The following is a 112,470-nucleotide window of genomic DNA, read 5'->3' as shown; positions in this document are numbered from 1 at the left end:
CGCTGGAGCCGGGTCAGGTGATTGCGATCATCAACCTGGTGGCGACTTCTGTTCCCGAGTTGAGCAAATCGCAGATCACCGTCGTCGACCAGAAGGGCAACCTGCTCTCTGATCAGGCGGAAAACTCCGAAATGACCATGGCCGGCAAGCAGTTCGATTACAGCCGCCGCATGGAAAGCATGCTCACCCAGCGCGTGCACAACATTCTGCAACCGGTATTGGGCAACGATCGCTATAAGGCGGAAGTTTCGGCTGACATCGATTTCAACGCTGTCGAGTCGACGGCCGAGCAGTTCAACCCGGATCAACCGGCGTTGCGCAGCGAGCAGTCGGTCAACGAACAACGCACCGCCAGCAATGGCCCGCAAGGTGTGCCGGGTGCCCTGAGCAACCAGCCGCCGTCGCCAGCCTCGGCGCCGCAAACCACCGGTGGTGCCGCAGCGCCAGCCGCGATGGTGCAGCCAGGTCAGCCGTTGGTTGACGCCAACGGTCAGCAGATCATGGACCCGGCCACCGGCCAGCCGATGCTCGCGCCGTACCCGGCAGACAAGCGTCAACAATCGACCAAGAACTTCGAGCTCGACCGTTCCATCAGCCACACCAAACAGCAGCAGGGTCGCCTGAATCGTCTGTCGGTGTCGGTTGTTGTCGACGATCAGGTCAAGGTCAACGCGGCCAACGGCGAAACCAGCCGTGCGCCGTGGAGCGCCGACGAATTGGCGCGCTTCACTCGTCTGGTCCAGGATGCCGTCGGTTTCGACGCCAGCCGTGGCGACAGCGTCAGCGTGATCAACATGCCGTTCTCCGCCGAGCGCGGCGAAGTGATTGCCGATATTCCGTTCTACTCCCAGCCATGGTTCTGGGACATCGTCAAACAAGTGCTGGGTGTGTTGTTTATCCTGGTGCTGGTGTTTGGTGTGCTGCGTCCGGTGCTCAACAACATCACCGGCGGCGGCAAAGGCAAGGAGCTGGCCGGTCTGGGCAGCGACGTGGAACTCGGCGGGATGGGCGGCCTGGATGGCGAACTTTCCAATGATCGCGTGAGCCTCGGTGGTCCGCAGAGCATTCTGTTGCCGAGCCCGAGTGAGGGTTATGACGCGCAACTGAATGCAATCAAGAGTCTGGTGGCCGAGGATCCGGGTCGCGTGGCTCAGGTCGTGAAAGAGTGGATTAACGCAGATGAGTGATAACCGAGCCGCAACCTTAAAACTGACCAAGGTCGACAAAGCCGCGATTCTGCTGCTGTCCCTGGGTTCGACCGATGCCGCGCAAGTGCTGCGCCACATGGGCCCGAAAGAGGTTCAGCGGGTCGGCGTGGCCATGGCGCAGATGGGCAACGTCCATCGCGAGCAGGTCGAGCAGGTCATGAGCGAGTTCGTCGACATCGTCGGCGACCAGACCAGCCTCGGCGTCGGTTCCGACGACTACGTGCGCAAAATGCTCACCCAGGCATTGGGCGAAGACAAGGCCAACGGCCTGATCGACCGCATCCTGCTCGGTGGCAACACCAGTGGCCTCGACAGCCTGAAATGGATGGAGCCGCGCGCCGTTGCCGACGTGATCCGTTACGAACACCCGCAGATTCAGGCGATCGTGGTCGCGTACCTCGACCCGGATCAGGCCGGTGAAGTGCTGGGCAACTTCGACCACAAGGTGCGTCTGGACATCATCCTGCGCGTCTCGTCGTTGAACACCGTACAGCCAGCAGCATTGAAAGAGCTCAACCAGATTCTCGAGAAGCAGTTCTCCGGCAACTCGAATGCCTCGCGCACCACCCTGGGTGGCATCAAGCGTGCGGCGGACATCATGAACTTCCTCGACAGCTCGATCGAAGGCCAGCTCATGGACTCGATCCGCGAAGTCGACGAAGACCTGTCCGGTCAGATCGAAGACCTCATGTTCGTGTTCAACAACCTCGCCGATGTCGACGACCGTGGCATTCAGGCGTTGCTGCGCGAAGTGTCTTCCGACGTGCTGGTGCTGGCCCTCAAGGGTTCCGACGAAGGCGTCAAAGAGAAGATCTTCAAGAACATGTCCAAACGTGCTGCCGAACTGTTGCGCGACGACCTCGAGGCCAAAGGCCCGGTACGCGTCAGCGACGTCGAAACCGCACAGAAAGAAATCCTCACCATTGCCCGTCGTATGGCCGAAGCCGGCGAAATCGTCCTCGGTGGCAAAGGTGGCGAGGAAATGATCTAAGCCCATGGACAAGCACGACGACGATGTGACGGATCTGATCCGTGCCCGCGATGTCCGTGGTTTCGAATCCTGGGCCATGCCCAGCTTCGATCCGCCGAAGCCGGAACCCGAGCCTGAGCCGGAACCCGAACCGCCGGAAATGGAAGAAGTGCCGCTGGAAGAAGTCCAGCCACTGACCCTGGAAGAACTCGAAAGCATCCGTCAGGAGGCTTACAACGAGGGCTTCGGCATCGGCGAAAAGGAAGGTTTTCACAGTGCCACGCTCAAGGTCCGTCAGGAAGCTGAAGTGGCGTTGGCGGCAAAACTTGCCAGCCTTGAGCAGTTGATGGCGAACCTCTTTGAACCCATCGCTGAGCAAGACACGCAGATCGAAAAGTCGCTGGTCGACCTCGTGCAACACATCACCAAACAGGTGATCAAGCGCGAACTGGCCATCGATTCCAGCCAGATCGAACACGTCATGCGTGATGCCCTCAAGCTGTTGCCGCTGGGCGTCGATAACGTGCGTCTGTACGTCAATCCGCAGGACTTCGAGCAGGCCAAGGCCTTGCGCGAACGTCATGAGGAAAACTGGCGCATCGTCGAAGATGAATCGCTGCTGCCGGGTGGCTGCCGGGTTGAAACCGAGCACAGCCGCATTGATGCGAGCATTGAAACCCGCGTTACTCAGGTCATGGCCAAACTGTTCGATCAGTTGCACGAGCAGGCTTTGCACCCTGCTGAAGCGGATCTGACTCTGGACATTCCAGAAGACGTAAAACCGGCGGCCTCGCCTGAAGAGCCGCTCGCGGACGAACCCGATGCGCCTTGAACGCACCAGTTTCGCCAAGCGCCTGAGCACTTACGCTGAGGCCACCGAGATTGCCGGTGCGCCGATTCTTGAAGGCCGCCTGCTGCGCATGGTCGGCCTCACCCTCGAAGCCGAAGGCCTGCGCGCGGCCATGGGCACGCGCTGCCTGGTGATCAATGACGATAGCTATCACCCTTCCCAGGTGGAAGCCGAAGTCATGGGTTTTTCCGGCAGCAAAGTCTTTCTGATGCCGGTCGGCAGTGTCGCCGGCATCGCCCCTGGCGCTCGCGTGGTGCCACTGGCTGATACCGGTCGTTTGCCGATGGGCATGAGCATGCTCGGTCGCGTCCTCGACGGTGCGGGCCGTGCGCTGGATGGCAAGGGCGGCATGAAAGCCGAAGACTGGGTGCCGATGGACGGCCCGACGATCAACCCGCTCAACCGTGACCCGATCAGCGTGCCGCTGGATGTCGGTATCCGTTGCATCAACGGTTTGCTGACGGTCGGTCGCGGCCAGCGTCTCGGTCTGTTCGCCGGTACCGGTGTCGGTAAGTCCGTGCTGTTGGGCATGATGACCCGCTTCACCGAGGCCGACATCATCGTCGTCGGCCTGATCGGCGAGCGGGGTCGAGAAGTTAAGGAATTCATCGAGCACAGTCTCGGTGAAGAGGGCCTCAAGCGTTCCGTGGTGGTTGCCTCGCCAGCGGACGATGCGCCGTTGATGCGTCTGCGCGCTGCGATGTATTGCACGCGCATCGCCGAATATTTCCGCGACAAGGGCAAGAACGTCCTGTTGCTGATGGATTCGCTGACCCGTTTCGCTCAGGCGCAGCGGGAAATCGCTTTGGCCATCGGCGAACCGCCCGCGACCAAGGGTTATCCGCCATCGGTGTTCGCCAAATTGCCGAAACTGGTCGAGCGCGCCGGTAATGCGGAGAAGGGCGGCGGTTCGATTACCGCGTTCTACACCGTGCTGTCAGAGGGCGATGACCAGCAGGACCCGATTGCCGACTCGGCACGAGGCGTACTCGACGGGCACATCGTGCTGTCCCGGCGTCTGGCCGAGGAAGGTCACTATCCGGCCATCGACATCGAAGCGTCGATCAGCCGGGTGATGCCAGCGGTGGTTTCGCCAGAGCACATGCAGCGCGCGCAGTACTTCAAGCAGTTGTGGTCGCGTTATCAGCAGAGTCGCGATCTGATCAGCGTTGGCGCCTACGTTGCCGGCGGCGATCGCGAGACCGATCTGGCGATCTCCCTGCAACCACAATTGGTTCGCTACCAGCGTCAAGGGCTGAACGACAAAATCAACATGGGCGAAAGCCAGGCTTACCTCGCAACCCTGTTTGCCCCAGCGGCGGGCGGCTAACCGGCCATGGCTGCCGTCAGTCGAGCCGCGCGTCTGGCGCCGGTGGTGGACATGGCCGAACAGGCCGAGAAAGCCGCCGTTCAACGCCTGGGCTATTTTCAGGGTCAGGTAAAAGTTGCGGAAAGCAAACTGGCTGACCTCAATGCCTTTCGTCTGGATTATTCCGAGCAATGGATCGTGCGCGGCGCCACCGGCGTGAGCGGGCAATGGTTACTGGGCTTTCAGGGCTTTCTGGCGCAGCTCGACACTGCTGTTGATCAGCAGCGGCAGAGCCTGGTCTGGCACCAGAACAAACTCGACAAGGCGCGTGAGGAATGGCAACAGGCGTTTGCCAAGGTCGAAGGTCTGCGCAAACTGGTGCAGCGTTATCGCGAAGAGGCGCAACGCCTCGAAGACAAGCGCGAGCAGAAGCTGCTCGACGAGTTGTCGCAGCGCTTGCCCCGCCAGAATCCCTTTTAAAACAAGATCAAAAGATCGCAGCCTTCGGCAGTTCCTACAGGGGGATCAGTGTAGGAGCTGCCGAAGGCTGCGATCTTTTGATCTGGCTTCTAACCTTGCTGCAACTCTGTGCAGGTGCTAAACCTTGTACAGGTTCGTCAATGACAAGGAAGCCAGTCAATGTCAGTCGTTACAGAAGTCTCTCCAGATGGTCAAAAACTGACGATCTCGGTCAAGGGGCGATTCGATTTCGGTCGCCATCAGGAATTTCGTGAGTCCTACGAGCATCTTGCCAAGAAGCCCGACTCCATCGTGGTTGATCTGAAAGAGGCCACCTATCTCGATAGCTCCGCATTGGGCATGCTGCTCCTGCTGAGGGATCACGCCGGTGGCGATAACTCGGATGTGCGGGTGGTGAACAGCAGCTCCGACGTGCGCAAGATCCTCGCCATCTCCAATTTCGACAAACTCTTCGACATCAGTTGACGGCCATGCTGGCGCAAGAGCCGCTGATTATCCTGATCGCCGAAGACAGTGCCGCCGACCGCCTGCTGCTCTCGACCATCGTTCGCCGCCAGGGCCATGAAGTCCTGACGGCGGCCAACGGTGCCGAAGCGGTCGATCTGTTTCGCCGGCAGCAACCCGATCTGGTGCTGATGGACGCGATGATGCCGGTCATGGATGGCTTCGAAGCGGCGCGGCAGATCAAGGCGTTGGCGGGCGAGATGCTAGTGCCGATCATCTTTCTCACCTCGCTGACCGAAAGCGAAGCGCTGGCCCGTTGTCTGGAGGCTGGCGGCGACGACTTTCTGGCGAAGCCCTACAACCAGGTGATTCTCGCCGCCAAAATCAAGGCGATGGATCGCTTGCGCCGTTTGCAGGCGACTGTCTTGCAACAGCGCGACCTGATCGCCAAACACCATGATTACCTGCTCAACGAACAGCGCGTGGCCAAAGCGGTGTTCGATAAGGTCGCCCATTCCGGTTGCCTGAGTGCGTCGAACATCCGCTACCTGCAATCACCTTATGCGCTGTTCAACGGTGACCTGCTGCTGGCGGCCTACACGCCGGCCGGTGACATGCATGTGCTGCTCGGCGATTTCACCGGTCACGGGCTGCCGGCAGCAGTGGGTGCCATGCCGCTCGCCGAAGTCTTCTACGGCATGACCGCCAAGGGCTACGGCCTCGCTGAAACCCTGCGCGAAATGAACGCCAAACTCAAACGCATCCTGCCGGTGGACATGTTCTGCTGCGCCACGCTGCTGTGTCTGAGTTTTCAGCGGCGTTCGGTCGAAGTGTGGAACGGCGGCATGCCTGACGGCTATCTGCATCGGATTGTCAGCGGTGAGCGTGTGCCGCTGGCGGCGCGGCACTTGCCGTTGGGCGTACTGAGCGCGCAGGCGTTCGATGATCGTACTGAAGTGCATCCGATGGGCGCTGGTGATAGGGTCTTTCTGTTGTCGGACGGGGTGATCGACACCAGTGATGCCAGTGATCAACTGTTCGGTGTCGAGCGTTTACAGCAAGTGTTCGCCGCCAATCGCGAGCCTGACCGATTGTTCGAGGACATCGAACAGGCGCTGCGGGATTTTCGCGGCGAGGCGCGCGACGACGTCAGCATGGTCGAGGTCAGCCTGCTGGAGCCGGCGCAGGTCAAACCGTCGGCGCCGTTGTACTCCGACAGCGGCCAGTCGTGCCCGCTCGACTGGTCGGTGAGCTTCGAATTCCGTGGCGCGACGCTAAAGCGTTTCAATCCGTTGCCGTACCTGTTGCAGTTGCTGCTTGAGGTGCATGGGCTGCGGGCGCAGAGTGGCGCTTTATACAGTGTGCTCGCCGAGTTGTATTCCAACGCGCTGGAGCACGGCGTGCTGGGGCTGGACTCCAGTCTCAAGCGCGATGCGGCGGGTTTTGCTCAGTATTATCAGCAGCGCAATGATCGGCTGGAGGCGCTGCAGGACGGTTTCGTGCGCGTGCATTTGCAGGTGCAGCCACGGGGCGAGGGCGGTTGTCTGGTGATTTGCGTGGAAGACAGCGGCAAGGGTTTTGATGTGGCGCGGGTCATGGAGCGGCCGCTGGACGGTGTCCGTTTGTCGGGGCGTGGCGTCAGTCTGGTCAGACAATTGGGGCTTAACGCCAGTTGGTCGGACGAAGGTCGTAGTGCTCGCGTGGAGTTTTGCTGGGAGGTTGAGGCATAATCCGCGCAATTCTTGATCAAGGAGTGAGCAAGTGACTGACATACATGTAGATCGCGAAGTGCTCGACACCTTGCGCGACGTTATGGAAGACAGCTATCCGGATTTGCTGGACACCTTTCTGAGTGATTCGAAAATTCGCCTGGAGCAATTGCAAGAGACTGCAGATGCCAAGGAACTGTCGGAAGTTGCCCATAGCTTCAAGGGCAGCGCAAGCAATATGGGTGCGGTTCGACTGGCGACGCTTTGCCAGGAGCTGGAATCAAACGCCAAAGACAAAAGTCCCGCCGAGATCGTAAGGCTGGTCGCTGATATCAGCGTCGAATTCGCTGAGGTTCGCTCTGTTTACGAAGACGAGCGACAGCACGCCACCACTCACTGACCTCACCGTCCGGCGCTTTTCACAAGCGTCGGGCAAAACTGGCCCAGCACTTGCAGCTATCTCCCCTAACTGTACCTACGATCCCAGTGCAGCGGAGACCGTTTCATGCCTGCGACCCCCAACATCCTTCTTCAGAATGCCGCTCAGGCCAAGGCCCAAGCCGCCTCGGCCAAATCGTCGGCTATGGCCGTAGATACCGGGGATAAAGCCTCAAGCTTCGCGAAAGTGTTCGCCGATCAGGGATCGAGCAAGCCGGTTGCCAGCGCTGACAACTCGCCCAAGTCGTCGCGTGACAAGGTCGCTGACAACAGCGGTAAAAAGGAAGTCGGCAAGGATCAGTCTGCCGCTGCGCAACCGGCGGTTGCCGATAGCGGCAACGACTTGCCTGCCGATAAAACGGCGGCAACCGATGACACCACCGCCAGCAGCGACGACAGCACGGACACTCCTCAGGCTCCAGTAGTGGATGCTGCGCCGGTCGACCCGACGCTCGATCCGGCATTGGCCACCGCTGTGCAGCCTGTGGTGACGGCGCCTGTGGTGCCGGCCCCGGCTGTAACCTCTGCGCAGCCTGAAACCGAAAACCCTGCGCTCGCCGCGTTGCCGGGTACGGTCAAAGATCCGGCACCGACCACCGACAGCGATTTCGATCCTGCGGCCGACCCCCTCGACTCGATGCCGGCCGTGCGTATGGCGATGGAGCAGGGCGGGCACATTTCCGCTGCCAGCCAGGCACAACCGAAGGCTTCGCCGGCTCAGGCACAGGCCGACGGCGAATTGACTGCGGCGCAGAACTTCGCTGCTGGCATGGCCAGCATGCTCGACGTACAAGCCGACAAGGACAGCACCAGCCAGGGCGGCGAAAAAGCCTTCAGCGGTTTGATCGACGATGGCCTCAAAGACCTCAAAACCGCCACCAGCGATACCCGCGTGGATGACTTCGCCAACCGTCTGGCGGCATTGACGCAGGCCGCCACGCCGAAGACCGCGAACGCCGTGCCGGTGAACCAGCCAATCGCCATGCACCAGAGCGGCTGGACCGAAGAAGTGGTCAACCGCGTCATGTATCTGTCGAGCGCCAATCTGAAAGCGGCGGACATTCAGTTGCAGCCGGCCGAACTGGGGCGCCTGGACATCCGCGTCAACATGGTCCCGGATCAGCAGACCCAAGTGACGTTCATGAGTGCGCATCCGAGCGTGCGTGAAGCACTCGACGGACAGATGCATCGTTTGCGCGAGATGTTCAACCAGCAGGGCATGGGCCAGGTCGACGTCAATGTCTCCGACCAGAGCCGTGGCTGGCAGGGGCAGCAAGGTCAGGAGCAGGCACAGCAGGGCCAGAGTGGTCGCACCAGCGCTGCCGGTGGTCGCCTCGATTCGGCGGATGAAGAGTTGGCGCCTGCCACCATTGCTGACGCCGCTGCTCAAACCACTAGCGTGATCGGCACCAGCGCGGTCGACTATTACGCCTGATCAAAATCAAGAGCCCCTCACCCTAGCCCTCTCCCGGAGGGAGAGGGGACTGATCGGGGGATATTGGAGATTTACACCGACTTGAAATAGCGTCTGTGAATCCATGATCGCCAAGACTTGATGGATGACTCCCTAATCGACTCGGTCTTTCAGGTCGACGTATCACGACAAAGCAACTCGGTCGGCTCCCTCTCCCTCCGGGAGAGGGCTGGGGTGAGGGTGCCTTTGACTTTGACTTTAGCGTTGTCTCCACTACTACCGACACTTCTGGCATAACACTTGCTCTTGCCTTGCCGTGCGACTGTGAAAACCCGAATAGTGACGGATTATTGGCATGGCGAAGAGCGAAACCGCAGCAGTGAAAGACCCCGCAACCAAAGGCAAACTCAAGCTGATCATTGTGATCGTGCTGGCGTTGCTGTTGGCCATTGGTGCATCCGTGGGGGCGACCTGGTTCTTCATGCACAGTGCCCAGAGCAAGCCTGCCGAGGCCGCTGATGCAGCGCCCGTCGGCAAGCAGCCAGCGATCTTCGAACCGATGGCGCCGGCCTTTGTCGCCAACTACAACCAGAACGGCCGTCAGCGCTACATGCAGGTGAGCATCACCATGCTGGCGCGTAATCAGGCCGATCTGGAAGCGCTCAAAGTGCACATGCCGGTAATCCGCAACAACCTGGTGATGCTCTTCTCCGGTCAGGATTTCGCCACCTTGGCGACCCCGGTCGGGCAGGAGATGTTGCGCCAGAAGGCCACCGCCAGCGTCCAGGAAGTGGCGCAGAAAGAGCTGGGCAAAGTGGTGATCGAACAGTTGCTTTTCACTAATTTCGTACTGCAGTAGGAACACGACATGGCCGTGCAGGATCTGCTGTCCCAGGATGAAATCGACGCGCTGTTGCATGGCGTCGACGATGGTCTGGTACAGACCGATAACGCTGCCGAACCCGGCAGTGTCAAAAGCTACGACCTGACCAGTCAGGATCGCATCGTCCGTGGACGCATGCCGACTCTGGAAATGATCAACGAGCGTTTTGCCCGCTACACCCGCATCAGCATGTTCAACATGCTGCGCCGCTCGGCGGACGTTGCCGTCGGTGGCGTGCAGGTGATGAAGTTCGGCGAATACGTGCACTCGCTGTACGTACCGACCAGCCTCAACCTGGTCAAGATCAAACCGTTGCGCGGCACCGCGCTGTTCATCCTTGACGCCAAACTGGTGTTCAAACTGGTGGACAACTTCTTCGGCGGCGACGGCCGTCACGCCAAGATCGAAGGGCGTGAATTCACCCCGACCGAACTGCGCGTAGTGCGCATGGTGCTGGAACAGGCCTTCGTCGATTTGAAAGAAGCCTGGCAGGCGATCATGGAAGTCAATTTCGAGTACATCAACTCGGAAGTGAACCCGGCCATGGCCAACATCGTCGGCCCGAGCGAAGCGATTGTGGTCTCCACCTTCCACATCGAGCTCGATGGCGGTGGCGGCGACCTGCACGTGACCATGCCGTACTCGATGATCGAGCCGGTGCGCGAAATGCTCGACGCCGGCTTCCAGTCCGACCTCGACGATCAGGACGAGCGCTGGGTCAACGCCCTGCGCCAGGACGTGCTCGACGTTGACGTGCCGATCGGTGCCACCGTCGCGCGTCGCCAGTTGAAATTGCGCGACATCCTGCACATGCAGCCGGGGGATGTGATCCCGGTCGAAATGCCGGACGAAATGATCATGCGCGCCAACGGCGTGCCGGCCTTCAAGGTCAAGATGGGCTCGCACAAAGGCAACCTCGCGTTGCAGGTGATCGAGCCGATCGAGCGTCGCTGAAGCGGCGCTCCAACCCCCAAGCATTTAACTGAATTTTTGCCCGCCGAGGACAAATGATGAACGACGATATGAACGCCCAGGACGACCAGGCACTGGCTGACGAATGGGCTGCTGCCCTGGAAGAAACCGGTGATGGTCAGGCTGACATCGACGCCCTGCTGGCCGCCGACGCAGCCAGCGGCTCGCGTCTGCCGATGGAAGAGTTCGGCAGCGTGCCGAAGAACAACGATCCGGTGACCCTCGACGGCCCGAACCTGGACGTGATCCTCGACATCCCGGTATCGATCTCGATGGAAGTGGGCAGCACCGACATCAACATCCGCAACCTGCTGCAACTCAACCAGGGTTCGGTTATCGAGCTTGATCGTCTGGCCGGTGAGCCGTTGGACGTGCTGGTCAACGGCACCCTGATTGCGCACGGTGAAGTGGTGGTGGTCAACGAGAAGTTCGGCATCCGCCTGACTGACGTGATCAGCCCAAGCGAACGCATCAAGAAGCTGCGCTGAGTGAAACGGTTTCTCTGGGCTCTGTTGGCATTGCCGCTGAGCGTGCTGGCCGCCGAACCGTCGACCGCCACCACGGTGCCTGCCGCGACCGCGCCGATGGTCAGCAGCGGCGTGGCCGGGCAACTGACGCAACTGGTGTTCGGCCTGTTGCTGGTGCTGGGGGTGATCTTCTTCCTCGCCTGGCTGCTGCGCCGTGTGCAGCAGGCAGGTCCGGCCGGCAAGGGGCAGGTGATCGAGCTGATCGGTTCGCGCGCGCTCGGTCCGCGTGACCGTTTGCTGCTGGTGCAGGTTGGCAGCGAGCAGATTCTGCTCGGCTTGAGCCCGGGCACCATCACCGCGCTGCATGTGCTCAAGGAACCGGTCGACGTGCCTGTAACCCGTGAAAAAGCGACTCCGGAATTTGCTCAGCATCTGCTGAAGATTCTCGGCAAGGATCAGAAGGATACGAAGTAATGGGTGCGCTACGCATCGTCTTGACGCTGGCCCTGTTGCTGGCCGCGCCACTGGCGTTCGCCGCCGATCCGTTGTCGATCCCGGCGATCACGCTGGGCACCAACGCCGACGGCGCGCAGGAGTATTCGGTCAGTCTGCAGATCCTGCTGATCATGACCGCCCTGAGCTTCATTCCGGCGGCCGTGATCCTGATGACCAGTTTCACCCGGATCATCATTGTCTTCTCGATCCTGCGTCAGGCCCTCGGCCTGCAACAGACGCCGTCGAACCAGATCCTCACCGGCATGGCGCTGTTCCTCACCATGTTCATCATGGCCCCGGTGTTCGACCGGGTGAACAACGATGCGCTGCAACCGTATCTGGCGGAAAAACTTACCGCCCAGCAAGCGGTAGAAAAAGCCCAGGTACCGATCAAGGACTTCATGCTCGCCCAGACCCGCACCAGTGATCTGGAGCTGTTCATGCGCCTGTCCAAGCGCACCGACATCGCCACCCCGGATCAGGCGCCGCTGACCATTCTGGTGCCGGCGTTCGTCACCTCCGAGCTGAAAACCGCGTTCCAGATCGGTTTCATGATCTTCATTCCGTTCCTGATCATCGACCTCGTCGTGGCCAGTGTGCTGATGGCGATGGGTATGATGATGCTCTCGCCGCTGATCATCTCGCTGCCGTTCAAGATCATGCTGTTCGTGCTGGTCGATGGCTGGGCGCTGATCATCGGCACCCTGGCCAGCAGTTTTGGAGGTGTCTCGCCATGACGCCGGAAGTTGCGGTCGATATCTTTCGTGAAGCCCTTTGGCTGACCACATTGATGGTCGCGATTCTGGTGGTGCCGAGTCTGCTGGTCGGCCTGCTGGTGGCGATGTTTCAGGCTGCCACACAGATCAACGAACAGACCTTGAGCTTCCTGCCGCGTCTGCTGGTGATGCTGGTCACGTTGATCGTCGCCGGTCCGTGGATCGTGCAGACGTTCATGGAATACATCATTCAGTTGTACAAAAACATCCCGATGGTCATCGGCTAAGCCATGCAATCGCTGCTTCAGCTGACCGACACCCAGATCAGTACCTGGGTGGCCTCGTTCATGTTGCCGCTGTTTCGCGTGGCGTCGATGTTGATGGTCATGCCGGTGTTTGGCACCACCCTGGTGTCACGCCGGATACGCCTGTATTTCGCCGTGGCGATCACCGTGTGCATTGCCCCGAGCCTGCCGCCGATGCCAGCGGTAAGTCCGTTGGACCTCAGTGGCTTGATGTTGATTGCCGAACAGATTCTGGTCGGTGCCGTGCTCGGGTTTTCCCTGCAGCTGTTCTTCCAGGCGTTTGCCGTGGCCGGGCAGATTGTCGCGATCCAGATGGGCATGGGTTTCGCCTCAATGGTCGATCCGGCCAACGGTGTCTCGGTGGCGGTGATCGGGCAGTTCTTCACCATGCTGGTGACGTTGCTGTTCCTGTCGATGAACGGCCACCTGGTGGTCTTCGAAGTGCTCACCGAAAGCTTCACCACGCTACCGGTCGGCAGCGGTCTGATGACCGCGCATTACTGGGAGCTGGCCGGCAAACTTGGCTGGGTCCTTGGCGCCGCGTTGTTGCTGGTGTTGCCGGCGGTGACGGCGTTGCTGGTGGTCAACATCGCGTTTGGCGTGATGACCCGCGCCGCGCCACAGCTGAACATTTTCTCCATCGGTTTTCCGCTGACCCTGGTGCTCGGCCTGTTTATCGTCTGGGTCGGCCTGGCGGATATTCTCAATCAGTACCAGCCGCTGGCCACTGAAGCCTTGCAGCTGCTACGCGAACTGGCACGGGCGCGCTGAATCATGGCAGAGAGCGAAAGCGGTCAGGACAAAACAGAAGACCCCACGGAGAAACGTAAAAAGGACTCCCGTGAGAAGGGTGAGATTGCCCGTTCCAAAGAGCTCAACACCCTCGCCGTGATGATGGCCGGTGCCGGCGCGCTGCTGGTGTTCGGCGGCATGCTGGCCGAAGACCTGATGGAGCTGATGCGCCTGAACTTCACGCTGTCGCGTGAGGTGATCATGGATCAGGGTTCCATGGGCGCATTTTTGTTGAAGTCGGGTCAGATGGCGCTGGTGGCCATCCAGCCGTTCATGATCACGCTATTGCTGGCCGCATTGATCGGGCCGATTTCCCTGGGGGGCTGGTTGTTTGCGGCCGGCTCCATGGCGCCCAAGTTCAGCCGGATGAACCCGGCGGCAGGCTTGAAGCGAATGTTTTCGTTCAAGGCTGTGGTCGAACTGCTCAAGGCGCTGGCCAAGTTTCTGGTCACCTTGGGGGTGGCGTTGGTGGTGCTGATGTCGGATGTCGATGACTTGATGCGGATCGCTCACGAGCCGCTTGAGATGGCGATCATTCACAGCGTGACGCTGGTCGGCTGGAGCACTTTGTGGCTGGCCTGCGGCCTGATCATCATCGCCGCCGTCGACGTGCCGGTGCAGCTCTGGGAAGCGCACAAAAAACTGCTGATGACCAAGCAGGAAGTGCGCGACGAGCACAAGGATCAGGAGGGGCGCCCAGAAGTCAAACAGCGCATCCGCCAGACCCAGCGCGAGATGTCCCAGCGGCGGATGATGGCGGCGATTCCCGACGCCGACGTGGTCATCACCAACCCGACCCACTACGCCGTCGCGCTCAAGTACGACTCGGAGAAGGGCGGCGCCCCGGTACTGCTGGCCAAGGGCAGCGACTTCATCGCGTTGAAAATCCGCGAAATCGCCGTGGCCAACAACGTCCTGCTCCTCGAGTCACCGGGGCTGGCGCGTTCGATCTACTACTCCACCGAACTCGAGCAGGAAATTCCCGGCGGGTTGTATCTGGCGGTTGCTCAGGTCTTGGCCTACGTCTACCAGATCCGCCAGTACCGCGCCGGCAAAGGCAAACGCCCGGATCCGCTCAAGGACGATTTGCCGATTCCGCCGGATCTGCGCCGCGATTCCTGACGTTGTTGTGCAGCCATTGGTCTGAGACTCCCCATTACTGTCAACTCTGACAGGTGCGCTTCCCGTGATTTTGCAGTTTGATGCAAGGTGGCGCCGCGAACCTGGCGCGGTCAGGCGAGCGAGTGCAAGGGAGCAAGACAATGAAAGGTATTTTCAGCAGCTACGATGAAAAAACCGGAAGAGGCACCATCACGCCGAAGCCCTCGGGACGATGTATTTCCTTTGCTGAGGCCACCGGTTTTTTTCTGACCGCCAAAGAATACCGATTCAGCATTCCATTGGCCGATGCCCGGCAGGCGAACGTCAAAGTGGGGGGCGAGGTCGAGTTCGAACTGCCCCGGAACAAGAACGGAAAAGTGAAAAATCTCCGGTATTGACCAACACATCGTCTGCGTCGTTAGATCCGCCGAAACGAAAAACCGCCATCTCGATACAGCGCGGTGGCGGTTTTTTTGCCTGAAGTGTGTGTTGGCCTTGAAACCGCTTCGCGAGCAGGCTCGCTCCCACAGGTTCAGCGTGTAACCACAGGGTTGCGATCAACACCGATCTCCTGTAGGAGTGAGCCTGCTCGCGATGAGGTTTTATCAGTCGCGGCATTCGGACCAGGCCCACTGCTATTGCGAGCAGGCTCACTTTTGCATTGCGCGTGTTGGTCAATGAATCCGTCCCCTTTTCTTTTGACCGATGCCCAGGGGCAAACGTCAAAGTTTCCTCCCGCTTCGTCAGTGCCGTTCGTCTGAAACCCGTGCGCACCTGTTAGTTCTGACAGTGGTTGAATATTTGCGTCAAGTGTCCAATGACCTCTGCAGATCCCTGGCAAACCGCTACGGATTTTTCAGGAGCAGGGCGATGATTGGTTTGATGGTGATGCCGATTGAGGAAGTTATCGACGATACGCAACATGACGTCGTCCATTTCGATTCAAGCGGAGGACTGGGACTTTTTTCCCTCTATCCGCCCAATATTCCCGGGCAGTTTACTGATATCGTTTTTCCACCGGCGCTAGTCGGGGTTAACCGCCCCATGCTTTTTACCACTACCAAGGGGTTGCGTGTGCTGGTGCAGGCCTATCTGAATATGGCCGGAGACGACACGATTCGTCTGTACCGTGATAAAACCCTGGTCGCTACGGTGGTATTGCCTGCCGATCACAATAATCTTGACGTCCTGATGCACATTCCCGTGGACAAAGTGCTGCCTGGCGTGCACACCCTGCGCTACGAAATTACGCGCAAAAGCGGTCAGCCGCCTGAAGGGGCGCAAGTTGAGGTCTGGTTCAAGATCGATCCTCCGGGCGGCATCGATCCCGAGCCGGATATGCCCGGCCATCAGCGTCTCAAACCGGCCAAGTTGCCGTTCAAGGACGGTGATGTCATTGATAAGAAAATCGCCGCCGAGGGCTTCACGGCAATCGTTGCGCCATGGCCTTTCATGACCTCGGGTGACACGTTGATGTTCCATTTTCACGGCATCCTTGTCAGCCCGCATACGGTTCAGGAAAGCGAAGTCGGAAAGGAAATCAGTGTTTTCGTATCCCCGAAGAACATCGAGGATGCAGGCCCGAGCCGATCCGGCGGTAATGGTCTACCAGATTAAAGATCAGGTGGAAAACGTCAGCGATTTTTCTGAGCGCGCGACGGTCATCAGCGATCCGGAGAATGTCTGGCTTGGTCCGGTAGTCGTCCCTCTTGCCAATGAAGATAAGGTCAGTCTTGATGAGGTTGGATTCGATGATCTGGAGGCTCAGATCATTACGCGCCCGGGCTTTGCGCTGAAAGAGAAATTACTGTTTCGATGGGCGGCTACGACACAAAGCGGTGAAGTGGTCGAGCACAGTGAAGAACAATCGATTACTCGTCTCGGCATTCAGCCTTTTAAAGTGCCTAATCCCATTGTGATTGCCAGCGCGCCCGGGCAGGTGCAAGTGGATTATCTGCGCACCAAAGCAGATGGCACACAGGACCGCTCCCAGGTCTACATCTTCGAGTTGCAAGGAAAAACGTTGCGACTACCCGCTCCGCAGATACCGGATCTGGTCGGCGGTACCCTCGATCCTGCGCTGAGCCGGACCACGGTGTTGTGCGGTCCTGATGAGCGGATCAAAAAGGGCTTCAGAGTCACACTGACATGGATGGGCACCAGTGCTTCCGGGCGTCCGCACCTGTACCAGACTTACCGCGACGTCAGTGACCGGTTGGTTGGCCAGGCCATCGCCTTTAGCGTGACCGCTAAAGATATCGCGCCATTGATCAAAGGGTCGGTCCGGGTTTCGTATGAGGTCAGTCATGCCACGTTGAATCCTGCGCTGGTTTCTGAGGTGATGAATGCGCGCATAGGGGAGCTTGATCCTGCACTACCAGCGCCAAAAATCGTTGGCGTCATTGACGACGTGCTCAATCCGGCGCATGTGCCGTATGGCACGGATATCCAGATTGCGGCGGCCGCCTACACGCTTTTGGGCGATGTAGTGCATGTGGAAGGCCGGGGGGACGCGGGCGGGGTGGTCTTTCGGGACAGATTGCCGATTGATCAGACACGTGTCGGCAAGGATCTGGAGTTCTGGCTGGACGGCGAGGCGATCGAATCCTATCGGGAGCAGTTTTTCAATCTGCTTTGGTGGATCGAGCGGCCGGACGAACTGCCGCAATCATCCGCACTGCTCGAGTTGTATATCGGAGACCCGACGCTGGCGTTGCAGCCGCCAACGGTTCGCCGCGCTCCGGATGGCGTGCTTGACCCGTTGGAAAACCATGAAGGCGTCAGAGCGCGTATACAGATAGCCAGTCCACGCCCGGGTGATCAGGTTCGGCCGCTGGTTAAAGGCGCGCCAGAAGAAGGTTCGCCGACGTTTGAACCGCAACCGTTGAATGCAGACAATTTTGCCGTGTTTTGGCTGTTGCCGTCATTCATTGCGCAGAATCTTGGAGAACAGGTTGAGCTGCGCTCTGAATTGATCAGAAATGGCAAGGCTATACAGTCCAAGCCTCTGATATTGAAGGTCAAAACAATCAGCGACATGGATCCCGCCCTGACCCGTCCGCAAATTGTAGAAGCGGGCGCTGTGCCGCTTATCGATCTGCGAATCATCAAGACTGACCTCACGTGCGTGGTCAAGCCACCGCTGCCGATTGCTGTGGCCGGGCAGCGGGTCTGGCTCACTGTCACCAGCGAGGGGGTTGCGCCGTTATCGTTGCGCGCCGGCACCCCGTTGACGGCTGAAGAAATCACTCAAGGCATCAGCGCCAAGGCTGACCGTAGCTGGTTCTATGCGCTCAAGGATCTGTCTCCCTGTGAGTTGATCTGCAAGATAGCGCTGCGCAGCACGGACACCGAGGACTCTGCGCTGAAGCTTCCAGTGGCGCGGTACACGGTGAAGGTCACGGAGGCGCTGGCAATCAATACTGCCAACATGCTGCTCAATGGTGTGAAAGTGGTGGGGGGCGCGGCGTACGGATTACGCGAGCGAGAAGTTGTCAATAATGTGCAGGTGCGCGTGCCAACGGGCGGTCGAACGCCTTATACCTATCAATGGGCCAATGCGGGCGTAGCGACGGTTGACGCCGATGGCAAGGTTGCCGGTAGGCATAACGGATCGACCACCATCACCGTGACGGATGCCGATCAGCAAAAGGTTTCGTATTTGGTGCAAGTGACGAATGTTTATCGGCTTGGAATGAGCGAGGCGTTCATGACGGCAGCCGAGGCGCATTCCTGGCTTAGCCAATCCGGAGCCACCCGTATTTACAACGATAACCGGCCGCTCGGCGCGGGCCACCTACAGGCGAATTTCGTCGACTTGACTCCCCTGTTCGGTGCAAGAGGGCCATATTATGGCCGTTTTTTCGCTATTAACCTTTCCTTTGCCACTCCCTACGTCGTCTATTACGAACTGTTGGATAACGGAGTTCTGGCGGGCGCAAGCTTACCAGTCGCGGGCAACGCGGTCCGTAAACGGTGGATGGCTTATCACTTGACCTGACGTACAGAGACTTGTCAGGCGCCGGGAGAGTTTTCCCGTGCGCCTCTATATTTTGATCGTTCCTACGCGTAGCAAAGGAATGCCTCAACGGATGCGCCGCGTTCGGCTCTGGAAGGGACGCAGAGCGTCCCGGGCTGCATTCCCACGCAGAGCGTGGGAACGATCATGGGGGCGCGGCTACTGCGGCAACTCCAGATTATCCATAACCCGATTCACCGCCAGCTCGCCGAGCATGATCAATTGCGCAATCCCCAGTAGCGTTCTGCGTTGCGAGGCGGGTATGAGGTTGGCAAAGTCATGGGCGATGGTTCTGGCTGAGGCGAGTGTTTCGCTGGCATCGGCCAGCAGTTCCTCGTTTTTGAAGTCAGCGGTGACGGCGTACATCCGGCGGGTTTTGCGTGGCGGTGGGGGGGAGCCGGGCGGGCAGAGGTAGTGATCGAGGGCGCGGTCGGCGGCGTCGTGGAGCTTGTTGGAATCGAGGGATTCGTAGGGGGACGTAGGGTCGGTTTCGGGTGGGTTGGGTGTTGGTTTGATCATGGTGAAGCTCCTTTGAAGTGGAGCCGCTACACCCTGTCGCTAAACAGGTGGGTGGCGGCTGTACGCAGGTTAGCGAACCGGTCAAAGGCACCCGGCAGACCCGAAGGTCTCCCGCATACAGCCACCATGACGAAATCGCGAAAATACAGATCCGCAACGAAGCCTGGAACGCCGATGCACCTTTGACTTGAGTTCGAGTCGCTAAACCCGATCGCTGATTCGTCAGCGACCGACCCACAATAGAACCCGACCCCAAAGCGCACAAGCCGGCGGATTCTGGCTTGGCTGTAGGCAATGGCGCAAGGATTTGTAGCCTTGCGGAAATGTCATTACACACAATTCAACGAGATCTTAAAGTTGAGCCTAAAAAGACAACAAACCCGCGGCCATTTTCATGGGGGCGCGGGCTTTCAGGATTGCGAAGTTGTGCAGACATTTATTCCGACAAGTTTCAACTAGTCGGTGTTGCTTGAAGGTCCGATCATTTCTGCGGCTTCTAGGTGCTCCTCGTTACTGCTCATCGCTCCCAATGCACCTGCATAGTTAAATAAAAAGAACAATCCATGATGGGGATCAGCTGTCTGGTCCAGCCATTCAAAATTTCGGGTATAGGTATTGTAAACCTCAGCCCTGGCTCCATTGGCGTTGCCGGTCCAGGCCCTGTCCAGGTGAGGGGCCGTTGGACCTGCACTCCATACGAACCAAGGTTGCGAGAAGCAACGCTGAATGACCGCAAGGATTTGCGGCGTTAAATGCACGTCTCCTCTTTGCGCCAATGCTTGAAGGTGTCTCTGGTAAGTCCAGCCTAAGCCTCCACCTACGAACACGGAGTAGATATTCGAGACTTTGACTGAGTAGCTGACCTGCGCAGCCTGTTGATCGGTGATGGTGATGGTTGCCCCACCGTTGCCCATTCCTGTTACCTTGCCGCCGGCGTCAACTGCCGCGACGGCTGGATTCGAGGACCTGTATGTATAGGGCGCAATACCCCCGGCAGCCTCGCGGATCTTAGTGTTACCAATGGCATCAACACCGTTGAGGTTTGGACAGTAACCACTTCTTACCATCACGCCATCCAGCTCCATCAGCGTCGTGTCGACTGAAAGTTGCTGGGGACTCACCGTCAGCAATCGCACGTTGGAATAAACCGAGGTCGGGTGGTACAGCGATTTAGCATACAAGCGGTGACCGCCGACTGTGACGGTGATGGTGTGCTGCCATGACCTGTCAATTGGACTGGCGGTCACTTTGCCTTTGGACTCTGCGCTCGGGCCCCTACCGTCGAAAATTTCGATCTCCTTCCCTTCGCTGGCTGTGCCCTTGAGTATTAACGTGGTGCTGGTGGTGCTGGCACCCTCCGGCACTTCTTTATTGTTGGCGTCCAATACGTTGGTTAGCGTCGGGGCCGGCAATTTCTCTTTCAGACGAATGTTCACCGTCTCGTTCGGCGATTCGCCAAATTGTCCCAGTTGATCAGTTACCTCGAAATTGACGTTTATCTCGCCGTCAACAACGTTCTCAAAATCAGCTGTATACAGCGTCTTGCTCACTGGTGCCGAGGGATCCATAACGTCCACCGTGAACGTCGCGATGCCTAGCTTCAATATCACTTGATCGAAAGGTTCTTTGGTCGTGTAGCGCATTTCGAACGTGACACCGTTTTGTGCCAAGTCAGGGGTAATGCCATTGGCGATCACCTCGGAAGGAATAATCAGCTTGAAATTGGCATGGGGGGGCAGGTGGTACAGCACCGACGATATTTCCGATTTTTCTTTATTGCCGCTGAGCCGTTCAACAACGTAGTGCAGCTTGTTGATGCCGTTTACGAACTTGGATTTCGGGGCGTACAGCGCGACTCGTTTATTTTCCTCGCCGGGCTCGACAGTGTGACTGTCCACGGGCGTCGCCCCATCATTGATAAACAATGCGACTGAATTGTACTCGGCCAGTGCTGCCACGCCTCGATTTAGTAGTTCAGTCCACGGATCAACCACACACCGCACGCGTTCAGGTGTGCCGGTGAAGAGGCGTCTCGGAACGCCGCCGTGAGCAAGTCCGGACGGCCTCACCGGTGTCAACCAGCCGGGTATGAATACCGGGAACAACTTGAATACTTCAATCAGATCGTCGGATTGGATATCAATGGTCGAGTGAGTGTCCATGACGCGCTCCTGACCCGTGACAGGCCGGCATGTGGGTGAAGCGCTATCACACAATGGTTTGTGAATTTTGCCCACTGTCATATCTGACAGGTAGATGCTTGTTTCAGACGAGTGGTCGAGACTCGGCGGCGCGCTCAAGTTTCGTTCGACGTGCCGGCCCTTCCCTTGAAAGCGGAAAGAGTCGAGTTACCAGGCTCAAACGTAAAACGCGCCGCCCCGGTTGATTAGGAGCGGCGGGTTTTGACTGTCCGCAGTTGGGGGTTGCCTGTAGATAGGCCATCGCGAGCAGGCAGTGGCACCAAACAACTCGACCGGCCCGCATCACCGCGGCAACTCCAGATTATCCATCACCCGATTCACCGCCAGTTCGCCGAGCATGATCAATTGCGCGATCCCCAACAATGTCCTGCGCTGCGACGCGGGTATGAGGTGGGCGAAGTCATGGGCGATGGTTCTGGCTGAGGCGAGTGTTTCGCTGGCATCGGCCAGCAGCTCTTCATTTTTGAAGTCCGCGGTGACGGCGTACATCCGGCGGGTTTTACGCGGTGGTGGCGTGGAGCCGGGCGGGCAGAGGTAGTGATCGAGGGCGCGGTCGGCGGCGTCGTGGAGTTTGCTGGAGTCGAGGGAATCGTAGGGGGAGGTGGGGTCGGTTGCGGGTGGGTTGGGGGTTGGTTTGATCATGGTTGAAGCCTCTAGAGTAGTGAAGCTGCCACCGTTCGCTGCTAACGAAGGAGGTGGCGGCCGTACGCGGGTTAGCAGACCAGGACTCTAGAACCCGGCGCACCGAAGTGCCCCACGCAAAGCCGCCATAACGGCAACGGACTTCATGCGTCTAGAGATAACCCGGGCTGCTAAACCCGGTCGCTGATTTGTCAGCGACCGGACCACAATATAACCCGACCCCAAAGCGCACAAGCCGGCGGATTCTGGCTTGGCTGTAGGCATTGGCGCAAGGATTTGTAGCCTTGAGACCGTGTCTTGAGGTGTCTTTTAAACAGCTTCGTTTAAATCGAAAAATTTGTGCCGGACATAAGGGCCTCTTCGCGAGCAGGTTCGCTCCCACAAGAGACTGCATTCCAAATGTGAGAGTGAAATGCACACCAAATGTAGGAGTGAGCCTGCTCGCGATAGCGGAGTGTCAGTTGACGAATTTTTTGGATGACACACCGCTATCGCGAGCAGGCTCACTCCTACAGTGTTCGCGTACACCTTCCTCTCTGTTTCAATCAATCGCAAAAGTTGGAAAGCTTCTTGCAGTACCCGCCGTGAGCCCGCTCTGGGCGTCAAAAGTTTGCTTTAAAGGAACGGGGAAAACCGGTGGATCGCTCTCAGTTATTCAACACTGCTCGCACAAACGTTGCCGACCTCAGTCGAGGCAATCTGGGCGTGCCGTTGTTGCTGCTGGTGATGCTGGCGATGATGATGTTGCCGGTGCCGCCGTTCCTGCTCGACGTGTTCTTCACCTTCAACATTGCCTTGTCGATTGTCGTCCTGCTGGTCTGCGTGTATGCGCTGCGACCGCTGGATTTCGCCGTGTTCCCGACGATTCTGCTGGTTGCGACGTTGCTGCGGCTGGCGTTGAACGTGGCCTCGACGCGGGTGGTCATGCTCCACGGTCAGGACGGCCACGCCGCTGCCGGTAAGGTGATTCAGGCCTTCGGTGAGGTGGTGATCGGCGGTAACTACGTGGTTGGTATCGTGGTTTTCGCGATCCTGATGATCATCAACTTCGTCGTGGTGACCAAGGGTGCCGGGCGGATTTCCGAGGTGAGCGCGCGGTTCACCCTCGATGCGATGCCCGGCAAACAAATGGCGATCGACGCCGACCTCAACGCCGGTCTGATCGACCAGAACCAGGCCAAGATGCGCCGTCAGGAAGTCGCCCAAGAGGCTGAGTTCTACGGTTCGATGGACGGTGCCAGCAAGTTCGTCCGTGGTGACGCCATCGCGGGCCTGCTGATTCTGTTCATCAACCTGATCGGCGGCATGGCCGTGGGTATCTTCCAGCATGGCATGACGTTCGGTGATGCCGGTCGGGTTTACGCCTTGCTGACCATCGGTGACGGTTTAGTGGCGCAATTGCCATCACTGTTGTTATCGACAGCAGCGGCAATCATGGTGACCCGTGCTTCCGGTTCGGAAGACATGGGCAAGCAGATCAATCGCCAGATGTTCGCCTCGCCGAAAGCGCTGGCGGTGGCTGCAGGTTTGATGGCGGTCATGGGGCTGGTGCCGGGCATGCCGCACTTCTCGTTCCTGAGCATGGCCGCGCTGGCCGCTGGCGGCGCGTACCTGTTCTGGAAAAAACAGAATGTGGCCAAGGTCGTAGCGTTGGAAGAGGTCAAGCGCCAGCAGGAACTGCTGCCGTCGCCGGCCCGCGCCATGGAAACCAAAGAGCTCGGCTGGGACGATGTGACGCCCATCGACATGATCGGCCTGGAAGTCGGCTATCGCCTGATTCCGCTGGTGGACCGCAATCAAGGCGGGCAATTGCTGGCGCGGATCAAGGGCGTACGCAAGAAGCTCTCGCAGGATCTGGGCTTCCTGATGCCGACTGTGCACATTCGCGACAACCTCGATCTGGCGCCAAGCGCCTATCGCCTGACCCTGATGGGCGTGATTCTCGCCGAAGCCGAGATCTACCCGGATCGCGAACTGGCGATCAACCCGGGCCAGGTCTACGGCACACTCAACGGTATCAACGCCAAAGATCCGGCTTTCGGCCTGGAAGCGGTGTGGATCGAAATCAGCCAGCGTGCGCAGGCACAATCCCTCGGTTACACGGTGGTGGACGCCAGCACCGTGGTCGCGACTCACTTGAACCAGATTCTATACAAGCACTCCAGCGAGCTGATCGGCCACGAAGAAGTGCAGCAACTCATGCAATTGCTGGCCAAGAGCTCGCCGAAACTGGCAGAAGAGCTGGTGCCGGGCGTGGTCACGTTGTCGCAGTTGCTCAAGGTGCTGCAAGCGCTGCTCGCCGAACACGTGCCGGTGCGCGATATCCGCAGCATTGCCGAAGCCATCGCCAACAACGCCGCGAAGAGTCAAGATACCGCCGCGTTGGTGGCTGCGGTACGGGTCGGCGTATCCCGCGCCATCGTCCAAAGCATTGTAGGCACTGAGTCGGAGCTGCCTGTGATCACCTTGGAACCAAGGTTGGAACAAATATTGCTCAATAGTCTGCAGAAGGCAGGACAAGGCTCGGAAGAGGGCGTTCTGCTGGAGCCAAGCATGGCCGAGAAGCTGCAGCGTTCGCTCATCGAAGCGGCGCAGCGTCAGGAAATGCAAGGTCAGCCGGTGATCCTTTTGGTCGCTGGCCCGATCCGCGCGATGCTCTCGCGCTTTGGCCGCCTCGCAGTCCCTGGATTGCATGTGCTGGCCTACCAGGAAATACCGGACAACAAGCAAGTGACCATCGTTGCGACAGTAGGGCCCAACGGCTGAGGTAGTGGTTTATGCAAGTTAAGCGTTTCTTTGCCGCCGATATGCGTCAGGCCATGAAGCTGGTTCGTGATGAGCTGGGCGCTGATGCCGCCATCATTGGCAACCGCCGCATTGCTGGCGGTGTCGAGCTGACGGCGGCACTGGATTACAAATTGTCGGCGCTGGCGCCACGGGTTCCGAACATGGAACTCGAAGACGAGCTGCGCAAGACTCAGTCGCGCATCGTCACCGCCCAGGCCGAACTGAGCCTGCGTGGCGAAGCCGACGGCAACAGCAATCGCCAGATCTTCGCAGGGCTGCCGTTGACCGCTGGCCTGCCGCTGACTGCCGCTGAACCGCTGAGCGAGCCGACTTACGCTGCTCCAGCGCGTCCGGCCCCGGCGCCTGCGCAGTCTTCCGGCGGCGTTGATCCGCGTGCCCTGGATTCGATGCGTTTCGAATTGAACAGCCTGCGCGAGCTGATGGAAGTTCAGCTTGGCACTCTGGCCTGGAATCAGCTGCAAGGCAGCCGTCCGGCGCAAGCCAATCTGTATCGTCGTCTGCAACGTATCGGTCTGTCCGGCCCGTTGTCGCGCGATCTGCTGGCGATGATCACTGATATCGAAGAGCCGCGTCAGGCCTGGCGCATGTTGCTCGCGCACCTGGCGCGGATGATTGCCGTACCGGAAGTCGAGCCGTTGGAAGAGGGCGGTGTGATTGCCATGGTCGGCCCTGCCGGCATGGGCAAGACCACCACGCTGGCCAAGCTCGCCGCGCGCTACGTGCTGAAATACGGCGCGCAGAATGTCGCGCTGGTGAGCATGGACAGTTTCCGCATCGGCGCGCAGGAACAACTGAAGACGCTGGGCCGCATTCTCAATGTGCCGGTGACCCACGTCGATCCGGGCCAATCGTTGGTGCAGGCGCTGGATCCACTGCTGCGCAAACGCGTGGTATTGATCGATACTGCCGGCCTGCAAGCCAGCGATCCGGCGCTGCGCATGCAGCTGGAAAGTCTGGCCGGGCGTGGCATTCGTTCAAAAAATTATCTGGTCTTGGCAACCACCAGCCAGAAACAGGTTCTAACCGCCGCTTATCACAGTTACAAGCGTTGCGGGCTAGCCGGCTGCATCCTGACTAAACTGGATGAAACGGCCAGCCTTGGCGAAGTGTTGAGCCTGGCGATCAGTCATGAATTGCCGGTCGCGTACCTGACCGATGGCCCACGGATTCCGGATGATTTGCATCTGCCGCGCCGTCATCAACTGGTCAGCCGCGCCGTCAGCGTGCAAATGCAGGAAGAACCCAGCGAAGAAGCCATGGCTGACATGTTCGCTGATATCTATCACAGCCCGACCAAGCAGGTAGGCTGAGGTATTCATGAACAGTTTTTGTACCTACATCGATGGTCTGCCATGCATTGTTCCGGTTGTGAACGCGCAGCCAGTAATGTGGCCTCCGTCTATGCAAGACAAGGTAAAGAAATAACATGGGCAGCATGCATCCCGTACAGGTGATCGCGGTGACCGGCGGCAAAGGTGGCGTCGGCAAGACTAACGTGTCAGTGAACTTGTCTCTGGCGCTGGCAGAGCTTGGCCGTCGGGTCATGCTGCTGGACGCCGATCTGGGACTGGCGAACGTCGACGTTTTGTTGGGTCTGACCCCTAAACGCACACTGGCCGACGTGATCGAAGGCCGTTGCGAATTGCGCGACGTGCTGTTGCAAGGCCCCGGTGGCATCCGCATCGTCCCGGCCGCGTCCGGCACGCAGAGCATGGTCCACCTGAGCCCGGCGCAACATGCCGGCCTGATTCAGGCGTTCAGCGACATCGGCGACAATCTCGACGTACTGGTGATCGACACCGCTGCGGGTATTGGTGACTCGGTAGTCAGTTTCGTACGCGCCGCGCAAGAAGTGTTGCTGGTGGTCTGCGACGAGCCAACCTCGATCACTGACGCCTACGCACTGATCAAACTGCTTAACCGCGATTACGGCATGAACCGCTTCCGCGTCCTCGCCAACATGGCGCAGAGCCCGCAGGAAGGGCGCAACCTGTTCGCCAAGTTGACCAAGGTCACGGATCGGTTCCTTGACGTGGCCCTACAATACGTCGGCGCCGTGCCTTACGACGAAAGCGTGCGTAAAGCGGTGCAGAAGCAGCGTGCCGTTTACGAAGCCTTCCCGCGCTCCAAGTGCGCGCTGGCATTCAAGGCCATTGCACAGAAGGTCGACACCTGGCCGCTGCCCGCCAACCCGCGTGGCCATCTCGAGTTTTTCGTCGAGCGCCTCGTGCAGCAAACGGCAGGGCCCGTGCTATGACAGCAAGCGGTATGAACTACTACAAGAAGTCGGCACGCGACGCTCAGTACGAGCTGATCGAGCGTTACGCGCCGCTGGTCAAACGCATTGCCTACCACTTGCTGGCACGGTTGCCGGCGAGTGTGCAGGTCGAAGACCTGATCCAGGCCGGGATGATCGGCCTGCTCGAAGTCTCGACCAAATATGACGCCAGCAAAGGCGCCAGTTTCGAAACGTACGCGGGCATTCGAATCCGCGGCGCGATGCTCGACGAAGTGCGCAAAGGGGACTGGGCACCACGCTCGGTTCACCGCAATACCCGTATGGTCAGCGACGCAATTCGCTCAATTGAAGCTAAAACCGGCCGTGACGCTAAAGATCACGAGGTTGCAGCCGAACTCCAATTGAGTCTCGACGATTACTACGGGATTTTGAATGACACCTTGGGCAGTCGCCTGTTCAGTTTCGACGATCTGTTGCAGGACGGCGAACACGAAGGGCTGCACGAGGATGGCGCGAGTGCTCATCTTGAGCCGTCACGCGATCTGGAAGATGAACGTTTCCAGGCAGCGTTGGCGGACGCGATTGCCAATTTGCCGGAGCGTGAGCGACTGGTGTTGGCGCTGTACTACGACGAAGAGCTGAACCTCAAGGAGATCGGTGAAGTCCTTGGCGTCAGTGAATCGCGGGTCAGCCAGTTACACAGCCAGTGCGCGGCCCGTTTGCGGGGGCGTTTGGGGGAGTGGCGAGCGCGCTGAAGGCAGTGTGGGGACACTGCGAACGAGGCTGGTGCGGTGATGAACGGCACCGGTCTTGCTCTGTTGTGCTCCAGACAGTCTTCAAGTGCTGCGCCGATTGATTGAAGTGGCGCGTCCAGGTGCTGGGCGCGTTTAAGACTGCTTGGAGGTCGAATTGAACAAAGACATGAAAATCCTCATCGTTGATGACTTCTCAACGATGCGGCGGATCATCAAGAACCTGCTGCGTGATCTTGGGTTCACCAACACCGTCGAGGCTGACGATGGCGTGACTGCCATTCCAGTGCTCAACAGCGGCAGCATCGACTTTCTGGTAACGGACTGGAACATGCCGGGCATGACCGGTATCGACCTGCTGCGTCACGTGCGCGCCGATGAAAAACTCAAGCACCTGCCAGTGCTGATGGTGACTGCAGAAGCCAAGCGCGAGCAGATCATCGAAGCCGCTCAAGCCGGTGTAAACGGCTACGTAGTCAAACCTTTCACGGCTCAGGCGTTGAAAGACAAAATCGAGAAGATTTTCGAACGCATCGGCTGATGAACGCGCGGGGGAGCTATGGAGCATAACGAATCTTCACAGGGCGATTTCGAGTCGACCCTGAAAAAACACGCGGTCGAACTGGTCGAAAGCCTTGAAAAAGGCAGGTTCGGCGACGCTGTGCAACTGATCCATGAGCTCAATCAGACCCGTGACCGTGGCCTGTACCAGGAAGTCGGCAAGCTCACACGTGAATTGCACAGTGCGATCGTCAACTTCCAGATCGACCCGAACATGCCGCAGGCCGAGGAAGTGTCGCAAATCACCGACGCCACCGAACGCCTGGGTTATGTGGTCAAGCTGACGGAAGCCGCGGCCAACCGCACCATGGATCTGGTGGAAAGCGCCACGCCGGTGGTCAATGGTCTGGCTGACGAAGCGCAGACCTTGAGCGCCGATTGGGGTCGCTTCATGCGTCGCGAGGTCGGGGCTGAAGAGTTCCGTGAACTGGCGCGCCGGGTCGACGGTTTTCTGTCACGCAGCAGCACGGACAACCGTGCGGTGTCGAGCAATCTCAACGACATCCTGCTGGCCCAGGATTACCAGGACCTGACCGGTCAGGTGATCAAGCGTGTGACCCAACTGGTCACCGAAGTCGAAAGCAATTTGCTCAAACTCGTGCTCATGGCCAGTCAGGTGGACCGCTTTGCGGGCATCGAACATGACCGCGCCGCGATGCTTGCAGAAAAAGATCCACAAAAACATCTCTCGCAGGGTGAAGGTCCGCAGATTCATGCCGATAAACGAGAAGACGTTGTGTCCGGTCAGGACGATGTGGACGATTTGTTATCCAGCCTCGGGTTCTAGAGTTTTGGAATTTTAGGTTTTTTGGGTTTTTAGACCTGTAGGAGCACCCCATTAATGAGCTTCGGCGCCGATGAAGAGATCCTTCAGGATTTCCTGGTTGAGGCCGGCGAGATTCTTGAGCAACTGTCCGAACAACTGGTCGAGCTGGAAAGCCGTCCGGATGACGCAGATCTGCTCAACGCAATTTTTCGCGGTTTCCACACTGTAAAAGGGGGCGCCGGCTTCCTTCAGCTCAATGAGCTGGTGGAGTGCTGTCACATCGCCGAAAACGTGTTCGACATCCTGCGTAAGGGTGAGCGTCGCGTTGATGCAGAACTGATGGACGTTGTCCTCGAAGCACTGGACGCGGTGAACAGCATGTTCACTGAAGTTCGTGAGCGTGCTCCGATCACCGCCGCCACGCCGGAGCTGCTGGCCGCCCTGGCGCGTCTGGCCGAACCGCAATCGGCGGACGCAGCCCCGGCTTCGCCAGTGGCCGAGATGATCGAAGAACTGGTCGTCGAAGGCGACTCGTCGGGCGACATCACCGATAACGAATTTGAACAGCTGCTGGATTCGCTGAACGCCGTCAAGGCTGAAGCCGAAGCCCCGGCCGCTGCTGCCCCTGCGCAAACGGCCGCTGAAGCCGCGAGCGATGAAATCACCGATGCCGAGTTCGAGTCGTTGCTCGATCAACTGCACGGCAAGGGCCAGTTTGCGGTGGACGCGGTTGCGCCAGCGGCGGCAGCCCCTGCGGCTCCGGCCAAGGGCGACAGCTCTGACATCACCGACGACGAATTCGAAGCCTTGCTCGATCAGTTGCATGGCAAGGGCAACTTTGCCGTGGATGCGCTGGAATCGGCGATTGCTTCGGCACCTGCGCCTGCTGCTCCAGCGGCCGCCGCGGCCGGCAGCGATCTGATCAGCGATCACGAGTTCGAATCGCTGCTCGACGAACTGCACGGCAAAGGCAAGTTCTCCGAAGTCGGCACCGCCGCTGCTGGCAGTGCTTCGACCGTCGCCACACCGGCTGCCAAGGCCCCGGCCGCTGTGGCAGCGCCCAAGCCTGCCGCCAAGCCTGAGCCAAAAGCCGAGGCGCCAAAACCGGCTGCCGCTGCTGCACCGGCTCCGGCCCGTGCGCCGGCGACACCGCCACCGGAAAAACCGGCGAGCGAAGCCGAAACCACCGTGCGTGTCGACACGGCACGTCTCGACGAAATCATGAACATGGTTGGCGAGTTGGTGCTGGTGCGTAACCGTCTGGTGCGCCTGGGTCTGAACAGCGGCGATGAAGCCATGCAAAAGGCCGTGTCGAACCTCGACGTGGTCACGGCTGACTTGCAGACCGCCGTGATGAAGACGCGGATGCAGCCGATCAAGAAGGTCTTCGGGCGCTTCCCGCGTCTGGTTCGTGACCTCGCGCGTCAGCTCAAGAAAGAGATCAACCTGGAACTGGTGGGTGAAGAAACCGACCTCGACAAAAACCTTGTCGAGGCCCTGGCCGACCCGCTGGTCCACTTGGTGCGCAACGCCGTCGACCACGGCATCGAGTCGCCGGAAGAACGCGAAGCGTCGGGCAAGGCTCGTGGCGGTCGCGTGGTGCTCGCGGCCGAACAGGAAGGCGACCATATCCTGCTGTCGATTTCCGATGACGGCAAAGGCATGGACCCGAACGTCCTGCGCGCCATCGCGGTAAAACGCGGTGTGATGGACAAGGACGCGGCCGATCGCCTCAGCGATACCGAGTGCTACAACCTGATTTTCGCCCCGGGTTTCTCGACCAAGACCGAGATCTCCGACGTCTCCGGCCGCGGTGTCGGCATGGACGTAGTGAAGACCAAGATTTCCCAGCTCAACGGTTCGATCAACATCTACTCGACCAAGGGCCAGGGCTCGAAGATCGTCATCAAGGTGCCGCTGACCCTCGCGATCATGCCAACCCTGATGGTCATGCTCGGCAATCAGGCGTTTGCGTTCCCGTTGGTCAACGTCAACGAGATCTTCCACCTCGACCTGTCGACCACCAACGTCGTCGACGGTCAGGAAGTGGTGATCGTGCGGGACAAGGCGTTGCCATTGTTCTACCTCAAGCGCTGGCTGGTCAGCTCCGCCGCTCACGAAGAGCAGCGTGAAGGCCACGTGGTGATCCTTTCGGTGGGCACTCAGCGGATCGGCTTCGTCGTCGATCAACTGGTCGGTCAGGAAGAAGTGGTCATCAAGCCATTGGGCAAAATGCTGCAGGGCACTCCGGGCATGTCCGGCGCCACCATTACCGGTGACGGCCGCATCGCGCTGATTCTCGATGTTCCAAGCATGCTCAAGCGTTACGCCGCACGGCGTATTTGAATCCGGGGCGGCGGGGCGACAACGTCCCGCTGCACCTAATGGAGTGTTTATGGCAGTCAAAGTCCTGGTGGTGGACGATTCGGGTTTTTTCCGCCGCCGCGTCTCGGAAATTCTTTCAGCGGATCCGAGCATTCAGGTGGTCGGCACCGCCACCAACGGTAAAGAGGCGATCGATCAGGCCCTGGCACTCAAGCCGGACGTGATCACCATGGACTACGAGATGCCAATGATGGACGGCATCACGGCAGTGCGGCACATCATGCAGCGCTGCCCGACCCCGGTGTTGATGTTCTCCTCGCTGACGCACGAAGGCGCCCGGGTCACTCTGGATGCGCTGGACGCTGGCGCGGTGGATTTCCTGCCGAAGAATTTCGAAGACATCTCGCGTAACCCGGAGAAGGTCAAGCAACTGTTGTGCGAGAAGGTCCATAGCATCTCGCGCAGTAACCGTCGTTTCAGTGCTTATAGCGCACCGGCTCCAGCCGCAGCGCCAACGCCTGCACCGGCGCCATCCAGCTTCAGCAGCCACAGCACCAGCGCACCGGCACGTCCGGCACACGCGCCTGTGCATGCACCTGCTCCTGCTCCAAGCCGTGCTCCGGCCGCCAGCGCTTCGTCGCCAGCGCCGAAACGCAAAGCCTACAAACTGGTTGCCATCGGTACCTCGACTGGCGGCCCGGTGGCCCTGCAACGTGTGCTGACTCAGTTGCCGGCGAATTTTCCGGCGCCGATCGTGCTGATCCAGCACATGCCGGCAGCGTTCACCAAGGCGTTTGCCGAGCGTCTCGACAAGCTCTGCCGCATCAGCGTCAAGGAAGCCGAGGATGGCGACATCCTGCGTCCGGGCCTGGCGTTGCTGGCGCCGGGTGGCAAGCAAATGATGATCGACGGCCGTGGCGCGGTGAAAATCCTCCCGGGCGACGAGCGTCTGAACTACAAGCCTTGCGTTGACATCACTTTCGGTTCTGCAGCGAAATTCTACGGCGACAAAGTTCTGGCGGTGGTGTTGACCGGCATGGGCGCCGACGGCCGTGAGGGCGCGCGTCTGCTCAAGCAGGGCGGTAGCGCGGTGTGGGCACAAGATGAGGCAAGCTGCGTGATCTACGGTATGCCGATGGCCATCGTCAAAGCCGACCTTGCCGACGCGGTGTACAGCCTCGACGACATCGGCAAACACATTGTCGAGGCGTGTCTCTGATGGATGTTTTAAGCCTTATCGGGATCATCATGGCGTTCGTCGCCATCATCGGTGGTAACTACCTTGAGGGTGGTCACCTCGGTGCGCTGGCCAACGGCCCGGCGGCATTGATCGTACTGGGCGGCACCATCGGTGCCGCACTGCTGCAATCGCCGATGAGCGCGTTCAAACGCGCCATGCAGATCCTTGCCTGGATTCTGTTTCCGCCACGGGTCGATCTGGCCGGTGGCATTGATCGCGTCGTCAACTGGAGCCTCACCGCACGCAAGGAAGGCCTGCTGGGTCTGGAAGGCGTGGCCGATGCCGAACCCGACAATTACTCGCGCAAAGGCCTGCAACTGCTGGTCGACGGTGCCGAGCCGGAAGCGATCCGCAGCATCCTCGAGGTGGATTTCTACACACAGGAAGCGCGTGACATTGAGGCGGCAAAAGTCTTTGAAAGCATGGGCGGCTACGCGCCAACCATCGGCATCATCGGTGCGGTGATGGGCCTGATCCATGTGATGGGCAACCTCGCGGATCCGACGCAACTGGGCAGCGGCATCGCCGTGGCGTTCGTCGCGACCATCTACGGTGTAGCCAGTGCCAACCTGGTGTTGCTGCCGATCGCTGCCAAGCTGAAGTCAATTGCGTTGCGGCAGTCGCGTTATCGCGAAATGTTGTTGGAAGGGATCCTGTCGATCGCCGAAGGTGAAAACCCTCGCTCCATTGAGTTGAAGCTGCAAGGCTTCATGGATTAAGGGAATAACCTCATGGCACGTCGTCGCCACCAGGAAGAGCATGTAAACCACGAACGCTGGCTGGTTTCCTACGCTGACTTCATCACGTTGCTGTTCGCGTTCTTCGTGGTCATGTACTCGATTTCGTCGATCAACGAAGGCAAGTACAAGGAAATTTCCGAAGCGCTGGTCGGCGTCTTCAAAGACTCCGACCGCGCGCTCAAACCGATCCAGATCGGCGACGAACGACCGAAAACCGTGACTCCGGCCAAGCCGCTGGTCAAGGACGCCGAGCAGATCGATGCCGGTATCGCCGGCGCCAGCGATCCGTTGAAAAGCATCGCCGATGACATCAGCGCCGCGTTCGGTGACTTGATCAGCTCCAACCAGATGACTGTGCGTGGCAACGAGCTGTGGGTCGAGATCGAACTCAATTCCAGCCTGTTGTTCGGCAGCGGCGACGCGATGCCGAGTGACATTGCGTTCAACATCATCGACAAGGTTGCAGCGATTCTGAAACCGTTCGACAACCCGATTCACGTCGAAGGCTTCACCGACGATCAACCAATCCGCACCGCGCAGTACCCGACCAACTGGGAACTGTCCTCGGCGCGTTCGGCGAGCATCGTGCGCATGCTGGCCATGCAGGGTGTGAACCCTGGCCGATTGGCATCGGTGGGTTATGGCGAGTTTCAACCGGTGGCCAATAACGCTACCGCTGAAGGCCGGGGGAAAAACCGCCGGGTGGTTCTGGTGGTCTCGCGAAACCTCGATGTGCGCCGTAGCCTGACGGGCACTGGAACCGCTAACGCGCAACCGGACGCTGCGTTGAAGCGTGCTGGCACACAAACTGCACCGACCCCGGTCAAGACGCCGGGACGCGAGAGTGCCGTCAATTCTCCGTCACCCGCATTAACACGCTGAGCTATGTCTCGGTCGAGCATATCGGCCGGGAGGAACGAACTGAATGAGAGTCTGGGCAGTCGCCAATCAAAAGGGTGGTGTCGGTAAAACCACATCTTCCATCGCTTTAGCCGGATTGCTGGCCGAGGCGGGCAAGCGCGTGGTTGTGGTCGATCTCGACCCGCACGGCTCGATGACCAGCTATTTCGGCTACGACCCCGACAGCCTGGAACACAGCAACTACGACCTGTTTCTGCACAAGGGCAGCGTGCCGCAAGGCCTGCCGGGGCAGTTGCTGTTGTCGACCAGCGACGAACGCATTTCCCTGTTGCCGTCGAGCACCGCGCTGGCAACCCTTGAGCGGCAGTCGCCGGGGCAGAGTGGCCTCGGTCTTGTAATCGCCAAGAGTCTGGCGCAACTGTGGCAGGACTTCGATTACGCGGTAATCGACAGCCCGCCGTTGCTCGGCGTGCTGATGGTCAACGCCCTCGCGGCGAGCCAGCAACTGGTGATCCCGGTGCAGACCGAACACCTGGCCGTCAAAGGCCTGGAACGCATGGTCAACACCCTGGCGATGATCAACCGCTCGCGCAAACAGGCGTTGCCGTTCAGCATCGTGCCGACCCTGTTCGATCGCCGTACGCAGGCATCGATGCACACCTTGCGTGTGCTGCGTGACAAATTCCCCGACGAAATCTGGCAGGGTTATATCCCGGTCGATACTCGTCTGCGCGACGCCAGCCGAGCCGGTGTCACGCCTTCGCAATTCGACGGCAAGAGCCGTGGCGTGCTGGCTTACCGCGCGCTGCTCAAGCACCTGTTGGCGCAACAACTTGTTCCGCAGGTGGCTTGAATGATTTTGACTTGTGTAGGAGCTGCCGCAGGCTGCGATCTTTTGATCTTGCCTTGTGGCGCTCCTGAAAAGATCAAAAGATCGCAGCCTGCGGCAGCTCCTACATGGGGTTGTGTATGAATCGGCCTTTGAAGTTGACGTCTAAGCCGCAATTGGCGTTGCAGTCTTATCTGGATAATTTGCTGCAGGAAATTCCTGAGGAGCTGCCGTCGGTCATTGAGGCGCAGCCTGAAGTTGTGGAAAGCAGCGAGGCGCTGGACGAGTTCCAGGCTGCGGTACTGGAAGAGCAGGCGCGTGATGCGCAGAAGGCTGCCCGGCCTGCTGCGCCGGTTGCCGCGCCTGCCGCCGCAGCGGTGACCAAAGCACCGATTGCATTGATCGAAGAAGCCGAGCCGGTTCGCGCATCGGTGTCGACACTGGCACCGCTGCTGCAAACCCAGTTACTGAAAACCGCGCCGGAACCGGAAGTGGTCGAACCGGCTCCAGCACCTGCTCCGGTTGCACCCGCACCCGTCGAGCAGACGCTGGTGCCGCCGCTGGTGGAAGTGCATCTGCCGCCTAACAACACGCCGCCACCGGTGGAAACCGATGGTCGCCCGGCCTGGGCCTCGGAAGCGTTCGAATGCCTGCTGTTCGACGTCGCCGGGCTGACGCTCGCGGTGCCGCTGGTATGTCTCGGCTCGATCTATTCGCTGGCCGGTCACGAGCTGACGCCATTGTTCGGTCAGCCGGAATGGTTCCTCGGGATCCTGCCGAGTCAGGCCGGCAATCTGAAAGTGTTGGATACCGCGCGCTGGGTCATGCCGGATCGCTATCGCGATGACTTCCGTCAGGGCTTGCAGTACGTGATTTCGGTACAAGGTTACGAGTGGGGGCTGGCGGTGCATCAGGTCAGCCGCTCGTTGCGTCTGGACCCGAATGAAATCAAATGGAGAAGTCACCGGGGTCAGCGGCCATGGCTCGCCGGCACCGTGATTGAGCACATGTGTGCATTGCTTGACGTTTCCGCACTGGCCGAGTTGATCGCCAGCGGTGGGGCAAAGCACCTGAGCGGCCACAAGCCGCTACATAAACCGACATAGCAGCCGACATAACAATCAGGCGACGGCATTGTTGAATGCCGCCACACAGAACACACACCGCTCAGCGCGGTTTTTTCGAGGGGTCAGGGTATGAGTAGTCAGGCGACGAATGCAAAAGGTTCTGAAGATCCGATCCTGCAATGGGTGACCTTCAAACTGGATAACGAAACCTACGGCATCAACGTGATGCGCGTGCAGGAAGTGCTGCGCTACACCGAGATCGCTCCGGTGCCGGGCGCGCCAAGCTACGTGCTGGGCATCATCAACCTGCGCGGTAACGTGGTTACCGTGATCGACACCCGTCAGCGCTTCGGCCTGAACAGCGGCGAGATCAGCGACAACACCCGTATCGTCATCATCGAAGCCGACAAGCAAGTCGTTGGCATCATGGTCGACAGCGTGGCCGAAGTGGTTTACCTGCGTCAGTCGGAAATCGAGACGGCGCCGAACGTCGGCAACGAAGAGTCGGCCAAGTTCATCCAGGGCGTGTGCAACAAGAACAACGAGTTGCTGATCCTGGTCGAGCTGGACAAGATGATGAGCGAAGAAGAATGGTCGGACCTGGAGAATATCTGATTGATTCTCGAGGTTGCGGTCATTGTCCTGTTCCTCTTCTGGGCAGGCACGCTGGCAATGTTTGTGTCGTACATCAAGGCGCAAAAAGTCATTGCTGCGCAACAGGCTCAGGGCGATGCGCTGCGTGATCAGCGCATCAAGGACCTGGCCAAGCGTGTCGACGATTACCAGAACGGTAATGTGCGCATGGGCGAGGCGCTGCACGAGTTGCGTGCGGTAGTCAGCCCTTTGCCGGACAAAATCGTTCAGCTGGAACAGCGCGATCCATCGAGCCTGTCATTCGCCCAAGCGGCGAAACTGGTGGGCATGGGTGCGAGCGTTGATGAACTGACTCAGTCCTGCGGGTTGACCCAGGCTGAGGCGGAGTTGATGCGCAAACTACATAAAGGCAGCTAAGAGCTTCGAGCTTTTAGCGGCAAGCAAGATCAAAAGATCGCAGCCTTCGGCAGCTCCTACAGGGAAACGCATTCCAATGTAGGAGCTGCCGAAGGCTGCGATCTTTTGCTTTTAAGGCTCAGTAATCATCGCCGCGATCGGTCACATCCTTCTCGACCATCGGCGCATCCGGATCCTGCCCCTCGGGAAATTTCCCCTTCAGATTCCACGCAAACGCGATGATTTCGGCGATCGTGCGATACAGCTCCTCAGGAATGCTGTCGCCCAATTCCATCCGCGCCAACAGCCGCACCAATTCGGCATTTTCGTAAATCGGCACTTCGCAATCGCGAGCAATGCGCAGGATTTCTTCGGCCAGCTCTTCGTCGCCTTTGGCGGTGAGGGTCGGGGCGTGGTTGCCGTCGTATTTGAGGGCGATGGCCTGGCGTGGGGCAGTGGAATCGTTCATGCGGTTTCGTCGACCCAGCGGTGCTCAAGACGGGTTTGATTGCCTTGCGGCGGGGTGCCGAGATGGCAGTCGATATCGCCAACGTTGAGCCCGCGATCAAGCAGGCGCTGGCGCAGGGCGAACAGGTTGTTTTCGATCAGGTCAGCGGTGTACGGCCGTTCGGCCCACAGTTGGCTGGAAAGGCTGCCGGCGATCAGTTGCGCCTGAATCTGCATCGGCCCGAGCGGTTCCATGTCGAACGCCAGATCGACGCGCCACAGTTGTTGCTTGGGCTCGCGTTCCTCGCGACGTTCGTTCGGTTGCGGCTCTCGCTCCGGGGCTTCTTCACGCTGGAACTTGACCTGCAGCGGCACGATGTCCTGCAGATTGCGCATGGGGATTTCCAGTTGCCAAGTGCTGAGCAGGCGTCCGTCGTCGGTGACGCCGGTCTGTTCCAGACTCGACAGTTGATGGCTCTGCAGGCGCGAAACCGCAGCGGCGGCGAGGCGCAGCAACTGTTCCAGATCGCCTTCGCCGTCCAGACTTTGCAGCAAGCGGTCGGGCAGCGGGAAGCTGCTCGGCACCGGTTTCGCGCTGACCTGACCGAGCATGCCGAGCGCATTACGCACGAAACTCGGCAGCGCTTGCGCCAGGGTGTTGGCGGCGATGATCGCGTTGAAACTGGTGCTGCTCGGCAGGCCCGGGGTCAGTTGCGCGATCAGCTTCAGCAGGTCGGCCTTCATGTCCGGGGCCAGCGTCGGGTTCTGCCCGGTCAACAGTTTGGCTTCGAGGAACGCGCCGCTGTTGGCCAGCGCCAGCGCGACGCCTTTGGCGGTGCTCAGTTGTTGCACGTCCGGCAGGCTGGCGAGCAATTTGTCGACCACCGCGCGCAAATCTGCAGAGGTCGAATCATCGGCTGGCGGCAGATTCTGCAGTGCATTCAACAGCCCGCTGAGCGAAGCCTGGCGACTTTGCTGGCCAACCAGTTGCTGACTCACCGCCAGTTGTTCCTGACGACTGCTCATCGGCAGGAATTTCAGGGTTTGTGCATCTTCGACCAACGCCGAAAGCAAGGTGCCGATGCGCAGCGGTTGCGGGCTGTCGATGGTCAGTGTGCTGCCGCTCTGTGCGGTGTTGAGCAAACTGACCAACGAACGGAATACCGCCGCTTGCCCCGGCGTCTGCGGCAGCGCCTGCGAGGTCAGCACTTTGCCTTGCAGCAGCGTGCCGACCGGCAATTGCGACGTATCGATGCGGGTGAGGGCGGCGACGCTGCTGGCGATGGCCTGCTGCACGGTAATCGCCAGGTTGCCCGCCGAGGGTTGGGTGATCGCCAGACTGGTGCCTTGCGGCAGCGGCAGATTGCTGGTTGCCTGCACGGTGGTCTGGCGGCCGCCATCGACGGTCACCTTGAGCAATAACTGAAAAGTCTGATCCGCTTGTTTGAGCGACAACACCTCGGCTTTGGCGCTTTGCCCGGCGCCGATCAGGCCTTCGACCGGGGTCAACAGCTTGAGCAGCTCACCGACCTGCGGGCGAACGGTCGCCGGGGTGGTGGGCGGGAGCGGGAGGATGTTCATTTCGCCTGTCATACGCGGACACAACCTGAGGAAAATGCACTCTTGAGAGTAAGGCACGACATGTATAATGCCGCCCGTCTTGCGCTTCGAATAAAAAACATAGCAATTGTTTGACCCAGCTCTCTAGATCGAGCCGTCAATGCATCTATGCTGCATCTCTTTAACGGCCGCGCCAGAGCCGACTTGAACCGTATAAGGCCCGTGATCCCTTGACCAGTCCTGTCCTGCAAACCGTTGCCCTCGCGTGTGAACGTGATCTGCGGCTGCTCTTCGAAAATCTCGAATTGAGACTCGCCAGTGGCGATATGGTGCAGATCAGCGGACCCAACGGCAGCGGTAAAACCAGCCTGTTACGCCTGCTGTCCGGGCTGATGCAGCCGACCGCTGGACACGTCCTGCTCAATGGCCTGCCGCTGACCGAACAACGCAGCGAACTCGCCCGCAACCTGCTGTGGATCGGCCACGCCGCCGGGATCAAGGATCTACTGACTCCGGAGGAGAACCTGTCGTGGCTCTGCGCCCTGCATCATCCCGCCGAACGCGAGGCCATCTGGCAAGCGCTGGCAGCAGTAGGATTGCGCGGTTTCGAAGATGTTCCCTGCCACAGCCTGTCTGCCGGTCAACAACGTCGCGTGGCGTTGGCACGCCTGTATCTGGACAGCCCGCCGCTGTGGATTCTCGATGAGCCGTTTACTGCCCTTGATAAACAAGGCGTGGCACAACTTGAAGAACATCTGGCCGGGCACTGCGAACGCGGCGGTCTGGTGGTGTTGACCACGCACCACACGCTGAGCCGGATGCCGGCCGGTTATCGCGACATCGATCTGGGGAACTGGGCAGTATGAGTGTGTTTGGCCTGCTGGTTGCCCGTGAATCCCGACTGCTGTTTCGCCGCCCGGCGGAGCTGGCCAATCCACTGATTTTCTTCGCCATCGTCATCGCTTTGTTCCCGCTGGCCGTCGGCCCGGAAACTCAAGTGTTGCAAAACCTGTCCCCCGGGTTAGTCTGGGTGGCGGCGCTGTTGTCGGTCCTGCTCTCGCTGGACGGGCTGTTCCGCAGTGATTTCGAAGACGGATCCCTGGAACAGTGGGTCCTTTCGTCGCACCCGCTGCCACTTCTGGTCTTGGCCAAGGTGCTGGCACACTGGCTTTTCTCCGGTCTGGCGCTGGTTCTGCTCTCACCGCTGCTGGCGTTGATGCTCGGTTTGCCTGCCGCCTGCCTGCCGGTTTTGCTGTTTTCGTTGCTGTTGGGCACACCGGTGCTGAGCTTGCTCGGCGCGGTGGGCGCGGCACTGACGGTCGGTTTGAAACGTGGCGGCCTGTTGCTGGCGCTGCTGATTCTGCCGTTGTACATCCCGGTGTTGATCCTTGGCAGTGGCGCCTTGCAGGCAGCCCTCCAAGGCATGCCGGCGACCGGGTATCTGCTGTGGCTTGGGAGCCTGACCGCACTGGCGATCACCCTGACACCCTTTGCAATAGCTGCTGGCCTGAAGATCAGCGTCGGCGAATAATAATGAGGTCTGGTTAAAATTAACCGCTTTTTAATAAAAGCATGACCCTATGCCAGCTCACACCGATGAGCGGCATCCGTGATGGAAACAGTATGAACTGGACCTGGTTTCACAAGCTCGGCTCGCCCAAGTGGTTCTACGGCATCAGCAGCAAGTTCCTGCCATGGTTGAGCATCGCAGCGTTGCTACTGATCGGCGTCGGCGTCGTTTGGGGCCTGGCCTTCGCGCCGCCGGATTATCAGCAAGGCAACAGCTTTCGCATCATCTATATCCACGTACCTGCCGCGATGCTCGCTCAGTCGATCTACGTGATGCTGGCGGTGTGCGGTGTGGTCGGGCTGGTGTGGAAGATGAAACTGGCCGACGTCGCCCTGCAATGCGCGGCACCGATCGGCGCGTGGATGACCGCCGTGGCGCTGGTCACCGGGGCGATCTGGGGCAAACCGACCTGGGGCTCGTGGTGGGTCTGGGATGCGCGCTTGACCTCAATGCTGATTCTGCTGTTCCTGTATTTCGGCGTGATCGCGCTAGGCAATGCGATCAGCAACCGCGACAGCGCCGCCAAGGCCTGCGCCGTGCTGGCCATCGTCGGTGTGATCAACATCCCGATCATCAAATACTCGGTGGAGTGGTGGAACACCCTGCACCAAGGCGCGACCTTCACCCTCACTGAAAAACCGGCGATGCCGGCGCAAATGTGGCTGCCGCTGTTGCTGACCGTGCTGGGTTTCTACTGCTTCTTCGGCGCCGTGCTGTTGCTGCGCATGCGCCTCGAAGTGCTCAAGCGCGAAGCCCGCGCCAGTTGGGTGAAAGAAGAAGTGCAGAACAGTCTGGAGGCCGCTCGATGAGTTTTGCTTCATTCGGCGACTTCCTCGCCATGGGTCATCATGGCCTGTATGTCTGGTCGGCCTACGGCATCTGTCTGGCGGTGCTGATCCTCAACGTGGTGGCGCCGATTGCGGCCCGCAAGCGCTATCTGCAACAAGAGGCGCGTCGTCTGCGCCGGGAGAACGGCAAGTGAATCCGCTGCGCAAGAAACGTCTGATCATCATTCTGGCCATTCTGGTCGGGGTCGGCGCTGCCGTCGGCCTGGCCCTCAGCGCCCTGCAGCAGAACATCAATCTGTTCTACACCCCGACCCAGATCGCCAATGGCGAAGCGCCGCAAGACACGCGCATCCGCGCCGGTGGCATGGTCGAGAAGGGCTCGCTGCAACGTTCGCCGGACTCGCTGGACGTCAAATTCGTCGTCACCGACTTCAATAGATCCGTGACCATCGCCTATCGCGGCATCCTCCCGGATCTGTTCCGCGAAGGGCAGGGCATCGTCGCCCTCGGCAAGCTCAACGCTGACGGCGTGGTGGTGGCCGATGAAGTGCTGGCCAAGCACGACGAGAAGTACATGCCGCCGGAAGTGACCAAAGCCTTGAAAGACAGCGGGCAGTCCGCACCCACACCTGCGAAGGAGGGTTGATCGATGACCTCGGCGATTTTTATTCCTGAGTTGGGCCATCTGGCGATGATTTTGGCGCTGTGTTTTGCGCTGGTGCAGGCCGTGGTGCCATTGATTGGTGCCTGGCGCGGCGACCGCTTCTGGATGAGCCTGGCACAGCCGGCGGCGTGGGGTCAGTTTGCCTTTCTGCTGTTCGCGTTCGGCATTCTGACCTACGCGTTCATGACCGATGACTTCTCCGTCGCATATGTGGCGAACAACTCCAACACCGCGTTGCCGTGGTATTACAAATTCAGCGCGGTGTGGGGCGCCCACGAAGGGTCGTTGCTGCTGTGGGCGCTGATCCTCGGCGGCTGGACCTTCGCGGTGTCGGTGTTCTCGCGGCAGTTGCCGCAAGTGATGCTTGCCCGCGTCCTGGCGGTGATGGGCATGATCAGCACCGGTTTCCTGCTGTTCCTGATCCTCACGTCCAACCCGTTCAAACGCATCCTGCCGCAGATGCCGAGCAATGGCGCTGACTTGAACCCGTTGTTGCAAGACATCGGTCTGATCGTTCACCCGCCGATGTTGTACATGGGCTACGTCGGTTTTTCGGTGGCGTTTGCCTTCGCCATTGCCGCTTTGATGGGCGGTCGACTCGATGCCGCATGGGCACGCTGGTCGCGTCCGTGGACGATCGTCGCCTGGGCCTTCCTCGGTATCGGCATCACCCTCGGTTCGTGGTGGGCGTATTACGAACTCGGCTGGGGTGGCTGGTGGTTCTGGGACCCGGTGGAAAACGCCTCGTTCATGCCATGGCTGGTCGGCACCGCGCTGATGCACTCGTTGGCGGTCACGGAAAAACGTGGCGTGTTCAAGAGCTGGACGGTGTTGCTGGCGATTGCCGCGTTCTCGCTGAGCCTGCTCGGGACCTTCCTCGTACGTTCTGGCGTGCTGACTTCGGTGCACGCGTTTGCCTCCGATCCTGAGCGCGGCGTGTTCATCCTGATCTTCCTGTTGTTCGTGGTCGGCGGCTCGCTGACGTTGTTCGCCCTGCGCGCACCGGTCGTAAAGAGTCAGGTCGGCTTCAACCTGTGGTCGCGGGAAACCCTGCTGCTGGGCAACAACCTGGTGCTGGTGGTGGCGGCGTCGATGATTCTGCTCGGCACGCTGTACCCGCTGATTCTCGATGCCCTCAGCGGCGCGAAGATGTCGGTCGGCCCGCCGTACTTCAATGCGCTGTTCATTCCGTTGATGGCGTTGCTGATGATGGTGATGGCGGTCGGTGTGATCGTGCGTTGGAAAGACACCCCGGTGAAATGGCTGGCCAGCATGCTGACGCCAGTGCTGCTCGGTAGCGTTGCGCTGGCGGTGGTGGCCGGTGTCGCTTACGGCGATTTCAACTGGGCGGTGATTGCGACCTTCCTGCTTGCTGCGTGGGTGCTGCTGGCCGGTGCACGCGACATCGTCGACAAGACTCGCCACAAAGGTTTGATCAAAGGCCTTCCAACCCTGACCCGCAGCTATTGGGGCATGCAGATCGCCCACCTCGGCATCGCCGTGTGTGCGCTGGGCGTGGTCTTGTCGAGTCAGAACAGTGCCGAACGCGACCTGCGTCTGGCGCCGGGCGAGTCGATGGACCTGGCCGGTTATCACTTTGTCTTCGAAGGCGCCAAGCACTTTGAAGGGCCGAACTTCACCTCCGACAAAGGCACTATTCGGGTGATCCGCGACGGCAAGGAAGTCAGCGTACTGCACCCGGAAAAACGTCTGTACACGGTGCAGAACTCGGTGATGACCGAAGCCGGGATCGACGCCGGTTTCACCCGCGACCTCTACGTTGCCCTCGGCGAGCCGCTAGACAATGGCGCGTGGGCGGTGCGCGTGCATGTCAAACCGTTCGTGCGCTGGATCTGGTTCGGCGGCTTGCTCACCGGGTTCGGTGGCTTGCTGGCGGCGCTGGATCGACGGTATCGGGTCAAGGTGAAAGCCAAGGTGCGTGAAGCCCTGGGCATGACGGGAGCGGCGGCATGAGACGTTGGTTGATGCTGGTGCCACTGGCGATTTTCCTGCTGGTGGCGGTGTTTCTTTATCGCGGTCTGTACCTCGATCCGGCGGAGTTGCCGTCGGCGATGATCAACAAACCGTTCCCGGAGTTTTCCCTGCCCAACGTGCAGGGCGACAAGAGCCTGACCAAGGCCGACATCCTCGGCAAACCGGCGCTGGTCAATGTCTGGGGCACCTGGTGCATTTCCTGCCGGGTCGAGCATCCGGTGCTGAACAAACTCGCCGAGCGCGGCGTGGTGATCTACGGCATCAACTACAAGGACACCAACGCTGATGCCTTGAAGTGGCTGGCCGAATTCCACAATCCGTATGCGCTGGACATCCGCGACGATGAAGGTTCGCTGGGCCTCAATCTTGGTGTTTACGGCGCACCGGAAACCTTCTTCATCGACGCCAAAGGCATCATCCGCGACAAGTACGTCGGCGTGATCGACGAGCAGGTCTGGCGCGAAAAACTCGCGGCCAAGTATCAGGCGCTGGTCGATGAGGCCAAGCCATGAAGCGTTTCTTAGCCGCCGTGGTTTTGGGCCTGAGTCTGGTCGGCGTGGCCCATGCCGCCATCGACACCTACGAGTTCGCCAAAGAAGGTGATCGTGAGCGTTTCCGCGAACTGACCAAGGAATTGCGCTGCCCCAAGTGCCAGAACCAGGACATCGCCGACTCCAACGCGCCGATTGCCGCTGACCTGCGCAAAGAGATTTTCCGCATGCTCGGCGAGGGCAAGGACAACCAGCAGATCATCGACTTCATGGTCGATCGCTACGGTGATTTCGTCCGCTACAAACCGGCACTCAATGCCAAAACCGCACTGCTGTGGTTCGGCCCGGCCGGTCTGCTGCTCGGTGGTTTGGTGGTGATCGCGGTGATCGTCCGCCGTCGTCGCGGCCAGCGTGCCGAGACACCGCAAGCGCTGTCCAGCGAAGAGCGTCAGCGCCTCGACCAACTGTTGGATAAAAACCAAGAATGATTGATTTCTGGCTTGCCGCAGGGCTGTTGCTTCTGGTCGCCCTGAGTTTTCTGCTGATCCCGGTGCTGCGTGAACGTCGCGCCCAGCGTGAAGAGGATCGTACTGCCTTGAACGTCGCGCTGTATCAGGAGCGTGTCGCCGAGTTGCAAGCGCAACAGGCTGAAGGCGTGCTCGACGCTGCGCAAATGGACAGTGGTCGTGCCGAGGCTGCACGTGAGTTGCTGGCAGATACCGAAGGCGTCAGCGCGCCACGGGTTTCCCGACTGGGTAAACCGTTGCCGTTGTTGGCGGCTGTGCTGGTGCCGGTGTTGGGCCTGGGGCTGTATCTGCATTTTGGCGCTGCCGACAAAGTCGAACTGACCCGCGAATTCGCCCAGGCGCCGCAGTCGATGGAAGAGATGACCCAGCGTCTGGAGCGTGCTGTTGCAGCGCAACCGGATTCTGCAGAAGGTCTGTATTTCCTTGGCCGCACCTACATGGCGCAAGAGCGCCCGGCGGACGCAGCAAAGATGTTCGAACGCGCCGCCAATCTGGCGGGTCGTCAGCCGGAGCTGCTCGGCCAGTGGGCGCAGGCGCAGTATTTTGCTGACGGCAAGAAGTGGTCTACGAAAATTCAGGCCCTGACCGACGAAGCGCTGAAGGCTGATCCGAAAGAAGTCACCAGCCTTGGTTTGCTCGGTATCGCTGCGTTTGAAGGCGAGCGTTATCAGGAGGCTATCGATTATTGGAACCGCTTGCTCGCGCAATTGCCGCCGGAGGACAGCTCCCGCGCTGCGCTGCAAGGCGGGATCAAACGCGCCGCCGAGCGTCTGGAAGCCAGTGGCGGCAAAGTCGCTCAGGCACCGGTAGCCGCGAAAGCCGCGCTGTTGAAAGTCAGCGTCGATCTGGCCAGCGAACTCAGAAGCAAAGTGAAACCGGGCGACAGCGTGTTCATCTTCGCTCGCGCCACCTCTGGCCCACCAGCACCGCTGGCGGCCAAACGCCTGACCGTGGCCGATCTGCCGGTGACCGTCGAACTGGGCGATGCTGACGCAATGATGCCGCAGTTGAAACTGTCGAACTTCCCTGAAGTCCAACTGGTTGCGCGCATCTCACGGGCTGGTCAACCGACCGCCGGTGAGTGGGTCGGTCGCAGCGGTCCTCTGGCCAGCAGCACCACTGCGCTACAAAAACTGACCATCGACAGCCCGGACCAATAGCCGGACACAACAGGAAAGCACCGCCATGCACACCATCGCCCGAATCACAGTCCTCACACTGGCCCTGGGCTTGAGTGCATGTGCGGTGCAACGACCGGAACCGACCACCAACCTGCCGCCAATCCCACCGTCGCAGCCAAGCCCGACCCCGTCGACCTCGCCGACCCCAGGCAAAAGCATCCCGGCGAAACCAACCAAACCAGTGCCGCGCACCTCAGCCAGCTTCGCCCCACCACCGGGCGGCAACAGCCACTGGGATCAGAAACTCGGCGTCTACGTCCTCGACGACCAGACCAACACCTTCTACCGCCAGCGCACCTACTACCGCTGGAACAACGGCTGGAGCCGCTCGGTCAGCCCCAACGGCCCGTGGGAAGACACCAACATCCACGGCGTGCCACCGGGGTTGGGCAAGCAGTTCGGGCAGTGAATGAAACGGCGATCCTCGGATCGCCGTTTTGCTGTGTGCCTGTTGGGTTCGCACGGAAATTGCTCAAGGAAGTGCTGCGCAAAGCTCAGGGTCTAGCGTTTCAATCACACTCTGTAAAACAACCGGGCGTCGCTTCCAGGATTTCTGTGCTTGAGTAAAGATAACTCTAGGGTTATTTTTAAAAGGCCAAGGCAAGGAGGCGGTTGGTGCAAAGCAGGCTATTGATCAAGGAGTTGGAGGAGGCAGGCTGGACGCTGGATCGGGTCACTGGCAGTCATCACATCTTCAGGCACCGATACAACCCGTACACGATTCCCGTTCCTCACCCGAAAAAGGATTTGCCACTGGGGACGGTCAAAAGCATCAGGAGGCGTGCCGGGTTGTACAACCCGCCAGCCAGTTACCAAGGAGATCCGTAATGCAATATCCAATCTGCATCGAATGGGGTGATGAAAATACCGCCATCGGTATTCAGATCCCTGATATTCCCGGCGCAGTAACGGCAGGGGACAGCTTTGAAGATGCCTACAAGGCTGCCGTTGAAATCGCCCACATCATGCTGCAGGAGATCGCGGCAGACGGGGAGTCGATTCCTATGCCGACTTCGGCATCTGCTCATCGCAGTAATCCGGACTTTGCCGACATGGGATGGGGCATGCTCGAGCTGGACATTTCGCCCTATCTCGGCAAGACCGAGAAGGTCAACGTAACGCTGCCCGGTTACGTGATTCAGCGCATCGACCGTTATGTGCGCGAACACAATGTCAAAAGTCGCTCCTCCTTTCTGGCGGATGCGGCCATGGAGAAACTGGTTCGTTATTAAGCTTCCTCGCTCCCCCAGGCTCAGTGAATAACCTGTGGGAGATTCTATGGTTGAGGGGAAGCCCTCAACTGACTTTTGTCTGATATTCGCTTTGCCCTTTCAGCAAGGCGAATACCACCCGAGCAAGTTTGCGAGCCAGCATCACCAACGCCTGCGTGGTGCTGAAACCCCGTGCTCTTTGGGCTTCGTAAAACCCTTTCCAGGCTATCGTACGGCTAGCCGACATCGCTGCGTTGTGCAAAAGTCGGCGGGCCTCGGGGTCTCCGCGCTTGGTCAAGCTGCGGCGACCGTCCTTTTGCCCTGATTTCGATACCCGTAAATCCATGCCCAGGAAGGCGATAAACGCATCCGCGTTGCTAAATTCCCCCCGCTGAAACGCCGTGAGCAGGCGCGCTCCGGTCAGAAATCCAATGCCCTCAACTTTCAGGCAACGCTTCAATTGGCAGAGCAAACCGGCTTGTTTGAGCTGATCGTTGATCGTCTTTTCGATCATCGTTTCAAGCCGCTGCATGGATTTTATTTGTTCAGCAAAAGCTGCCTTCAACAGCGGCTCATTCGACCAGCTCTGCACCAGGCCGACCCTTGCCTGGACCAAAGCCGCGCGGCGGCGGAAAAGGCTCAGGAGCTGGCGGTACAGCGGTGATGGCGGGGTCCAGGGGCGCAACTCCTCGGCTTCGTTCTTCAGGTAACGGGCCAGCAGCTTGGCGTCCAAGGCGTCGGTTTTGGCGCGGATCTTCACGCCTTCGCGGTAATGTTTGAGTTCATAGCCACCCACCATGTAAATCGTGCAACCGGCCGCATAGGCCAAATCAGCGAATTCCAGGTGGTAGATGTTGGTTGCCTCAATGGCAATAGACACGGGGCCGAGCAAGGCCTTCAGCCACTGCTTGATGGATGTTTTGGTGTTGGGAATCGCTTCAAGCAGATCGCTATCGGCCTGATAAATCACCAGTTCATTTTTGGCGACATCCACGCCAACGATCGGATTTGATAGAGCGACTGGCATTGCCACAGGATTTCCTCCGGGATAAGGTTTGAGCACTTGAAGGGCTCACCCAGAGGCGCAGGCTTGTTCCTATCGTCGGTCTAGCCAGATGCATTCTTTATCGGCGCTTGGGTGAAAGGAGGAGGGGCGAAATCTCCCACGGTCTGTGCTGCGTCAACAGCCAGAATCGAGCCTTGTCCCTCCTCCTCCCTTCAAGTCCTACCATACAAGCGAGCCTGCTCGCGAAGCTTTTGGCGCCTTATGCCGTTGCCAATGAACCACGCTGGGAAGCACTCAAAAACCGCAACAATGCCAACAGCGGAAACACACTCCCCACAATCACGATCCACAACCAGCCGCCATGCTCATACACCGCACTGGCCACCGATGAGCCGAAGGCGCCGCCGATAAAGATGCTGGTCATGTACAGCGCGTTCAGCCGGCCACGGCTTTTCGCGTCCAGCGAGTAGACCGCGCGCTGACCGAGGACCATGTTCATCTGCACGCAGAAATCGAGCACCACGCCGGTCACGGCCAAGCCGATGACGCTGTAAGCCGGGTGGATGAAGGCGGGCAGGAAGCTTAGGCTGGCGAAGACCATGGCCAGCAGCGAAGCGATGCGAGTGTGGCCGGCGTCGGCCAGGCGTCCGCTGATCGGCGCGGCGATGGCACCGATGGCGCCAACCAGGGCGAAGATGGCGATTTCGCTTTGCGACAGGCCATGGTTGCGCGCCAGTTCCAGCGGCACAGCGGTCCAGAACAGGCTGAACGTAGCGAACATGCAGCCCTGATAAAACGCCCGTTGACGCAGTACCGGTTGCTGGCGCAGCAACGTCCACAGCGAACCGATCAGTTGGCCGTAGGTGGCGCTATGATCCGGTTGGCGCTTGGGCACGGTCAGCGCCAATACAACGCTGATCGCTGCCATCAATGCGGCGGCAATCATGAACATCGCCCGCCAGCCGAGATGGTCAGCGACCACGCTCGACACCGGCCGCGCCAACAGAATACCCAGCAGCAAACCACCCATGATCCCGCCGACGACACGACCTCGAGACTCTTCCGGTGCCAGATGCGCCGCCAGTGGAATCAGGATCTGCACCGACACCGAGCTGAAACCCACCAACAACGAGATCAGCAAAAACACATTCGGCTGATCGGTAAACGCCGCTGCCAGCAGGCTGGCAATCGCCACCACGGTGGTGATGATCATCAATCGGCGGTTCTCCAGCAGATCACCCAGCGGCACGAGGAAGAACAGGCCCAGCGCATAACCGATCTGCGTCAGCGAGACGATGAAGCTGGCCATGGTGTCGGAGAGGCCGATGTCCGGCGCGATCAGGCCGATGATCGGCTGCGCGTAGTAAATGTTGGCAACGATGGCGCCGCAGCAGAAGGCGAACAGCAGCACCATGCCTCGGGTCATTGCGTGAGTGGTGGTGGTCATAAGGGTTCTCGATCCAGCGAAAGAATGCGCTAAGGCTATGGGGCAAACCGGATGGGCAGAAGACGCCTTCGGTTGATATCAGTTATTCCGTTGCGCAATGACGGGATGCTAGCAGCGTGTCATCCATCGGCGGACCTTGCGTCCGACCGTTGCGGGTCGATGATACATTCACTTACATCCTGTTCGATAGCGTGCTTATGTTTGTATCGGCTTGTTCAACATTCATGACCGGAGGATTGCCATGTTTCGTCAGACGCTTCGCCACACCGCAACCATTGTCCTGATCAGCCTGCTGGGCGCGACGAGCGTGCAGGCCGCCGATGCTCCGGGGATGCGCATTGGCGTGCGCGGCGAGATCACCGGGGTCAACGCAGAAAGCTTGAAAGTCCACGTCAACACTGGCGAGAACGTGGTAATCCAGTTGACCGGTGACACCAAGATTCGCGCCGTCACCCTGGCCAATATCGAAGACATCAAACCCGGCAGCTACATCGGTTCGGCGGCGATACCGCAGGAGGATGGCACGCTCAAGGCGCTGGAGGTGCATGTGTTCCCGCCGGAACTGGCGGGTAGCGGCGACGGGCATCGGCCGTTCGATCTGGCCAAGGGCAGCAGCATGACCAATGGCAGCGTCGGCGATCTGGTGGTGAGCAACGGGCGGGTGTTGACGGTGAACTACAAGGGTGGGCAGCAGAAGATTCTGGTGCCCGAGGATGTGCCGATTGTGAATTTGGTGCCGGGGGATCGGAGCTTGCTGAAGGTTGGGGTGAAGATCGTTACGTTCGTCACGCAGAGTGCGGATGGCACGCTGACGGCGCAATCGATTTCTGCGGGGAAGGATGGCGTCACCCCACCGATGTAAAAGCCCCTCACCCTAACCCTCTCCCAGAGGGAGAGGGGACTGACCGAGGTGTCTGGCGCTATACATCGACCTGAAAGACTTGCAGCGATTATGGATTCACAGCAGCACTTTCAGGTCGGCAAATCTTTTGAGCATCCCACGGTCGGCCCCCTCTCCCTCTGGGAGAGGGCTGGGGTGAGGGTAAAGCGGCCACAAAAAAGGCGACCACTGTGGATCGCCTTTTTCACGCCAGCTTAAACCTTACTGCCCGCTATAAATCTGATCGAAAACCCCACCATCATTGAAGTGAGTCTTCTGCACCGTACGCCAGTCACCAAAGGTCTTCTCAACCGAAAGGAAATCAACTTTCGGGAAGCGATCGGTGTACTTCGCCAGCACCGCCGGATCACGCGGACGCAGGTAGTTTGCCGCGGCAATCTCCTGACCTTCCGGCGACCACAGGTACTTCAGATATTCATCCGCCGCCGCACGCGAGCCTTTCTTGTCGACCACTTTATCGACCACAGAAACCGGCGGCTCAGCCTCAGCCGAAACACTCGGGTAGATCACTTCAAACTGATCGCGACCAAACTCGCGGGCGATCATTTCCGCCTCGTTTTCGAAGGTCACCAGCACGTCGCCGATCTGGTTGGTCATGAACGTGGTGGTCGCTGCACGGCCACCGGTATCGAGTACCGGCGCTTGCTTAAACAGTTTGCCGACGAAATCTTTGGCCTTGTTCTCGTCACCACCGTTCTTCAGCACGTAACCCCAGGCCGACAGGTAGGTGTAGCGGCCGTTGCCCGAAGTTTTCGGGTTCGGCACGATCACTTGTACGCCATCCTTGAGCAGATCCGGCCAGTCTTTCAGGGCTTTCGGGTTGCCTTTACGGACGATGAACACAGTGGCTGAAGTAAACGGCGCGCTGTTGTTCGGCAGTCGGGTGACCCAGTTCTCCGGCACCAGTTTGCCGTTGTCGGCGAGGGCGTTGATGTCGGTGGCCATGTTCATGGTGATGACGTCAGCCGGCAGGCCATCGATCACCGAGCGCGCTTGCTTGCTCGAACCGCCGAAGGACATCTGTACGGTAATGTTTTCGTTGTGCTCGGCTTGCCAGTGTTTCTGGAACGCAGTGTTGTAGTCCTTGTAGAAATCGCGCATCACGTCGTAGGAAACGTTGAGCAGCGTCGGGGCTGCCTGAGCGATGTTGGTCAAGGCCAGGCCGGCGGCGAGAAGTGAGGCGCCAAAGAGTTTTTTCACTGCGCATTCCTTGTTTTATCGGTGTAGAAGCAGGGAGTGATGTTCAATTGCCACTGACTATAACGGGGCGCGCATAGTCGTTTAAAGATTAAAAAGCTCTGTGCTTATTCCAGTTTCTTGAACAACGCATTGCCACATCGCGAGCAGAACGCCGCGCCGTGTTCATGGCTGTTTTTCTTACACACCGGGCAGTCGTGTTGCAGCTGTTCGCCGCGCATGGCGTTGGCCAGTTCGGCGGTGAAAATCCCCGTCGGCACGGCGATGATCGAATAACCGGTGATCATCACCAGCGACGAAATCACCTGGCCCAGCGGCGTCTTCGGCACGATGTCGCCGAAGCCCACGGTGGTCAACGTGACGATGGCCCAATAGATGCCTTTGGGAATGCTGGTGAAGCCATGTTCCGGGCCTTCGATCACGTACATCAAGGTGCCGAACACCGTCACCAGGGTGCAGACGCTGACCAGAAACACGACGATCTTCTGCTTGCTGCCACGCAGCGCCGACATCAGATAATTGGCTTGCTTGAGGTACGGGCTGAGCTTGAGCACCCGGAAGATCCGCAACATGCGGATGATCCGGATAATCAGCAGGTACTGCGCATCGCTGTAATACAGGGCGAGGATGCCGGGCACGATCGCCAGCAAATCCACCAGCCCGTAAAAGCTGAAGGCGTAGCGCAATGGCTTGGGCGAGCAGTACAGGCGCAGGATGTACTCGCCGAGAAAGATGATCGTGAAGCCCCACTCGATGTAGGCCAGCACGTCCGCATAGTTCTGGTGAATGCTGTCGATACTGTCGAGCATCACGATCACCAGACTGGCGAGGATGATCAACAGCAGGATGCCGTCGAAGCGACGCCCGGCGAGGGTGTCGCTCTGGAAAATCATCACGTAAAGCCGTTCGCGCCAACTGTTGCTGCTGTCCATGGATAACGCCTGAATCGAAGATCAGCGCAGCCTAGGTTGATTCTCCCCATGAGCGCAAGGCGCACGCTCGACCGGCGTTTTGCCGAGCATCTGAATACCGGCGCGGATCAGCCAGCCGGCGAGGATGAACGGCGCGGTCAGGGTGGCCAGGCCGACAGCGGCAAATAGCGGAGTGACCAGCAGCGCCAGCACGATGCCGACCAGTGGCAGCCAAGGTTGCTGGCGTTGCGCGGAGAATGCAAGGGCGGCGAGCACGGCGTTATAGCTGCCGAGACCGAGCAAAGCGGAGCCGCTTTCGTGATGCAGCAGGCTGGAGCCGAGGCCGATCACCGAGGCGAGCATTGCCCAGCAAAATGCGCGGCGATCAGCGATCAGCAAACCGATGGCAATCAGCGCGCCGGCCAGCGGATGGCCGAGGAACATCACCTGGCCCAAACCGCGCAATTCGGCGGCAAGCACATTCAGCGTGTTCATTTCGATGTGCGCCATCGGCGCTGACGGTTCGGCGAACAGCAGCAATACCCAGCTCATGGCCACGAACGGCGAGGTGTAGGCCGGTATGGCTCGGCTGCGATATACGTGTTTGAGCCATTGCTGCGTGACCATCGCGCTCAATCCGCCAGCGGCAAGAATCAGCGGCGGCAGCAGCGGCGACCAAGGGAAATACAGGCTCAGCAACAGGCCAAGCAAAATGCCGTTGTAGCTGAACAGTCCAGCCTGGCGATCAGCCTTGGCGTAGTTGCGTCGTTGCGCGGTGAGCAAACCGGCAACGGCACCGAGCAGCGCACCGGCGAACAGCACGGGCGCCGTCAGCAGGATCGCCAACAGGCACAACAGGCCGCACAGCGGATGACGCTGGAGGAATATTTGACTGAAACCGTTGAGCAAAGCCTCGGCCCAGTCGGGGCAGTGGGTGTTGAAATGATTGGCAGGCATGGCAGTTCTGAAAGTCAGAGAAACCGGGTTGCCTTCTTCGCCAGCAGGCTGGCTCCCACATTGAATCTTTGTTCAGTCATTGAGTTTGTGATGTACACAAATCAACTGTGGGAGCGAGCCTGCTCGCGAAGAGGCCGGTACAGGCGCTAAATCAATGTCTCGATCCGCAGCGAGTTAGTCGATCCGGGCTGCCCGAACGGCACGCCGGCAGTGATCAGCAACGTGTCACCACGCTCTGCCATGCCTTGCGCCTGGGCGATTTCCAGGGCGGTAGAGCAGACTTCGTCGACCTGACGCAGACGATCGTTGACCACCGAATGAATGCCCCACGCCACGCTCAAGCGCCGCGCGGTCTGCAGGTTCGGTGTCAGGTTGAGGATCGGCGCTTTCGGCCGTTCCCGCGCTGCACGCAGGCTCGATGCACCGGACTCGCTGTAGTTGACCAGCACCGCCACCGGCAGCACGTTGCTGATACGCCGGATCGCACAGCTGATCGCATCGGAAACGGTCGCTTCAGCTTTCGGCCGGCTGACGTCGAGTTGGGTCTGATAATCCGGACCGTTCTCAACCTGGCGAATGATCTTGCTCATCATCTGCACGGCTTCCAGCGGGTACTCACCGGAGGCGGTTTCCGCCGACAGCATCACCGCGTCGGCGCCTTCGGCCACGGCGTTGGCAACGTCCGTCACCTCGGCGCGGGTCGGAGCAGGAGAGAAGCGCATCGACTCGAGCATCTGCGTCGCCACCACCACCGGTTTGCCAAGTTCTCGGCAGGTGGTGATGATGTTTTTCTGAATCTGCGGCACGCTTTCGGCAGGTACTTCAACGCCGAGATCGCCACGGGCAACCATGATCGCGTCGCTCAGTTCAGCGATTTCACGCAATTGCTCGACGGCGGAAGGCTTCTCGATTTTCGCCATCAAAAAGGCTTTGTCGCCGATCAGTGCGCGGGCTTCGAGGATGTCTTGCGGGCGCTGCACAAACGACAGCGCGACCCAGTCCACACCCAGTTCCAGACCGAAGCTCAGATCGCGGCGATCCTTGGCGGTCAGCGGGCTGAGGTCGAGCACCGCTTGCGGCACGTTGACGCCTTTGCGGTCCGACAGTTCGCCGCCGTTGAGCACGGTGGTATCGATCGCGTCGGCGTATTTGGTGACCACGCGCAGACGCAGTTTGCCGTCGTCGAGCAGCAGATCCATGCCCGCTTCCAGCGCTTCGATGATTTCCGGATGCGGCAGATTCACCCGGCGCTCATCGCCCGGCGTCGCGTCCAGATCCAGACGGAATGCCTGACCACGATGCAGCTGCACCTTGCCGTCAGCGAACTTGCCGACGCGCAGTTTCGGCCCCTGCAAGTCCATCAGAATGCCCAGCGGATAGTTGAGCTGGCGCTCGACTTCGCGGATCCACTGATAGCGCTTGGCGTGGTCGGCGTGATCGCCGTGGCTGAAGTTCAGGCGGAAGATATTCACCCCGGCCTCGACCAGTTCACGGATGTCTTCGATGCCATCGACAGCAGGCCCGAGGGTGGCGAGGATTTTGACCTTTTTATCAGGCGTCATGATTTGCAGCTCTCAAGGATCAGAATGGCGCGGAAGTCGTTGACGTTGGTGCGGGTCGGCTCAGTGACGATCAGCGCATCGAGCGCCGCGAAATAGCCATAGCCGTTGTTGTTATCCAGTTCATCACTGGCGCTCAAACCGAGGGCGGCGGCGCGGGCGTAGCTGTCCGGAGTCATGATCGCGCCGGCGTTGTCTTCCGAACCGTCGATGCCGTCGGTGTCACCGGCCAGCGCATAGACGCCGGGCTGGCCTTTGAGATTGTCGGTGAGGCTCAAGAGGAATTCGGCGTTGCGCCCGCCACGGCCATTGCCGCGCACGGTTACGGTGGTTTCGCCGCCGGAAAGGATCACGCACGGCGCTGCCAGTGGCTGGCCGTGGTTGATGATCTGGCGGGCGATGCCGGCGTGGACTTTCGCCACTTCGCGCGACTCACCTTCGAGGTCGCCGAGGATCAGCGTGCTGAAACCGGCCTGACGGCATTTCACCGCAGCGGCATCCAGCGATTGCTGAGGACGGGCGATCAACTGGAAGTGGCTGCGCGCCAAGGATGGATCACCGGGTTTGACGGTTTCCGACTCAGGGCTTTGCAACCAGTTACGCACCGAAACCGGAATCTCGATGCCGTAGCGTTTGATGATCGCCAGCGCTTCAGCGGAAGTGCTTGGGTCGGCCACGGTCGGGCCGGAAGCGATAACCGTGGCGAGGTCGCCCGGTACATCGGAAATTGCGTAGGTATAAACAGTGGCAGGCCAGCAGGCCTTGCCCAGACGCCCGCCCTTGATCGCCGAGAGGTGCTTGCGCACGCAGTTCATCTCGCCGATGGTCGCGCCGGATTTGAGCAGGGCTTTGTTGATCGATTGCTTGTCGGCGAGGGTAATGCCTGCGGCCGGCAACGCCAGTAGGGCAGAGCCGCCACCAGAGAGCAGGAAGATCACGCGGTCGTCTTCGCTCAGGTTGCTGACCAGTTCGAGCACGCGTTTGGCCACGGCCAGACCGGCAGCATCCGGGACGGGATGCGCGGCTTCGACCACTTCGATTTTTTCGCACGGAGCGCCGTGACCGTAACGGGTCACAACCAGGCCAGAGACTTCACCCTGCCAGCTGCGCTCGACCACTTGCGCCATCGCGGCGGCGGCTTTGCCGGCACCGATGACGATCACCCGGCCGCTACGATCGGCGGGCAAATGGGCTTCGAGGACCTGGTTCGGATGGGCCGCGTCGATGGCTGTGGCAAACAGCTCGCGCAGCAGTTGTTGCGGATCGACCGACATGGCGGGCTCCCGGAATTCTTGTTATTCGAAAGGGCGGTAGAGATCCCTGTGGGAGCGAGCTTGCTCGCGAAAGCGATGGATCAGTCAATATCCATGTCGACTGACACGCCCTCTTCGCGAGCAAGCTCGCTCCCACAGGTTTTAAGCGGTGGGGCAGTGGCTTATTTGTTGTCGCGAATCGAGAAGTTGGCCATGTGTTCCAGACCCTTGATCAGCGCCGAGTGGTCCCAATTGCTGCCACCGATCGCCGCGCAGGTGCTGAACACTTGCTGGGCGTTGGCGGTGTTTGGCAGGTTGATGTTCAGCTCTTTCGCGCCTTGCAGGGCCAGGTTCAGGTCCTTCTGGTGCAGGCTGATGCGGAAGCCTGGATCGAAAGTGCCTTTGATCATGCGCTCGCCGTGCACTTCAAGGATTTTCGAGGAGGCGAAACCGCCCATCAGTGCTTCACGCACCTTGGCTGGATCGGCACCGTTTTTCGAAGCGAACAGCAGGGCTTCAGCGACGGCCTGAATGTTCAGGGCAACGATGATCTGGTTGGCGACTTTGGCGGTTTGACCGTCGCCATTGCCACCGACCAGGGTGATGTTCTTGCCCATGGCCTGGAACAGCGGCAGCGCGCGTTCGAAGGCATCGGCGTCGCCACCGATCATGATGCTCAGGGTCGCGGCTTTGGCGCCGACTTCACCACCGGACACCGGTGCGTCGAGGTATTGCGCGCCTTTCTCGTTGATCTTTGCAGCGAATGCCTTGGTGGCGGTCGGCGAGATCGAGCTCATGTCGATAACGATTTTGCCTTTGCTCAGGCCTGCGGCAACGCCGTCGGCGCGGAATAGTACATCGTCGACCTGCGGGGTATCCGGCACCATGACGATGATGAATTCTGCTTCCTGCGCGACTTCGCGCGGGTTGGCCAGGGCGACGGCGCCAGCGGCAACCAGGTCGGCCGGGGCGGCGTCGTGGTGCGCCGACAGGAACAGGCTGTGACCGGCTTTCTGCAGGTTCGAAGCCATTGGGTGGCCCATGATGCCGGTGCCGATAAATCCGATTTTAGCCATGAGAAAATCCTCTTGTTTTTGTCTTGCTCAAGCAAATAGGGGGGAAGCTGTTGCTTTTATGTAGGAGTGAGCCTGCTCGCGATTCAGGCGCTGAGGTACATCAGGTGTACCGAGGTGAATTCATCGCGAGCAGGCTCACTCCTACAGGGGATCTGCGTCAGATTGCGTTGTGCGTTTTCAGCCAGCCAAGACCTGCTTCAGTGGTGGTCAGCGGCTTGTATTCGCAACCCACCCAACCCTGATAACCGATGCGATCGAGGTGTTCGAACAGGAAGCGGTAGTTGATTTCACCGGTGCCTGGTTCGTTACGGCCCGGGTTGTCTGCGAGCTGCACATGGTTGATCTCGCCCAGGTGCGATTGCAGGGTGCGGGCCAGATCGCCTTCCATGATTTGCATGTGATAGATGTCGTATTGCAGGAACAGATTGGCGCTGCCGACCTGTTCGCGAATCGACAGGGCTTGCGCCGTGTTGTTCAGGTAGAAGCCCGGGATGTCGCGGGTGTTGATCGCTTCCATCACCAGTTTGATGCCCGCTGCCTGCAGCTTGTCGGCGGCGTATTTCAGGTTGGCAACGAAGGTCTTTTCCACGGTGGGATCGTCAACGCCTTGCGGACGAATACCGGCCAGGCAGTTGATCTGGGTGTTGCCCAGCACTTGTGCGTAAGCGATGGCCAGATCGACACCAGCGCGGAACTCTTCGACACGATCCGGCAGGCAGGCGATACCGCGCTCGCCCTTGGCCCAGTCACCGGCCGGCAGGTTGAACAGCACTTGGGTCAGACCGTTGGCGTCGAGCTTGGCCTTGATTTCGGCGGAGCTGAAGTCGTACGGGAACAGGTATTCGACACCGCTGAAACCGGCCTTGGCGGCGGCGTCGAAACGGGCAAGGAAATCCTGTTCGGTGAACAGCATGGACAGGTTGGCTGCGAAACGCGGCATGGTGGTCTCCTAAAAACGGATGTGACACGGTTGGTCAGACTGAACGCGATCAAGTCCCCTCTCCTGGGGGAGAGGGTTAGGGTGAGGGGGATCCTGAGTCTGATCCGAATTTTGCGATCACCGCAAAACCTTTCCCTCACCCCAGCCCTCTCCCATAGGGAGAGGGGGCTAAAAGCGATCAATCAAGCAGCGAAATCGCCGTTGGCGCATCGTTGCCGACCAGCGCCAGGTCTTCGAATTCGTTGACGGCGTTGATCTCGGTGCCCATGGAGATGTTGGTCACACGCTCCAGAATGATCTCGACGATCACCGGCACCTTGAACTCTTCGATCATTTGTTCGGCCTTGCGCAGGGCCGGGGCGATTTCCGAGGGTTCGAACACCCGCAGCGCCTTACAGCCGAGGCCTTCCGCCACTGCGACGTGGTCAACACCGTAACCGTTGAGTTCCGGCGCGTTCAGGTTATCGAAGGACAGCTGCACGCAGTAGTCCATTTCGAACCCGCGCTGGGCCTGACGGATCAGACCCAGGTACGAGTTGTTCACCACGACGTGGATGTACGGCAGTTTGAACTGAGCGCCGACCGCCAGTTCTTCGATCATGAACTGGAAGTCATAGTCCCCCGACAGGGCCACGACTTTGCGGTTCGGATCGGCCTTCACCACGCCCAGCGCTGCCGGAATGGTCCAGCCCAACGGGCCTGCCTGGCCACAGTTGATCCAGTGACGCGGCTTGTAGACGTGCAGGAACTGCGCGCCGGCAATCTGCGACAGACCAATGGTGCTGACGTAGCAGGTGTCCTTGCCGAACACCTGGTTCATTTCTTCGTAAACGCGTTGCGGTTTCACCGGCACGTTGTCGAAGTGGGTCTTGCGATGCAGGCTGGCTTTGCGCTGCTGGCAGTCTTGCAGCCAGGCACTGCGGTTTTTCAGCTTGCCGGCGGCTTGCCATTCACGGGCGACTTCGATGAACACGGTCAGCGCAGCGGCGGCGTCGGACACGATGCCCAGATCCGGGGTGAACACACGACCGATCTGCGTGCCTTCGATGTCGACGTGAATGAATTTGCGGCCTTCGGTGTAGACGTCAACCGAACCGGTGTGACGGTTGGCCCAACGGTTACCGATACCCAACACCACGTCGGATTTCAGCATCGTCGCGTTGCCGTAACGGTGCGAAGTCTGCAGACCCACCATACCGACCATCAGCGGGTGATCGTCCGGGATGGTGCCCCAGCCCATCAGGGTCGGGATCACCGGGATGCCGGTCAGCTCAGCGAATTCAACCAGCAGATCGCTGGCGTCGGCGTTGATGATGCCGCCGCCGGCCACCAGCAATGGACGCTCAGCCTGATCGAGCAAAGCCAATGCCTTCTCGACCTGAACGCGGGTCGCGGTCGGTTTGGCCAATGGCAGCGGCTGGTAGGCGTCGATGTCGAATTCGATCTCGGCCATCTGCACGTCGAACGGCAGGTCGATCAGCACCGGGCCTGGACGGCCGGAGCGCATTTCAAAGAAGGCTTTCTGGAACGCATACGGCACTTGGCCCGGTTCCAGAACAGTGGTCGCCCACTTGGTGACTGGCTTGACGATGCTGGTGATGTCGACAGCCTGGAAGTCTTCCTTGTGCATACGGGCGCGGGGTGCCTGGCCGGTAATGCAGAGGATTGGAATCGAGTCGGCCGAGGCGCTGTAGAGCCCGGTGACCATGTCGGTACCGGCAGGGCCGGAAGTGCCGATGCACACGCCGATGTTGCCGGCCTTGGTGCGGGTGTAGCCCTCGGCCATGTGCGAGGCGCCTTCAACGTGGCGAGCAAGGACGTGATCGATGCCACCGACTTTTTGCAAGGCGGAGTACAGCGGGTTGATGGCAGCGCCCGGGATGCCAAAAGCGGTATCAACCCCTTCACGGCGCATCACCAGAACGGCGGCTTCGATTGCTCTCATTTTGCTCATGGTTTTGTGCCTCTTTACGTTTTGTAATTGTATACAAGTGGCTTTGCGCAGAGTGTATTCACGGCGGACGGCGCAGGTCAATCCATTTTCTCAAGCGCCTGTTTCATTCGTCGGAAGCCTTTATGACTGTGGCTTTTCGTCGCATGTGGCGCTTTTCGAGAATTATTGTATACAAAAAAATAACTCATTGTGTTCTATTTGTTGCATCGAGCTGCGGCAGAAAAGCGCAGCCCCACGACTTTCCCTATAACAAAATGAGGACGGCACCATGAGCGCTTTAACCTTGAAAGTCGCAGTCAACCTGGTCAACGAAGCCATCAATGCAGGGCGCCGCATCAACGCCGCGCCGCTGACCATCGCGGTACTTGATACCGGCGGCCACCTGATCACCCTGCAACGTGAAGACGGCGCGAGCCTGTTGCGCCCGAACATCGCCATCGGCAAAGCCTGGGGCGCGATCGCCTTGGGTAAAGGCTCGCGCCTGCTCGCACTCGACGCGCAACAACGCCCAGCGTTTATTGCCGCACTGAACAGCATGGGCCAGGGCAGCGTCGTGCCGGCACCGGGTGGTGTGTTGATTCGTGATCAGGCAGGGAATGTGCTGGGCGCAATCGGGATCAGCGGGGATTTGTCGGATATTGATGAGCAGGTGGCGATAAAAGCGGTGGAGGCGCTGGAGTTGCGGGCGGATGCGGGGGTGGCTGCTTGATCTTTAACGTCTGACCGAAAGTCATCGCTGGCAAGCCAGCTCCCACAAGGTTCTCTGTCGTATTGAGATTTTGTAACCAATACAAAACCCTGTGGGAGCTGGCTTGCCAGCGATGGCGGCCAGACTGACACATCATGAAAAAAGACAGATCCAGCCAAATAGATCGCTGAGGTCTAGCCTTTTGATGAACTCATCATGAAGGGGTAATGGATTGCCTGATCTTCCTGCTTCACATCGCCTGCGAGCCGGCCGCTATGCCGAGCCGAATCGAATCTATTTACTGACTACCAACACACTTGGTCGAGAACCGATCTTTGCCGATTTTGCTTTGGGCAGATTGGTCGTTCATCAGTTTCGTCGTGCGCAAAATCTTGGACTAGCAAAGTCACTGGCCTGGGTTGTTATGCCGGATCATTTTCACTGGCTGATCGAACTGGAAAATTGTTCGCTCAAAAAACTGATGCGCGAAACCAAGTCGCTGGTTACGCGGGAAGTGAATATGTCCATCCACCGGAAAGGACCGCTTTGGCAGCAGGGTTTCCACGACCGTGCGCTGCGGCGGGAAGAGGATCTGGTGAAAATGGCGCGATATATCGTAGCTAACCCTTTACGGGCGGGACTCGTCGAAGAGATTGGCGACTATCCGCTGTGGGATGCAGTCTGGCTTTAACAATTTTGAATGGAGTTGCCTCCATCGCTGGCAAGCCAGCTCCCACAAGGATTTGTGTTGGTTGCTAAATCTGAATTCAACACAAAAACCTGTGGGAGCTGGCTTGCCAGCGATGGCGTCTCCGCAAAACTTCAGTCCGGCTCACAGCCTTTCAACACCAACCGGATAATCGTCTGCGCCGCCGCTTCATAATCCGCCTCGTCCAGCTTGTCCTTCCCTGTGATGGCAGAAATCTGCCAGTCGAAGTCGGCGTAGGTCTGGGTCGCGGCCCAGATGCTGAACATCAGGTGGTTGGGGTCGATCGGGGCGATCTGGCCGCGATCGATCCAGCTCTGGATGCAGTCGATGTTGTGCTTGGCCTGGCCGTTGAGCTGCTCGACCAGGTCGGCGCTCAGGTGCGGGGCGCCGTGCATGATTTCGCTGGCGAATACTTTCGATGCGAAGGGCAGGTCGCGGGAGATACGGATCTTCGAGCGGATGTAGCCGCTCAGCACTTCGCTCGGTACGCCGTCCGGATTGAAAGGCGTCGAGGCCTGCAAAATCGGCACGATGATGCTTTCCAATACCTCGCGGTAGAGGTTTTCCTTGGACTTGAAGTAGTAGTAGACGTTGGGCTTGGGCAATCCCGCCTTGGCGGCGATGTCGCTGGTTTTGGTCGCAGCGAAGCCCTTGTCGGCAAACTCCTCACTGGCGGCACGCAGGATCAGTTCTTTGTTGCGCTCGCGGATTGTGCTCATAAACCCGGTGGTTCCTTGCCTGTTCTGGCGGTTGCGCATGGTAGCACCGGCCTCGCGCAGCGCTCAAGAATGCCCCGCGTGGTCTACGGTCGCGTTATGCTTCGCAACATTCATACATAAAAGGAAACAGGATTCATGGCAGGAAGCAGTTTGCTGGTGCTGGTCGACGATATTGCCACCGTGCTGGACGACGTGGCGTTGATGAGCAAAATGGCCGCCAAGAAGACCGCCGGCGTACTCGGCGATGATCTGGCGCTCAACGCCCAGCAGGTCTCCGGCGTACGTGCCGAGCGGGAAATTCCCGTGGTCTGGGCCGTGGCCAAGGGCTCGTTCGTCAACAAGCTGATTCTGGTGCCATCGGCGCTAGCGATCAGTGCGTTCGTGCCGTGGCTGGTGACGCCGCTGTTGATGGTCGGTGGTGCCTATCTGTGTTTCGAGGGCTTCGAGAAGCTCGCGCACAAGTTTCTGCACAGTGCGGCTGAAGATGAAGCCGAACATGCGCAACTGACTGAGGCGGTAGCGGATCCGGCGACGGATCTGGTGGCGTACGAGAAGGACAAGATCAAAGGCGCGATTCGCACCGACTTCATCCTCTCGGCAGAGATTATCGCGATCACTCTGGGCACCGTGGCAACTGCCTCGCTGACTCAGCAAGTGATTGTCATGTCCGGCATTGCGATTGTGATGACGGTGGGCGTTTATGGCCTGGTGGCGGGCATCGTCAAACTCGACGACCTCGGCCTGTGGCTGACGCAAAAGCCTGGGCAGTTTGCGAAAAAAGTCGGCAGCGCCATTCTCAGCGCCGCGCCATACATGATGAAAACCTTGTCGGTGGTCGGTACGGCAGCGATGTTCCTGGTCGGCGGCGGCATCCTCACTCACGGCGTGCCGGTGGTGCATGACTGGATTGAAGGCGTAGGCGCAGCGGCCGGCAGTGTCGGGTTTGCGGTGCCGATGTTGCTCAATGGTGTCGCGGGGATTATCGCTGGGGCAGTGGTGTTGGCGGTGGTTTCCGTTGTCGGCAAAATCTGGAAATCTCTGAAAAACTGACATTCAACACAAAACCCCTGTAGGAGTGAGCCTGCTCGCGATAGCGGTGTGTCAGCACTGCAAATGGTGGCGGGTAGACCGCTATCGCGAGCAGGCTCACTCCTACAGTTTGATCTTTGTTGCGACATGAAAAAGGGCCATTCGACTCGCATCGAATGGCCCTTTTTGTACCTGCCGAAAACTACTCGGCGATCTGCAACTTACGCGCCTCGGTATACACGTAACGCACCTTCTCGTACTCGAACGGCGAGTTCATCTGGCCATAACGGAAGCTGGTCTGATAACGCTTGTCGACCGCACGCAGGGCCCAGACTTCCGGATGGTTGGAGCTGACTTCCGAGACGTTGAGGAAGTTGATCGCCGATTCAGCGGTGTAATCGACAGCAAGGCCTGCAGTGTCGCGGATGTTCGACGGGCCGAAGATCGGCAGCACGAAGTAGGCACCGCCCGGTACACCGTAGAAGCCCAGGGTCTGACCGAAGTCTTCGCTCTGGCGCGGCAGGCCCATGGCGGTGGCCGGATCCCACAGACCGGCGATGCCGATGGTGGTGTTGAGCAGCAGGCGCGCGGTGGTTTCCATCGAGCGCTGGCCTTTGAACTGCAGCAGGCTGTTGACCAGGTTCGGCACGTCACCGAGGTTGTTGAAGAAGTTGCTCACGCCCGTGCGCAAAAAGCTGGGTGTGATGTAACGGTAGCCATCGACCACCGGCAGGAACACCCATTGGTCGAAGCGATAGTTGAAGTGGTAAACCCGGCGGTTCCACGATTCCAGCGGATCGTAGACGTTCAGCGCGTTGAGCGTCGAGCGCTCGAACTCGCGTTGATCCAGCCCCGGGTTGAACTTGAGTTTGGACAGCGGTTCCTTGAAGCCGTCGCTGTCGACGACCACCGGCGCGTTGGCTTTACTGTTGTCGGCCTGGGCCACGCCTGCGCAGAGGAGCGCTGCCATCAGCAGGAGATATTTAGCCACGGAAGAACTCCAGCATGGCGTCGCTGTTGACGCGGTAGTTAATGTTGCCGCAATGGCCGCCCAGAGGGTAAACGGTCAGGCGATCACCGAAGGTCTTGCGCAGGAAACCGAGGTCGCCCGGGCCGAGGATCACGTCGTCGGCGTTGTGCATCACGGCGATTTTCGGGCTGTCGTGCAGGTAATCCTTGAGCGCATACAGGCTGACCTGATCGATCAGTTGCAGCAGGCTGCCGCCGTCGGTGCGCGCGCGCCACATCGGGATCACCTGATCGGTCAGGTAGCAGTCGAAGTCGCACTGCAGCGCACGCTTGAGGAACGGCGTGAGGCTGGTGCCTTCGGTGATCGGGAATTTCGGCGGGGTGATCAGGCCACGGCGGTTGATCAGGTCCGAGGTGAACGCAATGTCGGCCGCCGAGAAGCGGAACGAGGTGCCGATCAGCATCGCCATCTGTTCGTTGGTCAGGTGCTGCTTGGACTGCTGGAAGTCGTAGAGCAGCGCATCGTTGAGGTCGATGTAGCCTTTCTGCTGGAAGTAGCGGGTCAGCTTCGACAACACCAGCTCATAGAATGTCGTGCTGGTGTTGATGCCTTTAACTTCGGTTTGCACCAGTTTGTCGAGATTGGTGATCGAGGTGTAGAGGTTGACCGGCGGATTGAGCAACAGCACTTTCTTGAAGTTGAAGCTGCGGCGCGTCTCGTCCAGATGCGCAACGAACGCGGCATCCAGAGCGCCGAGGCTGTAACCGGTCAGGTAATACTCGGTGACTGGCAGCTTGGGATTTTGCGCGCGAACGGCTTGCATCACCCGGTACATGTCTTCGGCGTCTTCCTTGGTCACGCCCGGCGTGGCGAAACGCGAGGCCGCGCTGATGAAGTCGAAACTGGTCGGCGACGACAGTTGCACAACGTGGTAGCCGGCCTTGTAGTAAAGCTTTTTCAGGTATTCGTTGAGCGTGCTGTCATAGCGCGCGCCGGTGCCGGCGATCAGGAAGATCAGCGGTGCCGGCTTGTCCTGGGTGGCGATGCGGTAGGTGAGCTTTTTCACCGCCCAGAAGTTGTCCGGCAGGATGAACTCTCGTTCCGGACGCAACGTCAAGCTGCGGTCCGACTGATTGATGTCGTCGTCCAGCGGCAATTCCGGGCGCAAGTCCGGCGGCGTCGTGGCGATGGTCGCCTCGAACGGGTTGGTCAGGGGATAGCCATAACTGGCGGCATCGATATCCACCGCCAGTGCGGACGCACTCAAAATAAGGCCGCTGAACAGCGCGGCGAAGCGCAAGGAACGGAGCATGACTAGATCCCTTAGAGGAAGGTGCCGAATGAAGTTCGCAGGCTATGACCACCGGGGTTGCGCCAAAGTGCCATGCTGCGGCACCAAACAGGCAGAATTCGGAGTAATAGTAGCTGGACGATACACTTTGCACGCCCTGAATGAACAGTTAACAGTTGTTAGTTCTTGCACACGGCTGGCGGCAGATTAAGCTGGCCGCCGATTTCCGAAGATTGGAGTGTTTCATGTCCCACCGTTTTCCCGTGATTTTGCTGCTCGTTCTGTTGCCGTTGTGGCTGGCCGCCAGTTATGGCGCGCGTTATGGCTTTATGGAAGATGGGCAGTGGGTCGGTATCTGCGTGGATGAGGCCAGCCGCTGGGAATGTCAGGTGCGTTCGAACCTGGGCTTGATGATTCATTTCAAGGTGTTGGGCTGGACGGCGCTCGGCGCGGCGCTGATCGGTTTCGTGTTGCCCGGGCGGGCAGGGTGGTGGCTGGCGGTGCTGGCGCTGGTGTTCGGCGTGCCGGCACTGGCGTTGTACAACACCACGTTGGCGGTGTTTGCGTTGGTGATTGCCGGGTTGCGTCTGGTCCGCGAGTCCCGTAGCGCCTGACAGGCAGTCTTCGCGAGCAGGCTCGCTCCCACAGGGGATTTGTGAACGCCACAGATCCAATGTGGGAGCGAGCCTGCTCGCGAAGAGGCCTGATGCCACTCTGAAGATCAGAGGCTGCGAACCCGCAGGCAGCGCCAAAGGGCAGCCACCATCAACACACCCACCAACGCCCAACCCCACGCCTGCTGATTCTGCAACCCTTCCTGATACAGCTGCGGCGCAATCCCCGCGCCGACAATAAACGTCAGCAGGGCAATTTCCCGGCGCGGCACGCTGACCGGACGGCACAGATAAACCAGCGCCGGCAGCACGAACGCCATGCTCGCAAAGCTGCGATAACGCGGATCGAACACCATCTCCAGCATCATCACCGCAGCGGCAAAGCCTGCTGCCGCGACCAGCCAGCCCGCGCGGCGCTCCAGTAGATTGAACGCCCGCTCACGCCAGCCGGCACGCGCGCTCAGCGTCAGCGCAGCGTGTGCCAACACCAACAGATTCAACGCCGTCAGCAAACCGACCCACAACCACTCACTGGCAAACCGCGTAGTCACCCGCGCCAGATCACCCCAAGCGCCAATCGAGCAGGCGGCGAGGGCACCCAGCAGCGGCAACACCAGCGCCGAGCGCGTCGTGCGAACGCGACCGCCGAGCATCAGTGTGCCAAGAAAAATCAAACCACCGACCGCCAGCCATTCCTTCCAGTACGGCACGTTGGTCACCGGCCCGGCGAGCACGCCTTTGTCCTGACGATCCGCGTCGAACAGCCCCCAGTAACCGCCGACCGCGCCCTCACTGCCGCGCTTCCACGGCTGGTCAAACGCTTCGATCAGGTTGTAATGCCAGCCCTCCTTCTCGGCCATCGCGACAAAACCACGAATGAATTTGGCCTCATTGACCCGACTCGGCAGGGCGGTCTCGCGCTGACGGCCTTCGCTCGGCCAGCCGGTTTCGCCGATCATTACGTCCTTCGGTGCGAACTTATTGCCGAACACTTGGCGCACATCCGCGACATGTTGCAGGGCGACGTCGATGTTTGACGGATCATCTTCCCAGTACGGCAGCAGGTGAATGGTCAGGAAGTCCACCGCCGGCGCGATTTCCGGATGCTTGAGCCAGAACTCCCAGACATCGGCGTACGTCACCGGTTGCTTGACCTGACTTTTGACCTTGTTGATCAATCGGGCCAGTTGCGCGCCGGTGACTTCCTTGCGCAGCAGCGCCTCGTTGCCGACGATCACCGCGCTGACCACGTCCGGGTTGGCGTTGGCCGATTTGATCAGCAGGTCGACTTCTTTCTCGGTGTCCACCGGATTGCTGTTGACCCATGCGCCGATCATCAATTTGAGACCATGTTTGCGCGCCAGATCCGGCAGCGCTTCGAGGCCCGTCATCGAATAAGTGCGAATGCACTCAAAGCGTGTCGCCAGCAATGCGAGATCGGCGTCCATGCGCTCCGGGCGCAGCTTGAACGGCACGTCGAACGGTGATTGGTCTTTATCGAACGGGGTGTAGGAGGCGCACTGCAATTTATGCGTCGGGGTCGCAGCGTCGGGCAGGATCACCGGTTGGCCGAGGCCGTACCAGAAGCCCCCGAGGGCAAACAGCCCAAGCAGGCAGGCGAAGAGATAAGGCAGAAAGGGAAAACGGGAAGTCGCGGACATGGTCAGGCCGAGTGGCTGCAAAGCGACGCATGTTACCTGCATTTATAGAGGGGTTGGTGGCCCGCATGATTTGTACATGCAAAGTTCGGGCGGATTGTCTGGCGTCAAATATTCGGGCGCCATTAATGGCCTTGTGATGTCGTTTCTCGTTGTCTTGAGGTCGCTGGCAGAGCAGGTCGACTGCCGCGTGAGGTTGATGATCAAGCCATCAGTGCTCCGCTGATGTTCTAACGAGTTTGCGGTCAGGCGTGATGGGGGCGCCGTGCACCATAACAATACGTTGACGCCGCCCGTCATCCGTCGGGCGCAGCATTTCGGGGAAGTAACGATGAAGATGCGACGACTTTTAGGCGCAAGTGCTGCTCTGGTGCTTGCGATGAGTTCCACGTTCGCCAGTGCAGAAAAACAGACCCTGAACATCGGTTACGTTGACGGTTGGTCCGACAGCGTCGCGACCACCCACGTGGCGGCCGAGGTGATCAAACAGAAACTCGGCTACGACGTGAAACTGCAAGCCGTTGCCACCGGGATCATGTGGCAGGGTGTTGCCACCGGCAAGCTCGACGCCATGCTCTCCGCCTGGCTGCCAGTGACCCATGGCGAGTACTGGACGAAGAACAAGGATCTGGTCGTCGACTACGGCCCGAACTTCAAGGATGCGAAAATCGGCCTGATCGTGCCGGAGTATGTGAAAGCCAAGTCGATCGAAGACCTGAAAACCGATGACACCTTCAAAAATCGCATCGTCGGTATCGACGCCGGTTCGGGCGTTATGCTCAAAACCGATCAGGCGATCAAGGATTACGGCCTCGACAAATACAGCCTCAAAGCCAGTTCTGGCGCCGGCATGATTGCCGAGCTGACCCGTGCCGAGAAGAAAAACGAATCCATCGCGGTCACCGGTTGGGTGCCGCACTGGATGTTCGCCAAGTGGAAACTGCGCTTCCTCGACGACCCGAAAGGCGTGTATGGCGCGGCTGAAACCGTGAACAGCATCGGCAGTAAAGAACTCGCGACCAAAGCACCGGAAGTGGCCAAGTTCCTGAAGAACTTCCAGTGGGCGTCGAAAGACGAAATCGGCGAGGTCATGCTGGCAATCCAGGACGGTGCCAAGCCTGACGCAGCGGCGAAAGATTGGGTCGCCAAGCACCCGGATCGCGTGGCTGACTGGACCAAATAACCGCAACACCGCTGTACCCCTGTAGGAGTGAGCCTGCTCGCGATAGCGTCCTGTCAGTTGATGAAAATGTCGACTGATACGACGCCATCGCGAGCAGGTTCACTCCTACAGTTGTTTTGTGTGTACCGGAAATTGGCAAAAGTGTCATGGCGTTCTACTACTAAGGTCGTCTGTTACCGCTCCCGCAGCCGCATACATTAGCTATGTTCCAACAATAATCTGTGCTGCGAGGATAAAAACAATGAACGACAGCATTTACCTCTCGATTCAAAACAGTCCCCGATTCAAGGAGCTGGTGCGAAAAAGGGAAAAGTTCGCCTGGATACTCTCGGCGATCATGCTCGGGCTTTACTCTGGCTTCATCCTTCTGATCGCTTACGGGCCGCATATTCTGGGCGCGAAACTCAGTCCGGAATCCTCGATTACCTGGGGTATTCCGATCGGTGTCGGACTGATTCTTTCGGCATTCATCCTCACCGCTATCTATGTGCGCCGCGCCAATGGCGAGTTTGACGACCTGAACAATGCGATTCTCAAGGAGGCTCAGCAATGATCCGGCGTCTACTGGCTTTATTGAGTGTTGCGGCTTTCGCGCCGAGTGTCTGGGCGGCTGACGCGTTGACGGGGGAGGTGGCCAAACAGCCGCTGAACATTCCGGCGATCCTGATGTTCGTCGCCTTCGTTGGCGCGACGTTGTACATCACCTACTGGGCCTCGAAGAAAAACAACTCGGCGGCCGACTACTATGCGGCGGGCGGCAAGATCACCGGTTTCCAGAACGGTCTGGCGATTGCCGGTGACTACATGTCGGCGGCGTCCTTCCTGGGGATTTCCGCGCTGGTGTTCACCTCCGGCTACGATGGCCTGATCTACTCGATCGGCTTCCTGGTGGGCTGGCCGATCATTCTGTTCCTGATCGCCGAGCGTCTGCGCAACCTGGGTAAATACACTTTTGCCGACGTGGCGTCCTACCGCCTCGGGCAAACCCAGATCCGCACCCTATCGGCCTGCGGCTCGCTGGTGGTCGTGGCGTTCTACCTGATTGCGCAAATGGTTGGTGCCGGCAAGCTGATTCAGCTGTTGTTCGGTCTGGACTACCACGTTGCGGTGATTCTGGTCGGTGTGCTGATGTGCATGTACGTGCTGTTCGGCGGCATGCTGGCGACCACTTGGGTACAGATCATCAAGGCTGTGCTGTTGCTGTCCGGTGCCTCGTTCATGGCGCTGATGGTCATGAAGCACGTAGGCTTCGACTTCAACACGCTGTTCTCCGAGGCGATCAAGGTGCACGCCAAGGGCGAAGCAATCATGAGCCCCGGCGGTCTGGTCAAGGACCCGATTTCGGCCTTCTCGCTGGGTCTGGCGCTGATGTTCGGTACGGCTGGCCTGCCACACATTCTGATGCGCTTCTTCACCGTGAGTGACGCAAAAGAAGCTCGCAAGAGCGTGCTCTACGCAACTGGCTTCATCGGTTACTTCTACATCCTGACCTTCATCATCGGCTTCGGCGCGATCCTGCTGGTCAGCACTAACCCGGCCTTCAAAGATGCTGCTGGCGCGCTGTTGGGCGGCAACAACATGGCGGCGGTGCACCTGGCCAACGCAGTTGGAGGCAGTATCTTCCTCGGCTTTATCTCGGCGGTGGCGTTCGCGACCATTCTGGCGGTTGTTGCCGGTCTGACGCTGGCGGGTGCTTCGGCGGTTTCTCACGACCTGTATGCCAGTGTGATCAAAAAGGGCAAGGCGAACGAGAAGGACGAGATTCGTGTCTCGAAGATCACCACCATTGCCTTGGCGGTGCTGGCGATTGGCTTGGGCATCCTGTTCGAAAGCCAGAACATTGCGTTCATGGTTGGCTTGGCGTTCTCCATCGCGGCGAGTTGCAACTTCCCGGTGCTGTTGCTTTCGATGTACTGGAAGAAGCTGACCACTCGTGGGGCGATGATTGGCGGCTGGTTGGGTCTGGTCAGTGCCGTTGGTTTGATGGTGCTTGGGCCGACCATCTGGGTGCAGATTCTGCATCATGAGAAGGCGATCTTCCCTTACGAGTATCCGGCGCTGTTCTCGATGATCATTGCTTTTGTGGGGATCTGGTTCTTCTCGATTACCGATAAGTCGGCGGCTGCGGACAAGGAGCGGGCGTTGTTCTTCCCGCAGTTTGTGCGTTCGCAGACGGGGTTGGGGGCGAGTGGGGCGGTTTCGCATTGATGGTTTGATGGTTTTTTAATGTTGTGCTGAATGCCCCGGTTGAAAGATCGGGGCGTTTTTATTGGGCGGTTATCGGCTAGAGCTGTGTACATATCCGTTGCTGCGGTAACGGCTTCTTAGGGTTTCGCCCTTACGGCGACTCACTTTTTTTCAAACGCCAAAAAAAGTAAGCAAAAAACGCTTGCTCCTACGTGCGGCCCGCTCGCTGGGGCTCGGGGTTCCTTCGCTGCGGGATCGATCCGGGCGCAGCGCCTACGGTTTGCTTCGCTGCACCTCCTCTCGCTGTGTTTGGCTGCGCCAAACGGTCGCTGCGCTCCCACGCCCGGATCAATCCCTCCACTCAGCCTTCCGACGTCGTCTTACAGATCAAGAGCTGCAGCCGAGCTAACGCTCATCCTGTTGAGTGATGAAGAGCACGGGTATTCGGCTTGGGGTTTGTGTTGGAGCTGCCCCTCACCCCAGCCCTCTCCCGAGGGAGAGGGAGCCGATTTTTGCGCTTTTCAACATCTGAGTTCAACTCGATATCCAAGTCGGCGTATCTCTTCCAGTCCACGCGGTCAGTCCCCTCTCCCTCTGGGAGAGGGCTAGGGTGAGGGGCTCTTGATCTGGCTTGTGATCTTGCTTTGGCTTTGGCTTTGGCTTTGGTTCTTGATCTTTTGCCCCATCGGCAGGCCGAGCGTAGGTGTTCATCCGGGGGGAGGCGCGCAGCGCCGTGCGGCGCAGCCGCACACATCGAGAGGAGGTGCAGCGAAGCAAACCGTAGGCGATGCCCCCGGATGGACACCGTAGCGAGGGAACACTGAGCCTAAGCGAAGTGCCGTACGCCAGGGGCAAAGCCTTTTGGTTCCTTTTTGGCGTTTGAAAAAGGGACTCGCTGTAAGAGCGAAACCGCCAGCGGCAGCACCCGAAAAACGGATATGCCCCCAATCCCAATCCCAATCCCAATCCCCAATCCCCAATCCCCAATCCCCAATCCCCAGACAAACAAAAACGGCCCCTATATAAATAGAGGCCGTTCCCGGTACAACATTAAGACTTCATCGCAAGACAAATCTTATTTACGGTCTTCCAGCTTGGAAATATCACGCGACTCGTAACCAGTGTACAGCTGACGCGGACGGCCAATCTTGTACGGGCTGGAGAGCATCTCTTTCCAGTGCGAAATCCAGCCAACAGTACGTGCCAGCGCGAAAATCACGGTGAACATGCTGGTCGGAATGCCGATCGCCTTGAGGATAATCCCCGAGTAGAAGTCGACGTTCGGGTACAGCGAGCGTTCGATGAAGTACGGGTCAGTCAACGCAATCTCTTCCAGGCGCATGGCCAGTTCGAGTTGCGGATCGTTGTTGATGCCCAGTTCCTTCAGTACTTCGTCGCAGGTCTGCTTCATGACAGTCGCGCGAGGGTCGCGGTTCTTGTAAACGCGGTGACCGAAGCCCATCAGTTTGAACGAATCGTTCTTGTCCTTGGCCTTGGCGATGAACTTGTCGATGTTCGACACATCGCCAATCTCGTCAAGCATGGTCAACACGGCTTCGTTCGCACCACCGTGGGCAGGGCCCCACAGCGCGGCGATACCGGCGGCGATACAGGCAAACGGGTTGGCACCCGAAGAACCGGCCAGACGCACGGTGGAGGTCGACGCGTTCTGCTCGTGGTCGGCGTGGAGGATGAAGATGCGGTCCATGGCCTTGGCGAGTACCGGGCTGATCGGTTTGATCTCGCACGGGGTGTTGAACATCATGTGCAGGAAGTTTTCCGCGTACGTCAGGTCGTTGCGCGGGTACATCATGGGTTGGCCCATGGAGTACTTGTAAACCATCGCTGCCAGGGTCGGCATCTTGGCAACCAGACGGATCGCGGAGATTTCGCGATGCTGCGGGTTATTGATGTCGAGGGAGTCGTGGTAGAAGGCCGAGAGGGCGCCGACTACACCGCACATGACGGCCATCGGGTGGGCGTCGCGACGGAAACCGTTGAAGAAGGTTTTCAACTGCTCGTGAACCATGGTGTGGTTTTTCACGGTGCTGACGAACTGGGCCTTCTGTTCTGCGGTCGGCAATTCGCCGTTGAGCAGCAGGTAGCAGGTTTCCAGGTAGTCCGACTTTTCAGCCAGTTGTTCGATCGGGTAGCCGCGGTGCAACAGAATGCCGTTGTCGCCGTCAATATAGGTGATCTTCGATTCGCACGAGGCGGTCGACATGAAACCCGGGTCGAAAGTGAAGCGGCCCGTGGCCGTCAGGCCCCGAACATCGATTACATCGGGACCAACGGTGCCGGTTAAAATGGGCAGCTCGACGGGGGCTGCGCCCTCGATGATCAACTGCGCTTTTTTGTCAGCCATGTGGCCTCCTATTTATGCTTGAACCATCAGACAGACCCCCCACGCAGGGCCCGCACCACTATAGTGAGATAAATTCGAATGTCAATTTGCCTAAAGTCTTGCTCCAGAAGGCTTTAAGCGCACTTTTTCCTCGAAATTGACTGCCATTTACGCCTTTTATGCAACTTGTGCAATCAGCTATTGGGGGTAGGTGATTGCGTTGTCATTAGTAGCCTAACTGTCTATACTCGGCCACCGACCGCCAAGGGCTTTTGGGCTTGCTTTCATTGGGGGTCGCATCCCTGGGTGGTGGTTACCTGACCAGTGCACTCCCCAACAACTTTGCCCTGATTGTTAGGGGCTCTTCAGTGTGAAAAAAAAGCCGTGAAAAGCCAACGACCTGTAAACCTAGACCTAAGGACCATCAAACTCCCAGTCACTGCTTACACGTCCATTCTTCACCGTATCTCCGGTGTCATCCTCTTCGTGTGCCTTGCCATCATGCTTTATGCATTGGACAAGTCGCTGAGCTCCGAGGAAGGCTTCGGTCAGGTGAAAGCGTGTCTGACCAGTCCGCTAGCCAAGCTAGTGATTTGGGGCATCCTGTCCGCTCTGCTGTATCACCTGGTAGCCGGTGTGCGCCATTTGATCATGGACATGGGCATCGGTGAGACGCTGGAAGGCGGCAAGCTGGGCTCGAAAATCGTTATCGCCGTTTCCGTGGTGGTAATCGTTCTGGCAGGAGTTTGGATATGGTAACTAACGTCACGAACCTGTCGCGTTCGGGCCTCTATGACTGGATGGCGCAACGTGTGTCTGCGGTCGTTCTCGCGGCTTACTTCATCTTTCTGATCGGATACGTCGTGGCCCACCCTGGCCTCGAGTATGCCCAGTGGCATGAACTGTTCGCCCACAACGGAATGCGTATTTTCAGCCTCCTGGCCCTTGTTGCTCTCGGCGCTCACGCCTGGGTCGGCATGTGGACCATCGCGACTGACTACCTGACGCCAATGGCGTTCGGCAAGTCCGCGACGGCTATACGTTTCCTTTTCCAGGCAGTATGCGGCGTTGCGATGTTCGCTTACTTCGTCTGGGGTGTGCAGATTCTCTGGGGTATCTGAGTCATGGCTAACATTCCAACGATTTCTTTCGACGCCATCATTATTGGTGGTGGCGGTGCCGGCATGCGCGCGGCGCTGCAACTGGCACAGGGCGGTCACAAGACTGCCGTGATCACCAAGGTTTTCCCGACCCGTTCGCACACTGTATCCGCTCAGGGCGGTATCACTTGCGCAATCGCGTCCGCTGACCCGAATGATGACTGGCGCTGGCACATGTACGATACCGTCAAGGGTTCCGACTACATCGGTGACCAGGACGCTATCGAATACATGTGCCAGGAAGGCCCTGCTGCCGTTTACGAGCTGGACCACATGGGCATGCCGTTTTCGCGTACCGAACAAGGCCGCATCTATCAGCGTCCGTTCGGTGGCCAGTCCAAGGACTACGGCAAGGGCGGTCAGGCTGCACGTACTTGCGCGGCTTCCGACCGTACCGGTCACGCGCTGCTGCACACCCTTTATCAGGGCAACCTGAAAGCCGGCACCACGTTCCTGAACGAGTACTACGCTGTCGATCTGGTGAAAAACCAGGAAGGCGACTTCGTCGGTGTGATCGCGATCTGCATCGAAACCGGCGAAACCACCTACATTCGCGCTAAAGCCACTGTATTGGCTACCGGCGGTGCAGGTCGTATCTACGCTTCCACCACCAACGCCCTGATCAACACCGGTGACGGCGTCGGCATGGCTCTGCGTGCTGGCGTGCCGGTACAAGACATCGAAATGTGGCAGTTCCACCCGACCGGCATCGCCGGCGCCGGTGTACTGGTTACCGAAGGTTGCCGTGGTGAAGGTGGTTACCTGATCAACAAGCACGGCGAGCGTTTCATGGAGCGTTATGCTCCGAACGCCAAAGACCTTGCCGGTCGTGACGTGGTTGCTCGCTCGATGGTTAAAGAAATCATCGCCGGCAACGGTTGCGGTCCGAATGGCGACCACGTACTGCTCAAACTCGACCATCTGGGCGAGGAAGTGCTGCACAGCCGTCTGCCAGGCATCTGCGAGCTGTCGAAGACTTTCGCACACGTTGACCCGGTTGTTGCTCCGGTTCCGGTTGTTCCGACTTGCCACTATATGATGGGCGGCGTTGCCACCAACATTCATGGTCAGGCGATCACCCAGGACGCTGAAGGCGTCGACAAGATCATCCCTGGTCTGTTCGCTGTGGGCGAAGTGGCTTGCGTATCGGTTCACGGTGCCAACCGTCTGGGCGGCAACTCGCTGCTCGACCTGGTGGTATTCGGCCGCGCTGCCGGCCTGCACCTGGAAAAGGCGCTGACCGACGGCATCGAATACGACGACGCTACCGAAGCCGACATCGAAGCTGCCCTGTCGCGTCTGAACGCGCTGAACAGCCGTACCGACGGTGAAGATGTGGCAACCCTGCGTCGCGAGCTGCAGAACTGCATGCAGAACTACTTCGGTGTATTCCGTACTGGCGAATACATGCAGAAAGGTATCGCTCAGCTTGCTGACCTGCGTACCCGTATCGCCAACGTGAAAATCAACGATAAGTCGCAGGCGTTCAACACTGCCCGTATCGAAGCGCTGGAACTGCAAAACCTGCTGGAAGTGGCTGAAGCTACCGCCATCGCGGCTGAAGTACGCAAGGAGTCGCGCGGTGCTCACGCCCGTGAAGACTTCGAAGACCGTGACGACGAAAACTGGCTGTGCCACACCCTGTACTTCCCGGGTGACAAGCGCGTCACCAAGCGTGCCGTGAACTTCTCGCCGAAGACTGTTCCGACTTTTGAACCTAAGATTCGGACTTATTAAGGGTGGCCGCCATGTTGCAAGTCAGCGTTTATCGTTACAACCCTGATCAGGACGCCGCGCCGTTCATGCAGGAATTCCAGATCGATACCGGTGGTAAAGATCTGATGGTGCTGGACGTACTGGCCCTGATCAAAGAACAGGACGAAGGTTTCTCCTATCGTCGCTCTTGCCGTGAGGGCGTTTGTGGTTCCGACGGCATGAACATCAACGGCAAGAACGGCCTGGCGTGCATCACGCCGCTGTCTGCCGTTGTAAAAGGTAACAAGTTGGTTGTTCGTCCACTGCCAGGTTTGCCGGTTATCCGTGACCTGGTTGTCGATATGAGCATCTTCTACAAGCAATACGAGAAGGTGAAGCCTTACCTGCAGAACGACACGCCGGCTCCGGCCATCGAGCGTCTGCAGTCGCCAGAAGAGCGCGAAAAGCTCGACGGTCTGTACGAGTGCATCCTGTGCGCTTGCTGCTCGACCTCTTGCCCGTCCTTCTGGTGGAACCCGGACAAATTCCTGGGTCCAGCTGCACTGCTGCAAGCTTATCGCTTCCTGGCAGACAGCCGTGACACCAAGACCAACGAGCGTCTGGCTTCACTCGATGACCCGTTCAGCGTCTTCCGCTGCCGGGGCATCATGAACTGCGTCAACGTATGTCCGAAAGGCCTGAACCCGACTAAGGCCATCGGTCACATCCGTAACATGCTGCTTTCGAGCGGCGTGTGATTCAGCTGCTGTAACCGCTGCACCGTAGAGGCTGTGGCGCGGGCTTCAACCCGCGTCATGGCTATAACCAGAGCAGTAGCCATAAGCTGCGGCTCTTATTTTGAAGAAATGAGACAAGCAGGGGCATCCGGGCTGGTACCCGGACTATCAGTGTGATCCTAAGTGGCTTGTTTTAGTCGCTGCATTCGGACTTCTGCAAGTTTGCTCGGTGTCGACATCGATGGTGTTCCCCTAACCGAGGGTGACCAAGCATGCAAGAAAGCGTGATGCAGCGCATGTGGAACAGCGCCTACCTTTCAGGTGGAAACGCTGCCTATGTGGAAGAGCTTTATGAGCTCTACCTGCACGACCCTAACGCTGTGCCAGAAGAGTGGCGCACCTACTTTCAGAAGTTGCCTGCCGACGGCAACTCTGCCACTGATGTTTCGCACTCGACAATTCGCGATCATTTCGTGCTGCTGGCAAAGAACCAGCGCCGCGCTCAACCGGTTTCCGCCGGCAGCGTGAGCAGTGAGCACGAGAAGAAGCAAGTTGAAGTGCTGCGATTGATCCAGGCCTACCGTATGCGTGGCCACCAGGCAGCCCAGCTTGACCCGCTGGGGCTGTGGCAGCGTCCTGCACCTGCAGACCTGTCGATCAATCATTACGGCTTGACCAATGCCGATCTTGATACGACCTTCCGTGCCGGCGACCTGTTCATCGGCAAAGAGGAAGCGAGCCTACGCGAAATTCACGAAGCGTTGCAGCAGACATATTGCCGCACCATCGGCGCTGAATTTACGCACATCACCGATTCCGAGCAGCGCCAGTGGTTCCAGCAGCGTCTGGAAAGCGTGCGCGGTCGTCCGACGTACTCCGCCGACATCAAGAGCCACCTGCTTGAGCGCGTGACTGCCGGTGAAGGCCTGGAAAAATACCTGGGCACCAAATACCCGGGCACCAAGCGTTTCGGTCTGGAAGGCGGCGAAAGCCTGATTCCGATGCTCGACGAACTGATCCAGCGTTCCGGTTCCTACGGCACCAAGGAAGTTGTCATCGGCATGGCCCACCGTGGTCGTCTGAACGTGCTGGTCAATACCTTCGGCAAGAACCCGCGCGAGCTGTTCGACGAGTTCGAAGGCAAGAAGAAGGTCGAGCTGGGTTCCGGTGACGTTAAGTATCACCAGGGCTTCTCGTCCAATGTGATGACCGCCGGCGGTGAAGTTCACCTGGCCATGGCGTTCAACCCGTCCCACCTGGAAATCGTTTCCCCTGTGGTAGAAGGTTCGGTTCGCGCCCGTCAGGATCGTCGTAACGACCCGACCGGTGAGAAGGTTCTGCCGATCTCCATCCACGGTGACGCTGCATTCGCAGGTCAGGGCGTGGTCATGGAAACCTTCCAGATGTCGCAGACCCGCGGTTTCAAGACCGGCGGTACCGTGCACATCGTGATCAACAACCAGGTTGGTTTCACCATCAGCAACCCGCTGGACTCGCGTTCCACCGAGTACGCCACCGACGTTGCCAAGATGATCCAGGCGCCGATCCTCCATGTGAATGGTGATGATCCGGAAGCCGTGTTGTTCGTGACCCAGCTGGCCATCGACTACCGCATGCAGTTCAAGCGTGACGTGGTCATCGATCTGGTCTGCTACCGTCGTCGCGGCCACAACGAGGCCGACGAGCCAAGCGGCACCCAGCCTCTGATGTATCAGCAGATCACCAAGCAGCGCACCACTCGTGAGCTGTACGCTGATCGTCTGACCCAGGGCGGTGTACTCGACGCAGAGCGTGTTCAGGCGAAAGTCGACGAATACCGCAACGCGCTGGACAACGGTCTGCACGTAGTGAAATCGCTGGTCAAAGAGCCGAACAAAGAGTTGTTCGTGGACTGGCGTCCGTATCTGGGCCACGCCTGGACTGCGCGTCACGACACCCGCTTTGATCTGAAGACCCTGCAAGAACTGTCCGCCAAGCTGCTGGAAATTCCAGAAGGCTTCGTGGTTCAGCGTCAGGTTTCGAAGATCTACGAAGACCGTCAGAAGATGCAAGCCGGCGGCCTGCCGATCAACTGGGGTTACGCCGAAACCATGGCGTACGCGACCCTGGCGTTCGAAGGTCACCCGATCCGCATGACCGGTCAGGACATCGGCCGCGGTACGTTCTCGCACCGTCACGCTGTGCTGCACAACCAGAAAGACGCGGGCACCTACATTCCGCTGCAGCACCTGTACGACGGTCAGCCACGCTTTGACCTGTACGACTCGTTCCTGTCGGAAGAAGCGGTACTGGCGTTCGAATACGGTTACTCGACCACCACGCCGGATGCGCTGGTGATCTGGGAAGCCCAGTTCGGCGACTTCGCCAACGGTGCACAGGTTGTAATCGACCAGTTCATCACCAGCGGCGAGCACAAGTGGGGCCGTCTCTGCGGTCTGACCATGTTGCTGCCACACGGTTACGAAGGTCAGGGCCCTGAGCACAGCTCGGCACGTCTTGAGCGTTACCTGCAACTGTGCGCCGAGCACAACATTCAGGTAGCGGTACCGACCACGCCAGCACAGATCTACCACTTGCTGCGTCGTCAGGTGATTCGTCCGCTGCGCAAGCCGCTGATCGTGCTGACTCCAAAGTCGCTGCTGCGCCACAAACTGGCCATCTCGACCCTGGAAGATCTGGCCGAAGGTTCGTTCCAGACCGTGATCCCGGAAATCGATACCCTGGACCCGAAAAAGGTCGAGCGTGTTGTTCTGTGTAGCGGCAAGGTCTACTACGACCTGCTGGAAAAACGCCGTGCCGAAGGCCGTGAAGATATCGCCATCGTGCGTATCGAGCAGCTGTACCCATTCCCTGAGGACGACTTGAAAGAAGTCCTGGCTCCATACACCAACGTCAAAAATGCCGTTTGGTGTCAGGAAGAGCCGATGAACCAGGGCGCCTGGTACTGCAGCCAGCACCACTTGCGTCGCAGCATCGGGAACCTCGACAAGTCTCTCGTACTTGAGTACGCGGGCCGTGAGGCTTCTGCTGCCCCAGCTTGTGGTTACGCATCGATGCACGCCGAGCAACAGGAAAAACTCCTGCAAGCCGCGTTTACCATTTAATGCCTTCGCGCACCTGAAACCGAATTTAAGGAACCACAGATAATGGCTATCGAGATCAAAGCCCCCACTTTCCCGGAATCGGTTGCCGATGGCACCGTTGCCACCTGGCACAAGCAACCGGGCGACGCCGTCAAGCGTGACGACCTGATCGTCGACATCGAAACCGACAAAGTCGTACTGGAAGTGCTGGCCACCGCCGACGGAGTGCTGGGCGCAATCGTCAAGAACGAAGGCGACACCGTTCTGTCCGACGAAGTGCTGGGCTCCATCGAAGCTGGCGGCGCTGCTGCCGCTGCTCCAGCCGCCGCTGCTGCTCCGGCCGCTGCTGCCGCTGCACCGGCTGCTGCCGAAGGCGAAGATGATCCTGTTGCTGCACCGGCTGCGCGCAAGCTGGCTGAAGAAAACGGCATCAACATCGCTTCCGTTGCCGGCACCGGCAAGGGCGGTCGTGTGACCAAGGAAGACGTGGTTGCAGCGGTTGCTGCCAAGAAAGCCGCTCCGGCTGCCGCGCCTGCCAAGGCTGCTGCTCCATCGGCTGCCGCTCCTGTGTTCGCCGCTGGCGACCGCATCGAGAAGCGCGTACCGATGACCCGCGTGCGTGCCACCGTGGCCAAGCGTCTGGTTGAAGCTCAGTCGAACATGGCGATGCTGACCACTTTCAACGAAGTCGACATGACTGAAGTCATGGCCCTGCGTTCGAAGTACAAGGACCTGTTCGAGAAGTCCCACAACGGCGTACGCCTGGGCTTCATGTCGTTCTTCGTCAAGGCTGCTACCGAAGCGCTGAAACGCTTCCCGGCTGTCAACGCGTCGATCGACGGCGGCGACATCGTTTACCACGGCTACGCGGACATCGGCGTTGCCGTTTCCAGCGACCGTGGCCTGGTTGTTCCGGTTCTGCGTAACGCCGAGCTGATGAGCCTGGCTGAAATCGAAGGCGGCATCGCCACTTTCGGCAAGAAAGCCCGTGACGGCAAATTGTCGATGGACGAGATGACCGGTGGTACCTTCACCATCACCAACGGTGGTACCTTCGGTTCGATGATGTCGACCCCGATCGTCAACCCGCCGCAGGCAGCGATTCTGGGCATGCACAACATCATCCAGCGTCCTATGGCCATCAACGGTCAGGTCGTTATCCGTCCGATGATGTACCTGGCACTGTCCTACGATCACCGTCTGATCGATGGCAAAGAAGCTGTGACCTTCCTGGTGACCATCAAGAACCTGCTGGAAGATCCGGCTCGTCTGTTGCTGGATATTTGATAGAAGCAGCTGCAAGTCTCAAGCTGCAAGCTGCGAGTAACCGCAGTTTGGCTTGAGGCTTGCGGCTTCACGCTTGCTGCAAAAAAGAGGATTTTTGAATGTCGCAGAAATTTGACGTAGTAGTGATCGGTGCTGGCCCTGGTGGCTACGTGGCTGCCATCAAGGCGGCGCAGCTGGGTCTGACCACTGCCTGCATCGAGAAGTACACCGACGCAGAAGGCAAGCAAGCCTTGGGCGGCACCTGCCTGAACGTGGGCTGCATTCCTTCCAAGGCGCTGCTCGACAGCTCCTGGAAATACAAGGAAGCGAAAGAAAGCTTCAACGTTCACGGTATCTCGACTGGCGAAGTCAAAATGGACGTCGCTGCGATGGTTGGCCGCAAGGCTGGCATCGTCAAGAACCTGACCGGCGGCGTTGCCACTCTGTTCAAGGCCAACGGCGTTACTTCGATCCAGGGCCACGGCAAACTGCTGGCTGGCAAGAAAGTCGAAGTCACCAAGCCAGACGGCTCGGTTGAAGTCATCGAAGCTGAAAACGTCATCCTGGCTCCAGGCTCGCGTCCGATCGACATTCCACCGGCTCCGGTTGATCAGAAAGTCATCGTTGATTCGACTGGCGCTCTGGAATTCCAGACCGTACCTAAGCGTCTGGGCGTGATCGGCGCTGGCGTGATCGGCCTGGAACTGGGTTCGGTGTGGTCGCGTCTGGGTTCTGAAGTGGTTGTCCTGGAAGCTCTGGATACCTTCCTGATGGCAGCGGACACCGCTGTTTCCAAGGAAGCGCTGAAAACCCTGACCAAACAAGGTCTGGACATCAAACTGGGCGCTCGCGTGACCGGCTCGAAAGTCAACGGCGACGAAGTCGTTGTGAACTACACCGATGCCAATGGCGAACAGACCATCACTTTCGACAAGCTGATCGTAGCCGTTGGTCGCCGTCCGGTGACCACTGATCTGCTGGCTTCCGACAGCGGCGTGACCCTCGACGAGCGCGGTTTCGTGCACGTTGACGATCACTGCGCGACCACCGTACCGGGCGTTTTCGCCATCGGTGACGTGGTTCGCGGCATGATGCTGGCTCACAAGGCATCGGAAGAAGGCATCATGGTTGTCGAGCGCATCAAGGGCCACAAAGCCCAGATGAACTATGACCTGATCCCTTCGGTTATTTATACTCACCCGGAAATCGCGTGGGTTGGCAAAACCGAGCAGGCCTTGAAAGCTGAAGGCGTTGAAGTTAACGTCGGCACCTTCCCGTTCGCCGCTTCCGGCCGTGCCATGGCTGCCAACGATACCGGTGGTTTCGTCAAGGTCATCGCTGATGCCAAGACTGACCGCGTATTGGGCGTGCACGTGATTGGTCCGAGCGCTGCAGAACTGGTTCAGCAGGGCGCGATCGGTATGGAATTCGGCACCAGCGCTGAAGATCTGGGCATGATGGTTTTCTCCCATCCGACCCTGTCTGAAGCCTTGCACGAAGCTGCTCTGGCTGTGAATGGCGGTGCCATCCACATTGCCAACCGCAAAAAGCGTTAACAGACAATAAGAAACCACGGCGGTAACGGCCCGTCGTGAGCCTTGCGAGCAAGTCTCACCGCGGAATGTCCGCTGGACGCAGTCTTGCGTAGCTCAGCTACGCAAGCAGCAGTCACAGGTGGCGCGGCACTCAAACGAGCGCAGCGCCGAATGCGCAGTACCTAACGAAGACGGTAAAAAGCATGAATCTTCACGAGTATCAGGGTAAGCAGCTGTTCGCTGAATACGGCCTGCCAGTTTCCACTGGTTACGCAGTAGACACCCCGGAAGCAGCAGCAGAAGCTTGCGACAAAATCGGCGGCAGCGAGTGGGTTGTCAAAGCCCAGGTCCACGCCGGTGGTCGCGGTAAAGCGGGCGGCGTCAAGCTGGTTCGCAGCAAAGAAGACGCCAAAGCCTTCGCACAGCAATGGCTGGGCAAGCGTCTGGTGACTTACCAGACTGACGCCAATGGCCAGCCAGTCACCAAGATCCTGGTTGAATCGTGCACTGATATCGCTAAAGAGCTGTACCTGGGCGCTGTCGTTGACCGTTCGAGCCGTCGCATCGTGTTCATGGCTTCCACCGAAGGTGGCGTGGACATCGAGAAAATCGCTCACGACACTCCAGAAAAAATTCTCAAGGCCACTATCGATCCACTGGTTGGCGCTCAGCCATTCCAGGGTCGCGAGCTGGCATTCCAGCTGGGTCTGGAAGGCAAACAGGTTGCTCAGTTCGCCAAGATCTTCGTAGGTCTGGCCAAGCTGTTCAAGGATCACGACCTGGCTCTGCTGGAAGTGAACCCGCTGGTGATCAAGGCTGACGGCGATCTGCACTGCCTGGACGCCAAGATCAACATCGACGCCAACGCCATGTACCGTCAGCCTAAGCTGAAAACTTTCCACGATCCGTCGCAAGACGATCCGCGCGAAGCGCACGCTGCCAAGTTCGAACTGAACTACGTAGCACTGGAAGGCAACATCGGCTGCATGGTCAACGGTGCTGGCCTGGCCATGGGTACCATGGACATCGTCAACCTGCATGGCGGCAAGCCAGCCAACTTCCTCGACGTAGGTGGTGGCGCTACCAAAGAACGCGTAACTGAAGCGTTCAAGATCATTCTGTCCGACACCAACGTCGCTGCAGTACTGGTCAACATCTTCGGCGGCATCGTTCGCTGCGACATGATTGCCGAAGGCATCATTGGCGCTGTGAAAGAAGTCGGCGTGAAAATCCCGGTTGTTGTTCGCCTTGAAGGCAACAACGCTGAGCTGGGCGCTAAAGTACTGGCAGAAAGCGGTTTGAACATCATCGCTGCTACCAGCCTGACCGACGCTGCTCAACAAGTTGTCAAAGCTGCGGAGGGCAAATAATGAGCGTCCTGATCAATAAAGACACCAAAGTTATCTGCCAGGGTATTACCGGTTCGCAAGGTAGTTTCCACACCCAGCAAGCCATCGAATACGGCACCAAAATGGTTGGTGGCGTTACTCCTGGCAAAGGCGGCACCGAGCACCTGGGTCTGCCAGTGTTCAACACCGTTAAAGACGCAGTAGAAGCCACTGGCGCTACCGCCTCCGTGATCTACGTTCCGGCTCCTTTCTGCAAAGATTCGATCCTGGAAGCGGCATTCGGCGGCATCAAGCTGATCGTCTGCATCACCGAAGGCATTCCTACCCTGGACATGCTGGACGCTAAAGTTAAGTGCGACGAGCTGGGCGTAGTCCTGATCGGCCCTAACTGCCCAGGCGTTATCACTCCGGGCGAGTGCAAGATCGGCATCATGCCAGGTCACATTCACTTGCCAGGCAAGGTCGGTATCGTTTCGCGTTCCGGCACCCTGACCTACGAAGCTGTGAAGCAGACTACTGACGCCGGTTTCGGTCAGTCGACTTGCGTCGGCATCGGTGGTGACCCGATTCCGGGTTCGAACTTCATCGACATCCTGAAGCTGTTCCAGGAAGACCCGAAGACCGAAGCGATCGTCATGATCGGTGAGATCGGCGGTTCGGCTGAAGAAGAAGCGGCTGCCTACATCAAGGCACACGTGACCAAGCCAGTTGTTTCCTACATTGCTGGTGTGACTGCTCCTCCGGGCAAGCGCATGGGCCATGCTGGCGCAATCATCTCTGGCGGCAAAGGCACTGCAGACGAGAAATTCGCTGCGCTGCAAGACGCAGGCGTTAAAACCGTGCGTTCGCTGGCAGACATCGGCAAGGCCCTGGCCGAGCTGACCGGTTGGGCTGTCAAGTAAGCCTCGCGCTTAGCTGACGCTTCACCAAACAAAGGCCACCTTCGGGTGGCCTTTGTCGTTTCTGCAGATCAGAAGATCAAAGATCGCAGCCTTCGGCAGCTCCTACAGAGGAACGCAATCTCCTGTAGGAGCTGCCGAAGGCTCGGGCCGCGATCGGACGATCTTTTGATCTTTGCCGTACCAACGAAAAATAAATACGTAAACGCGACACGGAAACGTCGCGTATCGGATAGTTCGCCCTCTAACAGTGCGTTTACACGGCAAATTCGTTAGGCTAGCAGCCATTTTTGCGTCTGCCGCCCACAAGGCATGCAACGCGCTTTAAGGGTCAGTCCCATACGGATCGACAGCATTTCCCTAATTACACAGGGCAATCCCCCTCTAAATTCCGATTCAGTAGTGTGGTATTACCTTAATGAAAGTTTTGAAAGGTCAGGACATCCTGGCACTTGGCTTTATGACATTTGCCCTGTTCGTCGGGGCTGGCAACATCATTTTCCCGCCGATCGTGGGTTTGCAGGCCGGACCTCACGTCTGGATGGCCGCGCTGGGCTTCCTGATCACCGCGGTGGGTTTGCCGGTGATCACTGTCGTTGCACTGGCCAAGGTCGGTGGGGCGATGGATGCGCTGAGCAGCCCGATCGGCAAGATTGCCGGCGGCATTCTGGCGGCTGCCTGCTACCTGGCAGTCGGCCCGTTGTTCGCCACGCCGCGTACCGCGACCGTATCCTTTGAAGTAGGCTTGGCGCCGCTGACCGGCGAAAGCCCGTTGGCACTGTTCCTTTACAGTTCGGTGTACTTCCTGCTGGTGTTCTTCATCTCGCTCTACCCTGGGCGTTTGCTGGACACCGTTGGCCGCTTCCTTGCGCCATTGAAGATCATCGCGCTGGCAGTCCTCGGCATTGCTGCATTTGCCCTGCCGGCAGGTGACATCGGCCACGGCACGCCGGAATACGTCGCGGCACCGTTCTCCCAAGGCTTTATCAATGGTTACCTGACCATGGATACCCTCGGGGCACTGGTGTTCGGCATTGTCATCGTTAACGCGATCCGCTCCCGTGGCGTCGAGTCGCCGGCGTTGATCACCCGTTACGCGATCATCGCTGGCCTGATCGCCGGCGTCGGTTTGGCGCTGGTGTATATCAGCCTGTTCCGTCTCGGTTCCGGTAGCCATGAAGTGGCGGTTGGCGCGACCAATGGCGCGGCAGTATTGCACGCGTATGTGCAACACACCTTCGGTTCGCTGGGCAGCGGTTTCCTCGCGGTGCTGATCTCGCTGGCGTGTCTGGTGACAGCGGTCGGCCTGACCTGTGCTTGCGCCGAATACTTCAGCCGCGTGCTGCCACTGTCCTACAAGACCCTGGTGATCATTCTGGCGGCGTTCTCGCTGCTGGTGTCCAACCTGGGCCTGACCAAGCTGATTGCGTTCTCGATTCCGGTGCTGACCGCAATCTATCCGCCGTGCATCGTGCTGGTGGCGCTGAGCTTCTGCAAAGACTTCTGGCATGAGCACGGCCGCATTCTCGGTCCGGTGATGCTGGTGTCGTTCATCTTCGGCACCATCGACGCGCTGAAAGGCGCTGGTCTGGCCGGCTGGATGCCATCGCAGTTGTCCCACCTGCCGCTGAGCGAGCAGGGCCTGGCATGGCTGGTGCCGTGCGTGATGACCCTGGTGGTCGCGGTGGTTTGCGATCGCCTGCTGGGCAAGCGCAGCGAAGCCGTTGCCTGACGTTGTCTGACCCGTCATAAGCGGGTCTTCAACGCTTAAACAGAAATGCCCCGTATCAATCGATACGGGGCATTTTTTATGCGCGTCAGGCAGTGTCTTTTTCCCTGAGCTAACGTCGAAGGGTTGCCGAAATCTCAATGTGGGAGCGAGCAGGCTCGCTCCCACAAGTAATCAGTGCGTGTACACACCTCACAAGGAATTGCATGTCGTTCATCCAAGCCAACCTGATCCACCTGCTCGCCGCCGTCTGGTTCGTCATCTGCTGGGGCGGTTATACCCGTTATGCCTCTTGGAAGGGCCGCGATACAGCATGTCTTGCGAGTGTGCTGCACCTGTACCGCGAAGACTGGATGCGCCGCATGCTGCTGCGTGACAACCGCATCGCCGACGCCAGTGTGATCGGTAACCTTGAGCGCAACGCCTCGTTCTTCGCTTCCAGCACATTGATCATCCTCGCCGGCATTCTCACCGTGCTTGGCGCATCTGAGCGGGCAGTGTCGTTGCTGGCAGATATTCCGATGGTGCAACAGGCGTCGCAGGGCATGTCGGAAATCAAGTTGCTGTGTCTGGCGATGGTGTTCGTCTACGCGTTCTTTACCTTCAGTTGGTGCATGCGTCAGTACAACTTCGCGGCCGTGTTGGTCGGCTCGGCGCCAATGATCGGTGAGCGACATGTCTCCGAACAGGAGCGCAAGGCTTTCGCTGCGCGGGCGGCGCGGGTGATTTCGATGGCGGCCAACCAGTTCAACTTCGGGCTGCGCTCTTACTACTTCGGCATGACCATGCTGGCCTGGTTTGTCAGCCCGTGGTTGTTCATGCTCATGAGCGCCGGGGTGGTATTGGTCTTGTATCGCCGCGAGTTTCATTCCGACGTTCTCGATGTAATGGTCTATACCCCTACAGAGGCGCCCATCCCCGAGGCGAACAAAGAGGCTGCTTGATGAGTATTCCGTTCTGGTGTGTGTTTATCAGTGCACTGATGATCTATATCGCGCGTATGCCGGTGGGCAAAGCGATGAAAGAACAGGGGGGGTACAACAATCACCTGCCGCGCCAGCAACAGGCGCAGCTGACCGGTTACGGTGCGAGGGCGCTGGCGGCTCACCAGAACAGTATCGAAGCTTTCATCCTGTTCGCAGTCGGTGTGTTGATGGCGCACACCACGCAAACGGCAGGCTGGCTGATCGATACATTGGCGATCATCTTCGTGATCGCGCGGATCCTCTACTTGTGGTTCTATCTGGCCGATCTGCCCAAGCTGCGCAGTCTGGTGTGGCTAGTTGGTTTAGTCTGTTCGCTGTTGTTGATGATTAGTCCGACTTTTAGAACTGTCTTGCTCTAAGGCGAGCCTGGCGCTAAATGACAGGCAAAAGAAAACCCGCGCTTGGCGGGTTTTCTTTTTTCTGCAGCAAAAAGCGGATTATTGCTTCTTGGCAGCTTCTTCTTGCGCGGCGGCGTTCGATTCAGCCTGAGCTTTGGCAGCTTCGGCGTTTTCTTTCGCAGCGTCGTTCACTTTATCCTGAGCTTTGTTCATGTCTTGCTGAGCTTGTTCAGCATGTTGGTTGGCATCTTGAGCTTTGTCCTCGGATTTTTTATCGCAGGCAGCGAGACCGAGGGAAGCGGTCAACATCAAGGCAATAGCTAAAGTCTTACGCATGGGGTGTTTCTCCTTATGGAAAATAACTACTGGCCTTAAGAGCTTGGCGCTACAGGTTAAGTTCCTCATTTGTGTCAGATATATAAGTTTGTTTTGCTACGGAACTTTTGGTCTGTTCGCTACTACTGGCCAATGGCTTTAACGAGAGTAATTATCATATGGCTGAAAACCCCGTTTTTGAGCGCGCGACGAGATTTCTTTCAGCGTTAAGACACTGTCAGGTACTTGGTTTGCGAGTACATGAAGCCTCCAGCGAAGGGCTCACGGTGATCCTGCCTTATAGTCCGCAAATCGTCGGTAATCCGCAGACCGGGGTTATTCATGGTGGTGCAATTACCTCGTTAATGGACACCGCTTGCGGGATGTCGACGCTCTGTGTGTTGCCGGAATTCGAAGTCTGCCCGACCCTCGATTTGCGCATTGACTATATGCACGCCGCCGAACCGAACAAAGACGTCTATGGCTTCGCCCAGTGCTACCGGGTAACCACCGATGTGATCTTCGCTCGTGGTTTCGCCTATCAGGACGATCCCGGACAACCCATCGCCCACGTCGTCGGTACGTTCATGCGCATGGGCAAGGGCCTTAAAGGCACCAAAGGCTTCGGCGGCGCGATCAAGGGAGCAGGGCAATGAGCGATGATCTGAAACAGCAGTTGCAGCAGGCTCACGCTGAGGGCGACTACGCGCCGCTGTTGCAGTTGATTCCCTACGCCGGGCTGATCGGCATCGAATGCTCACGAGTCGGCGATGAATTGCTGTTCAAGCTGCCAGCGAACAAAGACAACATTGGTAACCCTTTATTGCCGGCAATTCATGGCGGGGTGATCGCCGGATTCATGGAGCTGGCGGCGGCACTTCATTTGCTGATCTTTACCGAAACGCCGGGCGTGCCGAAGATCATTGATTTCTCCCTCGATTACCTGCGCGCCGGGCAGTTCCGCGATACCTGGGCCAAGTGTCAGGTCTGCCGCCACGGCCGGCGCGTGGCTAACGTCGCCATTACTGCTTGGCAAAGCACCGAAAGCGAACCGATTGCCACCGCCCGCGCGCACTTCAAAATCGATGAGCCCTTGAAATCCTGAACAGCGCCCCAAACTCACAAGACAACCCGCCGCCGACCATTTCGGGTCGCGGCCACTGCCATCTGATTGGAGTTTGATGACCATGAGTGTGGAAACTCAAAAGGAAACCCTGGGCTTCCAGACCGAGGTAAAGCAACTGCTGCACCTCATGATCCATTCGCTGTATTCCAACAAGGAAATTTTCCTTCGCGAATTGATCTCGAACGCCTCTGACGCTGTCGACAAGCTGCGCTTCGAAGCCCTGGCCAAGCCAGAGTTGCTCGAAGGTGGCGCTGACCTGAAAATCCGTGTGAGCTTCGACAAGGACGCCAAAACCGTCACTCTCGAAGACAACGGTATCGGCATGAACCGTGATGATGTGATCACCCACCTGGGGACCATCGCCAAATCCGGTACCGCTGATTTCATGAAGAATCTCTCGGGCGATCAAAAGAAAGATTCCCACCTGATCGGCCAGTTCGGTGTGGGCTTCTACTCTGCCTTCATCGTTGCCGACCAGGTTGACGTATACAGCCGTCGCGCCGGCACCCCGGCCAGCGAAGGCGTGCACTGGTCGTCGAAAGGCGAGGGCGAGTTCGAAGTCGCCACCATCGAAAAACCAGAGCGTGGCACGCGCATCGTTCTGCACCTCAAAGCTGCAGAAGACGAGTTTGCTGATGGCTGGCGTCTGCGCAACATCATCAAGAAGTACTCCGACCACATCGCTTTGCCGATCGAGCTGCCGAAAGAAGCGGCTGCTGCCGAAGGCGAAGACACTCCGGCCGTTGAGTGGGAAACCGTCAACCGCGCCAGCGCCCTGTGGACCCGTCCGCGCACTGAAGTGAAGGACGAGGAATACCAGGAGTTCTACAAGCACATCGCTCACGACTTTGAAAACCCGCTGGCCTGGAGCCACAACAAAGTCGAAGGCAAGCTTGAATACAGCTCGCTGCTGTACGTGCCGGCCCGCGCACCGTTCGACTTGTACCAGCGTGAAGCGCCGAAAGGCCTGAAGCTGTACGTTCAGCGCGTGTTCGTCATGGATCAGGCCGAGTCGTTCCTGCCGCTGTACCTGCGCTTCATCAAAGGTGTGGTCGATTCCAACGACCTGTCGCTGAACGTGTCGCGTGAAATCCTGCAGAAAGACCCGATCATCGATTCGATGAAGACCGCGCTGACCAAGCGCGTGCTCGACATGCTGGAAAAACTGGCGAAGAACGAGCCTGAGCAATACAAGGGCTTCTGGAAGAACTTCGGTCAGGTCATGAAAGAAGGCCCGGCAGAAGACTTCGCCAACAAAGAGAAAATCGCCGGTCTGCTGCGTTTTGCATCGACCAACGGCGACGACGGCGAGCAGATCGTCGGTCTGGCCGACTACCTGGCACGCGCCAAGGAAGGTCAGGACAAGATCTACTACCTGACCGGTGAAACCTACGCGCAGGTCAAGAACAGCCCGCACCTGGAAGTCTTCCGCAAGAAAGGCATCGAAGTGTTGCTGCTGACTGATCGCATCGATGAGTGGCTGATGAGCTACCTCAGCGAGTTTGACGGCAAGACTTTCGTCGACGTGGCACGTGGTGATCTTGATCTGGGCAACCTGGACTCGGAAGAGGACAAGAAAGCCGCAGAAGAAGTCGCCAAGTCCAAAGAAGGTCTGGTTGAGCGTCTGAAAACCGCGCTGGGCGATTCCGTAGCTGAAGTTCGCGTATCGCATCGTCTGACCGATTCGCCTGCCATCCTCGCCATCGGCGAACAGGATCTGGGTCTGCAAATGCGTCAGATCCTCGAAGCCAGCGGGCAGAAAGTGCCGGATTCGAAGCCGATCTTCGAGTTCAACCCGAGCCACCCGCTGATCGAGAAACTCGATGGCGAGCAGAGCGAAGAGCGTTTTGGCGACCTGTCGCACATCCTCTTTGATCAGGCAGCGCTTGCTGCCGGCGATAGCTTGAAAGACCCGGCCGCCTACGTGCGCCGCCTGAACAAGCTGCTGGTTGAACTGTCAGCTTGATCACGTTGTAGAAAAACCCGCTTCGGCGGGTTTTTTCATTCTGGTGTTTAACAAATCAGGAGTCAGAAATGAGCCAAGTCACAGTACGTTCCGTGGTCTATCAGATTGACGGCCAGCCTTATGAAGGTCGTCTGGCGTTCGACGCCGAGCACAAAGGCGCGCGTCCGGGTTTGTTGATGGCGCCGAACTGGATGGGTGTCAGTGCTGGTGCCGAAGAGATCGCTAAATCGGTGGCGGCCAAGGGCTACGTGGTGTTGATCGCTGACGTCTACGGTCAGGCCGTGCGTCCGCAGAATGCTGATCAAGCGGGCGCGGCGATGATGCCGTTGAAGGACGATCGTGCGTTGCTGCGCACGCGGATGCAGGCGGCGTTCGAGCAGTTGCAGAAGCAGGGTGAGGCGGCGGTTGATACGTCGAAACTGGCAGTGTTCGGCTTCTGCTTTGGCGGTTGCTGTGCGCTGGATCTGGCTCGCACGGGGGCGCCGGTGAAGGCGGCGGTGTCGTTCCACGGTACGCTGGATTCGCCGAACCCGGCGGATGCGCAGAACATCAAGGGCTCGGTGCTGGTGTTGCACGGTGCTTCCGACCCGTTGGTGCCGAAGGAGCAGTTGCCGGCGTTTGAAGACGAGATGAACGCGGCGAATGTCGATTGGCAGTTGCTCAGCTATGGCGGTGCGGTGCACTCGTTCACTGATCCGCATGCCAATGTGCCGGGCAAGATGATGTACGACGCGAAGACCGCGAAGCGCGCGTTCAAGTCGATGCATGATTTGCTGGATGAAGTGTTCAAGGGCTGAAGCCTGAAAAGCAAAAGCCCCTCACCCTAACCCTCTCCCGGAGGGAGAGGGGACTGAATGGGGGATGCTTGGGAGTTACGCCGACTTGAAAGGGCTGTGCTGAATCCATAGTCACCAAGACTTTTCAGGTCAGCGTATAACCTGAGACATCTCGGTCGGCTCCCTCTCCCTCTGGGAGAGGGCTGGGGTGAGGGTACTTTTCAGCGCGGTAACTCGATCCGCTCAACTTCTCCCGGCACCGTCGGCCAATCCCCGGCCGCCCATTTGCGCCGCGCTTCATCAATCGCCGCTGGATCACTCGCGACAAAATTCCAGTTGATCCGCCGAGGCCCGTCCAGTGCCGCGCCGCCAAACACCACCGCGTGCACATCGCTTTCGGCAAACAGGCTCATCTCTTCCCCAGCCGGCAACACGACCAGCGCATGCGGCTCAATCGCTTCGCCGTTCAATTGCGCATCCCCACTCAGCACATAAACCGCCCGCTCTTCATGCTCGGTCGGAATCAGCAAAGTGGTTGCGGTTTGCATGTTCACTTCCGCATACAACGTAGGAGAAAGCACCGGCACCGGCGATTCCAGGCAAAAGCCTGACCCGGCAATCATGCGAATCTGCACGCCAAGGTTATCGCTGACCGGCAATGTCGCCGCCGGGTGATGGCTGTAATGCCCGGGACCTTGCTCATGATTCTTGGGCGAGGCCAGCCAGATCTGCAATCCGTGCATGGTGAAGCTCTGGTCCCACAACGGTTCCGGCGTGCGTTCAACGTGCGCAATCGCGCTGCCAGCGGTCATCCAGCTGACATCTCCAGCGCTGACCACCTGATCCGAGCCAAGGCTGTCCTTGTGCTGGATCTGTCCTTCAAACAAATACGTGAGCGTCGACAGACCAATGTGCGGATGCTGTCGGATGTTCATGCCCTTGCCTGTCGGATAAACCGTTTCGAGCATGTGATCAAAAAACACGAAAGGCCCGACGCTGCGGCATTTGGCTGACGGCAACGGGCGCAGAATCGGCTGGCCTTCGACGTCTTCGGCGCGCGGGCGGATGATCAGAGGTTGCGTGTCCATGGTGCATTCCAGGCTGAGCGGGTGATGCCAGAAGCATAACCCGCCGCTGGCATGAGGAGGATTACTGGCTGTCGAAGCCTTGTGGGGCGTGGGTTTCGATCGTCACTTCGCTGGTGGTCATCAGCTTGTGAATCGGGCAGCGATCGGCAACGCGCAGCAATTCCTCGCGCTGGGCATCGGTAAGGACGCCTTTGAGAGTAAGGGTGACGTGCAAGACGTATTTACCTTTCTGCTCTTCGCTATTGTCGCGTTTGACGTCAACACCGACACCGGTCAGCGGGATGTCTTTCTTCTTCGCGTACATCTTCAGGGTCAGTGCTTTGCAGGCGCCGAGGGCTGCATCGAAATAGTCGTGCGGCTCAGGTGCCGAGCCTTCGCCGCCTGCCGATTTCGGCACGTCGGCAAACAATTCGTGGTCATCAATTTGTACGGTGTGACGAAAACCTTCAGCGGAGACGGTATTGACGGTAACGGTCATGGGAACCTCACTGGCAGTAGGAAAAGTCGCTTCGATCAAAAAAGACCTTGCAGTTATAGAGTATTCCCACCGGTACGCGTTCCACTTTCCTGCGGGATGAACCCTTGTCGTCAGGGCAGGGTCTAGGCTATGCCTACTTCCTGGAGATTACTTGTGTCCCTGTATCGTTTGAGTCTTGCCTGTTTGTTGGTATTTGCCGGCAACGTCAGCGCCCGCGAGTACACCTACAGCGATGCGCACCTGCATTACGTGGATTTTTTCCAGGAAAGTGCTGGCATGGCGAAATTGCTGACGGCGATGAAGGGCGGTTCCGTCGAGCATGTGATGATTTCCGGTATTCCGGTTGCTAAGAAGTGGCATGAGGACGAACCCAAGCGCCCGCGCTATTACGCCGGGGATGACGCCGATGCTTACTGGTATAGCGCGACCGACGTGATTGTCGCCGACGCGGTGCAAAAACTGAGCGCCGAGCAGCGCCCGTACTTTCATCCGTTCCTGTCCGGCTTCAATCCCAACGACAAGAACTCCGCCGCACACATCCAGCGCATGCTCGATCTGTATCCGGGGCTGTGGCAGGGCATCGGCGAAGTGTTCACTCGTCATGACGATCTCACGGCGCTGACGTCCGGCGACACGCCGCGCGCCAACAATGAAGCCATGACCAAGATCTATCATCTGGCCGCCGAGAACGATCTGCCGGTGATGCTGCATTCCAACATCACCTCCAAGCGTGAGAAAAATCCTCTGTACCTGAAGGAAGTCGAAGAACCGCTGCGTAATCACCCGCACACGCGATTTATCTGGGCGCACGCCGGCACCAGCGCTGAAATCCATCGGCATCAGACGCAACTGACATTCCTGTTGCCCACGCTGACGCGCATGCTTGAGGCGTATCCCAATCTGTTCATCGACTTGTCATGGAGCATGCTCACGCCGTACCTGCTGGACGAGCAGGGCAAGCCGCGAGCGGAATGGCTGGCGCTGGTCGAGAAATACCCGGAGCGCTTCATGCTGGGTTCAGACGTAGTCGGGCGATTCAACAAACTCGGTGAGGAAATGCACAGGTTCAAGCCATTCCTCGATGCATTGCCCGAGGACGTCGCGAAAAAAGTCGCTCGGGATAACTTCCTGGCGATCTTGCCGCGAACGGTGCTCAAGTCCGGCAAAAGCACGCTGAATCGTTAATGCCAACGGTTCGATGGATCAAGGCCTTTTGATATCGCCTTTTCGTCTTACGCATTTTTCCGCCGGGCCGATACCTTCTAAAGCAACCAGCTGCAGGGTTGATGCAGCGCTTTTGGAAGGAACCAGAGCAATGAGTATCCGTAGTCTCAATATTGCCCCGCGCGCCGGGCTCGGTTTTGGCTTGTTGGCGTTGATGGTATTTGCCCTCGGGGCGTTCGCTTTATTGCAAATGTCGAACATGCGCGCGCAGTCCGACGAGGTTGATAACAACTGGCTGCCGAGCGTGATGGCGGTCGGTGAGATGAGCCAGGACATGCTGCGCCTGCGCGCATTGACCATGCGCCTGCTGCTCAATCGAGATCCGCAGGCCCTCGAACAGAACGTTGCCAAGCTCAATGAATTACGCGGTGTGCTCAGTGAGGCCCAGCAGCGTTATGACGTGCTGATCGTGCTGCCCGAGGAGCGCAAGCTATTTGACCGCTTCAAGGTCGCCGAGCACCAGTACCTGGAGTTTCAGGCGCAGGTCATGCAGTTGTCTGCGCAGAATCGGGTCGAGGAGGCCGCGACCATTCTCAACGGTCAGATGAGTCCCTTGGCCGATGAAATTGCAGTGCTTTTGCGCGAACTGGTCGAACTGAATAAACACAATGCCAATCTCGCCACCGAAGCAGCGCGGCTGGTGTTTACCAGTTCGCGGGTGTGGGTCGGCGTGATGGTCGGTATCACTGCGCTGATCACCATTGGCTTGGCCCTGTTGCTGACGCGCAGCATCGTGCTGCCGCTGGCGCAATCGTTGGGTGTCGCCGAGGTGGTGGCAGGAGGTGATCTGACCGGCGATATCAACATCAGCGGCAAGGACGAACCGGCGCGACTGCTGCACGCGCTCAAGAGCATGCAACACAACCTGCGTGACACGATTCGGCAAATCTCCGAGTCCTCCAGTCAATTGGCCTCGGCCTCGGAAGAGCTGAGTTGCGTCACGGAAGACGCTACGCGCGGTTTGCACCAGCAGAGCCTGGAAATCGAACAGGCGGCCACGGCGGTCAATCAGATGACGGCTGCGGTGGAGGAGGTGGCAAGCAATGCCGTGGCCACGTCCGAGGCCTCTCGTGAATCCGATCGTATTGCCCAGCATGGCCGTCAACAGGTGCATCAAACGGTGTTGTCTATTGAATCGCTCGCCGATGATGTGACAGCCAATGCAAGTCAGGTGGAAGATCTGGCGCAGAAGGTTTACAGCATCAGCAAAGTGCTGGACGTGATTCGTTCGATTGCCGAGCAGACCAATCTGCTCGCTTTGAATGCTGCGATCGAGGCGGCGCGGGCTGGTGATGCCGGACGTGGGTTTGCGGTGGTAGCGGATGAGGTACGGGCCTTGGCGCATCGCACTCAGCAATCGACTCAGGAAATCGAGCAGATGATTGGCGGCATTCAGCAGGGCACCGATTCGGCGGTCAGTTCGATGCAGCAAAGCAATGTGCGCGCGCGTTCGACGCTCGAGTTGGCCAAGGCGGCCGGGACTGCACTTGAAGAGATCGCCTCGGCGTTCACGCTGATCAACGAGCGTAATCTGGTGATCGCCAGTGCTTCAGAGGAGCAGGCGGCTGTGGCACGTGAGGTTGATCGCAATCTGATGAATATCCGTGATCTGGCGATGCAGACCTCGGCGGGGGCCAATCAGACCAGTGCGGCCAGTCAGGAGTTGTCGCGGTTGGCGGTGGATCTGAACAGCATGGTGGCGAAGTTTTCGGTTTGAGTTTCGCCTTCAAAAGCCCCTCACCCTAGCCCTCTCCCAAGGGAGAGGGGACTGACCGTGGGAGATTGGCGAGATACACCGACCTGATCTGGCTTTGGAGAATCCATAATCGACTCGATTTTTCAGGTCGATGCATGGCGAAAGACACCTCGGGCGGCTCCCTCTCCCTCGGGAGAGGGCTGGGGTGAGGGGCGAGCCAGGCACAAGTCTCCAATCCAGCAGGCAAAAAAAGCCCCGCATTTCGCGGGGCTCTTTGTTCTTGCGGCAAATCAGCTGCCTTTAACGGTTTTGCCGTTGACCGTGCCGTCCTGGAGCATGATGTTGTACTCCTTGCCGTCGGTTTCAACCTGTTGCAGGCGAACCAGCAGGTAATCCCAATCCTTGGCGAACCAGAGGACGGTGGTGCGCTTGCTTTGTGTCGGGTCGCGTACGCGCTCGACCTTGATCGCATCGATCTTGCCAGCCTTGGTTTCGACTTTTTCCGAACCCAGCACGCGGAAGTCATAGGTATCGACTTCGCCGTCATCGACCACTTGATAGCTCATGGTCTTTTTGCCAGCAGCCACATCATGTTGCAGCGCCAGTTGATAGGTGGACTTGTCGACCATGCCACGGTTCAGCGGGATCTTCACCGCGTCGCCACGGTCGGTGCCGGTGACCATCTTGCTGTTCCAGTCGAAATCCAGATCAGCCTTTTTCGCCTTGCCCAGGCCACCACGTTCAAAGTGGTAGGACTGCGGCAGCAAAGTGTCCTTGTCCAGGGTCAGGGTGCTTTCTTCTGTCAGGCTGGCGATCATCATCGAAGCCTTGAAGCTGAGCTTCCAGACGCCGCTGGCTTCCTTGACCAGGCTGCGCTCGGCGGTGCCGCTCATGGGCAACTGCTTCCAGTCGGCGGTGTAGCTGGCGGAGAACGGTTGAAGTTCCGCTGCCTGCGCGAAGGGCAGGGCGAGCAGAGCGCAAGCGAAGAGCAGGGCGCGACGCATAATATCTCCTAGTGTCGAATCAAGTGGCCGCTGGCCGCGAGTAACTGGCCATCCAGTAAAGCACCGTGTTCACCAAGTGCCAGCCTGCCTTCGGCAAACCAGCGAACAGCCATCGGGTAGATCAGGTGTTCCTGAACGTGGACTCGCTGCGCAAGAGTCTGCGGCGTGTCGTGCAACTCTACCGGTAATACTGCCTGTACGACCAGTGGTCCGCCATCGAGTTCCTCGGTGACGAAGTGCACGGAGCAGCCGTGCTCAGTATCGCCGGCCTCCAGCGCGCGCTGATGAGTGTGTAACCCTTTGTATTTGGGCAGCAGCGACGGGTGGATGTTGAGCAGGCGACCCTGATAGTGGCGAACGAAGTCAGCGCTGAGAATGCGCATGAAGCCGGCCAGCACCACGAGTTTCGGATTGAATTCGTCGATCAGTTCGATCAGAGCAGCATCGAAGGCCTCGCGACCTTCGAATGCCTTGTGATCCAGCGAGCGGGTAGCGATACCTGCGTCACTGGCGCGTTGCAGGCCGTAGGCGTCGGCGCGATTGGAAATCACTGCAGCGATGCGGGCCGGGCTGTCGCCGGTCCGCGTGCTGTCGATCAGAGCCTGCAAGTTACTGCCGGTGCCGGACAGCAGCACCACGACATCACAGGTTGCGGACATTAATGAGCCTTAAGGTTCTGCAGATCAACCTGAGCAGCGCCTTCGGCAGCGGCAGCGATCTGACCGATGACCCAAGGCTGTTCGCCGGCGTCACGCAGGGTGTTCAGGGCAACTTCTACGTGTTCCTGAGCCACGCAGATGACCATGCCAACGCCGCAATTCAGTACGCGGTGCATCTCTGTTTCGTCAACGTTGCCTTTCTCTTGCAGCCAGTCGAATACGGCCGGGCGAGTCCAGCTAGCCACATCAACCACCGCCTGAGCGCCTTTTGGCAGAACGCGCGGGATGTTGTCGAGCAGGCCACCACCGGTGATGTGGGCCATGGCTTTGACCGCGCCGGTGTCTTTGATCAGCTTGAGCAGCGGCTTCACGTAGATGCGGGTCGGGGCCATCAGCAGGTCGGTCAGCGGTTTGCCGTCGAGCTGGATGTTTTCGATGTCGGCACCGGAGACTTCGATGATCTTGCGGATCAGTGAGTAGCCGTTCGAGTGTGGGCCGGACGATGGCAGGGCGATCAGTGCGTCACCGGTGGCAACTTTCGAGCCGTCGATGATTTCCGCTTTTTCCACGACGCCGACGCAGAAGCCGGCCAGGTCGTAGTCTTCGCCTTCGTACATGCCTGGCATTTCAGCGGTTTCGCCGCCAACCAGCGAGCAACCCGACAGTTCGCAGCCAGCGCCGATGCCGGTAACCACTTGGGTCGCGGTCTCGACATTGAGTTTGCCGGTGGCGTAGTAGTCGAGGAAGAACAGTGGCTCGGCGCCGCACACCACGAGGTCGTTGACGCACATGGCAACCAGGTCGATACCGATGCTGTCGTGCTTGTTCAGGTTCAGCGCCAGACGCAGCTTGGTGCCGACGCCGTCGGTGCCGGAAACCAGAACTGGCTGCTTGTAGCCGGCCGGGATTTCGCAGAGGGCGCCGAAACCGCCCAGGTCGCCCATGACTTCCGGGCGCGCAGTGCGCTTGGCGACGCTCTTGATGCGTTCGACCAATGCTTCACCGGCGTCGATGTCTACACCGGCGTCCTTGTAGCTCAGGGAGGGTTGCTTGCTCATGATCCAGGCCTTTAGGGGAGGGGATTCAGGGGTAACGACCGAGTTCAGCGGGAACTTCGAAATCGACGGGGCGATGGCCTCACGCGAGTTTCGAGGTGCCCGGCTGTTGCCGGTCTGCGAAGGCGCGCGATTTTATCAGGCTTGAGGGGCAGCGGCCATCCTCGCACCGACGGGCAGGGCCATATCAGCGGAAATTTTTTGCAATTGAGCCGTATGAACGTCTGTATAAAGTGTGGCGATTAACCGTCTATCGTTATCACTGTGCAAAATTTTACCGCTGTCGTGTGAATGTTTAGTGCTGGCAGATTGTCACAGCCTTGCTTAACCGGTTCACGCGGCCTGTTCCAGCCGCTCCTGTCGACGGGAATTCTCCATGCGTTTGTGTAAATTGTTGTTTGTGGGTTGTTTGTCTCTGATCAGCCTGGCGAGTCATGCCGAAAACCTCAAAGGTCTTTATCAAGTGCGCGAACCGGTCAATGGCCAGGCGCCGGAAGAACGTGGTCGCGCCACGCAAGCGGCGCTCGATACATTGGTGTTGCGCCTGACCGGCGATCCGAAGGCTGCGCAAAACCCGGGGTTGGCGGCGATTCGCAAGGATCCGCAGCAAATCATCAGTCAGTTCGGTTTCGATGCCGGGCCGCCGGAGGTGCTGAAGGTCGATTTCGATCCGGCGACCACCGAGCAGGCGTTGCGTCGTGCCGGGTTGTCGTTGTGGGGCGCCAGTCGCCCGTCGATCCTGAGTTGGTGGCTGAATGATTCGGCCGAGGGTTCGAGTCTGGTCGGTGATGGTCAGGCCGCTGCCGCGCCGTTGCGTACGGCTGCACAACATCGCGGCTTGCCATTGCGTTTGCCGCTGGCTGATTTGAGTGAGCAGTTGGTTGCCACTGCGCCAGCGCTTGAGGGCACGGATCCGGCGCCACTGCGCGGTGCTTCGGAGCGCTACAACGCTGATGCCTTGCTGGCGGTGCATGCCCGTGAAGAGGGCGGGCAGTGGCAGGCCAAATGGCACTTGTGGCTGGGCGATCAGAAAGAGGCGGGCAGTGTGCAGGGCGCCGATCAGGCTGCTGTCGCTGACGCAGTGATGCTGGCGGTGGCTGAGCGGCTGGCGCCACGTTTTGTGGCCAAGCCCGGCGCTTCGGGGCAGCAGACTCTGGAAGTGCAAGGTATGAATCTGGAGCATTACGCGGCGCTGTTGCGGTTACTCGAACCGTTTGGCGTGCGTCTGCAAAGTGTTGACGGCGATCGCATCGTTTATCGGGTCAATGGCAGCGCCGATCAAATGCGTGCGCAGTTGTCGCTGGCCAAGTTGCAGGAGTTGCCGGCCGAGGCGCCGACTCCGTTGGCTGCGCCACAGCCTGCGGTTGCAGGTGCGGCGCCAGTCGCGGCGCCAGCCCCGACCCCGGCAGCACCGTCGTTGCGGTTTCGCTGGTAAGTCTTTCCTTATATAGAAGCAGGAGTGGTACATGGCCGATACGCGGCGTTGGTTCTGGCTCGGTGGGGTAGTCCTGCTTTGCGCGTTTGTATGGTTGCTGCATCCGATCCTCACGCCGTTCCTGGTGGCGCTGCTGCTGGCTTATCTGTTCGATCCGCTGGTGGATCGACTGGAGCGGCTCGGTTTGTCGCGAACCTGGGGCGTGATCGCGGTGTTTGCTCTGTTCACCTTGATCGTCACCGCACTGATGCTGGTGCTGGTGCCGATGCTCGCCAAGCAGTTGCTACGTCTGTACGAACTGGCGCCGCAAATGCTCGATTGGCTGCAGCACACGGCGGTGCCGTGGGCGCAGTCGAAGCTGGGGTTGTCGGACGGTTTCTGGAAGTTCGATAAGGTCAAGGCCGCGATCAGCGAGCACATGGGGCAGACTACCGACATTGTCGGCGTGGTGCTCAGTCAGGCAACGGCCTCCAGTCTGGCGCTGATCGGCTGGCTGGCCAATCTGGTGCTGATTCCGGTGGTGAGCTTTTACTTGTTGCGCGACTGGGACGTGATGATGGCCAAGATCCGCAGCCTCCTGCCGCGTGATCGGGAAGAGACCATCGTATCGCTGGCCGGTGAATGTCATGAGGTGCTGGGCGCATTTGTTCGCGGTCAGTTGCTGGTGATGGTGGCGTTGGGCGTGATCTACGCAGCGGGCCTGATGATCGTCGGGCTGGAGCTGGGGTTGTTGATCGGCCTGATTGCGGGTCTGGCGGCGATCGTGCCTTATATGGGCTTCGTGATCGGTATTGGCGCGGCGCTGATTGCCGGGTTGTTCCAGTTCGGTGGCGATCTGTATCCGATGGTCGGGATCGTCGCGGTGTTCATGGTTGGTCAGGCGCTGGAAGGCATGGTGCTGACGCCTTTATTGGTGGGCGATCGTATCGGTCTGCATCCGGTGGCGGTGATTTTCGCGATTCTGGCCGGCGGCGAATTGTTCGGTTTCACCGGCGTGCTGCTGGCATTGCCGGTGGCGGCGGTGATCATGGTGCTGGTGCGCCATGTGCACGACTTGTACAAGGACTCCGACATCTATAGTGGCGTTGACGATCCGCAGTTGTAATGGCACAGGGACGGCCCGGCGAATCGCCGGGTTGGCCCGGGTCCTGCAGGCGTTGGTGCCAAAGAATCTGTCATAAATCCAGTGTGTTATCGCAAACCTTTGATTTTGCTTGGACTCTGTCGCATTGTGCGCTCAGCTTCACGGGTATAAACTTCGCAAACTTTACACAGAGGCCACTAACGGTTCCTTGAGAACTGTTCAGTCAGCATGAAACCGATTCAGCTGCCCCTAGGTGTGCGTCTGCGTGACGACGCCACCTTCATCAACTACTACCCAGGCGCCAATGCCGCTGCACTCGGCTATGTCGAGCGTCTATGCGAAGCCGACGCCGGCTGGACAGAAAGCCTGATCTACCTGTGGGGCAAACACGGCGTAGGGCGTACGCATCTGTTGCAAGCGGCGTGTCTGCGATTCGAGCAGATGGGCGAGCCGGCGGTGTACTTGCCGTTGGCCGAGTTGATGGATCGCGGTGTCGAAATCCTCGACAACCTCGAACAGTACGAACTGGTTTGCCTGGACGACTTGCAGGTGATTGCCGGCAAGGCTGACTGGGAAGAGGCGATGTTTCATCTGTTCAACCGTCTACGCGACAGCGGTCGGCGCTTGCTGATTGCCGCTTCCACCTCTCCGCGTGAGCTGCCGGTCAAACTGGCTGACTTGAAATCGCGCCTGACCCTGGCGCTGATTTTTCAGATGCGGCCGCTCTCCGATGAAGACAAACTGCGTGCTCTGCAATTGCGCGCCTCGCGTCGCGGTCTGCACCTGACCGATGAAGTCGGGCATTTTATTTTGACTCGCGGCACCCGCAGCATGAGTGCGCTGTTTGACTTGCTTGAACAGCTCGATCAGGCCTCATTGCAGGCTCAGCGCAAGCTGACCATTCCCTTCCTGAAAGAAACGCTGGGCTGGTAGCTATCCCTTTGATTCTGCGGCTTTCAGCGTATTTCGGCATATTTCAGGCGCCAGAAAATCCGCTTTCCTGCACGGTGTGCAAGCCGCGTATCGGTTCAAATGGGCTTAAGCGCTTAGATGTAAACGAGAAACCGAGAAGTCACAAAAAGATCGATTGAATTTGCAAATGAGGCTGATAGCGGGCATAGTCTCGCCTTCTTTACAACTATCAGCCACGGTCGTGCCCATGCTAAAGCGCTTCGCACCCCTCGTGCCTCTCGCACTCGTCACCCTGTTGTACGGTTGTGCTGCTCATTCTCCAGTTCAAGAGCAGCCTCAACAGGTTAAAAATTCTGCCACGGCTCAGTCTTCCGTTATTTATCAGGAAGAGCTGGACACCGAAAAAGAACTCAACGAATTCAATGGCAAGAAGCCTTATCAGCTTCCTGTTCTGGCCGACAGCATCCTCGAACGCGGCATGTCCCTGATCGGTACCCGTTACCGTTTCGGCGGTACCTCTGAAGCCGGTTTCGATTGCAGCGGTTTCATCGGCTACCTGTTCCGTGAAGAAGCTGGCATGAACCTGCCACGCTCCACGCGTGAAATGATTAACGTCGATGCTCCACTGGTATCGCGCAGCAACCTTGAGCCGGGCGATCTGCTGTTTTTCGCCACCAACGGTCGTCGCGGTCGTGTCAGTCACGCCGGGATCTACCTCGGTGACAACCAGTTCATCCACTCCAGCAGTCGTCGCAGCGGCGGTGTTCGCATCGACAGCCTGGGTGACAGCTACTGGAGCAAGACCTTCATCGAAGCGAAACGCGCATTGGCCAACGCTCCGACGGTCGTCACCGCTCGCAAGTAATCCCCATTGTCGCTGCGTTCGCGGCGACAATCAGGCTTCCGGCAACGGAGTAGACGTAGACTTTACAAGGTGAAGTTAAAGTCTTACTTGAAGTTTGCCGCGTAGCCGCTAGAATCCTGTATCTATATTGATGGCAAACCGCCTGCGTGCTCACGCAGGCGGTTTTGTTTTCTGTCCATCGGCAGAAAAAGCCGCAGCCAGATCAGGATGTTCTGCTTATGACGATGTCGGCACGCCTCACTTTGATCTTCTTCGCAGCGCTGCTCAGCGCCTGCGCCAGTCGCACGCCGCCACCTGCGCCGGTGGTACGCGCCCCGGTCGTGTTCGGCCCCTCCCAAGCTTTTTCGCCTGCTGCTGAGGACGTGCTGTTTCGCGCGCTCGGCTTGGTCGGCACGCCTTATCGCTGGGGCGGCAACACGCCGGATTCGGGGTTTGATTGCAGCGGCCTGATCGGGTTTGTCTACCGTGATGCAGCAGGCATCTCGCTGCCGCGCTCCACGCGCGAGATGATCGTCATGCAGGCGCCGAATGTTGGCAAGGAAGGCTTGCAGACGGGCGACCTGATTTTCTTCGCCACCAATGGCGGCTCGCAGGTCAGTCACGCGGGGATTTATGTCGGCGAAGGGCGGTTTGTGCATGCGCCTGCCACGGGCGGGACGGTCAAGCTCGACAGCCTGTCGAAGGCGTATTGGCAGAAGGCTTATCTGAGTGCCAAGCGGGTGTTGCAGCCGGAGCATCTGGCGCATAACCCGTAGTAAAAATCGCAGCAATCCTAATGTGGGAGCGAGCCTGCTCGCGAAAGCGGTGTATCAGTCAACTCAATGGAGACTGACACTCCGCATTCGCGAGCAGGCTCGCTCCCACAGTTGTTTCAGGTCACATTCAACATCACTTCGTGGCTGAGACTCGCCACACCTTATTGCCAACATCATCCGCCACCAGCAAGCCACCCTGCTGATCAATCACCACGCCTACCGGCCGGCCCAATGCATTCTCGTCCTTGTCGAGGAACCCGGTCAGCACATCCACCGGTGTGCCGCTCGGCTTGCCGCCGGTAAACGGCACGAAAATCACTTTGTAGCCACTGTGCGGTTTGCGGTTCCATGAGCCGTGCTGGCCGATGAACGCGCCTTCCTTGAACTGCGCCGGCAGGGTGTTGCCCTCGGCGAAGCTCAGGCCCAACGAGGCGGTGTGCGGCCCGACCGCGTAATCCGGGGCGATGGCCTTGGCCACCAGGTCCGCGTTTTGCGGCGACACGCGGACATCAACATGCTGACCGTAGTAACTGAACGGCCAGCCATAGAATCCGCCGTCCTTCACTGAAGTGATGTAGTCCGGCACCAGATCACTGCCGATTTCGTCACGCTCGTTGACGGCTGTCCACAACGCGCCACTGCTGGGCTCCCAGGCCAGGCCGTTGGGGTTGCGGATGCCCGAGGCGAAGATGCGGTGATTGCCGGTCGCCCGATCGACTTCCCAGATCGCTGCGCGGCCTTCTTCCTTATCCAGACCATTTTCGCCGACGTTGCTGTTCGAGCCGACCGTGACGTACAGCTTGCTGCCGTCTTTGCTGGCGATGACGTTTTTGGTCCAGTGATGATTCAGCGTGCCGCCGGGCAAATCGACAACCTTGATTGGTTGCGACTTGATTTCGGTCGCGCCGGGTTCGTAGTTGAAGCGCAGCAAGCGATCGGTGTCAGCGACGTAAAGATCGTTGCCGACCAGCGTCATACCGAACGGCGAGTTGAGGTTCTGCAGGAACACCGTGCGCGTCTCAGCCACGCCATCGTGATCGGCGTCACGCAGCAAGGTGATGCGGTTCGGACTCGGCACGCCCGCGCCAGCCTTGCCCATGACCTTTTTCATCACCCAGCCGCGAATGCCACTGCTGTCATCAGGCTTTGGCGGGGCGTTGGTTTCCGCCACCAGCACATCGCCATTGGGCAAGACATAGAGCCAGCGCGGATGATCGAGGCCTTCGGCGAACGCTGCCACCTGAGTGCCAGCCGCCGCAGTCGGTTTGCCGCCTGCGGGCCAGCCGATTGCCGGGGCGATGTTCACCGTCGGGATCAGGGTCTTGTTCGGTTCGGGGAGTTTCGGTGACGGGCCGGTGCCGTCGGAGACTTGCAGGCTGGAGGTTTCACCGCAGGCGGCGAGTCCTCCGGCGAAGGCGATGACAAAAACGAGCTGGGGCTTGCGCATTGCTGATCTTCCCTATGAATGCATTCCTAATCATAGAGGAGGGCGCAAGCCCGATGGTTCAACTGCTCAGCCGCGGGCTTCCTTGAACAGCACGGCGATGCCCGGGTGATAGTTGCCCGCTTCGCTGCGCAATTTGCGGTAGGCGTAGGGGAAATACCAGGCGACGGCACAGGTGTGTTCCTTTTGCAGATCGTCGACCATGTCCTGCAACTCTTCGGGGCTGGCGCTGTGCTGGGCTTTTTGCGGCGCGACAAACAGGCAGCCGAGCTTGAGGTCGCTGGCATAGCTGATGCGTTTGGCATCGTTGGTGATGTCCAGCAGAGCTTGGGTCAGATTCAGGTTGGTAACCTTTGGCCAGCGTTGCGTGGCCTGAATGAAAGCGCGGTCCTCAGCACCGGCGAGAAACAGATCGGCGCGGGCATTGCGCTCGCCTTCTTCGTTCTGTTTGCGCGTGGCAGTGTCGTTCAAAGTGACCAGCTCGGCCATCCACGCCGCCGCCGAGAGCAATCCGAGATTGGCTTTCTCGTCATGCCAGTAAGGCGTGTCGCTGTCGCCGCGCACGGCGTTGTAACGGTCGATACAGTCAAACCAGCGTTCAAGCACCGGGCGCAGGAATTCCAGGCGCGGGTTGCTGATGATCATGCCTTGCATCGTCATCATCCTTTATTGTTGTAGTGGGCGTTTCGGAAAAAGCATGGCTCTTTGATATCACTTGTATCAGTGTGGCACAAGATTGGCGTCAGAGAATTGATCGACGGCAGTTATTCGCTCGATGGCCGCCTCTTTAATTGACGCTCCACCCCCAACCCTCTAACCTTCGCGGCTTGTTTCAGGTGCTCTGTGACCTGCGTCGACAGAGTGAAACAGGGAAGCCGGTGAGGGTTGTCTTCGCACGAAGAACCACCACGATCCCGGCGCTGCCCCCGCAACGGTAAATGAGTGAACACTGCGTCGAATGCCACTGCTCAAAGCGGGAAGGCGCGCAGTCAGGCCAACGCCGCTCATGAGCCCGGAGACCGGCCTGATCCATCCAGCGGCATCACGGTGGGCGATGCCAGGCTTTTTGCCGTCTATTCTTGTGCCTGCCCGCCGTTATCCAGCCTCAACGGAGAGCTCCCCCATGACTGATTCCCCCGAGCGCGACGAACGCCATCTGGCGCGTATGCAACGCAAAAAAGCCGTGATCGACGAACGCATCGCCAACTCGCCTGACGAGTGTGGCCTGGTGCTGGTGCTGACCGGCAACGGCAAAGGCAAAAGCAGCTCGGCGTTCGGCATGCTCGCCCGCGCTATGGGCCACGGCATGCAGTGCGGTGTGGTGCAGTTCATCAAGGGCCGCAACAGCACCGGTGAAGAACTGTTTTTCCGCCGCTTCCCCGAGCAAGTTCGCTTCCATGTGATGGGCGAAGGCTTCACTTGGGAAACCCAGGATCGTCAGCGCGACATCGCCGCTGCCGAAGCCGCGTGGGCAGTCTCGCGCGAACTGCTGCGTGATCCGTCGATCGGTCTGGTGGTGCTCGATGAATTGAACATCGCCCTCAAACACGGCTACCTCGATCTCGATCAGGTACTCAGCGATCTGCAGGCGCGTCCGCCGATGCAGCACGTGATCGTCACCGGTCGCGCGGCCAAGCCGGAAATGATCGAAATGGGCGACACGGTCACCGAAATGGGCATGCTCAAACACGCCTTTCAGGCCGGCATCAAAGCGCAGAAAGGCGTCGAACTTTGAATCAACCACGTCACTGCCCGGCGGTGCTCATCGCCGCGCCGGCTTCCGGTCAGGGCAAGACCACCGTCACCGCCGCGCTCGCCCGTTTGCATCGCAATCAGGGGCGCAAAGTGCGCGTGTTCAAATGCGGCCCGGACTTTCTCGACCCGATGATCCTCGAACGCGCCAGCGGTGCGCCGGTGTATCAACTGGACATGTGGATGGTCGGTGAGCAGGAAAGTCGTCGCCTGTTGTGGGACGCCGCTGCCGAGGCGGATCTGATTCTGATCGAAGGCGTGATGGGCCTGTTTGACGGCACGCCGTCCAGCGCCGATCTGGCGCGGCACTTCGGTGTGCCGGTGCTTGGCGTGATTGATGGGACGGCGATGGCGCAGACTTTTGGTGCGTTGGCGCTGGGCCTGGCGAAGTATCAGCCGGATTTGCCATTTGCCGGCGTGCTGGCCAATCGTGTTGGCACTTTGCGCCATGCGCAATTGCTCGAAGGCAGCCTGACTGAAGGTTTGCGCTGGTACGGTGCGTTGTCGCGTGAGACTGGCATCGAATTGCCGAGTCGTCACCTCGGCCTCGTGCAGGCTAGCGAATTGAATGACCTCGATGTGCGTCTCGACGCCGCTGCCGATGCATTGGCCAGCAGTTGCGAGGTAGCGCTGCCACCGGCGGTTGAGTTCGCCGCGCCTGACGTGATAGCTGTCGAGCCGCTGCTGAAGGATGTGCGCATTGCCGTTGCGCGTGATGAGGCGTTTGCCTTCACTTATGGCGCGAGTCTGGATCTGCTGCGTGCGATGGGCGCTGAGTTGAGTTTCTTCTCGCCGATCCGCGATACGCACTTGCCTGAGGCGGATAGCTTGTATCTGCCCGGCGGTTATCCGGAATTGCACCATGTTGCATTGTCGCAGAACACCGCGATGCTTGAGGCGATTCGTGCGCATCATGCGGCGGGGAAACCGTTGCTCGCTGAATGTGGCGGCATGTTGTATTTGCTCGCCTCTTTGACGGACGTTGAAGGCACTCGTACCGAACTGGTCGGACTGCTTGAGGGCGATGCGGTGATGCAGAAGCGTCTGGCGGCGTTGGCGTTGCAAGCGGTGGATCTGCCGGAAGGTTCGCTGCGCGGTCACACCTATCATCACTCCCTGACCACCACCGAACTGACGCCGATTGCCCGTGGCTTGAGCCCGAATGGTGGGCGTGGCGCCGAGGCGGTTTATCGGGAAGGGCGGATGACGGCCTCTTATGTGCACTTCTATTTTCCCTCGAATCCGAATGCGATTGCCGCATTGTTTGCGCCAGACCGTGAGGCCGCCTTCGCGAGCAAGCTCGCTCCCACAGGGGATTGCGTTTCTTGAGCAAGCACCCCGTCCAATGTGGGAGCGAGCTTGCTCGCGAAGAGGCCATGACCGACAACACATTTTCCGAAGCCGAGCGCGAAGCGGTTTATAGAGCCATCGCCGAGCGCCGCGACATGCGCCATTTCACCGGCGGCAGCGTCGAGCCGGAGCTGTTGCGCCGACTTTTGGAAGCCGCCCACCAGGCCCCAAGCGTCGGCCTGATGCAGCCTTGGCGCTTCATTCGCATCAGCGACCGAACTTTACGCGGGCAGATCCAGAACCTCGTCGAAGAAGAACGCATCCGCACCGCCGAAGCCCTCGGCGAGCGCAGCGACGAGTTCATGAAACTCAAGGTCGAGGGTATCCATGAGTGCGCCGAAGTGCTGGTCGCCGCGTTGATGGACGATCGCGAAAAGCACATTTTCGGTCGTCGCACGCTGCCGGAAATGGACATGGCCTCGCTGTCCTGCGCGATCCAGAATCTGTGGCTGGCCTCGCGCGCCGAAGGCCTGGGCATGGGCTGGGTTTCACTATTCGAGCCACAGGCACTCGCTGACCTGTTGAAGTTGCCCGAAGGCGCCAAGCCTCTCGCTGTTTTATGTCTGGGCCCGGTCAAGGAATTCTATCCGGCGCCGATGCTGGTACTCGAAGGGTGGGCGCAGGCGCGTCCGCTCAATGAGTTGCTGTACGAAAATTATTGGGGAGTGAGTCAATGAGTGTGGCGTTGTTGAGTGTCGCCGCGGTGGCGCTGGATGCGCTGCTCGGTGAACCGAAACGCTGGCATCCGCTGGTGGCTTTCGGCAATTTTGCCGGGCGCATCGAGCAACGTTTCAACGCCGGTGGCCGGGGCTGGCGCAGCCACGGCGTCACCGCGTGGGTGATCGCGGTGCTGCCGCTGACCTTGCTCGCCACCGCATTTTCCTGGGCACCGTACGTGGGCTGGGTCGTCGAGATTCTTGCATTGTATTGCGCCCTCGGCATGCGCAGCCTCGGCGAGCATGTGGCGCCGGTGGCCGCTGCTTTGCGCGCAGATGATCTGGAAGAGGCGCGCAAGCGTGTCGGCTATCTGGTCAGCCGCCAGACCGATGAGCTCGATAGCACTGCCGTCGCTCGGGCTGCCACTGAGTCGGTGCTGGAAAACGGCAGCGATGCGGTGTTTGCCGCGCTGTTCTGGTTTGTCGTGGCCGGTGCGCCGGGCGTGGTCCTCTATCGCTTGAGCAACACGCTCGATGCGATGTGGGGCTATCGCAACGAACGCTTCGAACGTTTCGGCTGGGCGGCGGCGAAAATCGACGACGTGTTGAACTACATTCCTGCGCGTCTGGTGGCATTGACCTACGCACTGTTGGGCAAAACCCGACTTGCACTGAAGTGCTGGCGCACCCAGGCGCCGAAGTGGGACAGCCCCAACGCTGGCCCGGTGATGGCGGCTGGCGCCGGTGCGCTGGGCGTGGAATTAGGTGGGCCGGCGATTTACCACGGCGAACTTCACGACCGTCCGCAACTGGGTGAAGGCGTTCCCGCCGATGCAGATTCCATTGACCGTGGCTGGCAATTGGTCCAGCGCGGGGTATGGTTATGGCTGCTGATTCTCTGCGTGGGGGCTGAATTCTATGCTTGAGCACGGTGGCCGGCTGCGCAAGGCTGCACACGATTACGGCATTGCCGAGGCGGACTGGCTCGACCTGTCCAGCGGCCTCGCGCCATGGCCATTTCCGATCCCGGAAATCCCGCTGCGCGCCTGGGCGCGCCTGCCGGAAACCGACGACGGCCTGGAGCAAGCTGCGTGCGATTACTACGGTGCCGCGCAAGTGCTGCCGGTGGCCGGTTCGCAGATGGCCATTCAGTTGCTGCCGCGTTTGCGTCGGGCCGGCAAGGTCGGTGTGTTGTCGCCGTGTTATGCCGAACACGCCGAAGCTTGGCGGCGCAGCGGTTACATCGTGCGCGAAGTGCTGGAGCAGGAAGTCGAATTCTTTCTCGACAGCCTCGACGTGCTGGTGGTGGTCAACCCGAACAACCCGACCGGCCTGAGCCTGACCCCGGCGCGATTGCTCGACTGGCATGCGCGGCTCGCCCGGCGCGGTGGCTGGCTGGTGGTCGATGAAGCTTTCATGGATAACACGCCACAACTGAGTCTGGCGCCGCATGCCCATCAAGTCGGGCTGATCGTGTTGCGTTCGTTCGGCAAGTTTTTCGGTCTGGCCGGGGTGCGTCTGGGCTTTGTCCTGGCCGAGCGCAAGTTGCTCAAGCTGCTCGCCGAACAGGTCGGGCCTTGGGCGGTGAGTGGGCCGACGCGGGTGCTCGGGCAAGCGTGTCTGCAAGACACTGAAGGGCACACACGCCAACGGATTCGCAGTGATGAGGCCAGTGAGCGGCTGGCGGCGCTGCTTGAACGCTACGGCTTCAAGCCGCAGGGCGGCTGCGCGCTGTTCCAGTGGCTGATCACCGAGCATGCCGAAGCGATGCACGGGTTCATGGCCCGTCGCGGCATTCTCCTGCGCATCTTCACTCACAACAGCAGTTTGCGTTTTGGCCTGCCCGCCGACGCGGCTGAAGAGGCGCGTCTCGAACACGCTTTAAGCGCTTTTGCCAAGGATCACGCATGACCAC

The 112,470-nt window shown here is 59.1% G+C and carries 111 protein-coding genes and 1 riboswitch (2 of these 112 running past the window's edge); of the genes, 83 read left to right on the top strand and 28 right to left on the bottom strand.

Translation table 11 applies throughout. The features are described 5' to 3' along the window. The 20 genes from fliF to ACOYXE_RS14550 all read left to right on the top strand — a co-directional run. On the top strand, window positions 1-1,187 hold the 3' portion of the coding sequence (gene fliF / locus ACOYXE_RS14645; RefSeq protein WP_460926192.1) for a flagellar basal-body MS-ring/collar protein FliF. It extends 601 nt beyond the left edge of the window; only the last 1,187 of its 1,788 coding nucleotides appear in the window; its start codon lies off the left edge, out of view; the stop codon is at window positions 1,185-1,187. Next, on the top strand, window positions 1,180-2,199 hold the full coding sequence (gene fliG / locus ACOYXE_RS14640; RefSeq protein ID WP_016984305.1) for a flagellar motor switch protein FliG: 1,020 nt from the start codon (window positions 1,180-1,182) through the stop codon (window positions 2,197-2,199). The genes fliF and fliG overlap by 8 nt, the downstream gene beginning before the upstream one ends. Before the next feature lie 4 nt (window positions 2,200-2,203). Beyond that, window positions 2,204-3,010 carry a flagellar assembly protein FliH gene (fliH, locus tag ACOYXE_RS14635; RefSeq protein ID WP_160056784.1) on the top strand — a complete coding sequence of 269 codons (807 nt, stop codon included), beginning with the start codon at window positions 2,204-2,206 and terminating at the stop codon, window positions 3,008-3,010. Continuing rightward, a complete protein-coding gene (gene fliI / locus ACOYXE_RS14630; RefSeq protein ID WP_160056786.1) occupies window positions 3,000-4,358 on the top strand; it encodes a flagellar protein export ATPase FliI in 1,359 nt (452 codons plus the stop codon). Before fliH ends, fliI begins: the two co-directional genes overlap by 11 nt. Window positions 4,359-4,364: 6 nt before the next feature. Beyond that, window positions 4,365-4,817 (top strand): flagellar export protein FliJ, encoded by a 453-nt coding sequence (gene fliJ / locus ACOYXE_RS14625; protein ID WP_160056788.1) that lies wholly within the window; start codon window positions 4,365-4,367, stop codon window positions 4,815-4,817. A 159-nt stretch (window positions 4,818-4,976) separates the two neighbouring features. Beyond that, window positions 4,977-5,282, top strand: a complete 306-nt coding sequence (locus ACOYXE_RS14620) for an STAS domain-containing protein (RefSeq protein WP_160056790.1) — start codon at window positions 4,977-4,979, stop codon at window positions 5,280-5,282. A gap of 5 nt (window positions 5,283-5,287) precedes the next feature. After that, the gene (locus ACOYXE_RS14615; protein ID WP_460926191.1) at window positions 5,288-6,991 is read left to right on the top strand and encodes an ATP-binding SpoIIE family protein phosphatase; all 1,704 of its coding nucleotides are present in this window, start codon (window positions 5,288-5,290) and stop codon (window positions 6,989-6,991) included. A 31-nt stretch (window positions 6,992-7,022) separates the two neighbouring features. Beyond that, complete coding sequence (locus tag ACOYXE_RS14610) at window positions 7,023-7,370, top strand: Hpt domain-containing protein (protein WP_160056794.1); 348 nt, start codon at window positions 7,023-7,025, stop codon at window positions 7,368-7,370. A gap of 105 nt (window positions 7,371-7,475) precedes the next feature. Beyond that, the gene (locus tag ACOYXE_RS14605) at window positions 7,476-8,843 is read left to right on the top strand and encodes a flagellar hook-length control protein FliK (protein ID WP_460926190.1); all 1,368 of its coding nucleotides are present in this window, start codon (window positions 7,476-7,478) and stop codon (window positions 8,841-8,843) included. 334 nt (window positions 8,844-9,177) lie between these two features. Continuing rightward, window positions 9,178-9,681, top strand: coding sequence for a flagellar basal body-associated protein FliL (gene fliL / locus ACOYXE_RS14600; protein ID WP_007920033.1), 504 nt, complete (start codon window positions 9,178-9,180; stop codon window positions 9,679-9,681). Between the two features lie 9 nt (window positions 9,682-9,690). Beyond that, on the top strand, window positions 9,691-10,659 hold the full coding sequence (gene fliM, locus ACOYXE_RS14595; protein WP_007920032.1) for a flagellar motor switch protein FliM: 969 nt from the start codon (window positions 9,691-9,693) through the stop codon (window positions 10,657-10,659). 56 nt (window positions 10,660-10,715) lie between these two features. After that, on the top strand, window positions 10,716-11,165 hold the full coding sequence (fliN, locus tag ACOYXE_RS14590; protein WP_007920031.1) for a flagellar motor switch protein FliN: 450 nt from the start codon (window positions 10,716-10,718) through the stop codon (window positions 11,163-11,165). Next, entirely contained in the window at window positions 11,166-11,618 is a 453-nt protein-coding gene (fliO, locus tag ACOYXE_RS14585) for a flagellar biosynthetic protein FliO (RefSeq protein WP_160056798.1), read from the top strand. Continuing rightward, a complete protein-coding gene (gene fliP / locus ACOYXE_RS14580) occupies window positions 11,618-12,376 on the top strand; it encodes a flagellar type III secretion system pore protein FliP (RefSeq protein ID WP_064121002.1) in 759 nt (252 codons plus the stop codon). The genes fliO and fliP overlap by 1 nt, the downstream gene beginning before the upstream one ends. Further along, the gene (fliQ, locus tag ACOYXE_RS14575; RefSeq protein WP_007920026.1) at window positions 12,373-12,642 is read left to right on the top strand and encodes a flagellar biosynthesis protein FliQ; all 270 of its coding nucleotides are present in this window, start codon (window positions 12,373-12,375) and stop codon (window positions 12,640-12,642) included. Before fliP ends, fliQ begins: the two co-directional genes overlap by 4 nt. A gap of 3 nt (window positions 12,643-12,645) precedes the next feature. Next, a complete protein-coding gene (fliR, locus tag ACOYXE_RS14570; protein ID WP_038363857.1) occupies window positions 12,646-13,431 on the top strand; it encodes a flagellar biosynthetic protein FliR in 786 nt (261 codons plus the stop codon). Between the two features lie 3 nt (window positions 13,432-13,434). Further along, on the top strand, window positions 13,435-14,574 hold the full coding sequence (flhB, locus tag ACOYXE_RS14565; RefSeq protein WP_405122088.1) for a flagellar biosynthesis protein FlhB: 1,140 nt from the start codon (window positions 13,435-13,437) through the stop codon (window positions 14,572-14,574). Window positions 14,575-14,714: 140 nt separating this feature from the next. Continuing rightward, window positions 14,715-14,951 (top strand): hypothetical protein, encoded by a 237-nt coding sequence (locus ACOYXE_RS14560; protein ID WP_405122087.1) that lies wholly within the window; start codon window positions 14,715-14,717, stop codon window positions 14,949-14,951. Window positions 14,952-15,423: 472 nt separating this feature from the next. Beyond that, window positions 15,424-16,170 carry a hypothetical protein gene (locus ACOYXE_RS14555; protein ID WP_460929757.1) on the top strand — a complete coding sequence of 249 codons (747 nt, stop codon included), beginning with the start codon at window positions 15,424-15,426 and terminating at the stop codon, window positions 16,168-16,170. Next, window positions 16,127-18,553, top strand: coding sequence for an Ig-like domain-containing protein (locus ACOYXE_RS14550; RefSeq protein ID WP_460929755.1), 2,427 nt, complete (start codon window positions 16,127-16,129; stop codon window positions 18,551-18,553). The genes ACOYXE_RS14555 and ACOYXE_RS14550 overlap by 44 nt, the downstream gene beginning before the upstream one ends. A 177-nt stretch (window positions 18,554-18,730) precedes the next feature. Here the strand turns inward: ACOYXE_RS14550 and ACOYXE_RS14545 are convergent, their stop codons facing one another. The 3 genes from ACOYXE_RS14545 to ACOYXE_RS14535 form a co-directional block, all read right to left on the bottom strand. Continuing rightward, a complete protein-coding gene (locus ACOYXE_RS14545) occupies window positions 18,731-19,090 on the bottom strand; it encodes a DUF6124 family protein (RefSeq protein ID WP_405122085.1) in 360 nt (119 codons plus the stop codon). A gap of 455 nt (window positions 19,091-19,545) precedes the next feature. Further along, window positions 19,546-21,252 carry an Ig-like domain-containing protein gene (locus ACOYXE_RS14540; RefSeq protein WP_405122084.1) on the bottom strand — a complete coding sequence of 569 codons (1,707 nt, stop codon included), beginning with the start codon at window positions 21,250-21,252 and terminating at the stop codon, window positions 19,546-19,548. A gap of 321 nt (window positions 21,253-21,573) precedes the next feature. Then, the gene (locus ACOYXE_RS14535) at window positions 21,574-21,933 is read right to left on the bottom strand and encodes a DUF6124 family protein (RefSeq protein WP_405122083.1); all 360 of its coding nucleotides are present in this window, start codon (window positions 21,931-21,933) and stop codon (window positions 21,574-21,576) included. Window positions 21,934-22,569: 636 nt separating this feature from the next. Here ACOYXE_RS14535 and flhA point away from each other — a divergent pair. The 14 genes from flhA to ACOYXE_RS14465 all read left to right on the top strand — a co-directional run bounded on the left by flhA (window position 22,570) and on the right by ACOYXE_RS14465 (window position 37,132). Next, window positions 22,570-24,699 carry a flagellar biosynthesis protein FlhA gene (gene flhA / locus ACOYXE_RS14530; protein ID WP_038363869.1) on the top strand — a complete coding sequence of 710 codons (2,130 nt, stop codon included), beginning with the start codon at window positions 22,570-22,572 and terminating at the stop codon, window positions 24,697-24,699. 11 nt (window positions 24,700-24,710) lie between these two features. After that, window positions 24,711-26,051, top strand: coding sequence for a flagellar biosynthesis protein FlhF (gene flhF, locus ACOYXE_RS14525; protein ID WP_008077677.1), 1,341 nt, complete (start codon window positions 24,711-24,713; stop codon window positions 26,049-26,051). 116 nt (window positions 26,052-26,167) lie between these two features. Beyond that, a complete protein-coding gene (gene fleN, locus ACOYXE_RS14520) occupies window positions 26,168-26,998 on the top strand; it encodes a flagellar synthesis regulator FleN (protein ID WP_003222917.1) in 831 nt (276 codons plus the stop codon). Further along, window positions 26,995-27,735 carry an RNA polymerase sigma factor FliA gene (gene fliA, locus ACOYXE_RS14515; RefSeq protein WP_007920004.1) on the top strand — a complete coding sequence of 247 codons (741 nt, stop codon included), beginning with the start codon at window positions 26,995-26,997 and terminating at the stop codon, window positions 27,733-27,735. Before fleN ends, fliA begins: the two co-directional genes overlap by 4 nt. Window positions 27,736-27,901: 166 nt before the next feature. Next, a complete protein-coding gene (locus tag ACOYXE_RS14510; RefSeq protein ID WP_161986607.1) occupies window positions 27,902-28,273 on the top strand; it encodes a chemotaxis response regulator CheY in 372 nt (123 codons plus the stop codon). Between the two features lie 18 nt (window positions 28,274-28,291). Then, entirely contained in the window at window positions 28,292-29,080 is a 789-nt protein-coding gene (locus ACOYXE_RS14505; protein WP_034151516.1) for a protein phosphatase CheZ, read from the top strand. 54 nt (window positions 29,081-29,134) lie between these two features. Beyond that, a complete protein-coding gene (locus tag ACOYXE_RS14500) occupies window positions 29,135-31,405 on the top strand; it encodes a chemotaxis protein CheA (RefSeq protein WP_460929750.1) in 2,271 nt (756 codons plus the stop codon). A 49-nt stretch (window positions 31,406-31,454) separates the two neighbouring features. Beyond that, on the top strand, window positions 31,455-32,603 hold the full coding sequence (locus tag ACOYXE_RS14495; protein ID WP_460929748.1) for a protein-glutamate methylesterase/protein-glutamine glutaminase: 1,149 nt from the start codon (window positions 31,455-31,457) through the stop codon (window positions 32,601-32,603). Then, entirely contained in the window at window positions 32,603-33,343 is a 741-nt protein-coding gene (locus ACOYXE_RS14490) for a flagellar motor protein (RefSeq protein ID WP_016987476.1), read from the top strand. The genes ACOYXE_RS14495 and ACOYXE_RS14490 overlap by 1 nt, the downstream gene beginning before the upstream one ends. 12 nt (window positions 33,344-33,355) lie before the next feature. After that, window positions 33,356-34,246 carry a flagellar motor protein MotD gene (gene motD, locus ACOYXE_RS14485; protein ID WP_064390875.1) on the top strand — a complete coding sequence of 297 codons (891 nt, stop codon included), beginning with the start codon at window positions 33,356-33,358 and terminating at the stop codon, window positions 34,244-34,246. Between the two features lie 43 nt (window positions 34,247-34,289). Then, window positions 34,290-35,078: a ParA family protein gene (locus tag ACOYXE_RS14480; RefSeq protein ID WP_008077691.1), complete on the top strand. Its 789-nt coding sequence runs from the start codon at window positions 34,290-34,292 to the stop codon at window positions 35,076-35,078. A gap of 116 nt (window positions 35,079-35,194) precedes the next feature. Beyond that, window positions 35,195-36,160: a CheW domain-containing protein gene (locus tag ACOYXE_RS14475; RefSeq protein WP_460929745.1), complete on the top strand. Its 966-nt coding sequence runs from the start codon at window positions 35,195-35,197 to the stop codon at window positions 36,158-36,160. A 90-nt stretch (window positions 36,161-36,250) separates the two neighbouring features. After that, entirely contained in the window at window positions 36,251-36,736 is a 486-nt protein-coding gene (locus ACOYXE_RS14470) for a chemotaxis protein CheW (protein ID WP_007919980.1), read from the top strand. Further along, window positions 36,737-37,132, top strand: coding sequence for a DUF2802 domain-containing protein (locus tag ACOYXE_RS14465; protein WP_160056830.1), 396 nt, complete (start codon window positions 36,737-36,739; stop codon window positions 37,130-37,132). A 118-nt stretch (window positions 37,133-37,250) separates the two neighbouring features. Here ACOYXE_RS14465 and ACOYXE_RS14460 read toward each other — a convergent pair whose 3' ends face one another. Continuing rightward, the gene (locus ACOYXE_RS14460) at window positions 37,251-37,580 is read right to left on the bottom strand and encodes an EscU/YscU/HrcU family type III secretion system export apparatus switch protein (RefSeq protein ID WP_160056832.1); all 330 of its coding nucleotides are present in this window, start codon (window positions 37,578-37,580) and stop codon (window positions 37,251-37,253) included. Then, window positions 37,577-39,151: a flagellar hook-length control protein FliK gene (gene fliK, locus ACOYXE_RS14455; protein WP_460929742.1), complete on the bottom strand. Its 1,575-nt coding sequence runs from the start codon at window positions 39,149-39,151 to the stop codon at window positions 37,577-37,579. Before fliK ends, ACOYXE_RS14460 begins: the two co-directional genes overlap by 4 nt. Window positions 39,152-39,348: 197 nt before the next feature. On the opposite strand from fliK, the gene ccmA reads away from it, so the two are divergent. The 12 genes from ccmA to ACOYXE_RS14395 all read left to right on the top strand — a co-directional run bounded on the left by ccmA (window position 39,349) and on the right by ACOYXE_RS14395 (window position 47,566). Continuing rightward, the gene (gene ccmA, locus ACOYXE_RS14450; RefSeq protein ID WP_316917859.1) at window positions 39,349-39,984 is read left to right on the top strand and encodes a cytochrome c biogenesis heme-transporting ATPase CcmA; all 636 of its coding nucleotides are present in this window, start codon (window positions 39,349-39,351) and stop codon (window positions 39,982-39,984) included. After that, window positions 39,981-40,649 (top strand): heme exporter protein CcmB, encoded by a 669-nt coding sequence (ccmB, locus tag ACOYXE_RS14445; RefSeq protein WP_008083427.1) that lies wholly within the window; start codon window positions 39,981-39,983, stop codon window positions 40,647-40,649. Before ccmA ends, ccmB begins: the two co-directional genes overlap by 4 nt. 92 nt (window positions 40,650-40,741) lie before the next feature. Further along, a complete protein-coding gene (locus tag ACOYXE_RS14440; protein ID WP_460929740.1) occupies window positions 40,742-41,497 on the top strand; it encodes a heme ABC transporter permease in 756 nt (251 codons plus the stop codon). Beyond that, entirely contained in the window at window positions 41,494-41,670 is a 177-nt protein-coding gene (ccmD, locus tag ACOYXE_RS14435; protein WP_003222944.1) for a heme exporter protein CcmD, read from the top strand. The genes ACOYXE_RS14440 and ccmD overlap by 4 nt, the downstream gene beginning before the upstream one ends. Beyond that, entirely contained in the window at window positions 41,667-42,122 is a 456-nt protein-coding gene (gene ccmE, locus ACOYXE_RS14430; RefSeq protein WP_460929736.1) for a cytochrome c maturation protein CcmE, read from the top strand. Before ccmD ends, ccmE begins: the two co-directional genes overlap by 4 nt. Window positions 42,123-42,125: 3 nt before the next feature. Next, complete coding sequence (locus tag ACOYXE_RS14425; RefSeq protein WP_460929734.1) at window positions 42,126-44,114, top strand: heme lyase CcmF/NrfE family subunit; 1,989 nt, start codon at window positions 42,126-42,128, stop codon at window positions 44,112-44,114. Next, window positions 44,111-44,647 (top strand): DsbE family thiol:disulfide interchange protein, encoded by a 537-nt coding sequence (locus ACOYXE_RS14420; protein WP_007919961.1) that lies wholly within the window; start codon window positions 44,111-44,113, stop codon window positions 44,645-44,647. Before ACOYXE_RS14425 ends, ACOYXE_RS14420 begins: the two co-directional genes overlap by 4 nt. Continuing rightward, on the top strand, window positions 44,644-45,114 hold the full coding sequence (locus tag ACOYXE_RS14415) for a cytochrome c-type biogenesis protein (RefSeq protein ID WP_034151529.1): 471 nt from the start codon (window positions 44,644-44,646) through the stop codon (window positions 45,112-45,114). Before ACOYXE_RS14420 ends, ACOYXE_RS14415 begins: the two co-directional genes overlap by 4 nt. After that, complete coding sequence (gene ccmI / locus ACOYXE_RS14410; protein ID WP_460929731.1) at window positions 45,111-46,313, top strand: c-type cytochrome biogenesis protein CcmI; 1,203 nt, start codon at window positions 45,111-45,113, stop codon at window positions 46,311-46,313. Before ACOYXE_RS14415 ends, ccmI begins: the two co-directional genes overlap by 4 nt. Window positions 46,314-46,338: 25 nt before the next feature. Next, a complete protein-coding gene (locus tag ACOYXE_RS14405; protein WP_123452769.1) occupies window positions 46,339-46,743 on the top strand; it encodes a hypothetical protein in 405 nt (134 codons plus the stop codon). A 206-nt stretch (window positions 46,744-46,949) separates the two neighbouring features. Beyond that, window positions 46,950-47,162 (top strand): type II toxin-antitoxin system HicA family toxin, encoded by a 213-nt coding sequence (locus tag ACOYXE_RS14400; protein WP_160056844.1) that lies wholly within the window; start codon window positions 46,950-46,952, stop codon window positions 47,160-47,162. After that, window positions 47,162-47,566: a type II toxin-antitoxin system HicB family antitoxin gene (locus ACOYXE_RS14395; RefSeq protein ID WP_460929728.1), complete on the top strand. Its 405-nt coding sequence runs from the start codon at window positions 47,162-47,164 to the stop codon at window positions 47,564-47,566. Before ACOYXE_RS14400 ends, ACOYXE_RS14395 begins: the two co-directional genes overlap by 1 nt. Window positions 47,567-47,630: 64 nt before the next feature. On the opposite strand, the gene ACOYXE_RS14390 is transcribed toward ACOYXE_RS14395, so the two are convergent. Further along, window positions 47,631-48,572: an IS110 family transposase gene (locus ACOYXE_RS14390; RefSeq protein WP_405124250.1), complete on the bottom strand. Its 942-nt coding sequence runs from the start codon at window positions 48,570-48,572 to the stop codon at window positions 47,631-47,633. Window positions 48,573-48,810: 238 nt separating this feature from the next. Continuing rightward, the gene (locus ACOYXE_RS14385) at window positions 48,811-49,998 is read right to left on the bottom strand and encodes an MFS transporter (protein ID WP_212622684.1); all 1,188 of its coding nucleotides are present in this window, start codon (window positions 49,996-49,998) and stop codon (window positions 48,811-48,813) included. A 241-nt stretch (window positions 49,999-50,239) separates the two neighbouring features. Between ACOYXE_RS14385 and ACOYXE_RS14380 the strand changes: the two genes are divergently transcribed. Further along, complete coding sequence (locus ACOYXE_RS14380) at window positions 50,240-50,860, top strand: hypothetical protein (protein ID WP_460929726.1); 621 nt, start codon at window positions 50,240-50,242, stop codon at window positions 50,858-50,860. A 240-nt stretch (window positions 50,861-51,100) separates the two neighbouring features. On the opposite strand, the gene ACOYXE_RS14375 is transcribed toward ACOYXE_RS14380, so the two are convergent. From ACOYXE_RS14375 to gcl, 8 genes are all read right to left on the bottom strand, one after another. Next, window positions 51,101-52,099 carry a sulfate ABC transporter substrate-binding protein gene (locus ACOYXE_RS14375; protein WP_160056850.1) on the bottom strand — a complete coding sequence of 333 codons (999 nt, stop codon included), beginning with the start codon at window positions 52,097-52,099 and terminating at the stop codon, window positions 51,101-51,103. A gap of 104 nt (window positions 52,100-52,203) precedes the next feature. Continuing rightward, a complete protein-coding gene (locus ACOYXE_RS14370; protein WP_016987501.1) occupies window positions 52,204-53,028 on the bottom strand; it encodes an ion transporter in 825 nt (274 codons plus the stop codon). Window positions 53,029-53,049: 21 nt separating this feature from the next. Then, a complete protein-coding gene (locus ACOYXE_RS14365; protein ID WP_460929723.1) occupies window positions 53,050-53,964 on the bottom strand; it encodes an urea transporter in 915 nt (304 codons plus the stop codon). A gap of 146 nt (window positions 53,965-54,110) precedes the next feature. Continuing rightward, window positions 54,111-55,526 carry a pyruvate kinase gene (pyk, locus tag ACOYXE_RS14360; RefSeq protein WP_460929721.1) on the bottom strand — a complete coding sequence of 472 codons (1,416 nt, stop codon included), beginning with the start codon at window positions 55,524-55,526 and terminating at the stop codon, window positions 54,111-54,113. Further along, on the bottom strand, window positions 55,523-56,797 hold the full coding sequence (locus tag ACOYXE_RS14355) for a glycerate kinase type-2 family protein (protein ID WP_405122074.1): 1,275 nt from the start codon (window positions 56,795-56,797) through the stop codon (window positions 55,523-55,525). Before ACOYXE_RS14355 ends, pyk begins: the two co-directional genes overlap by 4 nt. Window positions 56,798-56,958: 161 nt before the next feature. Further along, entirely contained in the window at window positions 56,959-57,852 is an 894-nt protein-coding gene (locus tag ACOYXE_RS14350; protein WP_007919937.1) for a 2-hydroxy-3-oxopropionate reductase, read from the bottom strand. Window positions 57,853-58,009: 157 nt separating this feature from the next. Continuing rightward, window positions 58,010-58,792, bottom strand: a complete 783-nt coding sequence (gene hyi, locus ACOYXE_RS14345; protein ID WP_160056860.1) for a hydroxypyruvate isomerase — start codon at window positions 58,790-58,792, stop codon at window positions 58,010-58,012. Window positions 58,793-58,970: 178 nt separating this feature from the next. Then, window positions 58,971-60,746: a glyoxylate carboligase gene (gene gcl / locus ACOYXE_RS14340; RefSeq protein WP_008083509.1), complete on the bottom strand. Its 1,776-nt coding sequence runs from the start codon at window positions 60,744-60,746 to the stop codon at window positions 58,971-58,973. Window positions 60,747-61,014: 268 nt separating this feature from the next. Here gcl and ACOYXE_RS14335 point away from each other — a divergent pair, with 268 nt between their 5' ends. After that, window positions 61,015-61,455 (top strand): GlcG/HbpS family heme-binding protein, encoded by a 441-nt coding sequence (locus ACOYXE_RS14335; protein ID WP_160056862.1) that lies wholly within the window; start codon window positions 61,015-61,017, stop codon window positions 61,453-61,455. 211 nt (window positions 61,456-61,666) lie between these two features. Then, window positions 61,667-62,125, top strand: coding sequence for an REP-associated tyrosine transposase (locus ACOYXE_RS14330; protein ID WP_405122072.1), 459 nt, complete (start codon window positions 61,667-61,669; stop codon window positions 62,123-62,125). Between the two features lie 131 nt (window positions 62,126-62,256). Here the strand turns inward: ACOYXE_RS14330 and ACOYXE_RS14325 are convergent, their stop codons facing one another. Then, a complete protein-coding gene (locus ACOYXE_RS14325; protein WP_077571699.1) occupies window positions 62,257-62,862 on the bottom strand; it encodes a TetR/AcrR family transcriptional regulator in 606 nt (201 codons plus the stop codon). 135 nt (window positions 62,863-62,997) lie between these two features. Between ACOYXE_RS14325 and ACOYXE_RS14320 the strand changes: the two genes are divergently transcribed. Continuing rightward, window positions 62,998-63,912: a DUF808 domain-containing protein gene (locus ACOYXE_RS14320; protein WP_160056864.1), complete on the top strand. Its 915-nt coding sequence runs from the start codon at window positions 62,998-63,000 to the stop codon at window positions 63,910-63,912. Between the two features lie 181 nt (window positions 63,913-64,093). On the opposite strand, the gene ACOYXE_RS14315 is transcribed toward ACOYXE_RS14320, so the two are convergent. Both ACOYXE_RS14315 and ACOYXE_RS14310 read right to left on the bottom strand, forming a co-directional pair. Next, on the bottom strand, window positions 64,094-64,882 hold the full coding sequence (locus ACOYXE_RS14315; protein WP_008087290.1) for an MlaA family lipoprotein: 789 nt from the start codon (window positions 64,880-64,882) through the stop codon (window positions 64,094-64,096). After that, the gene (locus tag ACOYXE_RS14310; protein ID WP_160056866.1) at window positions 64,875-66,173 is read right to left on the bottom strand and encodes a serine/threonine protein kinase; all 1,299 of its coding nucleotides are present in this window, start codon (window positions 66,171-66,173) and stop codon (window positions 64,875-64,877) included. Before ACOYXE_RS14310 ends, ACOYXE_RS14315 begins: the two co-directional genes overlap by 8 nt. A gap of 224 nt (window positions 66,174-66,397) precedes the next feature. On the opposite strand from ACOYXE_RS14310, the gene ACOYXE_RS14305 reads away from it, so the two are divergent. After that, complete coding sequence (locus ACOYXE_RS14305) at window positions 66,398-66,766, top strand: hypothetical protein (RefSeq protein ID WP_460929716.1); 369 nt, start codon at window positions 66,398-66,400, stop codon at window positions 66,764-66,766. 107 nt (window positions 66,767-66,873) lie between these two features. Here the strand turns inward: ACOYXE_RS14305 and ACOYXE_RS14300 are convergent, their stop codons facing one another. Next, window positions 66,874-68,469 carry a glycoside hydrolase family 17 protein gene (locus ACOYXE_RS14300; protein ID WP_460929714.1) on the bottom strand — a complete coding sequence of 532 codons (1,596 nt, stop codon included), beginning with the start codon at window positions 68,467-68,469 and terminating at the stop codon, window positions 66,874-66,876. Window positions 68,470-68,755: 286 nt separating this feature from the next. Here ACOYXE_RS14300 and ACOYXE_RS14295 point away from each other — a divergent pair, with 286 nt between their 5' ends. The 3 genes from ACOYXE_RS14295 to ACOYXE_RS14285 all read left to right on the top strand — a co-directional run bounded on the left by ACOYXE_RS14295 (window position 68,756) and on the right by ACOYXE_RS14285 (window position 71,815). Continuing rightward, on the top strand, window positions 68,756-69,607 hold the full coding sequence (locus ACOYXE_RS14295) for a glycine betaine ABC transporter substrate-binding protein (protein WP_016987515.1): 852 nt from the start codon (window positions 68,756-68,758) through the stop codon (window positions 69,605-69,607). 241 nt (window positions 69,608-69,848) lie between these two features. Next, on the top strand, window positions 69,849-70,160 hold the full coding sequence (locus ACOYXE_RS14290) for a DUF485 domain-containing protein (protein ID WP_007919908.1): 312 nt from the start codon (window positions 69,849-69,851) through the stop codon (window positions 70,158-70,160). After that, entirely contained in the window at window positions 70,157-71,815 is a 1,659-nt protein-coding gene (locus ACOYXE_RS14285) for a cation acetate symporter (protein ID WP_122600285.1), read from the top strand. Before ACOYXE_RS14290 ends, ACOYXE_RS14285 begins: the two co-directional genes overlap by 4 nt. 1,054 nt (window positions 71,816-72,869) lie before the next feature. Here ACOYXE_RS14285 and gltA read toward each other — a convergent pair. Next, complete coding sequence (gltA, locus tag ACOYXE_RS14280) at window positions 72,870-74,159, bottom strand: citrate synthase (RefSeq protein WP_141126761.1); 1,290 nt, start codon at window positions 74,157-74,159, stop codon at window positions 72,870-72,872. Window positions 74,160-74,522: 363 nt separating this feature from the next. Here gltA and sdhC point away from each other — a divergent pair, with 363 nt between their 5' ends. From sdhC to ACOYXE_RS14220, 12 genes are all read left to right on the top strand, one after another. Then, window positions 74,523-74,897 (top strand): succinate dehydrogenase, cytochrome b556 subunit, encoded by a 375-nt coding sequence (sdhC, locus tag ACOYXE_RS14275; protein ID WP_016773673.1) that lies wholly within the window; start codon window positions 74,523-74,525, stop codon window positions 74,895-74,897. Continuing rightward, on the top strand, window positions 74,891-75,259 hold the full coding sequence (gene sdhD, locus ACOYXE_RS14270) for a succinate dehydrogenase, hydrophobic membrane anchor protein (RefSeq protein ID WP_003222999.1): 369 nt from the start codon (window positions 74,891-74,893) through the stop codon (window positions 75,257-75,259). Before sdhC ends, sdhD begins: the two co-directional genes overlap by 7 nt. Before the next feature lie 3 nt (window positions 75,260-75,262). Continuing rightward, window positions 75,263-77,035: a succinate dehydrogenase flavoprotein subunit gene (gene sdhA, locus ACOYXE_RS14265; RefSeq protein WP_008077944.1), complete on the top strand. Its 1,773-nt coding sequence runs from the start codon at window positions 75,263-75,265 to the stop codon at window positions 77,033-77,035. Between the two features lie 11 nt (window positions 77,036-77,046). Next, window positions 77,047-77,751: a succinate dehydrogenase iron-sulfur subunit gene (locus ACOYXE_RS14260; RefSeq protein WP_008077942.1), complete on the top strand. Its 705-nt coding sequence runs from the start codon at window positions 77,047-77,049 to the stop codon at window positions 77,749-77,751. A 251-nt stretch (window positions 77,752-78,002) separates the two neighbouring features. Next, window positions 78,003-80,834: a 2-oxoglutarate dehydrogenase E1 component gene (locus ACOYXE_RS14255; protein ID WP_160056872.1), complete on the top strand. Its 2,832-nt coding sequence runs from the start codon at window positions 78,003-78,005 to the stop codon at window positions 80,832-80,834. 42 nt (window positions 80,835-80,876) lie between these two features. Then, window positions 80,877-82,100, top strand: coding sequence for a 2-oxoglutarate dehydrogenase complex dihydrolipoyllysine-residue succinyltransferase (odhB, locus tag ACOYXE_RS14250; RefSeq protein ID WP_077571706.1), 1,224 nt, complete (start codon window positions 80,877-80,879; stop codon window positions 82,098-82,100). A 98-nt stretch (window positions 82,101-82,198) separates the two neighbouring features. Then, window positions 82,199-83,635 (top strand): dihydrolipoyl dehydrogenase, encoded by a 1,437-nt coding sequence (gene lpdA / locus ACOYXE_RS14245; RefSeq protein WP_034156249.1) that lies wholly within the window; start codon window positions 82,199-82,201, stop codon window positions 83,633-83,635. Between the two features lie 182 nt (window positions 83,636-83,817). Then, window positions 83,818-84,984 carry an ADP-forming succinate--CoA ligase subunit beta gene (gene sucC, locus ACOYXE_RS14240; RefSeq protein ID WP_007919879.1) on the top strand — a complete coding sequence of 389 codons (1,167 nt, stop codon included), beginning with the start codon at window positions 83,818-83,820 and terminating at the stop codon, window positions 84,982-84,984. Continuing rightward, a complete protein-coding gene (gene sucD / locus ACOYXE_RS14235; protein ID WP_008082972.1) occupies window positions 84,984-85,865 on the top strand; it encodes a succinate--CoA ligase subunit alpha in 882 nt (293 codons plus the stop codon). The genes sucC and sucD overlap by 1 nt, the downstream gene beginning before the upstream one ends. A gap of 415 nt (window positions 85,866-86,280) precedes the next feature. Beyond that, on the top strand, window positions 86,281-87,594 hold the full coding sequence (brnQ, locus tag ACOYXE_RS14230; protein ID WP_141126766.1) for a branched-chain amino acid transport system II carrier protein: 1,314 nt from the start codon (window positions 86,281-86,283) through the stop codon (window positions 87,592-87,594). Between the two features lie 203 nt (window positions 87,595-87,797). Continuing rightward, window positions 87,798-88,535, top strand: a complete 738-nt coding sequence (locus tag ACOYXE_RS14225) for a DUF599 domain-containing protein (protein WP_095119943.1) — start codon at window positions 87,798-87,800, stop codon at window positions 88,533-88,535. Beyond that, the gene (locus tag ACOYXE_RS14220) at window positions 88,535-88,936 is read left to right on the top strand and encodes an MAPEG family protein (protein WP_095119944.1); all 402 of its coding nucleotides are present in this window, start codon (window positions 88,535-88,537) and stop codon (window positions 88,934-88,936) included. Before ACOYXE_RS14225 ends, ACOYXE_RS14220 begins: the two co-directional genes overlap by 1 nt. 78 nt (window positions 88,937-89,014) lie before the next feature. Here the strand turns inward: ACOYXE_RS14220 and ACOYXE_RS14215 are convergent, their stop codons facing one another. Continuing rightward, window positions 89,015-89,251, bottom strand: a complete 237-nt coding sequence (locus ACOYXE_RS14215) for a hypothetical protein (protein ID WP_007959016.1) — start codon at window positions 89,249-89,251, stop codon at window positions 89,015-89,017. Window positions 89,252-89,409: 158 nt separating this feature from the next. On the opposite strand from ACOYXE_RS14215, the gene ACOYXE_RS14210 reads away from it, so the two are divergent. From ACOYXE_RS14210 to ACOYXE_RS14195, 4 genes are all read left to right on the top strand, one after another. Beyond that, window positions 89,410-89,886 (top strand): PaaI family thioesterase, encoded by a 477-nt coding sequence (locus ACOYXE_RS14210; protein WP_460929707.1) that lies wholly within the window; start codon window positions 89,410-89,412, stop codon window positions 89,884-89,886. Further along, window positions 89,883-90,335: a PaaI family thioesterase gene (locus ACOYXE_RS14205; RefSeq protein WP_160056876.1), complete on the top strand. Its 453-nt coding sequence runs from the start codon at window positions 89,883-89,885 to the stop codon at window positions 90,333-90,335. The genes ACOYXE_RS14210 and ACOYXE_RS14205 overlap by 4 nt, the downstream gene beginning before the upstream one ends. Before the next feature lie 82 nt (window positions 90,336-90,417). Continuing rightward, window positions 90,418-92,322, top strand: a complete 1,905-nt coding sequence (gene htpG, locus ACOYXE_RS14200; protein WP_460929705.1) for a molecular chaperone HtpG — start codon at window positions 90,418-90,420, stop codon at window positions 92,320-92,322. A gap of 68 nt (window positions 92,323-92,390) precedes the next feature. Further along, window positions 92,391-93,119 carry a dienelactone hydrolase family protein gene (locus tag ACOYXE_RS14195; protein WP_160056880.1) on the top strand — a complete coding sequence of 243 codons (729 nt, stop codon included), beginning with the start codon at window positions 92,391-92,393 and terminating at the stop codon, window positions 93,117-93,119. Window positions 93,120-93,319: 200 nt separating this feature from the next. On the opposite strand, the gene ACOYXE_RS14190 is transcribed toward ACOYXE_RS14195, so the two are convergent. Further along, window positions 93,320-94,186, bottom strand: coding sequence for a pirin family protein (locus ACOYXE_RS14190; protein WP_460929702.1), 867 nt, complete (start codon window positions 94,184-94,186; stop codon window positions 93,320-93,322). Window positions 94,187-94,247: 61 nt separating this feature from the next. Next, window positions 94,248-94,664: an OsmC family protein gene (locus tag ACOYXE_RS14185; protein WP_008082948.1), complete on the bottom strand. Its 417-nt coding sequence runs from the start codon at window positions 94,662-94,664 to the stop codon at window positions 94,248-94,250. Between the two features lie 129 nt (window positions 94,665-94,793). Between ACOYXE_RS14185 and ACOYXE_RS14180 the strand changes: the two genes are divergently transcribed. Both ACOYXE_RS14180 and ACOYXE_RS14175 read left to right on the top strand, forming a co-directional pair. Next, entirely contained in the window at window positions 94,794-95,849 is a 1,056-nt protein-coding gene (locus ACOYXE_RS14180) for an amidohydrolase family protein (RefSeq protein ID WP_460929700.1), read from the top strand. A gap of 130 nt (window positions 95,850-95,979) precedes the next feature. Continuing rightward, window positions 95,980-97,605, top strand: coding sequence for a methyl-accepting chemotaxis protein (locus ACOYXE_RS14175; protein WP_160056888.1), 1,626 nt, complete (start codon window positions 95,980-95,982; stop codon window positions 97,603-97,605). Window positions 97,606-97,874: 269 nt separating this feature from the next. On the opposite strand, the gene ACOYXE_RS14170 is transcribed toward ACOYXE_RS14175, so the two are convergent. From ACOYXE_RS14170 to purM, 3 genes are read right to left on the bottom strand one after another with little or no spacing between them, the layout of a single operon-like run. Then, window positions 97,875-98,588 carry a DUF3108 domain-containing protein gene (locus ACOYXE_RS14170; RefSeq protein WP_160056890.1) on the bottom strand — a complete coding sequence of 238 codons (714 nt, stop codon included), beginning with the start codon at window positions 98,586-98,588 and terminating at the stop codon, window positions 97,875-97,877. An 8-nt stretch (window positions 98,589-98,596) separates the two neighbouring features. Continuing rightward, entirely contained in the window at window positions 98,597-99,247 is a 651-nt protein-coding gene (purN, locus tag ACOYXE_RS14165) for a phosphoribosylglycinamide formyltransferase (protein ID WP_160056892.1), read from the bottom strand. Beyond that, a complete protein-coding gene (purM, locus tag ACOYXE_RS14160; protein WP_460929697.1) occupies window positions 99,247-100,305 on the bottom strand; it encodes a phosphoribosylformylglycinamidine cyclo-ligase in 1,059 nt (352 codons plus the stop codon). The genes purN and purM overlap by 1 nt, the downstream gene beginning before the upstream one ends. A 373-nt stretch (window positions 100,306-100,678) precedes the next feature. On the opposite strand from purM, the gene ACOYXE_RS14155 reads away from it, so the two are divergent. From ACOYXE_RS14155 to ACOYXE_RS14135, 5 genes are all read left to right on the top strand, one after another. After that, entirely contained in the window at window positions 100,679-101,737 is a 1,059-nt protein-coding gene (locus tag ACOYXE_RS14155; RefSeq protein WP_160056896.1) for a DUF2066 domain-containing protein, read from the top strand. Window positions 101,738-101,768: 31 nt separating this feature from the next. After that, window positions 101,769-102,842: an AI-2E family transporter gene (locus ACOYXE_RS14150; RefSeq protein WP_102900818.1), complete on the top strand. Its 1,074-nt coding sequence runs from the start codon at window positions 101,769-101,771 to the stop codon at window positions 102,840-102,842. A gap of 207 nt (window positions 102,843-103,049) precedes the next feature. Beyond that, window positions 103,050-103,754, top strand: coding sequence for a DnaA regulatory inactivator Hda (gene hda / locus ACOYXE_RS14145; RefSeq protein WP_007919828.1), 705 nt, complete (start codon window positions 103,050-103,052; stop codon window positions 103,752-103,754). A 226-nt stretch (window positions 103,755-103,980) separates the two neighbouring features. Further along, entirely contained in the window at window positions 103,981-104,598 is a 618-nt protein-coding gene (locus ACOYXE_RS14140) for a C40 family peptidase (RefSeq protein WP_007919826.1), read from the top strand. Between the two features lie 218 nt (window positions 104,599-104,816). Further along, window positions 104,817-105,353, top strand: a complete 537-nt coding sequence (locus tag ACOYXE_RS14135; protein WP_034156233.1) for a C40 family peptidase — start codon at window positions 104,817-104,819, stop codon at window positions 105,351-105,353. Window positions 105,354-105,486: 133 nt separating this feature from the next. Here the strand turns inward: ACOYXE_RS14135 and ACOYXE_RS14130 are convergent, their stop codons facing one another. After that, window positions 105,487-106,800: a PQQ-dependent sugar dehydrogenase gene (locus tag ACOYXE_RS14130; RefSeq protein ID WP_405122065.1), complete on the bottom strand. Its 1,314-nt coding sequence runs from the start codon at window positions 106,798-106,800 to the stop codon at window positions 105,487-105,489. Between the two features lie 66 nt (window positions 106,801-106,866). Further along, window positions 106,867-107,451 carry a hypothetical protein gene (locus ACOYXE_RS14125; RefSeq protein ID WP_077571724.1) on the bottom strand — a complete coding sequence of 195 codons (585 nt, stop codon included), beginning with the start codon at window positions 107,449-107,451 and terminating at the stop codon, window positions 106,867-106,869. A 163-nt stretch (window positions 107,452-107,614) separates the two neighbouring features. Continuing rightward, a riboswitch (cobalamin riboswitch) is annotated at window positions 107,615-107,839 on the top strand. Between the two features lie 81 nt (window positions 107,840-107,920). Here ACOYXE_RS14125 and cobO point away from each other — a divergent pair. The 6 genes in view from cobO to ACOYXE_RS14095 are tightly spaced (at most 47 nt apart) and all read left to right on the top strand, a layout consistent with a single transcriptional unit that may run on beyond the window. After that, the gene (cobO, locus tag ACOYXE_RS14120) at window positions 107,921-108,532 is read left to right on the top strand and encodes a cob(I)yrinic acid a,c-diamide adenosyltransferase (protein WP_003223053.1); all 612 of its coding nucleotides are present in this window, start codon (window positions 107,921-107,923) and stop codon (window positions 108,530-108,532) included. Continuing rightward, on the top strand, window positions 108,529-109,878 hold the full coding sequence (locus ACOYXE_RS14115; protein ID WP_160056902.1) for a cobyrinate a,c-diamide synthase: 1,350 nt from the start codon (window positions 108,529-108,531) through the stop codon (window positions 109,876-109,878). The genes cobO and ACOYXE_RS14115 overlap by 4 nt, the downstream gene beginning before the upstream one ends. Window positions 109,879-109,925: 47 nt before the next feature. After that, the gene (gene bluB, locus ACOYXE_RS14110) at window positions 109,926-110,576 is read left to right on the top strand and encodes a 5,6-dimethylbenzimidazole synthase (protein ID WP_160056904.1); all 651 of its coding nucleotides are present in this window, start codon (window positions 109,926-109,928) and stop codon (window positions 110,574-110,576) included. Next, window positions 110,573-111,481 (top strand): adenosylcobinamide-phosphate synthase CbiB, encoded by a 909-nt coding sequence (gene cbiB / locus ACOYXE_RS14105; protein ID WP_160056906.1) that lies wholly within the window; start codon window positions 110,573-110,575, stop codon window positions 111,479-111,481. Before bluB ends, cbiB begins: the two co-directional genes overlap by 4 nt. After that, the gene (cobD, locus tag ACOYXE_RS14100) at window positions 111,474-112,466 is read left to right on the top strand and encodes a threonine-phosphate decarboxylase CobD (protein ID WP_160056908.1); all 993 of its coding nucleotides are present in this window, start codon (window positions 111,474-111,476) and stop codon (window positions 112,464-112,466) included. Before cbiB ends, cobD begins: the two co-directional genes overlap by 8 nt. Continuing rightward, on the top strand, window positions 112,463-112,470 hold the start of the coding sequence (locus ACOYXE_RS14095) for a cobyric acid synthase (RefSeq protein WP_160056910.1). 1,444 nt of this gene lie beyond the right edge of the window; 8 of the gene's 1,452 nt are visible here — the first part of the coding sequence; the start codon lies at window positions 112,463-112,465; its stop codon lies off the right edge, out of view. The genes cobD and ACOYXE_RS14095 overlap by 4 nt, the downstream gene beginning before the upstream one ends.

Source organism: Pseudomonas sp. MC6 (genome assembly GCF_054790575.1).
Note: the sequence above shows the minus strand (reverse complement) of the source record. Positions and strands in the feature narration are given on the sequence as shown.

What these genes read in the sequence shown, in the direction of transcription:
- fliG (WP_016984305.1), top strand. Translation starts at nt 1,180, where the DNA reads ATGAGTGATAACCGAGCCGCAACCTTAAAACTGACCAAGGTCGACAAA.
- fliH (WP_160056784.1), top strand. Translation starts at nt 2,204, where the DNA reads ATGGACAAGCACGACGACGATGTGACGGATCTGATCCGTGCCCGCGAT.
- fliI (WP_160056786.1), top strand. Translation starts at nt 3,000, where the DNA reads ATGCGCCTTGAACGCACCAGTTTCGCCAAGCGCCTGAGCACTTACGCT.
- fliJ (WP_160056788.1), top strand. Translation starts at nt 4,365, where the DNA reads ATGGCTGCCGTCAGTCGAGCCGCGCGTCTGGCGCCGGTGGTGGACATG.
- ACOYXE_RS14620 (WP_160056790.1), top strand. Translation starts at nt 4,977, where the DNA reads ATGTCAGTCGTTACAGAAGTCTCTCCAGATGGTCAAAAACTGACGATC.
- ACOYXE_RS14615 (WP_460926191.1), top strand. Translation starts at nt 5,288, where the DNA reads ATGCTGGCGCAAGAGCCGCTGATTATCCTGATCGCCGAAGACAGTGCC.
- ACOYXE_RS14605 (WP_460926190.1), top strand. Translation starts at nt 7,476, where the DNA reads ATGCCTGCGACCCCCAACATCCTTCTTCAGAATGCCGCTCAGGCCAAG.
- fliL (WP_007920033.1), top strand. Translation starts at nt 9,178, where the DNA reads ATGGCGAAGAGCGAAACCGCAGCAGTGAAAGACCCCGCAACCAAAGGC.
- fliM (WP_007920032.1), top strand. Translation starts at nt 9,691, where the DNA reads ATGGCCGTGCAGGATCTGCTGTCCCAGGATGAAATCGACGCGCTGTTG.
- fliN (WP_007920031.1), top strand. Translation starts at nt 10,716, where the DNA reads ATGAACGACGATATGAACGCCCAGGACGACCAGGCACTGGCTGACGAA.
- fliP (WP_064121002.1), top strand. Translation starts at nt 11,618, where the DNA reads ATGGGTGCGCTACGCATCGTCTTGACGCTGGCCCTGTTGCTGGCCGCG.
- fliQ (WP_007920026.1), top strand. Translation starts at nt 12,373, where the DNA reads ATGACGCCGGAAGTTGCGGTCGATATCTTTCGTGAAGCCCTTTGGCTG.
- fliR (WP_038363857.1), top strand. Translation starts at nt 12,646, where the DNA reads ATGCAATCGCTGCTTCAGCTGACCGACACCCAGATCAGTACCTGGGTG.
- flhB (WP_405122088.1), top strand. Translation starts at nt 13,435, where the DNA reads ATGGCAGAGAGCGAAAGCGGTCAGGACAAAACAGAAGACCCCACGGAG.
- ACOYXE_RS14560 (WP_405122087.1), top strand. Translation starts at nt 14,715, where the DNA reads ATGAAAGGTATTTTCAGCAGCTACGATGAAAAAACCGGAAGAGGCACC.
- ACOYXE_RS14555 (WP_460929757.1), top strand. Translation starts at nt 15,424, where the DNA reads ATGATTGGTTTGATGGTGATGCCGATTGAGGAAGTTATCGACGATACG.
- ACOYXE_RS14550 (WP_460929755.1), top strand. Translation starts at nt 16,127, where the DNA reads ATGCAGGCCCGAGCCGATCCGGCGGTAATGGTCTACCAGATTAAAGAT.
- ACOYXE_RS14545 (WP_405122085.1), bottom strand. Translation starts at nt 19,090, where the DNA reads ATGATCAAACCAACACCCAACCCACCCGAAACCGACCCTACGTCCCCC.
- ACOYXE_RS14540 (WP_405122084.1), bottom strand. Translation starts at nt 21,252, where the DNA reads ATGGACACTCACTCGACCATTGATATCCAATCCGACGATCTGATTGAA.
- ACOYXE_RS14535 (WP_405122083.1), bottom strand. Translation starts at nt 21,933, where the DNA reads ATGATCAAACCAACCCCCAACCCACCCGCAACCGACCCCACCTCCCCC.
- flhF (WP_008077677.1), top strand. Translation starts at nt 24,711, where the DNA reads ATGCAAGTTAAGCGTTTCTTTGCCGCCGATATGCGTCAGGCCATGAAG.
- fleN (WP_003222917.1), top strand. Translation starts at nt 26,168, where the DNA reads ATGGGCAGCATGCATCCCGTACAGGTGATCGCGGTGACCGGCGGCAAA.
- fliA (WP_007920004.1), top strand. Translation starts at nt 26,995, where the DNA reads ATGACAGCAAGCGGTATGAACTACTACAAGAAGTCGGCACGCGACGCT.
- ACOYXE_RS14510 (WP_161986607.1), top strand. Translation starts at nt 27,902, where the DNA reads ATGAAAATCCTCATCGTTGATGACTTCTCAACGATGCGGCGGATCATC.
- ACOYXE_RS14505 (WP_034151516.1), top strand. Translation starts at nt 28,292, where the DNA reads ATGGAGCATAACGAATCTTCACAGGGCGATTTCGAGTCGACCCTGAAA.
- ACOYXE_RS14500 (WP_460929750.1), top strand. Translation starts at nt 29,135, where the DNA reads ATGAGCTTCGGCGCCGATGAAGAGATCCTTCAGGATTTCCTGGTTGAG.
- ACOYXE_RS14495 (WP_460929748.1), top strand. Translation starts at nt 31,455, where the DNA reads ATGGCAGTCAAAGTCCTGGTGGTGGACGATTCGGGTTTTTTCCGCCGC.
- ACOYXE_RS14490 (WP_016987476.1), top strand. Translation starts at nt 32,603, where the DNA reads ATGGATGTTTTAAGCCTTATCGGGATCATCATGGCGTTCGTCGCCATC.
- motD (WP_064390875.1), top strand. Translation starts at nt 33,356, where the DNA reads ATGGCACGTCGTCGCCACCAGGAAGAGCATGTAAACCACGAACGCTGG.
- ACOYXE_RS14480 (WP_008077691.1), top strand. Translation starts at nt 34,290, where the DNA reads ATGAGAGTCTGGGCAGTCGCCAATCAAAAGGGTGGTGTCGGTAAAACC.
- ACOYXE_RS14475 (WP_460929745.1), top strand. Translation starts at nt 35,195, where the DNA reads ATGAATCGGCCTTTGAAGTTGACGTCTAAGCCGCAATTGGCGTTGCAG.
- ACOYXE_RS14470 (WP_007919980.1), top strand. Translation starts at nt 36,251, where the DNA reads ATGAGTAGTCAGGCGACGAATGCAAAAGGTTCTGAAGATCCGATCCTG.
- ACOYXE_RS14460 (WP_160056832.1), bottom strand. Translation starts at nt 37,580, where the DNA reads ATGAACGATTCCACTGCCCCACGCCAGGCCATCGCCCTCAAATACGAC.
- fliK (WP_460929742.1), bottom strand. Translation starts at nt 39,151, where the DNA reads ATGACAGGCGAAATGAACATCCTCCCGCTCCCGCCCACCACCCCGGCG.
- ccmB (WP_008083427.1), top strand. Translation starts at nt 39,981, where the DNA reads ATGAGTGTGTTTGGCCTGCTGGTTGCCCGTGAATCCCGACTGCTGTTT.
- ACOYXE_RS14440 (WP_460929740.1), top strand. Translation starts at nt 40,742, where the DNA reads ATGAACTGGACCTGGTTTCACAAGCTCGGCTCGCCCAAGTGGTTCTAC.
- ccmD (WP_003222944.1), top strand. Translation starts at nt 41,494, where the DNA reads ATGAGTTTTGCTTCATTCGGCGACTTCCTCGCCATGGGTCATCATGGC.
- ACOYXE_RS14425 (WP_460929734.1), top strand. Translation starts at nt 42,126, where the DNA reads ATGACCTCGGCGATTTTTATTCCTGAGTTGGGCCATCTGGCGATGATT.
- ACOYXE_RS14420 (WP_007919961.1), top strand. Translation starts at nt 44,111, where the DNA reads ATGAGACGTTGGTTGATGCTGGTGCCACTGGCGATTTTCCTGCTGGTG.
- ACOYXE_RS14415 (WP_034151529.1), top strand. Translation starts at nt 44,644, where the DNA reads ATGAAGCGTTTCTTAGCCGCCGTGGTTTTGGGCCTGAGTCTGGTCGGC.
- ccmI (WP_460929731.1), top strand. Translation starts at nt 45,111, where the DNA reads ATGATTGATTTCTGGCTTGCCGCAGGGCTGTTGCTTCTGGTCGCCCTG.
- ACOYXE_RS14405 (WP_123452769.1), top strand. Translation starts at nt 46,339, where the DNA reads ATGCACACCATCGCCCGAATCACAGTCCTCACACTGGCCCTGGGCTTG.
- ACOYXE_RS14395 (WP_460929728.1), top strand. Translation starts at nt 47,162, where the DNA reads ATGCAATATCCAATCTGCATCGAATGGGGTGATGAAAATACCGCCATC.
- ACOYXE_RS14390 (WP_405124250.1), bottom strand. Translation starts at nt 48,572, where the DNA reads ATGCCAGTCGCTCTATCAAATCCGATCGTTGGCGTGGATGTCGCCAAA.
- ACOYXE_RS14385 (WP_212622684.1), bottom strand. Translation starts at nt 49,998, where the DNA reads ATGACCACCACCACTCACGCAATGACCCGAGGCATGGTGCTGCTGTTC.
- ACOYXE_RS14380 (WP_460929726.1), top strand. Translation starts at nt 50,240, where the DNA reads ATGTTTCGTCAGACGCTTCGCCACACCGCAACCATTGTCCTGATCAGC.
- ACOYXE_RS14370 (WP_016987501.1), bottom strand. Translation starts at nt 53,028, where the DNA reads ATGGACAGCAGCAACAGTTGGCGCGAACGGCTTTACGTGATGATTTTC.
- ACOYXE_RS14365 (WP_460929723.1), bottom strand. Translation starts at nt 53,964, where the DNA reads ATGCCTGCCAATCATTTCAACACCCACTGCCCCGACTGGGCCGAGGCT.
- pyk (WP_460929721.1), bottom strand. Translation starts at nt 55,526, where the DNA reads ATGACGCCTGATAAAAAGGTCAAAATCCTCGCCACCCTCGGGCCTGCT.
- ACOYXE_RS14355 (WP_405122074.1), bottom strand. Translation starts at nt 56,797, where the DNA reads ATGTCGGTCGATCCGCAACAACTGCTGCGCGAGCTGTTTGCCACAGCC.
- ACOYXE_RS14350 (WP_007919937.1), bottom strand. Translation starts at nt 57,852, where the DNA reads ATGGCTAAAATCGGATTTATCGGCACCGGCATCATGGGCCACCCAATG.
- hyi (WP_160056860.1), bottom strand. Translation starts at nt 58,792, where the DNA reads ATGCCGCGTTTCGCAGCCAACCTGTCCATGCTGTTCACCGAACAGGAT.
- gcl (WP_008083509.1), bottom strand. Translation starts at nt 60,746, where the DNA reads ATGAGCAAAATGAGAGCAATCGAAGCCGCCGTTCTGGTGATGCGCCGT.
- ACOYXE_RS14335 (WP_160056862.1), top strand. Translation starts at nt 61,015, where the DNA reads ATGAGCGCTTTAACCTTGAAAGTCGCAGTCAACCTGGTCAACGAAGCC.
- ACOYXE_RS14325 (WP_077571699.1), bottom strand. Translation starts at nt 62,862, where the DNA reads ATGAGCACAATCCGCGAGCGCAACAAAGAACTGATCCTGCGTGCCGCC.
- ACOYXE_RS14320 (WP_160056864.1), top strand. Translation starts at nt 62,998, where the DNA reads ATGGCAGGAAGCAGTTTGCTGGTGCTGGTCGACGATATTGCCACCGTG.
- ACOYXE_RS14310 (WP_160056866.1), bottom strand. Translation starts at nt 66,173, where the DNA reads ATGCTCCGTTCCTTGCGCTTCGCCGCGCTGTTCAGCGGCCTTATTTTG.
- ACOYXE_RS14305 (WP_460929716.1), top strand. Translation starts at nt 66,398, where the DNA reads ATGTCCCACCGTTTTCCCGTGATTTTGCTGCTCGTTCTGTTGCCGTTG.
- ACOYXE_RS14300 (WP_460929714.1), bottom strand. Translation starts at nt 68,469, where the DNA reads ATGCAGGTAACATGCGTCGCTTTGCAGCCACTCGGCCTGACCATGTCC.
- ACOYXE_RS14295 (WP_016987515.1), top strand. Translation starts at nt 68,756, where the DNA reads ATGAAGATGCGACGACTTTTAGGCGCAAGTGCTGCTCTGGTGCTTGCG.
- ACOYXE_RS14290 (WP_007919908.1), top strand. Translation starts at nt 69,849, where the DNA reads ATGAACGACAGCATTTACCTCTCGATTCAAAACAGTCCCCGATTCAAG.
- ACOYXE_RS14285 (WP_122600285.1), top strand. Translation starts at nt 70,157, where the DNA reads ATGATCCGGCGTCTACTGGCTTTATTGAGTGTTGCGGCTTTCGCGCCG.
- gltA (WP_141126761.1), bottom strand. Translation starts at nt 74,159, where the DNA reads ATGGCTGACAAAAAAGCGCAGTTGATCATCGAGGGCGCAGCCCCCGTC.
- sdhD (WP_003222999.1), top strand. Translation starts at nt 74,891, where the DNA reads ATGGTAACTAACGTCACGAACCTGTCGCGTTCGGGCCTCTATGACTGG.
- sdhA (WP_008077944.1), top strand. Translation starts at nt 75,263, where the DNA reads ATGGCTAACATTCCAACGATTTCTTTCGACGCCATCATTATTGGTGGT.
- ACOYXE_RS14260 (WP_008077942.1), top strand. Translation starts at nt 77,047, where the DNA reads ATGTTGCAAGTCAGCGTTTATCGTTACAACCCTGATCAGGACGCCGCG.
- ACOYXE_RS14255 (WP_160056872.1), top strand. Translation starts at nt 78,003, where the DNA reads ATGCAAGAAAGCGTGATGCAGCGCATGTGGAACAGCGCCTACCTTTCA.
- odhB (WP_077571706.1), top strand. Translation starts at nt 80,877, where the DNA reads ATGGCTATCGAGATCAAAGCCCCCACTTTCCCGGAATCGGTTGCCGAT.
- lpdA (WP_034156249.1), top strand. Translation starts at nt 82,199, where the DNA reads ATGTCGCAGAAATTTGACGTAGTAGTGATCGGTGCTGGCCCTGGTGGC.
- sucC (WP_007919879.1), top strand. Translation starts at nt 83,818, where the DNA reads ATGAATCTTCACGAGTATCAGGGTAAGCAGCTGTTCGCTGAATACGGC.
- sucD (WP_008082972.1), top strand. Translation starts at nt 84,984, where the DNA reads ATGAGCGTCCTGATCAATAAAGACACCAAAGTTATCTGCCAGGGTATT.
- brnQ (WP_141126766.1), top strand. Translation starts at nt 86,281, where the DNA reads ATGAAAGTTTTGAAAGGTCAGGACATCCTGGCACTTGGCTTTATGACA.
- ACOYXE_RS14225 (WP_095119943.1), top strand. Translation starts at nt 87,798, where the DNA reads ATGTCGTTCATCCAAGCCAACCTGATCCACCTGCTCGCCGCCGTCTGG.
- ACOYXE_RS14220 (WP_095119944.1), top strand. Translation starts at nt 88,535, where the DNA reads ATGAGTATTCCGTTCTGGTGTGTGTTTATCAGTGCACTGATGATCTAT.
- ACOYXE_RS14215 (WP_007959016.1), bottom strand. Translation starts at nt 89,251, where the DNA reads ATGCGTAAGACTTTAGCTATTGCCTTGATGTTGACCGCTTCCCTCGGT.
- ACOYXE_RS14210 (WP_460929707.1), top strand. Translation starts at nt 89,410, where the DNA reads ATGGCTGAAAACCCCGTTTTTGAGCGCGCGACGAGATTTCTTTCAGCG.
- ACOYXE_RS14205 (WP_160056876.1), top strand. Translation starts at nt 89,883, where the DNA reads ATGAGCGATGATCTGAAACAGCAGTTGCAGCAGGCTCACGCTGAGGGC.
- htpG (WP_460929705.1), top strand. Translation starts at nt 90,418, where the DNA reads ATGAGTGTGGAAACTCAAAAGGAAACCCTGGGCTTCCAGACCGAGGTA.
- ACOYXE_RS14195 (WP_160056880.1), top strand. Translation starts at nt 92,391, where the DNA reads ATGAGCCAAGTCACAGTACGTTCCGTGGTCTATCAGATTGACGGCCAG.
- ACOYXE_RS14190 (WP_460929702.1), bottom strand. Translation starts at nt 94,186, where the DNA reads ATGGACACGCAACCTCTGATCATCCGCCCGCGCGCCGAAGACGTCGAA.
- ACOYXE_RS14185 (WP_008082948.1), bottom strand. Translation starts at nt 94,664, where the DNA reads ATGACCGTTACCGTCAATACCGTCTCCGCTGAAGGTTTTCGTCACACC.
- ACOYXE_RS14180 (WP_460929700.1), top strand. Translation starts at nt 94,794, where the DNA reads ATGCCTACTTCCTGGAGATTACTTGTGTCCCTGTATCGTTTGAGTCTT.
- ACOYXE_RS14175 (WP_160056888.1), top strand. Translation starts at nt 95,980, where the DNA reads ATGAGTATCCGTAGTCTCAATATTGCCCCGCGCGCCGGGCTCGGTTTT.
- ACOYXE_RS14170 (WP_160056890.1), bottom strand. Translation starts at nt 98,588, where the DNA reads ATGCGTCGCGCCCTGCTCTTCGCTTGCGCTCTGCTCGCCCTGCCCTTC.
- purN (WP_160056892.1), bottom strand. Translation starts at nt 99,247, where the DNA reads ATGTCCGCAACCTGTGATGTCGTGGTGCTGCTGTCCGGCACCGGCAGT.
- purM (WP_460929697.1), bottom strand. Translation starts at nt 100,305, where the DNA reads ATGAGCAAGCAACCCTCCCTGAGCTACAAGGACGCCGGTGTAGACATC.
- ACOYXE_RS14155 (WP_160056896.1), top strand. Translation starts at nt 100,679, where the DNA reads ATGCGTTTGTGTAAATTGTTGTTTGTGGGTTGTTTGTCTCTGATCAGC.
- ACOYXE_RS14150 (WP_102900818.1), top strand. Translation starts at nt 101,769, where the DNA reads ATGGCCGATACGCGGCGTTGGTTCTGGCTCGGTGGGGTAGTCCTGCTT.
- hda (WP_007919828.1), top strand. Translation starts at nt 103,050, where the DNA reads ATGAAACCGATTCAGCTGCCCCTAGGTGTGCGTCTGCGTGACGACGCC.
- ACOYXE_RS14140 (WP_007919826.1), top strand. Translation starts at nt 103,981, where the DNA reads ATGCTAAAGCGCTTCGCACCCCTCGTGCCTCTCGCACTCGTCACCCTG.
- ACOYXE_RS14135 (WP_034156233.1), top strand. Translation starts at nt 104,817, where the DNA reads ATGACGATGTCGGCACGCCTCACTTTGATCTTCTTCGCAGCGCTGCTC.
- ACOYXE_RS14130 (WP_405122065.1), bottom strand. Translation starts at nt 106,800, where the DNA reads ATGCGCAAGCCCCAGCTCGTTTTTGTCATCGCCTTCGCCGGAGGACTC.
- ACOYXE_RS14125 (WP_077571724.1), bottom strand. Translation starts at nt 107,451, where the DNA reads ATGCAAGGCATGATCATCAGCAACCCGCGCCTGGAATTCCTGCGCCCG.
- cobO (WP_003223053.1), top strand. Translation starts at nt 107,921, where the DNA reads ATGACTGATTCCCCCGAGCGCGACGAACGCCATCTGGCGCGTATGCAA.
- bluB (WP_160056904.1), top strand. Translation starts at nt 109,926, where the DNA reads ATGACCGACAACACATTTTCCGAAGCCGAGCGCGAAGCGGTTTATAGA.
- cbiB (WP_160056906.1), top strand. Translation starts at nt 110,573, where the DNA reads ATGAGTGTGGCGTTGTTGAGTGTCGCCGCGGTGGCGCTGGATGCGCTG.
- cobD (WP_160056908.1), top strand. Translation starts at nt 111,474, where the DNA reads ATGCTTGAGCACGGTGGCCGGCTGCGCAAGGCTGCACACGATTACGGC.